Annotated in this window: 90 protein-coding genes, 1 tRNA gene and 1 pseudogene (1 of these 92 running past the window's edge); 37 read left to right on the forward strand and 55 right to left on the reverse strand. The window is 63.0% G+C overall.

Translation table 11 applies throughout. From position 1 onward, the window contains the following. Nucleotides 1-1,738, reverse strand: a 1,738-nt coding sequence (locus tag HMPREF2760_RS07290; protein ID WP_070596957.1) for a DUF5979 domain-containing protein, incomplete at its 3' end; no start/stop codon positions are given. Between the two features lie 403 nt (nucleotides 1,739-2,141). Continuing rightward, the gene (locus HMPREF2760_RS07295) at nucleotides 2,142-3,434 is read right to left on the reverse strand and encodes an adenylosuccinate synthase (RefSeq protein ID WP_070596958.1); all 1,293 of its coding nucleotides are present in this window, start codon (nucleotides 3,432-3,434) and stop codon (nucleotides 2,142-2,144) included. A gap of 318 nt (nucleotides 3,435-3,752) precedes the next feature. Here HMPREF2760_RS07295 and HMPREF2760_RS13220 point away from each other — a divergent pair, with 318 nt between their 5' ends. Then, nucleotides 3,753-3,800, forward strand: coding sequence for a hypothetical protein (locus HMPREF2760_RS13220; protein ID WP_118781210.1), 48 nt, complete (start codon nucleotides 3,753-3,755; stop codon nucleotides 3,798-3,800). 1,058 nt (nucleotides 3,801-4,858) lie between these two features. Then, entirely contained in the window at nucleotides 4,859-5,788 is a 930-nt protein-coding gene (locus HMPREF2760_RS07305) for a hypothetical protein (protein ID WP_070596960.1), read from the forward strand. A gap of 12 nt (nucleotides 5,789-5,800) precedes the next feature. On the opposite strand, the gene HMPREF2760_RS07310 is transcribed toward HMPREF2760_RS07305, so the two are convergent. The 10 genes from HMPREF2760_RS07310 to HMPREF2760_RS07355 form a co-directional block, all read right to left on the reverse strand. Continuing rightward, entirely contained in the window at nucleotides 5,801-7,021 is a 1,221-nt protein-coding gene (locus tag HMPREF2760_RS07310; protein WP_070596961.1) for an FUSC family protein, read from the reverse strand. A gap of 158 nt (nucleotides 7,022-7,179) precedes the next feature. Next, nucleotides 7,180-8,214, reverse strand: a complete 1,035-nt coding sequence (gene fbaA, locus HMPREF2760_RS07315; protein ID WP_070596962.1) for a class II fructose-bisphosphate aldolase — start codon at nucleotides 8,212-8,214, stop codon at nucleotides 7,180-7,182. Nucleotides 8,215-8,399: 185 nt separating this feature from the next. After that, on the reverse strand, nucleotides 8,400-9,596 hold the full coding sequence (locus HMPREF2760_RS07320; protein ID WP_070596963.1) for a glycoside hydrolase family 76 protein: 1,197 nt from the start codon (nucleotides 9,594-9,596) through the stop codon (nucleotides 8,400-8,402). A 63-nt stretch (nucleotides 9,597-9,659) separates the two neighbouring features. Further along, on the reverse strand, nucleotides 9,660-10,334 hold the full coding sequence (locus HMPREF2760_RS07325; protein ID WP_070596964.1) for a TrmH family RNA methyltransferase: 675 nt from the start codon (nucleotides 10,332-10,334) through the stop codon (nucleotides 9,660-9,662). Beyond that, a complete protein-coding gene (pyrE, locus tag HMPREF2760_RS07330; RefSeq protein ID WP_070596965.1) occupies nucleotides 10,327-10,872 on the reverse strand; it encodes an orotate phosphoribosyltransferase in 546 nt (181 codons plus the stop codon). Before pyrE ends, HMPREF2760_RS07325 begins: the two co-directional genes overlap by 8 nt. A gap of 109 nt (nucleotides 10,873-10,981) precedes the next feature. Beyond that, a complete protein-coding gene (locus tag HMPREF2760_RS07335) occupies nucleotides 10,982-12,250 on the reverse strand; it encodes a type III secretion system chaperone family protein (RefSeq protein ID WP_246818518.1) in 1,269 nt (422 codons plus the stop codon). A gap of 61 nt (nucleotides 12,251-12,311) precedes the next feature. Beyond that, on the reverse strand, nucleotides 12,312-13,163 hold the full coding sequence (locus HMPREF2760_RS07340) for a sulfurtransferase (RefSeq protein ID WP_070596966.1): 852 nt from the start codon (nucleotides 13,161-13,163) through the stop codon (nucleotides 12,312-12,314). Nucleotides 13,164-13,249: 86 nt separating this feature from the next. Continuing rightward, on the reverse strand, nucleotides 13,250-15,811 hold the full coding sequence (clpB, locus tag HMPREF2760_RS07345; RefSeq protein ID WP_070596967.1) for an ATP-dependent chaperone ClpB: 2,562 nt from the start codon (nucleotides 15,809-15,811) through the stop codon (nucleotides 13,250-13,252). Nucleotides 15,812-16,124: 313 nt separating this feature from the next. Beyond that, on the reverse strand, nucleotides 16,125-17,519 hold the full coding sequence (locus HMPREF2760_RS07350; RefSeq protein WP_070596968.1) for a TetR/AcrR family transcriptional regulator: 1,395 nt from the start codon (nucleotides 17,517-17,519) through the stop codon (nucleotides 16,125-16,127). A 204-nt stretch (nucleotides 17,520-17,723) separates the two neighbouring features. Further along, entirely contained in the window at nucleotides 17,724-19,094 is a 1,371-nt protein-coding gene (locus HMPREF2760_RS07355) for a sodium/glutamate symporter (protein ID WP_070562383.1), read from the reverse strand. A gap of 168 nt (nucleotides 19,095-19,262) precedes the next feature. Between HMPREF2760_RS07355 and HMPREF2760_RS07360 the strand changes: the two genes are divergently transcribed. Next, nucleotides 19,263-20,462, forward strand: a complete 1,200-nt coding sequence (locus tag HMPREF2760_RS07360; RefSeq protein ID WP_070596969.1) for an FAD-binding oxidoreductase — start codon at nucleotides 19,263-19,265, stop codon at nucleotides 20,460-20,462. Between the two features lie 32 nt (nucleotides 20,463-20,494). On the opposite strand, the gene HMPREF2760_RS07365 is transcribed toward HMPREF2760_RS07360, so the two are convergent. Beyond that, nucleotides 20,495-21,304: a carbon-nitrogen hydrolase family protein gene (locus tag HMPREF2760_RS07365; RefSeq protein ID WP_070596970.1), complete on the reverse strand. Its 810-nt coding sequence runs from the start codon at nucleotides 21,302-21,304 to the stop codon at nucleotides 20,495-20,497. Nucleotides 21,305-21,406: 102 nt separating this feature from the next. Here HMPREF2760_RS07365 and HMPREF2760_RS07370 point away from each other — a divergent pair, with 102 nt between their 5' ends. After that, on the forward strand, nucleotides 21,407-21,667 hold the full coding sequence (locus HMPREF2760_RS07370) for a hypothetical protein (RefSeq protein WP_070596971.1): 261 nt from the start codon (nucleotides 21,407-21,409) through the stop codon (nucleotides 21,665-21,667). A gap of 35 nt (nucleotides 21,668-21,702) precedes the next feature. Then, nucleotides 21,703-22,815: an alpha/beta hydrolase gene (locus HMPREF2760_RS07375; protein WP_246823644.1), complete on the forward strand. Its 1,113-nt coding sequence runs from the start codon at nucleotides 21,703-21,705 to the stop codon at nucleotides 22,813-22,815. A 26-nt stretch (nucleotides 22,816-22,841) separates the two neighbouring features. On the opposite strand, the gene HMPREF2760_RS07380 is transcribed toward HMPREF2760_RS07375, so the two are convergent. From HMPREF2760_RS07380 to HMPREF2760_RS07415, 8 genes are all read right to left on the reverse strand, one after another. Beyond that, nucleotides 22,842-24,362, reverse strand: a complete 1,521-nt coding sequence (locus tag HMPREF2760_RS07380) for an acetaldehyde dehydrogenase ExaC (RefSeq protein ID WP_070596973.1) — start codon at nucleotides 24,360-24,362, stop codon at nucleotides 22,842-22,844. A 320-nt stretch (nucleotides 24,363-24,682) separates the two neighbouring features. Further along, a complete protein-coding gene (locus HMPREF2760_RS07385; RefSeq protein WP_070523924.1) occupies nucleotides 24,683-25,105 on the reverse strand; it encodes a heat shock protein transcriptional repressor HspR in 423 nt (140 codons plus the stop codon). Nucleotides 25,106-25,118: 13 nt separating this feature from the next. Further along, the gene (gene dnaJ, locus HMPREF2760_RS07390) at nucleotides 25,119-26,324 is read right to left on the reverse strand and encodes a molecular chaperone DnaJ (protein WP_070596974.1); all 1,206 of its coding nucleotides are present in this window, start codon (nucleotides 26,322-26,324) and stop codon (nucleotides 25,119-25,121) included. Nucleotides 26,325-26,457: 133 nt separating this feature from the next. Then, on the reverse strand, nucleotides 26,458-27,138 hold the full coding sequence (gene grpE / locus HMPREF2760_RS07395; protein ID WP_070532063.1) for a nucleotide exchange factor GrpE: 681 nt from the start codon (nucleotides 27,136-27,138) through the stop codon (nucleotides 26,458-26,460). Nucleotides 27,139-27,141: 3 nt separating this feature from the next. Further along, nucleotides 27,142-28,986, reverse strand: coding sequence for a molecular chaperone DnaK (gene dnaK, locus HMPREF2760_RS07400; protein ID WP_070523650.1), 1,845 nt, complete (start codon nucleotides 28,984-28,986; stop codon nucleotides 27,142-27,144). A 229-nt stretch (nucleotides 28,987-29,215) separates the two neighbouring features. Further along, nucleotides 29,216-29,956 carry an ABC transporter ATP-binding protein gene (locus tag HMPREF2760_RS07405; protein WP_209167872.1) on the reverse strand — a complete coding sequence of 247 codons (741 nt, stop codon included), beginning with the start codon at nucleotides 29,954-29,956 and terminating at the stop codon, nucleotides 29,216-29,218. Nucleotides 29,957-30,014: 58 nt separating this feature from the next. Then, nucleotides 30,015-31,016: a FecCD family ABC transporter permease gene (locus tag HMPREF2760_RS07410; protein ID WP_246823648.1), complete on the reverse strand. Its 1,002-nt coding sequence runs from the start codon at nucleotides 31,014-31,016 to the stop codon at nucleotides 30,015-30,017. 2 nt (nucleotides 31,017-31,018) lie between these two features. Then, nucleotides 31,019-31,948, reverse strand: coding sequence for a FecCD family ABC transporter permease (locus tag HMPREF2760_RS07415; protein WP_232755653.1), 930 nt, complete (start codon nucleotides 31,946-31,948; stop codon nucleotides 31,019-31,021). Nucleotides 31,949-32,109: 161 nt separating this feature from the next. On the opposite strand from HMPREF2760_RS07415, the gene HMPREF2760_RS07420 reads away from it, so the two are divergent. The 3 genes from HMPREF2760_RS07420 (at nucleotide 32,110) to HMPREF2760_RS07430 (ending at nucleotide 38,380) form a co-directional block, all read left to right on the forward strand. Then, complete coding sequence (locus HMPREF2760_RS07420) at nucleotides 32,110-33,222, forward strand: ABC transporter substrate-binding protein (protein ID WP_070596975.1); 1,113 nt, start codon at nucleotides 32,110-32,112, stop codon at nucleotides 33,220-33,222. A 401-nt stretch (nucleotides 33,223-33,623) separates the two neighbouring features. Next, nucleotides 33,624-37,070 (forward strand): bifunctional proline dehydrogenase/L-glutamate gamma-semialdehyde dehydrogenase, encoded by a 3,447-nt coding sequence (locus HMPREF2760_RS07425; RefSeq protein ID WP_070596976.1) that lies wholly within the window; start codon nucleotides 33,624-33,626, stop codon nucleotides 37,068-37,070. A 35-nt stretch (nucleotides 37,071-37,105) separates the two neighbouring features. Further along, complete coding sequence (locus HMPREF2760_RS07430) at nucleotides 37,106-38,380, forward strand: AI-2E family transporter (RefSeq protein WP_185966064.1); 1,275 nt, start codon at nucleotides 37,106-37,108, stop codon at nucleotides 38,378-38,380. 123 nt (nucleotides 38,381-38,503) lie between these two features. Here HMPREF2760_RS07430 and HMPREF2760_RS07435 read toward each other — a convergent pair whose 3' ends face one another. Next, nucleotides 38,504-39,082, reverse strand: a complete 579-nt coding sequence (locus HMPREF2760_RS07435) for a nucleosidase (protein WP_070596977.1) — start codon at nucleotides 39,080-39,082, stop codon at nucleotides 38,504-38,506. A 111-nt stretch (nucleotides 39,083-39,193) separates the two neighbouring features. Here HMPREF2760_RS07435 and HMPREF2760_RS07440 point away from each other — a divergent pair, with 111 nt between their 5' ends. Then, nucleotides 39,194-39,682, forward strand: coding sequence for an LppP/LprE family lipoprotein (locus HMPREF2760_RS07440; protein ID WP_070596978.1), 489 nt, complete (start codon nucleotides 39,194-39,196; stop codon nucleotides 39,680-39,682). A 51-nt stretch (nucleotides 39,683-39,733) separates the two neighbouring features. Beyond that, a complete protein-coding gene (locus HMPREF2760_RS07445) occupies nucleotides 39,734-40,351 on the forward strand; it encodes an LppP/LprE family lipoprotein (RefSeq protein WP_070596979.1) in 618 nt (205 codons plus the stop codon). Here HMPREF2760_RS07445 and HMPREF2760_RS07450 read toward each other — a convergent pair. Beyond that, entirely contained in the window at nucleotides 40,348-41,328 is a 981-nt protein-coding gene (locus tag HMPREF2760_RS07450; RefSeq protein ID WP_246823650.1) for a hypothetical protein, read from the reverse strand. The two genes, HMPREF2760_RS07445 and HMPREF2760_RS07450, sit on opposite strands and share 4 nt — an antisense overlap. Before the next feature lie 353 nt (nucleotides 41,329-41,681). Between HMPREF2760_RS07450 and HMPREF2760_RS07455 the strand changes: the two genes are divergently transcribed. Together HMPREF2760_RS07455 and HMPREF2760_RS07460 are read left to right on the forward strand one after the other, a co-directional pair. Then, a complete protein-coding gene (locus HMPREF2760_RS07455) occupies nucleotides 41,682-42,566 on the forward strand; it encodes a hypothetical protein (protein WP_070596981.1) in 885 nt (294 codons plus the stop codon). A gap of 35 nt (nucleotides 42,567-42,601) precedes the next feature. Further along, nucleotides 42,602-43,234 (forward strand): hypothetical protein, encoded by a 633-nt coding sequence (locus tag HMPREF2760_RS07460; RefSeq protein WP_070596982.1) that lies wholly within the window; start codon nucleotides 42,602-42,604, stop codon nucleotides 43,232-43,234. 42 nt (nucleotides 43,235-43,276) lie between these two features. Here the strand turns inward: HMPREF2760_RS07460 and HMPREF2760_RS07465 are convergent, their stop codons facing one another. Genes HMPREF2760_RS07465 through HMPREF2760_RS07475 form a run of 3 tightly spaced genes read right to left on the reverse strand, consistent with a single transcriptional unit; the run spans nucleotide 43,277 to nucleotide 46,247 of the window. Beyond that, the gene (locus tag HMPREF2760_RS07465) at nucleotides 43,277-44,569 is read right to left on the reverse strand and encodes a sulfate adenylyltransferase subunit 1 (protein ID WP_070596983.1); all 1,293 of its coding nucleotides are present in this window, start codon (nucleotides 44,567-44,569) and stop codon (nucleotides 43,277-43,279) included. Then, nucleotides 44,569-45,465: a sulfate adenylyltransferase subunit CysD gene (gene cysD, locus HMPREF2760_RS07470; protein ID WP_070523684.1), complete on the reverse strand. Its 897-nt coding sequence runs from the start codon at nucleotides 45,463-45,465 to the stop codon at nucleotides 44,569-44,571. The genes HMPREF2760_RS07465 and cysD overlap by 1 nt, the downstream gene beginning before the upstream one ends. Continuing rightward, nucleotides 45,465-46,247 carry a phosphoadenylyl-sulfate reductase gene (locus tag HMPREF2760_RS07475; RefSeq protein ID WP_070523686.1) on the reverse strand — a complete coding sequence of 261 codons (783 nt, stop codon included), beginning with the start codon at nucleotides 46,245-46,247 and terminating at the stop codon, nucleotides 45,465-45,467. The genes cysD and HMPREF2760_RS07475 overlap by 1 nt, the downstream gene beginning before the upstream one ends. 162 nt (nucleotides 46,248-46,409) lie before the next feature. Between HMPREF2760_RS07475 and HMPREF2760_RS07480 the strand changes: the two genes are divergently transcribed. From HMPREF2760_RS07480 to HMPREF2760_RS07490, 3 genes are all read left to right on the forward strand, one after another. Next, a complete protein-coding gene (locus tag HMPREF2760_RS07480; RefSeq protein WP_070523689.1) occupies nucleotides 46,410-46,826 on the forward strand; it encodes a methylenetetrahydrofolate--tRNA-(uracil-5-)-methyltransferase in 417 nt (138 codons plus the stop codon). A 166-nt stretch (nucleotides 46,827-46,992) separates the two neighbouring features. After that, nucleotides 46,993-48,702, forward strand: coding sequence for an ABC transporter ATP-binding protein (locus HMPREF2760_RS07485; protein ID WP_070596984.1), 1,710 nt, complete (start codon nucleotides 46,993-46,995; stop codon nucleotides 48,700-48,702). Further along, complete coding sequence (locus tag HMPREF2760_RS07490; RefSeq protein WP_070596985.1) at nucleotides 48,703-50,634, forward strand: ABC transporter ATP-binding protein; 1,932 nt, start codon at nucleotides 48,703-48,705, stop codon at nucleotides 50,632-50,634. On the opposite strand, the gene HMPREF2760_RS07495 is transcribed toward HMPREF2760_RS07490, so the two are convergent. The 3 genes from HMPREF2760_RS07495 to HMPREF2760_RS07505 are packed head-to-tail and all read right to left on the reverse strand — an operon-like array spanning nucleotide 50,631 to nucleotide 52,111. Then, complete coding sequence (locus HMPREF2760_RS07495) at nucleotides 50,631-51,197, reverse strand: hypothetical protein (RefSeq protein ID WP_070596986.1); 567 nt, start codon at nucleotides 51,195-51,197, stop codon at nucleotides 50,631-50,633. The two genes, HMPREF2760_RS07490 and HMPREF2760_RS07495, sit on opposite strands and share 4 nt — an antisense overlap. Then, nucleotides 51,190-51,549: a DUF6114 domain-containing protein gene (locus HMPREF2760_RS07500; protein WP_070596987.1), complete on the reverse strand. Its 360-nt coding sequence runs from the start codon at nucleotides 51,547-51,549 to the stop codon at nucleotides 51,190-51,192. Before HMPREF2760_RS07500 ends, HMPREF2760_RS07495 begins: the two co-directional genes overlap by 8 nt. Continuing rightward, the gene (locus tag HMPREF2760_RS07505; protein ID WP_070523701.1) at nucleotides 51,539-52,111 is read right to left on the reverse strand and encodes a DUF6230 family protein; all 573 of its coding nucleotides are present in this window, start codon (nucleotides 52,109-52,111) and stop codon (nucleotides 51,539-51,541) included. Before HMPREF2760_RS07505 ends, HMPREF2760_RS07500 begins: the two co-directional genes overlap by 11 nt. 112 nt (nucleotides 52,112-52,223) lie before the next feature. Between HMPREF2760_RS07505 and HMPREF2760_RS07510 the strand changes: the two genes are divergently transcribed. The 4 genes from HMPREF2760_RS07510 (at nucleotide 52,224) to HMPREF2760_RS07525 (ending at nucleotide 58,218) form a co-directional block, all read left to right on the forward strand. Continuing rightward, nucleotides 52,224-55,064: a (Fe-S)-binding protein gene (locus tag HMPREF2760_RS07510; protein WP_070596988.1), complete on the forward strand. Its 2,841-nt coding sequence runs from the start codon at nucleotides 52,224-52,226 to the stop codon at nucleotides 55,062-55,064. A gap of 69 nt (nucleotides 55,065-55,133) precedes the next feature. Next, nucleotides 55,134-56,354, forward strand: coding sequence for a cation:proton antiporter (locus tag HMPREF2760_RS07515; protein WP_070523707.1), 1,221 nt, complete (start codon nucleotides 55,134-55,136; stop codon nucleotides 56,352-56,354). Between the two features lie 9 nt (nucleotides 56,355-56,363). Then, on the forward strand, nucleotides 56,364-56,984 hold the full coding sequence (locus HMPREF2760_RS07520) for a DUF1707 SHOCT-like domain-containing protein (RefSeq protein ID WP_227485910.1): 621 nt from the start codon (nucleotides 56,364-56,366) through the stop codon (nucleotides 56,982-56,984). Nucleotides 56,985-56,994: 10 nt separating this feature from the next. Beyond that, nucleotides 56,995-58,218, forward strand: coding sequence for a pyridoxal phosphate-dependent aminotransferase (locus tag HMPREF2760_RS07525; protein WP_070596989.1), 1,224 nt, complete (start codon nucleotides 56,995-56,997; stop codon nucleotides 58,216-58,218). Nucleotides 58,219-58,283: 65 nt separating this feature from the next. Here the strand turns inward: HMPREF2760_RS07525 and HMPREF2760_RS07530 are convergent, their stop codons facing one another. Then, complete coding sequence (locus HMPREF2760_RS07530; protein WP_070597037.1) at nucleotides 58,284-59,573, reverse strand: HNH endonuclease signature motif containing protein; 1,290 nt, start codon at nucleotides 59,571-59,573, stop codon at nucleotides 58,284-58,286. A 121-nt stretch (nucleotides 59,574-59,694) separates the two neighbouring features. On the opposite strand from HMPREF2760_RS07530, the gene HMPREF2760_RS07535 reads away from it, so the two are divergent. Beyond that, the gene (locus HMPREF2760_RS07535; RefSeq protein WP_070596990.1) at nucleotides 59,695-60,921 is read left to right on the forward strand and encodes a YibE/F family protein; all 1,227 of its coding nucleotides are present in this window, start codon (nucleotides 59,695-59,697) and stop codon (nucleotides 60,919-60,921) included. On the opposite strand, the gene HMPREF2760_RS07540 is transcribed toward HMPREF2760_RS07535, so the two are convergent. Together HMPREF2760_RS07540 and dcd are read right to left on the reverse strand one after the other, a co-directional pair. Beyond that, a complete protein-coding gene (locus HMPREF2760_RS07540; protein ID WP_210386350.1) occupies nucleotides 60,851-62,185 on the reverse strand; it encodes a UDP-glucose dehydrogenase family protein in 1,335 nt (444 codons plus the stop codon). The two genes, HMPREF2760_RS07535 and HMPREF2760_RS07540, sit on opposite strands and share 71 nt — an antisense overlap. A 53-nt stretch (nucleotides 62,186-62,238) precedes the next feature. Continuing rightward, nucleotides 62,239-62,811 carry a dCTP deaminase gene (gene dcd / locus HMPREF2760_RS07545; protein WP_070596991.1) on the reverse strand — a complete coding sequence of 191 codons (573 nt, stop codon included), beginning with the start codon at nucleotides 62,809-62,811 and terminating at the stop codon, nucleotides 62,239-62,241. A gap of 87 nt (nucleotides 62,812-62,898) precedes the next feature. Between dcd and HMPREF2760_RS07550 the strand changes: the two genes are divergently transcribed. From HMPREF2760_RS07550 to HMPREF2760_RS07560, 3 genes are all read left to right on the forward strand, one after another. Further along, nucleotides 62,899-62,972 (forward strand) — tRNA-Gly (locus HMPREF2760_RS07550). Nucleotides 62,973-63,019: 47 nt separating this feature from the next. Then, nucleotides 63,020-63,208, forward strand: a complete 189-nt coding sequence (locus HMPREF2760_RS07555) for a hypothetical protein (RefSeq protein ID WP_070596992.1) — start codon at nucleotides 63,020-63,022, stop codon at nucleotides 63,206-63,208. Nucleotides 63,209-63,315: 107 nt separating this feature from the next. Beyond that, the gene (locus tag HMPREF2760_RS07560) at nucleotides 63,316-64,245 is read left to right on the forward strand and encodes a class C sortase (protein WP_070596993.1); all 930 of its coding nucleotides are present in this window, start codon (nucleotides 63,316-63,318) and stop codon (nucleotides 64,243-64,245) included. 78 nt (nucleotides 64,246-64,323) lie between these two features. On the opposite strand, the gene HMPREF2760_RS07565 is transcribed toward HMPREF2760_RS07560, so the two are convergent. From HMPREF2760_RS07565 to HMPREF2760_RS07590, 7 genes are all read right to left on the reverse strand, one after another. Continuing rightward, nucleotides 64,324-67,845: a prealbumin-like fold domain-containing protein gene (locus tag HMPREF2760_RS07565; protein ID WP_070596994.1), complete on the reverse strand. Its 3,522-nt coding sequence runs from the start codon at nucleotides 67,843-67,845 to the stop codon at nucleotides 64,324-64,326. Further along, entirely contained in the window at nucleotides 67,845-68,687 is an 843-nt protein-coding gene (locus HMPREF2760_RS12565) for a prealbumin-like fold domain-containing protein (RefSeq protein WP_083304497.1), read from the reverse strand. The genes HMPREF2760_RS07565 and HMPREF2760_RS12565 overlap by 1 nt, the downstream gene beginning before the upstream one ends. A gap of 4 nt (nucleotides 68,688-68,691) precedes the next feature. Then, complete coding sequence (locus tag HMPREF2760_RS07570) at nucleotides 68,692-69,600, reverse strand: class C sortase (protein WP_371440626.1); 909 nt, start codon at nucleotides 69,598-69,600, stop codon at nucleotides 68,692-68,694. Between the two features lie 193 nt (nucleotides 69,601-69,793). Continuing rightward, nucleotides 69,794-71,263: a SpaH/EbpB family LPXTG-anchored major pilin gene (locus tag HMPREF2760_RS07575; protein ID WP_070596996.1), complete on the reverse strand. Its 1,470-nt coding sequence runs from the start codon at nucleotides 71,261-71,263 to the stop codon at nucleotides 69,794-69,796. 632 nt (nucleotides 71,264-71,895) lie between these two features. Continuing rightward, entirely contained in the window at nucleotides 71,896-73,680 is a 1,785-nt protein-coding gene (locus tag HMPREF2760_RS07580; RefSeq protein WP_070596997.1) for an ABC transporter ATP-binding protein, read from the reverse strand. A gap of 3 nt (nucleotides 73,681-73,683) precedes the next feature. Further along, the gene (locus HMPREF2760_RS07585; RefSeq protein ID WP_210386351.1) at nucleotides 73,684-75,375 is read right to left on the reverse strand and encodes a VanW family protein; all 1,692 of its coding nucleotides are present in this window, start codon (nucleotides 75,373-75,375) and stop codon (nucleotides 73,684-73,686) included. Nucleotides 75,376-75,409: 34 nt separating this feature from the next. After that, complete coding sequence (locus tag HMPREF2760_RS07590; protein WP_148138847.1) at nucleotides 75,410-76,471, reverse strand: glycoside hydrolase family 3 N-terminal domain-containing protein; 1,062 nt, start codon at nucleotides 76,469-76,471, stop codon at nucleotides 75,410-75,412. A 58-nt stretch (nucleotides 76,472-76,529) separates the two neighbouring features. Here HMPREF2760_RS07590 and HMPREF2760_RS07595 point away from each other — a divergent pair, with 58 nt between their 5' ends. Genes HMPREF2760_RS07595 through HMPREF2760_RS07605 form a run of 3 tightly spaced genes read left to right on the forward strand, consistent with a single transcriptional unit; the run spans nucleotide 76,530 to nucleotide 80,501 of the window. Then, the gene (locus HMPREF2760_RS07595; protein WP_070525873.1) at nucleotides 76,530-77,036 is read left to right on the forward strand and encodes a universal stress protein; all 507 of its coding nucleotides are present in this window, start codon (nucleotides 76,530-76,532) and stop codon (nucleotides 77,034-77,036) included. 32 nt (nucleotides 77,037-77,068) lie between these two features. Beyond that, nucleotides 77,069-77,266, forward strand: coding sequence for a DUF2613 domain-containing protein (locus HMPREF2760_RS07600; RefSeq protein WP_010188604.1), 198 nt, complete (start codon nucleotides 77,069-77,071; stop codon nucleotides 77,264-77,266). A gap of 1 nt (nucleotide 77,267) precedes the next feature. Next, nucleotides 77,268-80,501: an alpha-(1->3)-arabinofuranosyltransferase domain-containing protein gene (locus HMPREF2760_RS07605; RefSeq protein ID WP_070596999.1), complete on the forward strand. Its 3,234-nt coding sequence runs from the start codon at nucleotides 77,268-77,270 to the stop codon at nucleotides 80,499-80,501. Nucleotides 80,502-80,660: 159 nt separating this feature from the next. On the opposite strand, the gene HMPREF2760_RS07610 is transcribed toward HMPREF2760_RS07605, so the two are convergent. Beyond that, nucleotides 80,661-81,827 (reverse strand): acyltransferase family protein, encoded by a 1,167-nt coding sequence (locus tag HMPREF2760_RS07610; protein WP_070597000.1) that lies wholly within the window; start codon nucleotides 81,825-81,827, stop codon nucleotides 80,661-80,663. Nucleotides 81,828-81,880: 53 nt separating this feature from the next. On the opposite strand from HMPREF2760_RS07610, the gene HMPREF2760_RS07615 reads away from it, so the two are divergent. Both HMPREF2760_RS07615 and HMPREF2760_RS07620 read left to right on the forward strand, forming a co-directional pair. After that, complete coding sequence (locus HMPREF2760_RS07615; protein ID WP_070562281.1) at nucleotides 81,881-82,855, forward strand: PorA family protein; 975 nt, start codon at nucleotides 81,881-81,883, stop codon at nucleotides 82,853-82,855. Between the two features lie 12 nt (nucleotides 82,856-82,867). After that, nucleotides 82,868-84,346, forward strand: coding sequence for an MmpA family trehalose lipid delivery protein (locus HMPREF2760_RS07620; RefSeq protein WP_083304498.1), 1,479 nt, complete (start codon nucleotides 82,868-82,870; stop codon nucleotides 84,344-84,346). On the opposite strand, the gene HMPREF2760_RS07625 is transcribed toward HMPREF2760_RS07620, so the two are convergent. After that, complete coding sequence (locus HMPREF2760_RS07625; RefSeq protein ID WP_070597002.1) at nucleotides 84,270-85,352, reverse strand: glycosyltransferase family 4 protein; 1,083 nt, start codon at nucleotides 85,350-85,352, stop codon at nucleotides 84,270-84,272. The genes HMPREF2760_RS07620 and HMPREF2760_RS07625 overlap by 77 nt on opposite strands. 24 nt (nucleotides 85,353-85,376) lie before the next feature. Between HMPREF2760_RS07625 and HMPREF2760_RS07630 the strand changes: the two genes are divergently transcribed. Next, nucleotides 85,377-86,141 carry a class I SAM-dependent methyltransferase gene (locus HMPREF2760_RS07630; protein WP_070597003.1) on the forward strand — a complete coding sequence of 255 codons (765 nt, stop codon included), beginning with the start codon at nucleotides 85,377-85,379 and terminating at the stop codon, nucleotides 86,139-86,141. A gap of 55 nt (nucleotides 86,142-86,196) precedes the next feature. On the opposite strand, the gene HMPREF2760_RS07635 is transcribed toward HMPREF2760_RS07630, so the two are convergent. After that, nucleotides 86,197-88,017 carry a phosphoenolpyruvate carboxykinase (GTP) gene (locus HMPREF2760_RS07635; RefSeq protein WP_070531911.1) on the reverse strand — a complete coding sequence of 607 codons (1,821 nt, stop codon included), beginning with the start codon at nucleotides 88,015-88,017 and terminating at the stop codon, nucleotides 86,197-86,199. A gap of 353 nt (nucleotides 88,018-88,370) precedes the next feature. Between HMPREF2760_RS07635 and trmB the strand changes: the two genes are divergently transcribed. The 6 genes from trmB to HMPREF2760_RS07665 all read left to right on the forward strand — a co-directional run bounded on the left by trmB (nucleotide 88,371) and on the right by HMPREF2760_RS07665 (nucleotide 94,676). Further along, nucleotides 88,371-89,144, forward strand: coding sequence for a tRNA (guanosine(46)-N7)-methyltransferase TrmB (gene trmB / locus HMPREF2760_RS07640; RefSeq protein WP_070597004.1), 774 nt, complete (start codon nucleotides 88,371-88,373; stop codon nucleotides 89,142-89,144). Next, nucleotides 89,144-89,755, forward strand: coding sequence for an NYN domain-containing protein (locus tag HMPREF2760_RS07645; protein ID WP_070597005.1), 612 nt, complete (start codon nucleotides 89,144-89,146; stop codon nucleotides 89,753-89,755). Before trmB ends, HMPREF2760_RS07645 begins: the two co-directional genes overlap by 1 nt. Nucleotides 89,756-89,762: 7 nt before the next feature. Next, nucleotides 89,763-92,111, forward strand: a complete 2,349-nt coding sequence (locus HMPREF2760_RS07650; RefSeq protein WP_070597006.1) for an MMPL family transporter — start codon at nucleotides 89,763-89,765, stop codon at nucleotides 92,109-92,111. Continuing rightward, a complete protein-coding gene (locus tag HMPREF2760_RS07655) occupies nucleotides 92,108-93,118 on the forward strand; it encodes a lysylphosphatidylglycerol synthase transmembrane domain-containing protein (RefSeq protein ID WP_070597007.1) in 1,011 nt (336 codons plus the stop codon). The genes HMPREF2760_RS07650 and HMPREF2760_RS07655 overlap by 4 nt, the downstream gene beginning before the upstream one ends. Next, nucleotides 93,119-93,466, forward strand: a complete 348-nt coding sequence (locus HMPREF2760_RS07660) for a DUF3054 domain-containing protein (RefSeq protein WP_070597008.1) — start codon at nucleotides 93,119-93,121, stop codon at nucleotides 93,464-93,466. A 196-nt stretch (nucleotides 93,467-93,662) separates the two neighbouring features. After that, complete coding sequence (locus HMPREF2760_RS07665) at nucleotides 93,663-94,676, forward strand: HNH endonuclease signature motif containing protein (RefSeq protein WP_070597009.1); 1,014 nt, start codon at nucleotides 93,663-93,665, stop codon at nucleotides 94,674-94,676. A 270-nt stretch (nucleotides 94,677-94,946) separates the two neighbouring features. On the opposite strand, the gene HMPREF2760_RS07670 is transcribed toward HMPREF2760_RS07665, so the two are convergent. From HMPREF2760_RS07670 to HMPREF2760_RS07725, 12 genes and pseudogenes are all read right to left on the reverse strand, one after another. Beyond that, nucleotides 94,947-96,494 carry an acyl-CoA carboxylase subunit beta gene (locus tag HMPREF2760_RS07670; RefSeq protein ID WP_371440628.1) on the reverse strand — a complete coding sequence of 516 codons (1,548 nt, stop codon included), beginning with the start codon at nucleotides 96,492-96,494 and terminating at the stop codon, nucleotides 94,947-94,949. Continuing rightward, nucleotides 96,491-101,263 carry a type I polyketide synthase gene (locus HMPREF2760_RS07675; protein WP_070597011.1) on the reverse strand — a complete coding sequence of 1,591 codons (4,773 nt, stop codon included), beginning with the start codon at nucleotides 101,261-101,263 and terminating at the stop codon, nucleotides 96,491-96,493. Before HMPREF2760_RS07675 ends, HMPREF2760_RS07670 begins: the two co-directional genes overlap by 4 nt. Before the next feature lie 210 nt (nucleotides 101,264-101,473). Next, nucleotides 101,474-103,333 carry a FadD32-like long-chain-fatty-acid--AMP ligase gene (locus HMPREF2760_RS07680; RefSeq protein ID WP_070563411.1) on the reverse strand — a complete coding sequence of 620 codons (1,860 nt, stop codon included), beginning with the start codon at nucleotides 103,331-103,333 and terminating at the stop codon, nucleotides 101,474-101,476. Nucleotides 103,334-103,458: 125 nt separating this feature from the next. Further along, nucleotides 103,459-104,397 (reverse strand): cutinase family protein, encoded by a 939-nt coding sequence (locus HMPREF2760_RS07685; protein WP_070531885.1) that lies wholly within the window; start codon nucleotides 104,395-104,397, stop codon nucleotides 103,459-103,461. 54 nt (nucleotides 104,398-104,451) lie between these two features. Next, nucleotides 104,452-104,976: a DUF732 domain-containing protein gene (locus HMPREF2760_RS07690; protein WP_070563414.1), complete on the reverse strand. Its 525-nt coding sequence runs from the start codon at nucleotides 104,974-104,976 to the stop codon at nucleotides 104,452-104,454. Between the two features lie 10 nt (nucleotides 104,977-104,986). Further along, the gene (locus HMPREF2760_RS07695; RefSeq protein WP_371440629.1) at nucleotides 104,987-106,900 is read right to left on the reverse strand and encodes an alpha/beta hydrolase-fold protein; all 1,914 of its coding nucleotides are present in this window, start codon (nucleotides 106,898-106,900) and stop codon (nucleotides 104,987-104,989) included. A gap of 302 nt (nucleotides 106,901-107,202) precedes the next feature. After that, nucleotides 107,203-108,234, reverse strand: coding sequence for an alpha/beta hydrolase (locus HMPREF2760_RS07700; protein WP_070531877.1), 1,032 nt, complete (start codon nucleotides 108,232-108,234; stop codon nucleotides 107,203-107,205). Nucleotides 108,235-108,378: 144 nt separating this feature from the next. Further along, entirely contained in the window at nucleotides 108,379-110,124 is a 1,746-nt protein-coding gene (locus HMPREF2760_RS07705; RefSeq protein WP_070597013.1) for an arabinofuranosyltransferase AftB family protein, read from the reverse strand. Between the two features lie 48 nt (nucleotides 110,125-110,172). After that, a complete protein-coding gene (locus HMPREF2760_RS07710) occupies nucleotides 110,173-111,180 on the reverse strand; it encodes a decaprenyl-phosphate phosphoribosyltransferase (RefSeq protein WP_070597014.1) in 1,008 nt (335 codons plus the stop codon). Next, nucleotides 111,177-111,704 (reverse strand): phosphatase PAP2 family protein, encoded by a 528-nt coding sequence (locus HMPREF2760_RS07715; protein ID WP_070597015.1) that lies wholly within the window; start codon nucleotides 111,702-111,704, stop codon nucleotides 111,177-111,179. Before HMPREF2760_RS07715 ends, HMPREF2760_RS07710 begins: the two co-directional genes overlap by 4 nt. Next, complete coding sequence (locus HMPREF2760_RS07720; protein ID WP_070597016.1) at nucleotides 111,694-113,646, reverse strand: glycosyltransferase; 1,953 nt, start codon at nucleotides 113,644-113,646, stop codon at nucleotides 111,694-111,696. Before HMPREF2760_RS07720 ends, HMPREF2760_RS07715 begins: the two co-directional genes overlap by 11 nt. Before the next feature lie 94 nt (nucleotides 113,647-113,740). Next, nucleotides 113,741-113,899, reverse strand: a pseudogene (locus tag HMPREF2760_RS07725) (protein tyrosine phosphatase); the annotation flags it as partial. Between the two features lie 748 nt (nucleotides 113,900-114,647). Between HMPREF2760_RS07725 and HMPREF2760_RS12865 the strand changes: the two are divergent. Then, nucleotides 114,648-114,818 carry a hypothetical protein gene (locus HMPREF2760_RS12865; RefSeq protein WP_154762578.1) on the forward strand — a complete coding sequence of 57 codons (171 nt, stop codon included), beginning with the start codon at nucleotides 114,648-114,650 and terminating at the stop codon, nucleotides 114,816-114,818. A 9-nt stretch (nucleotides 114,819-114,827) separates the two neighbouring features. Continuing rightward, nucleotides 114,828-114,995, forward strand: a complete 168-nt coding sequence (locus HMPREF2760_RS12870; RefSeq protein WP_154762579.1) for a hypothetical protein — start codon at nucleotides 114,828-114,830, stop codon at nucleotides 114,993-114,995. A 17-nt stretch (nucleotides 114,996-115,012) separates the two neighbouring features. Here HMPREF2760_RS12870 and HMPREF2760_RS07730 read toward each other — a convergent pair whose 3' ends face one another. Further along, a protein-coding gene (locus HMPREF2760_RS07730) for an ABC transporter ATP-binding protein (RefSeq protein WP_070597017.1) crosses the window boundary here: on the reverse strand, nucleotides 115,013-115,343 show its final stretch. 1,403 nt of this gene lie beyond the right edge of the window; only the last 331 of its 1,734 coding nucleotides appear in the window; its start codon lies off the right edge, out of view; the stop codon is at nucleotides 115,013-115,015.

The following is a 115,343-nucleotide window of genomic DNA, read 5'->3' on the forward strand; positions in this document are numbered from 1 at the left end:
CCGGCGTCGGGTCCTCAGACGGTTCCGGCGTCGGCTCGTCAACCATGGTTGGGTTTTCGAGCGTAACCTTAACAGGCTTGTCGCCTTCGATCGTCACGGTGATTTCCTCGCCGGACTCTTCGCCAGCAGTGAACTTGGGTTCGCCGTAGGTGACCTTCTTGCCGCCTTCGGTTTCGACGTCAGCTGGCTTTTCTTCGGTCAGGCGGACCTTGGTGCCTGCAGGAACGTCCTCAGGCAGGGACACGGTCTCGTCGTTCTTGACGGTGAGGGTGCCGGTTTTCTTTTCGCCATCGAGTTCGTAGGAGTACTTGACGTTGTACTCGGTGTCTGCAGGAACGAGGGCAGCACCGTCGCCGGTTACTGTCTTGATAACGGACAGGTTGCCGTTCTGGACCTTCTTCTCAGCCTTGTTGACGAGGTTGAGCTTGACCGGCTCATTCGTCTCGGGCGTCACGCTGAACGAACCGTCTTCGTTCTTGGTTACGCCGTCACCGGTGATCTCATAGTCGCTCCACTCGATACCGTCAATCTCTGGAAGGTTGACTTCCGTGATCTTGAACTCGGTGCCGATCTTGTAGCGCTTGGAGTTAACGCGGTTCTCTTCACCAGCTTCGAGCTCGAGGGTGTCCTCTTCATCTGCGGCGGTGTACTTCACGGTGTACTTGGTGCCTGCTGGCACCTCTTCTGCACCGTTACCTTCAACTGTCTTGGCGATGGAGAAGCGGGTGTATTCCTTACCGGAACCAGTACCGCCACCGATTGCGGTGTAGGTGAAAGTCGCCTCAGCGTCCCTGCCGTTGACCTTTGCGGTGTTCTTGAAGACATCGCCTTCGAAGGCCTTGCCGTCCATCTTGGTCCAGTAAAGGACGCGGTACTGGACGCGCTTATCGGTTGGAACGTTCTTCACCGTGACGGTGAAGTGGGTGCTGCCTTCAGCAAGGTCGGTCTCGAAGTCAGCTGAGTCAACAGGTTTCCAGTCTTCACCTTCAACGAAAGTGCCGTCCTCGGCAACGTTGCGGTATTCGACCTCAACACCGAAGTCGTTGGTCTTGTGACGCTCGAACTCGGTGTTATCCACGATCGAGTCAGTAACGGTCACGGTGCCGTCTTCGGCGACGGTGTTAGGGAACTGGATACCCCAAGCTATCAAGTCGTCAGCGATCTTGGTGCGTGCGCTGTACTTGTATGGGTCATTGGATGCGTATCCAGGACCAACGCGGCCGATGCCGCCGTCACCTGGGATTGGAACAGGGACAGTCTTGCCGTCGATGATGAAATCGGCGGTGCTGTTGTCGCTCTGCTCGTCAAGGGTTGCGAGGAACCACAGTTCGCCGCCGACGTCTTCCTTGCCGTTGACAAAGTCAGTCAGGGTGCAGGTGACAACTGGCGCTGGGTCGTTCGTAACCTTACAGTTAGCAACGGTTTCGCCTGTTTCCTTATCCGGAACCGCGAACTCACCGTTACCGTAGTTAGAGAATTCCTTCGGCAGGGTCATGCCGAAAGTCTCGCCAGCCTGTGCTCCGTTTGGAACGTTCCACTTTGCCGTGACTTTTACTTCGTCATCGACACGTGCCTGGCCGCCATCTTTACCGTTGAACGTCACGTTGACGTCGGAGATGGCGCCTGGGTAGTCGAATTCCTCGGTCGCGTTAGCTGGACCGACGCCGACGATCAGGTACATCGCCGTCAGGCACAATGTTAAGAGCAGGCCGCCAAGGCTGCGTTTCTTTAGTTTCATAAGTTTATCTTTCTGCGGTGATAAGTCCGCGAAGACTGCGACTCATCTGATGTCCTTATCAGTTGCGGGCACACTTTCCATAGCAACAAACACCAGACGATGCCTGTCAGTGCGATCTGTTGCTACTTACAAACTTGATTATAGCATGTGAGCATACTGCAAACATCACGAAGATACACTTAATGTGCCGTGCGATGCGGTATGTCGGCATCGCTACAGCTTTTGAAGGGTTGCGACCATCGCTTCGAGTGCGTTTTACACAATGGGCCGAGGCTTGCCCATGTTGAAGCTCACCCTGCCCTTGCCGGTCCGCCCGGTGGCCGCACCGTCGTTCATAACCCCACAGGAGAGAAAACCTCCGCTCTTATTCCTAAGGTTGGTTTATCTTGGACCGGCCTGCGCCTTACTGGTCTTGTATGACGTCGTGACGCACGATGGTCTGGTCACGGCCAGGGCCGACACCAATGTAGGAGATGCGACAGCCGGAGAGCTCCTCTAGGCGCAGGACGTAATCCTGTGCCTTCTGCGGGAGATCCTCAAACGTCTGACAATTAGTAATGTCCTCATCCCAGCCCGGCATGGTCTCAAAAATGGGCTCGCCGTGGTGGAACTCAGACTGGGTCAGCGGCATCTCGTCGTAGCGCTTGCCGTCAACGTCATAGGCCACGCAGATGGGAATCTCACCAATACCGGTGAGCACGTCCAGCTTGGTCAGGAAGTAGTCTGTGAAACCATTGACGCGGGTGGCGTAGCGGGCAATCACAGAGTCGTACCAGCCACAGCGACGCTTGCGACCGGTGTTGACGCCGATTTCACCGCCGGTGGTCTGCAGGTACTCGCCCCACTTATCGAAAAGCTCCGTGGGGAACGGACCAGCGCCCACGCGAGTGGTGTAAGCCTTGATGATGCCAAGGGAAGTCTTAATGCGTGTCGGGCCAATGCCGGAGCCCACAGCAGCACCGCCCGCAGTCGGATTCGATGATGTCACGAACGGGTAGGTGCCGTGGTCAACATCCAGCATGGTGGCCTGGCCGCCCTCCATGAGAACGTGCTTGCCCTCATCCAATGCCTGGTTCAGTTCCAGCTCAGCCTCAATCACCATTGGGCGCAGGCGCTCGCGGTAGCTCAGGAAGTACTCCACCACCTGCTCCGGCTCAATGGCCTTGCGGTTGTACATCTTCACCAGCATCTGGTTCTTGATGTCCAGGGCGGACTCAACCTTCTGGCGCAGGATGGATTCATCGAAGATGTCCTGCACACGGATACCGATGCGGGCTACCTTGTCGGCATAAGCCGGGCCGATGCCGCGGCCGGTGGTGCCGATGGCGCGCTTGCCCAGGAAGCGCTCCTGCACGCGGTCCAAGGTCTGATGGTACGGCGCCACAAGGTGGGCGTTGGCGGAAATCTTCAGTCGCGAGGCGTTTGCGCCGCGGGCTTCGAGGCCGTCGATCTCATCGAAGAGGGCCTCCAGGTTAATCACCACACCGTTGCCCAAGACTGGGGTGGCGTTTTCAGAAAGAATGCCGGCGGGAAGGAGCTTTAGCTCGTACTTCTCGCCGCCGACCACGACGGTGTGGCCGGCATTGTTACCGCCGTTGGGCTTCACTACGTAATCGACTTTGCCGCCGAGGATGTCGGTAGCCTTGCCCTTGCCTTCATCGCCCCACTGGGCGCCGACGATGACGATCGCTGCCATGTTTGGTGTCACTTCCTATTTATTGAAGTCAAATACGCACCTACTTTACCCGTCACGGCGGTTAAGCGTTGAGTTTGTGACATGGTCATCAAGATTTGCTGTACTGGCGGGGCTTGACAGAGTCCGCAGTAGGTTCGGAACGTGATTGGCTAGGCGGTTTCGGTGGCCGAATCGTTGCCGCCAGAGCCCTCGTTATCGAAGTAGATGGTGTCATTGGTGAACATCAGGCGCGACTTGTCTGGGGTGCTGACGATGATGCTGTCATCAACAACAGCGATTTGGCCTTCGACGTCACCAACGCCGATTCGGTAGAGCCCGTTGCCTTCAATCTTCGTGCCGTTAGTTGGGATTTCATCGTCATACTGAGTGAACTCAGTACTGCCCTCTAGCGGCAGGAAGGTCACTAAGTTGAATTCCATCCCCTCCGGCATTGGGGTCTTGGCCCCCTTGATGGCCCAAGTCCCGCCGTCGCCATGCGCACAGTCAATGGCGTTGTTTTCCTCAATAATGCCGCAGACCATGTTCCAGCCGTCGGCGGAGATAGTGAAGAGCTCTTCGCCGCGGAGGTCTTCTTCATCTTTGGCCAAATCTGCGGACTCAGTCGGTTCCGAGTCCACGTCAATGAAGAATATGTCCGAGTTCACGCCATCGAAGGAGCTTTCCATGGACGTAGCTTCGACACCTGGGCGCTTGTTTACTTTGCCCTCAACTCCGACGATGTCACCATCGGTCTTGGACTCATAGGTATAGCCCTCACCGTCCTCCTCTACCTCTAAGGAAGAGGACGTGATGTAGAGAGCATCCTCGTCCTTAAGTTCGCCCTTGGAGAAGAAGACGGGGACTTTGACGTTCTCCCCATCAAACTCGCCTTCCAGCACCACGTAGCTGAGGAATTTGCAGGGATCGTATTCATCCTCACCGACACTGACGTTCTCAAACTTCTCGGTGGAGCCCTTCACATAGGCTTCTTCATTCTCCAGGACCTTGCTGAGTTCGGTGTCCTCGAGTTCTTTCTTCTCATCACAATCAGCGTTGGTGCTTGATGAGGATGCACTGCTGGATGTCGACGTGGCCGTCGAAGAAGTAGTCGTCGCAGAACTCGTCACGGACTCGGCGGCGGCCTCGGTGAATCCCGGCTCCTCAGCTTCCCTCAGGGAACCGCCGATGAAGCTGCACGAACTCATCACAAGACCAGCGGCGGATACAAGCGCAAGGGTTGTCATACGGGCGGACATGGTGATTACCTCCAGCTGTTAGACAAAGAAGAATTGAGTGGAAGAGTTGAGTATTAAGAAGTTTGGCGTTGTCTTGGAGCCTACTGGCAGAATGTGATGTGCACTACTTTTCTGGGGAAAGCTCCGCTGCTCGTGCATCACTGAAGGTGCTTTTTAGCCAAGCTCTCCCAACGCTTCTATGCTTCTTGTATGATCTGTGCGCTTGTAGACTGCGGCGGCCACCTCACCAACGCCCACACCACTGCTCTGGTTGGGGCTGCCCAGCATGGAGTTCGTGTCGAACACTTCCGCTTCGCGGAGGTTCCCACCCGGCAAGAGTTGAAGGCTATTGATGCGCTGGCCAGGGAGATCCTTCCGGAAGACCCCACCCCATCGCTGGATGAGATTGCCGCGCAGCCAGACGTGAGCCACCTCGGCGCACCGGGGCCAGCACCCCAGGCCCCGTTCCTGAGCGAAACGCTGCGCGTTGTGGTCATTGGCAACGACGCTGCGCTTAGCGCCGTGCTGACCCGCATGATGCGGGCTGACTACCTATGGGCCGAGGTGGGCTACGTTCCCACCGGGGAGCACTCCACCGCGGCGATGAATTGGGGCTTAAAAGCTAGCGAAACGGGCCAGGGCCGCCAGGGGCTCGGCGACCATGGAGCAGTGATGGAGGAGGCGCTCTCCTTTGCCATGACCGCGCCCGTCAAGCCGGCGCCGCTTATCCGCAATGACGCGGGCCTCGCCGTGGCGGGCTCGGCAACGATTGCGGAGTGGTCGAACGAGGAGATCACTGGTGAGATCATCGTTGACGATGCCGTGCTGCTGCGCGCGGACCGCGAGAAGGATGTCTTCGGCGCAAAGCTCGTGCCGATGACGGATGCGCCGGGCATCGTGGCGGCAAAGGCGGTGACCAGTTTTGAAGCGGACGAAGCGCCGCGTCGTGGGCTCCTCGCCCGCCTGCGCAAGCCTGCCCAACCTGGGCAGCTCGACCCCGCCAGCGTCATGCAAGGCCGGGCGGTACAGGCTGGCGGGCCTTCGCTCAGCGTCAGCGTTGATGGAGTCCGCGCCAAGCGGCCGGTCAAGCGCGTGACGTTCTACCGCCACCTGCGGGACCTACAGATAGTGCGGCCCTAGGCAAGTAGGGCCCTAGTTCTCTTCCCAGACCTCCGGCGGGTAGGCCGGGTGCTTGGAGGTGGGCACGAGTTGTGCCACGGCTGACTCGCGCGACATGCCACACACCATGAGCAGGTCCACGATGATGGAGCGCGTCTGTGCCAGCACAGCATAGGCGGAGAGTACGGCTTCCTCGCCGGCGATGTCCATCGAGCAGCGCGCCCCCAGCTGGCGTAGGCGGTTGACTATCTCAGGAATGGCGTGCGCCTCATCCACGCGGCGCTCACGCGCGGTTTGGTGGGTATAGAGATCGGAAAGCTTCATCGTGATGTCAGCGAGTTCATCGATGATCTCAACTTGCTCGGCCGTGGCCTGGTCGCCGTCCTCGGCGAGCACGAGCGCACGGCGGGAGAGCACGCGGGTGCCGCGGACCATGTTGTCAACAGGAGTGAGAATGCGTTCCAGGGAGCGCACGGTGCGCTGCGTGCTCCACAGGAAGGGTGATAACCGTGCGGTTTCCGCGCCGCCCTTGGTGGCGTTGAGCATGTTGTTGATGTCATCCTGCGTGCCGCGCACGGCATCGCGGGCCTCCGTGATGGTCTCGGGATCGTTTTCTTCCAGTCCCTTAGCCACGTCGGAGAGGACCAGGGAGGTAATGCCCAAGACCTTCGAGACTTCCGAGCGTCCCGCGCGCAAGGGAGAGGATGGAATCAACACGATCATCGTGATGCCAATGACCGCACCGATGATGGCGTCAACAGCGCGGGAGAGACCACCCATATCTTCCGGGGGAAGGATGGTGGCGATAAGGATGGCGGCGATGACGATCTGGTTGCTCACCATCTGCGAGCCCGTAACAAAGGAGCCGATCACCAGGGCGAGGCCGATGATGATGGTCATGTGGATGGGGCCGGTCCCGAGGGCGTCGACAAGCAACGTGCCCACCAGCACGCCCACGATGCCGCCGATGGACATGTCGACTGCGCGCTTCAGGCGGTCGCTGCCCGATAGACCAAGGATGATGATGACGGCCATCGGAGCAAAGAAGGGCTGCTCGTGGCCGAAGAAATCGTGCGCAACATAAAAGGCCAAACCCGCGCCCAGCGTGCACTGAATCATGAACACGAGCCGGTTGCGGATGCGCGTGAGGCGCGCCTTGAGCGACTTATCCACCAACCGCAACTGCTCGCGGGTGGTCTTGCGAACGCGTTTGACGGTACTCGACGAATTCGACGATGACTCTTGCGCTTCCATGACTCCGGTATTTTACGCGTTCTGGCGGCAGGTTTGGACGAACAAAGCCACCCCTTTGAGGTCAAGGGGTGGCTTGGTGACATGTACTGACGCCACTTAGAGCCTGCGGCTGCTAAGCAGCGGCGTCCAGGAGGCGCCGGTGTCAGCTGGGCAGTGGATTACTTAGAAACGGTCTTGCCCACGGAGTGCAGGTCGGTGCAGGCCTCAACCACGCGGTCAGCCATGCCCTGCTCAGCCTTCTTCATGTAGGAGCGCGGGTCGTAGACCTTCTTGTTGCCCACCTCGCCGTCGATCTTGAAGACGCCGTCGTAGTTGGCGAACATGTGGCGTGCAACCGGGTTGGTGAAGGCGTACTGGGTATCGGTGTCAACGTTCATCTTGATGACGCCGTAGCGCAGGGCCTCCTCGATCTTCTCCTTCTCGGAGCCGGAGCCACCGTGGAAGACGAAGTCGAAGGGCTGGGAGCCTTCTTCCAGGCCGAGCTTCTTGACAGCAACCTTCTGGCCCTCGTCGAGGACCTCCGGGCGCAGCTTCACGTTGCCCGGCTTGTAGACGCCGTGGACGTTGCCGAAGGTAGCGGCCAGCAGGTAGCGGCCCTTCTCGCCGGTACCGAGGGCATCGACGGTCTTCTCAAAGTCCTCCGGGGAGGTGTAGAGGTTAGCGCCGGCCTTAGCCTCAACGCCGTCCTCTTCGCCGCCGACGACGCCGATCTCAACCTCGAGGATGATGTTGGCGTTGTGGGCCTTCTCCAGGAGCTCCTGGGCGATCACAAGGTTCTCATCGATCGGGATAGCGGAGCCATCCCACATGTGGGACTGGAAGAGCGGAAGCTCGCCGCGGTCAACGCGCTCCTGGGAGAAGGCGATCAGCGGGCGCACGTACTCATCCAGAACTTCCTTCTGGCAGTGGTCAGTGTGCAGCGCAACGTTAATGCCGTAGTTCTTGGCAGCCTCGTGAGCGAAGGCAGCCAGGGCCTTGGCGCCGGCAACCTTGTTCTTCACGGACAGGCCCGAACCGAACTCGGCGCCGCCGGTGGAGAACTGGATGATGCCGTCGGACTCAGCCTCGGCGAAGCCGCGGAGAGCGGCGTTGATGGTTTCGGAGGAGGTGCAGTTAATTGCCGGGAATGCGAAGCCGCCCTTCTTGGCGGTATCCAGCATCTGGTTATAAACCTCAGGGGTTGCAATAGGCATGAAATTCCATCCTTTGGAGTTGCTGTGCAGTAAGCCGTGCCGTCTCACAAACCAGCGAAACAACACGTTCCAACACCCAAGTATGCCTGTTATTGTGGTTTTCCGCCGCGAGATGAGGTGTGACCTCACTTAAACCGCGTCGGGCACGGGCATTCCCAACCCGCCTAGCTGGGACAATGCCGCTTTTATTTGGATTCTGACTTGTACTTCACAATCCGGGTGCAGGCCTCCAACAACATCCAACCGGACAATTGAACGGACAAATCGCGCTCAGCCACGCGGATGATGCCCATCTTCTGGCTCAATGACGTAGGCCCGAAACCGTAGTTATGAGGCAGCTTCGCGTCCGCAGTCCAATCGGAGCCGAAGATGGGCAGGCCGTCCACTTCTAGACGGTGTTCCCACACGGATTCCGCCGAGGCCGTCACGAGGCGAGCGGCCAGCTTCTTCGTCGCGCGGTTGGCCGGGGAATCGCCCGGCAGGCGCACGGCGACGTCCGCGAGGTAGCGGGCCAGGATGCCTTTGAAGAGGCCGCCGTCGCCGTCGCCAGTCTGCCAGTCGATGACACCCGTGTACGTCGCCATGCCCGTGGCCACTGCTTGGACAAGGCCACGGATGCGCGTGGTGTAATCCATCATGTCCGCGGCGAGCTCGGCCTCATGGACGGAGTCGATATCCTCCACGGAGCGCAGGCCGGTCTTCTCCCGCAGCGCCAGCACGATTTCCAAGCAGGCACCGAGCACCACGCCCTGGCAGTAGGGGTGGATGTTGCGGACGATCTCCTGCCCATCCATACGCATGCGGATGCCGTCCATGACGAAGCCATCGTCATCGATGAGGTGATCGTAGATCCAGTCCACGATGTGGCGGGCCTCCTCCACGCGCCCCATGCGGGCCAGCATAATGGCGCCCGGGCCGTTGGAGGGGACATTGAGGAAGGTCTCGCCTTCACGCCAGGGCAGCACGCCTACTTGGGAGTCGATGCCATCGCGGATGTTGTTCTGCAGGGTGCCCAGCTTCTTATAGGGGCGCTGCTTCTTGAGCTCACCGGCCCGGGCGATGGCCAGGGCGAGCCATGCTTTGTCGTCGTAGTAGCGGTTCTTCGTCAGCGCGCGGAGGTTGCGCACGTGAATTCCCCGGATAGTGTCAGCGATGCGCGCGCGGCGGGCCTTGGTGTTTTTGCGCAGGGCGGCATCAACAAGACAGTCCAGATAATGCGCCTGCCACCAATAGTGCCAGTGCACAAAGAGCGATTCCTTGGTGGTGGGTGGCCAACTCACTACGGCAAGGTTGGTACGGGGCAAGCCCCACACGGCCTGCGCGTGGCGCTCATTGATGGCTGTTTCCGCAAGGTCGGCGCGGTGGGACCATTTCTCTAACACTTTTGTCTCATCATTCTCACAATGTGAATTCGTTACCTAGATGTAAACACAGTGCGCGGGATCTCACCAAGCTTTTGATAAATCGGCGTGCTGTCGAATCCATGCATGCATGGCGATGCCCGCGGCCACGCCCGCGTTGATGGAGCGAGTAGAACCAAATTGCGCGATTGAGCAGGTCATCACCGCTGCGTCCTGGGCTTCCGGACTGACACCCGGGCCTTCCTGCCCGAAGAGGAGCAGACAGCGCTCGGGCAGCTCCGCGGTTTCTAGGGGGACACACCCGGGGGTGTTATCGATGGCCACGACGGTCAGGTCTTGGTCGGCCGCCCAGGCCATCAGTTCGCTCACGTCCGCGTGGTGCATGAGGTGCTGGTACCTGTCGGTGACCATGGCGCCGCGTCGGTTCCAGCGGCGGCGGCCCACGATGTGGACGGTATCGACGGCAAAGGCGTTGGCGGTGCGCACCACCGTTCCGATGTTGGAATCGTTCTCGAAGTTCTCGATGGCGATGTGCAGGGCGTGCCGGCGCTTATCGATATCCTCCCGAATCGCCTCGCGCGTCCAATAACGGTAGGCGTCGACGACGTTGCGGCGATCCCCCTCCGCGAGCAGTTCGGGATCGTATTTCTCCGCTTCGGGGCCTTCCGGCAGCGGGCCTTCCCAGGGGCCAACGCCGTGGCGGCCCTCATTCCACTCGGTGGGGCCTTTGGCCTCCGCTTCTTCCTCGGGATTAGGCAAGGTCCAGGTCCTCGAGGCCCAGCAGGTAGCGGTATTCCAGCCCCTCAGCGGCGATGGCTGCGCCGGCGTCGGTATTGCGGTCCACCACGGTGGCCACGCCAACAACCTCGGCGCCTGCCTTGCGAAGAGCCTTCACCGCGGTCAGCGGCGAGTTGCCAGTCGTGGTGGTGTCCTCGACAACGAGCACCTTCTGGCCCTCAACGTTGAAGCCCTCGATCTGGCGCTGCATGCCGTGCTTCTTGGCTTCCTTGCGGACGACGAAGGCATCGATATCGCGACCGTCAGCGTGCATGATGGCCAACCCGACCGGGTCCGCGCCCATGGTCAGACCGCCGGCGGCGGCGTAATCCCAGTCGGCGGTGAGCTCACGCAGCAGCGCGCCGATAAGCCGCGAGGCCTCGTGCTGCAGGGTGGCGCGGCGCAGGTCCACGTAGTAATCGGCCTCCTTGCCGGAGGACAACGTGACTTTGCCGTGGACGACGGCCAGCTCCTTCACCAGCTCTGCTAGGCGTTGCTTCTTCTGCTGATCCAGGCTCATCGCTCGCTCCTTAAAATCTGTGGCTTTATAGCCTTGAAAAATCCGCCCTGTAGTTTACCCTCTTGCCGCACGGTTGCCCGCGACTAGTGCTGGTGCCGGGATGGCAGGCCTAGTCGAAGATGGAGGAGCCGCCGTCGAAACGGCGTGGGAGGCGAGCCTGGTTATTTTCGGGGGCGGGGTGTTCGTGGCCGTCGGCAATCGCGTCCACCTCGTCCGCACCCAAGCTGGAATGGTCGATGGTGCCGCGGGCTTCGCTGGTGGTGCGGCTCGGCATGACCACCGGCTCGGTGGGGCGCTGGATGGTCGGGGTGTCGAGGGAATCATCACGATCCGGAACTGCCGTGGGCCCGGTCGGCTCCGGTTGCGGGGGCTCCGGGATATCGCGGCTCGGGTCGAGCTCATCAACGCGCAGCACTTGGGCAGCCTCGGAGCGCGGTGGGAGCACGCGGGCGGAATCGGCGAGCGTGGCCAGTGGCTCGAGCAGCTCTTCCCACTCTGCGCTGCGCGCCTGCCGGGTGGTCTGGGCAAGCGCCCACTCCCCCTCCATCCACACGGCGGTCACCTCGGCGGGAAGGCGGCTCAGCGCGTCGGTGACGCGGGCATCGATGAGGCGCTGTCCCACGCCGGCGTCGGTGGCGAAGACCTCGAAGCCTTCCTCCTCACGCACGTACACCAGATCCTCAGAATGGTTCTCCGCTTCCTCGCCTGCTCGGCGGAAATCCACAACAATGTCGGAGGCCGCGCCGGTGCGCATGGCCATAACTGGGATTGAGCCCATGTCGAAGAGCAGCGTCTCATGGCCACGGACGTTTCCGGCCACGATGTCCCGGGGTTCCTGGCCGCGGGCGGCTGCGCCGCGGGTCCACTCATCGGCCAGGTAGGAATCGTGCTTGATGTATTCCCAGCCGCGCTGCTGGCCAAAGGCCTTGCGCTCGCGGCGGGCGCTGCCCGGCACGAGGTGCCTGGCGCGCTCTGCGCGCTCGGCAAAGCTGTGCGCTGGTGCCGGTTCTGTGCTTGCTTCTACGGCCGGCTCTGCCTCAGGCTCTGGGGTGGTTTCCGGCTCGGTTGCGATGGCGGGCTCTACTGTGGGCTCGGGTTCTTCGGCGAGCACAGGTTCGGCCTCGGGCTCTGGGTAGGCCTCTGCGGTTGCTTCGGGCTCAGCGGATTCAGGCTCGGCAGCTTCAGGGGCCGCGGCATCGGCTGCGCCGTCGGCAGAATCGGTGGCAATAACGTCGGCAGAGGCGCCGGTATCGGTGAGGGTGTCGGTTGCTGCATCACCGGCGGAGTGCGCGGCGCGCTGGCGCTGATCCAACCAGAGCACGATGAGACCAGCTGCGAGCGCGAGGGCGGCGAGGGATAAGAGTACGAAAGGCATCATTGACCGACTCTAATCGCCCGGCGCGCCCCATTCGCGCTGACGCGCTGGTCACGCGCGGATTCTAGACGTGCTCGCGGTCCCCGCGCTCCACGGGATTGCGCGGATTGGCCGACCACTGCGACCATCCGCCCACGAAGTGGCGCAGGCCGGTAAAGCCCACGTGCTCCAGAACGGCAATGGTGAGCGCGGAGTGGTTGCCGGAACCGGAGTAGATGATGGCGCCGTCCACGTTCTCCTTAGTCACGCCGTGCTGGTCAAGGATTTCCAGGATTTCTTCCTTGGACTTCCACACGGTGATGTCCTGCGTGTGGAAGAGGCGCTCGGGCAGGTTAACCGCGCCCGGGATGTGGCCGGCCTTCAAGTCGAGGTTCTCGCGGCGGCCGGCGAAGCGGTTGCGCGTTCGAACGTCGAGAAGCAGGCCCTTGTGTTCCTTGACTTCATCGATGGTGACCGTGGGCATCGAGCCCGGCTTCACTTTAAGGTTCGAGGTCATGCCCAGGTTGCCCGGGCCGGTGAGCGTGGGCATTGCCTGGGCGCGCCAGTTGGACAGGCCGCCGTCGAGAATGCGGACATTCTGGATGCCCGCCCAGCGCAGCGTCCACCACGCGCGGCCGGCGAAGAGGCCGCGGCCTTCGTCGTAGACCACGACCTCGCTATCCTCACGCAGGCCCCAGTGATCGATCCACTCTTGAATCTTCTCGGTCTGTGGGAGTGGGTTGCGCCCGACCTTGGAACCCGGCAGGCCCACGAAGGCTGACGCGGCGTCCGCGTACTGGGCGGTTGGAATGTGAAGGGAAGAAAAGAGATTGAAGGCCTCGCCTTCCCCTGGGGCCCAGAGGGAAGCGAGGATGGTCGTCTTGTCACCGCGGTAAATCTTCTCACTCAGCTCGTGAGGGGAGATCAAAATGCTCATGCCCCCAGATCATAGGGGCATGAGCGGGTGCTGGCGACCGGTGAGCGCGGTGAGCACTTATCGTGCTCACCGGTTTAGGCGGCGCCTTAGGCGGTGCGGGCAGCTAGGTCGAGGTGCTCGCCGCCGTCGGCAACGTCAACGTGCACGGTATCGCCGTCCACGATGTCACCCGCCAAGAGCTTCTTGGCGAGCTGGTCACCGATGGCCTGCTGGATCAGGCGGCGCAGCGGGCGGGCACCGTAGGCCGGGTCATAGCCGCGCTCCGCCAGCCACAGCTTGGCGGCGTCGGACACGTTCAGCGTCAGGCGGCGGCCGGACAGGCGCTCGGCCAAGCCCTTGAGCTGAATGTCCACGATGCCGGTGAGCAGATCCGAAGTCAGCGGCTCAAACATCACGACATCATCGAGGCGGTTGATGAACTCCGGCTTGAAGCTGCGCTTGACCGCCTCCATGACCTCTTCCTTGGTGCCGCCGGCACCCAGGTTCGAGGTCAGGATGATGACCGTGTTGCGGAAGTCCACGGTACGCCCCTGGCCATCGGTCAGGCGGCCTTCATCGAGCACCTGGAGCAGCACGTCGAAGACGTCCGGGTGGGCCTTCTCGACTTCGTCGAAAAGCACCAGCGTGTACGGGCGGCGTCGCACCGCCTCGGTGAGCTGGCCGCCGGCGTCGTAGCCAACGTATCCCGGAGGGGCACCGACGAGGCGGGCCACGGAGTGCTTCTCACCAAACTCGGACATGTCGATGCGGACCATGGCGGATTCATCGTCAAAGAGGAAGTCCGCCAAAGCCTTCGCCAGCTCCGTCTTACCCACGCCGGTCGGGCCGAGGAAGAGGAAGGAACCAGTCGGGCGGTTGGGATCAGCCACACCGGCACGTGCGCGGCGAACGGCGTCGGACACCGCGGTGACGGCCTCCTTCTGGCCCACCACACGCTGCCCCAGCACGGATTCCATGTTGAGCAGCTTCTCGGTCTCGCCCTGCAGCATCTTGCCGGCCGGGATGCCGGTCCAAGCGGAGACGACCTCCGCGATGGTATCCGGGGTGACCTCCTCGGTGAGCATGGTGTTGTGCTGCTGCTTCGCCTTCTCCTCGGCCGCAGCCAGGTCCTTCTCCAACGGCGGCATCTTGCCGTAGTTGATCTCAGAGGCCAGTGCTAGGTCACCATCGCGCTCCGCAATCTCCGCCTTGCGGCGCAGATCCTCCAGCTGTTCCTTGATGGTCTGCACGTCATCGATGGCCTTCTTCTCATTGGCCCAGCGGGCCTTGAGCTCACCGAGCTTCTCGCGCTCATCGGCCAGCTCTTGCTGAAGTGCAGCCAGGCGGTCCTTCGAAGCGGCGTCCGATTCCTTCTTCAGGGCCAGCTCCTCAATCTCGAGGCGGCGGACGATACGCTCCAGCTCATCGATCTCCTGCGGGGAGGAGTCAATCTCCATGCGCAGGCGAGAGCCAGCCTCATCGACCAAGTCGATGGCCTTATCCGGCAGGAAGCGGTTGGTGATGTAGCGGTGAGAGAGCTCCGCGGCAGAGACCAGGGCTGAGTCCTGAATGCGCACGCCGTGGTGCACCTCGTAGCGCTCCTTGAGTCCACGGAGGATACCGATGGTGTCCTCCACGGAAGGCTCAGCGGCGTAGACCTGCTGGAAGCGGCGCTCCAGGGCGGCATCCTTCTCGATGTACTTGCGGTACTCGTCGAGGGTGGTGGCACCGACCAGGCGGAGCTCGCCGCGGGCGAGCATGGGCTTAATCATGTTGCCAGCATCCATGGAGCCTTCACCGGTGGCACCGGCGCCGACGATGGTGTGCAGCTCATCGATGAAGGTGATGATCTGCCCGTCGGAAGCCTTAATCTCATCGAGCACGGCCTTGAGGCGCTCCTCGAACTCGCCGCGGTACTTCGCGCCGGCGACCATGGAGCCGAGGTCCAGGCTCAGCAGGGTCTTACCCTTGAGGGATTCCGGGACGTCACCCGCCACGATGCGGCGGGCTAGGCCCTCCACGATGGCGGTCTTACCCACGCCGGGCTCACCGATGAGCACCGGGTTATTCTTCGTGCGGCGGCTGAGCACCTGGACCACGCGGCGGATCTCCTGATCGCGGCCGATCACCGGGTCAATCTTGCCCTCGCGGGCGCGGGCGGTGAGGTCCGTGGCGTACTTCTCCAGAGCCTGGAACTGCTCCTCGGGGTTCTCCGAGGTCACCTTGGCCGCGCCGCGCACGGAAGGGAAAGCGCCCTTGAGCGCGTCATAGGTGGCACCGCGGGAGGTCAGCAGCTCGGCGGCATCCGACTTGGAGCCCGCAATAGCGGCGAGCAAGACCTCGGTGGAGACGAACTCATCACCGAGCTCACCCGCCAGCTCCTGAGCGCGGGTGAGGACGTTGAGGGCGTCGCGATTAAAGTTCGGGTTCGCCATGTTGGCGCCCTCGGCCTTCGGGAGGGCGTCGATAAGCTGGCGCGCCTCCTTCAGCACCGTCTCCGGATCCACGCCGGTGGCTTTGAGCACCGGGGCGGCGATGCCGTCCTGCTGCGCGAGGATGGCTGCTAAGAGGTGTGCCGGGCGGATGTCCGGGTTACCGTTGGCGGAGGCCGTCTGCAGCGCTTGCTGCAGGGCCTCCTGAGTTTTAGTGGTGGGGTTAAAAGAACTCATTGTTGTGTTTCTCCGTTTCTACTGTTTGTCCAAACCTTCCCGCGACAACAGTGGCGAAGGAAGCTTCACTGTCTATAACGCCACAGAACTTGAGTCTGTTCCACTCAACTAGAACTTTTTTAAAAACCCGCTTCTACTCCAGGTTGATCGGCACACGCTCAAGTTTTCTTTTCCCTCTGTAATGGCGTGCCTATATTGGCACACCGCCTATCCTGGCACGCCGTGGGCACAAGAAAACCGGCCCCTCTGCCCTGCTGGATTCAGCAGAACGGAAGAGCCGGTGTTTATCTACGTTTATCTACGATTAAACGGGCTAGACAGTCTGCGGCTGCTTGCCGGGAAGATCGTAGGCAAAGGTCGCTAGGACCACGCCCGTCACAAAGTAATAGATGGACCACTTTTCCTCGAGGTCGATACCACGGAACTCACCCATAGAAGCTAGGTGGCACATGCCGTCAGCACCGGCCCACAGGGTGAAGTTCTTGATATAAACCAGGCGATCCTCCGGTTCGTACCCGGCCTCCCGCAGCGCTTCGCGGGCAAAACGCATCAACAATGCGAAGGACACACCCATCTTGGTCTGTTCCTCGCCATCCGCACTCAGCGGCACCACGGACCCAGAGGCAGCGGCGATGCAGGCGCTATAACGTTCGGGGTAGGTCACCGCGTAATCGAAGTAGGCCACCGCTACGCACAGGAGCTTGTCGACGGCCGATGCATCCTCCGGCAGCTGCTCTAGGAGGTAGAGGCTGCGGGCTTCCAGCTCACAGTCGGTTTCCTGATCCACGGATTCACGCAGCACGAAGTCATTGTCCACCAACGAAGCAATGAACACATCGGAGACCTCGAAGTACTCGGCCACGTTCTCGATGGTCACTGCCTTCAGCCCGTCGCGCGCCGCCAGCTGGATAGCGCGTTCCATGACGGCCATGCGCGCGCGTTCCGCAGGAAGCTTCTGTAAATCCTCAATCGCAGAGATATCGAGAGCTGGATCGCGGTCCGGAACAAAGCCCGCGAGCATCGCACGGTAACCCTGCATCGGATTGCGCAGGCTCGGCATTTCTAGCGACTCTGCCGCCTTGAACAGGGTTCCGATGAGCGCCTTGCATACCTCGCGCAGGTTGAAGCGCCGCACCACCGAGTGTTGGTGCCGCAGTACGCCGAGAACGCTGAGGTGCGCCATGCCATGAACAGTGGCCAAGGTAGCAACGCTGAACTTTGCCACCGATTCGAAACACACATCGCTTCCAACCTGGAGTTTTCCCTCCGTCGCGATGAGCGAAATGCTTTCGTAGATCAGGTTCAAGGTCCGGTTATAGGACAAATTGCCCTGCAAGAGAGCCTGCCATTCGTCCTCGAAGACATAGGCCTTCTTTTCAAAGAGGTAGCGGAACAGCTCCGGCTCACGCTCGGCGTACTCGTAATAGGCCTCGGTAAAAGTTGTCAGCTTGGTAAAAAGATCGGCGTAGCCTGGGGCCGCATCGAGCGTTTCCTCAAGAAACTTCACTTTGCGGTCAGTCACATATTCGGGGATCGCCCGCACGATGGCCTCGCGGTCAGGAAACTCCGCAAGCACCTGAGCAGCACTAAGCTCCGCCAGCTTGGCCACGGATTCGACGGAGATGGCCTCATCCCCCTCCGCAGCTCCGATATGAAGCGCAGACTCGAGTACACGCTCACGAAGTGAGTCTTCATAAAGAAAATGCATACGGCTTCCTAAGTTTGCGCTCACATAGAGGAAGAAAGGCAGACACTGGGCGAGCGCCACGCTAATAACTTCTTAATTTTACCCCTATCTTCAGTTAAAGAGCAATGTGTTCAACAAGCTCCCTTTCAGTCAAGTCACACCCCTACCAATAAAACAATCCCCCAGGCCACGGCCTGGGGGATTGCGCGCGAAGGGCTTTAGCGTCTACTTCGATGAGCCGACGTGCCCGATGCCTTCCTTGAAGATGGTTCCGCGCGGCGGCATCATTCCGGTGAACTTGAACACGAGGTAGATGACCACCGCGATGCCCAGGGAGATCCAGCCAAAGCCAGCGGTGAAGCCGTACATGACGGCCAGCGGAGCGATGATGGTCCAGGAAATCTCGAAGGGGCCGAAGCCGATGTAGGCCATGCCGTACTCCGACAGCGTGCCGGACTTGAGCTTGGGGTCCACGATCTTGAGGATCGCAATGCCTGTCGCCACGGTGGCCGTGGCCCAGCCCCAGCCGAAGATGCCGCGCTCAATCCAGCGCTCACCGAAGAACTCGGCGGGGAACCACATCAGGAAGAAGATGCAGTAGATGGTGCCCAGGACGAAGAGCAACAGGAGGGCCTGCCAGTAGGCTGCGACGGCTGCCGGCACGATGGCCGCCACACCAAAGGCAATGAGGTAGTCAGTCGCCGCACCGGAGACCGAGCTCACCGTGTCCTTATCCAGGTAGTCCTTAGCACCCACCATGTTCATCACGGCGCGGAAGAGCAGGCCCACGACCATGGACATGGCAAACAGCGGGATGGAGACGTTCTCCCAGATGGAGGCGATGCCCTTGTTAATGCCGTAGGCGGTCATCACGGTCAGGGCGATGAAGCCAACGTGGAGGGTGATGGGCTCGATGGCGGAAGGGTTCGTCGTCGCGCGGCCCAGCGAGGGGCGATCCTCCAGGCGCGAGATGTAACCGCGGCGCAGCTCCTCCGGGAGCTGCTTCGGAACGTGCGAAACCTTGCCCTTGCGGATGCCCCAGTTACCCGCAATGATGCCGCCGACGATGGCGGCCAAGGTACCCACGGTAGCGGAAGTAAAGCCCAGCGAGGAGGCTGCCTCAGCGCCCACACCCTCCAAGGCACCGCCGACGGCCGCGGCGGTACCGAAACCGCCGGTAAAGCCAACGGGCAGCATCATGCCGAACCAGTCGGGCGTGTCGAAAGTAGGCTTAAACAGCAAGAGGCCAAGGATGATGAACAGGCCCCACTGGCCGGTGAACATCATGGTGGAATAGCCCCACATGTTGCGAGCGCCCTTGCCCATGTTGCCGCCCATCTCCATGGAGAAGGCCATGGAAGCGAAGACCACGGCGATGAGCAGTGAGGTGTAATCACCGAGGTTCTCGGAAAAACCGATCCAGCCCAAGACATTGGGCCCCAAGATCAAGCCGAGCAGGCCCGCGGTGATGGGGGCAGGCAGCAGCAAGTCCTGGAATACGAACTTGATCTGGTGGCGCAAAACGTTGCCGATAACCATGAGCAAGGAAATCCAGCCCACGTCGGTCATGATTGTGTACGCAGAGAAATCTTCCATGCGAGATCTTCCTTCCATGCCGCGCATCGCGGCATCCTTGAGACGAGACTCACCCACTTTCGGGAAATGAACCGTAGATTACACTACAACTCCCTCCCCGCTTTGCCACCCCTGACGTATAACCCTAGGGGGTTTTGGCGCTACCCCCAGGCGCTAGGATGGGCGGGCATGAGGGAACTGGGTGAGCACCTGCGCAACCATGCCGAGGACTATCGCGATGCAGTACACAGGCACTTTTTTGCCACCGTGGCCGAATCCCGCCAAGTCTTTGCTCTGTCGATGAAAGACACGCACCCCTCCATGGCCCCGGCACTCGCGTGGGTGCTGGAAAATGTGGAGGACGGTGGGGTTCGGGGGGACGTCGCCAAGCGCCTAGCGCAGATGGGGCGTGATCATCGCCGCCACGGTTTCCCCCCTGAGGTGTATCCCAAATTCGAGGATTCCCTGGTGCAGGGGCTTACGGTGCTGGGACTGACGCCGCACCAGCACGACGTGGCAACGCGCACCATTTCCAGCGTGTGTTCAATCATGCGCAGCGCCGCCCAGGAGGCGGATGCCGCCGGCACTCCCCCTGCTCACAGCGCCCAGGTCGTGGCGGTGGACAAGCCTAACCGGAACACCGCTGTGGTCCGGCTGGAATCCGGCATGGCGCTGGACTACCGCGCGGGCCAGCACGTACCGGTGACCTCGCAGCTCACGCCCGGCACCTGGCGCCCCCTGACCCCGGCAGCGCCTTCCGATGATTCAGGGCAGCTGACATTCCACCTCGCGCTGGCGGGTGAGGCCTCCTCCATGCTGGCGAAGGCCCAGCCGGGCGATTGGTGGACGCTGGGCATGCCCGCCGGTGAGCCACCGCAGCTCGATTCCGAGACCACTCTCATCTCCTTCGGCACCGGGTGGGCAGGCGCCCGGGCACTGCTTCTCGACGCCCTGGGGAGCACCCTCCCCTCCGGGCTCCAGGTCTATGCCGTGGCCCCCTCGCCGGGCGAGCACTATGACACGGAGTTTCAGGCCAACCTGCAGGCCCTGGTTCCGGAGCTCACTCTGCGGCACATCGTTCGGGATTCGCAGGATCCCTGGCTGCTCGGAGCACGGCCGCCGGCCGCCGGGTTCAACCCAGTGGTGGCCAACGAACCGATGGAACCGGTGCTCGCGGCGGGAACGGACCGCCGCTTCGTGCTCATCGGTCCTGCCGATCGCATCGAACTAGCGCGCGCGGCGCTGCTCGACGGTGGCGTTTCGGAGGAGGCAATCACCACGGATAGCTGGCAGCGTGGCCACGAGTGGGCGGCCTCCGCCGCGGAGCTTGACGGGTGGGGCGATGACTGGGAGGCCTGGGCGGCATGGAAGAAGTCCCAGTGGGCATAGGCGCTCAGAGCGCCTATGCGTGCAAACGTCGGTTAGGCGTGCAAAACAGGGAGGGACTCACGAACCTTCGTCACGGTGTCTGGGTCCACCTCGCCGTAGAGGATCTCCGGCTCATAACCAGCCTCGGCGAGGCGCGTGCCATCCGGCGCCACGAGGACGGAGTGCCCGATGCCAGTCGGCCCGGAGGCCTCCCCCGCCTTCGCCTCCCCACCGGGGCGAGCCTGACCCGCGGCCAAAACATAGGTCGTGGAATCGAGCGCGCGCGCAGCGCTGAGCAGGCGCCACTGCTCCAACTTGCCCGGGCCATCCGCCCAGCTGGTGGGCACGACGATGAGCTGGGCACCCTGGCGGGCTAGCTCCTTGAACTGCTCGGGGAAGCGGATGTCATAGCAGGTGGCGACACCCACGGTGAGCTCCCTGGCGTCGAAGACAACAAGAGACTCACCGGGCCGAACGGTATCGGATTCCTTGTACTTGAAGGCGTCGTAAGTGTGGATCTTTTCGTAGCCGCCGAGCACTCCGGGGCCGGCGATGAGCGCGACGTTGGCCACGCGGTTAATTGTCTTCTCACCCCGTTGGACGGTATCCGCCGGGGCGAACATTCCCAGCACCACGTACACGCCGAGCTCTTCTGCCAGCGCGCGCACGGCGGTGGCGGTGGGGCCATCAAGCCCCTCCGCGTGCGTATCGAGGCGCCCGGAATCGAAGCTCTGGGTGGTAGCTTCCGGCAGGACGATAAGCTGCGCGCCGTTGTCCGCGGCTTCCCGGATCTTATCGAGGGCTGCGGCGAGGTTGTCCTCAACGTCTCCGGTACTGGTCAATTGAACTGCTGCTACCTTCATGCGGCCCACGGTAGACGAGCCCGGACTAGTTATCCACAGATTTCGCGGATCCGCGGCGGCCGCTCTTTACGGCAAGAGGAGTGCTGGCGCAGTCTCGATGCTATGAACCACCTCGACATTGACCGGGCTGCCCGCGAGCAGATCCGCGACCTCTTCGGCCATGCCTGCCCCGCCGCGTTTCCGTCCTTGCAGGATCCTCCCCGTACCGCCCGCGCCCTTGCGCTCCTCAGCGCCCAATGGGAGGACGCCCGGCGGGCAAGTGAAGCGGCTCGGCGGACGCAATTGGAGGAGCTTGACCATTTCGTGGGGTTGGCCCACGGTCTTGACGCAGATCTTTCCTCGCGTTTGGACGGTGCGCAATGAGCGCGGCCGAGGCGCTTCGTTTGGAAGCTTTAGGGATGGAACGAAACGCATCTGAGCTGGCGCGTTATATAGATGAGTCGCACCATCATTGGCTAGGTCTAGCGCTTTCTGGCGCTGCGGCCGATGCCGCGCGGCGCTCCTTGCACCGCGCCAGCGACAGCCTGGTGGATCCCGTGCAGCAGATGCGCCTTGCCGCGCACATCCTGAGCCTCTACGCGCCGCTGCAGGAGAGAATTGAACAGCTGCGCGCACGCGCTGTGCGGCTGGCTTCGGTCCCCGCTTTTGCAGAACCCGCCAGCGTGGCGCTGGGTCAGTTGGACGCGCTTGCCGACGTCCTCGATTGGGCCTGTGCCCGCCAACTCACCGCCCTGTGCACTCCGGAGCTGGCCCAACCGCCAAGCCGTTTGGAGGATTTCGGCGACCTCTCGCTGACCGAGTTGCACGAGTTCCAGCTGACCATGGCCAGCGAGGAGGTCCGTTCCCTGGTTGCGGCAAATCCGGACGCCACCGTGCTCGAGGCCAGCCCCGGGCGGCTGGTGGCGCTCGTGGACCCAGAGAACATCGGCACGCAGGCCGCCCAGGTGAGCACGTTTGTAGGCGGGGTAGGTTCTTCCGATACAGCAAGCTGGCCCACTGCGGTGGAGCGCGCACGCGCCATCGCCCGCGCCACCCATGGGCCTACGGTGGCGTGGATTGGCTACTCCGCCCCGCCCACATTGTCCCGCGCGGCGCACGAGGACCCGGCGCGCCGCGGGGCCGCCGAGCTAGGCCGCTTCCAACGCGCCTTGCGGCAGCGCTTTCCTCGGGCTCAGCACATCCTCATCGGCTATTCCTATGGCTCAGTGGTTGTCGGTAAGGCAGCGCAGCAGAACTATGTTGCGGATGACGTCGTGCTCGTCGGCAGCCCGGGCGCCTCCGCGGATAGAGCCGCGCAATTGCATGGCAGGATCTGGAGCGCGCGGAACACCGAAGACCCCATCGCGATTACCACCGGTCCGCATGGTGGCATCCATGGCCCCGATCCCACCTCCCCCGCCTTCGGTGCAACACCTCTGCCAGGTGCTAGCGGGCGTCCGGGCGATCATGGCACCTATTGGAAAGACCCCGCATTCCTGCGGGGCCTGGGCGTCATCGCACGACGCTATTAGAAGGCAGCCACGTGGGGTTACTGCCTTTAGAAGAGGCCGGCGTGCTCCTCGGAGTAGGACACCAACATGTTCTTCGTCTCCTGGTAGTGGGACAGCATCATGAGGTGATTCTCGCGTCCGATGCCAGACTCCTTGTAGCCGCCGAAGGCGCTGTGCGCCGGGTAAACGTGGTAGTGATTCACCCACACGCGGCCAGCCTGGATTTCCCGCCCGGCGCGGTAACAGGTGTTTTGGTGGCGCGACCACACACCAGCGCCAAGGCCAAAGTTGGTGTCGTTGGCTATCTGGATGGCTTCCTCGAAATCCTTGAACGTGGCCACGGAGAGCACCGGTCCGAAGATTTCCTCGCGGAAGATGCGCATGTCATTGGTGCCGCGGAAGACGGTCGGCTCAATGTAGTAGCCATTCTCCAAGCCATCCACCTTGTTCACGTGGCCGCCGACGAGAGTTTCCGCCCCCTCCTTCGGGCCCACCTCAAGGTATTCGGTGATCTTGTCCATCTGTTCCTGGGAGGCCTGCGCACCCATCATCGTTTCGGTATCGAGCGGGTGGCCGATCTTGATCTTCTTTACGCGCTCCACCGCCAGTTCCAAGAACTTGTCCGCGATGTCCTCATGGATCAATGCGCGGGACGGACAGGTGCAGACCTCGCCCTGATTGAGGGCGAACATGACAAAGCCCTCCACGCACTTCTCCAGGTAGGCATCATCCTTGTCCATGATGTCCGCGAAGAAGATGGACGGGGACTTGCCGCCGAGCTCCAGCGTGACGGGGATGACCTTGTCCGCGGCGGCCTTGTTGATGATCTTGCCCACCGGGGTGGAGCCGGTAAAGGCGATTTTGGCGATGCGCTCCGAGGTGGACAGAGCCACGCCAGCCTCTTCGCCGACGCCGTTGACGATGTTGAGCACGCCCTTCGGCAGGAGGTCCTCGATAATCTCAATGAGCAGCAGAATCGATGCCGGGGTTTGCTCGGCCGGCTTCATTACGATGGTGTTACCTGCAGCCAGCGCCGGTGCAATCTTCCACGCCGCCATCAGCAGCGGGAAGTTCCACGGGATAATCTGCCCCACCACACCCAGCGGCTCATGGAAGTGATAAGCCACGGTGTCCTGGTCGATCTGGGACAGGCGACCCTCCTGTGCGCGGATAGCACCGGCGAAGTAGCGGAAGTGATCAACGGCCAACGGGATATCGGCGGCGAGGGTCTCGCGTACGGCCTTGCCGTTTTCCCAGGTTTCCGCGACGGCGATCTTCTCCAGGTTCTCCTCGATGCGGTCCGCGATGCGGTGCAGCAGGAGCGCGCGCTCCGCCGGGGTGGTCTTGCCAAAAGTCTCGAAGGCCTTCTCCGCGGCATCGATGGCCAGGTTGATGTCTGCTTCCTTACCGCGGGCCACCTGGCAGAAAACCTCACCAGTCACCGGGGTGATGTTGTCCATGTACTCGCCTTCGACCGGCGGTACCCACTCGCCGCCAATGTAGTTGTCATAGCGCTCGCGGAAGTTGACGATGGCGTCAGGGGTGCCTGGGTTTGCGTACAAAGTCATGTGCCTAGTGCCTTTCTCGTGGATTCAGTACCGTCACGGTGGCCGCACGCACAATCGCATCCACACGTGACGGGCGGCACAACGCTGGACGCGAGTGTAGCGATAAGTATTGCCAAACTCACGTTTTCAATGAGGAAAGCTTTTGGGGTCGTTGTCCAAAGGCGCCTTGCTGACAAAGTTTTAGCCTCTGCCGCAATTCTGAACACGATCTTTGGCAACAACGGCACTTTTTAGGCGAAGAGCACGCGGCCCCACGCCGAGCAGAGTTGGCCGGGCCCCAAAACAGCTGAACCCCCTCCCGCAAAGGGAGGGGGAAGTGCCTAGCTGTCGCGGCGTCGGTTGCGACGCGGCTTCCACATCACCACGGATGTCGAACGCGGTACGTGGACCAGCTCGCCGCGCGATGGCCGCACCTGGCTGCGCAAGCGCTCAACTTCGGCCTGCAACTCATCACGCTCGGCGGCGAGGCGGTCACGCTCCGCGGTCAGCTCGATGATGGACTTGATACCAGCCAAGTTCACACCATCATCCTGCGAGAGCGTCTGGATCTTGCGCAAAAGCTCGATATCGCTCTCGGAATAGCGGCGCCCACCGCCGGAGGTGCGGGCCGGGGAGACCAACCCCATCCGGTCATACGTGCGCAGGGTTTGAGCATGCATGCCAGACAGTTCCGCAGCCACGGAGATGACGTACATCGCCTTGGGCTGCGCCGCATCGCTTCGGTTCATCCTGTCTTTGCTCATCATGCACCTCCTCCTAGCGGGCTACCGTGTTGCCGGCCCAGCCGGCGCGCGGATCGAAGCCGGAGTCCTTCTCCGCCTGCGCGTAACTGCGCAGTGCCGAGGAGGCAGCAGCATCCAGGGTGGAGGGCACCGTAACTTGTACGGTCACCATGAGGTCACCGGCCTTGCCGCCGCGCTTGGCCACACCGCGGCCCTTCACGCGCAACGTGCGGCCATCGGGCGTGCCCGCCGGTACCTTCACGCGCACGGGTGAATCGAGGGTCGGCACCGTAATGGTGTCCCCTAAGGCCAGCTCCGCGAAGGAGACGGGGACGGTGACGTGCAGGTCGTCGCCCTCCCGGGTGAAGACCTTGTCGGGCTTTACCGTGACCGCCACGAAGAGGTCACCGGACGGCGTGCCATTCGGGCCAGCTTCGCCCTGGCCGGCAAGGCGTACCTTCTGGCCATCGATCACGCCTGCGGGGATGCGCACCGTGATCGAGCGGGTGCGGTGCACCGTTCCGGAACCGGAGCAATCAGCGCACGGGTCCTCGGCGCGCTGGCCGGTGCCATCGCAATCCGTGCACGGCGCCGAGAAACCGAAGGTACCGCGCTGCTCAGAGGTGAAACCGGTGCCATCGCACGTCGAGCACGTCGTCAGCTTGCCGCTCTTTGAACCGGAGCCGTGGCACGTGGTGCAGGGAGCTTCGCCGCTGAGCTGCAGCGGGATGGTGGTTCCCTTTGCTGCCTCGCGGAAGTCGAGGGTTATTTGCGTTTCGACGTCGGCCCCCCGCGACGGCCGAGCTGTGTGGCCAGCACCACCGCCGCGGTTGAAAACGCCACCGAAGATATCCCCAAGACCGCCGCCTTGAGACGCTCCTCGAGCGGATCCTCCGAAGATGTCCGAGATGTCAAATTCTTGCGCACCCGGTCCACCCATGTGCGTGGATCGAAACCCGCCGGGAAACCCGGCGCCTCCTCTCCGTCCAAAGCCACCGCCGCGCATCATGGCCTTGAACTGGTCATAGTCCTTGCGGGTCGCTTTATCTGAGAGCACGTCATAGGCCTCAGCCACCTGCTTGAATTTCTCCGCCGCCGCGGGGTTATCCGGGTTGGCATCGGGGTGGTTCTGGCGGGCCAGCTTGCGGTAAGCGTGCTTAATCTCTTCGGCGGTAGCGGATGAGGAGACCCCCAGATCCGCGTAATAATCCTTGTCTGCCCATTCTGGCTTAGCGTTCACTGGGCATCTCCTCCTTTCAGGAGAGTCGATTCATGGTTGGGTTTTAAGATTTTTTGCTAAGTAAAAAGCTAACTAAGTAGAGAAAAGAAGAGTGGCGCCAAGGAACATTGAGCCCTGACGCCACCTGCAATACCTATTCTGCGTTGTCCGAGCTATCCGGACTCTCAGCGGTATCGGCTGACTCTGCAGGGTCGGCGATAATCACCATGGCGGTGCGCACAACGCGCTCCCCCACCGTGTAGCCGCGGCGCAGAACCGTGCCGATGACCTGCTCGTCACCGGTGGACAAGTCCTGGACCGCTTCGTGCACCTCGGGGTCGAAGGCATCGCCCTCGGCGCCGAACGGGGTCAGCTGGTTCTTGGTCAGCACGCCCGTGAGCTTGTCCGCGATGGCCTTGAGCGGGCCCTCGTTGAGGTCACCGTGCTGGCGAGCGAGCTCCATGTCATCAAGGATTGGCAGGAAGTCTGCCAAGACCTTGGCCTTGGTGGTCTCGATCACGGCCTGGCGGTCGCGCTCGGTGCGGCGGCGGTAGTTGGTGTACTCCGCGTTGAGGCGCTGCAGGTCCTCGGTGCGCTCAGCGAGCTGAGCTTCCAAGGAGTTTTCCGCAACGGTCTCCTCACCCGCGGCCGCTTCATCGGTGATGTCGCGGGCGGCGTCCTCTACCGCGGCCTCTGCCTCAGCGGTGTTCGCCGTGGCGTCATCCACGGCACCGTCGGCAGAAGCGGCCTCGGCGGCGGCAGCCTCCGCAGCCTCAGCGGAGGTTGCCTCAGGGTCGGTATTGGCCGGGTTGCCCGGGTCCTGAGGGGAGGTCATGGTTTACTTCTCCTTGTTCTCGTCGTCCTCGTCGACAACCTCGGCGTCGACGACGTTCGGGTCACCAGCGGCGTCGCCAGCAGCGGCACCCTCGGCGCCCGCCTCAGCAGCCTGTGCCTCGTACAGGGCCTTGCCCAGCTCCTGGGACTCGGTGCCGAGCTTCTCGACGGCCGACTTAATCGCCTCGATGTCATCGCCCTTCAGCGCCTCATCGACGGCATCGGCAGCCTCGGTCACGCGGTTCTTCAGATCCTCCGGCAGCTTGTCGGAGTTCTCATCCATGAACTTGCGGGTCTGGTAGGAGGTAGACTCGGCCTGGTTGCGGGTCTCCTGCTCCTCGCGGCGCTTCTTGTCCTCTTCGGCGTGTGCCTCGGCGTCCTTGACCATGCGGTCGATCTCCTCCTGGGACAGGCCGGAACCATCCTGAATCTTGATGGTGTTTTCCTTGCCGGTGGCCTTGTCCTTAGCGGAAACGGAGACGATGCCGTTGGCGTCGATGTCGAAGGTGACCTCGATCTGCGGCACGCCACGCGGCGCCGGGGCAATGCCGCCGAGTTCGAAGGAGCCGAGCAGCTTGTTAGCGGAAGCCATCTCGCGCTCGCCCTGGTAGACCTGAATCTGCACGGAAGGCTGGTTGTCATCAGCCGTGGTGAAGGTTTCGGACTTCTTGGTCGGGATGGTGGTGTTGCGCTCGATGAGCTTGGTCATCACGCCACCCTTGGTCTCGATGCCGAGGGAGAGCGGGGTGACGTCGAGAAGCAGCACGTCCTTAACCTCACCGCGCAGCACGCCCGCCTGGAGAGCAGCGCCGACTGCCACGACCTCATCCGGGTTAACGCCCTTGTTCGGGTCCTTGCCGGTCATCTCCTTGACCAGGTCGGACACGGCCGGCATACGGGTGGAACCACCGACGAGGACCACGTGGTCAACCTGGGACAGGGACAGGCCAGCATCCTTGATGACCTGGTTGAACGGCTCCTTGGTGCGGTCCAGGAGGTCCTGGGTGATCTTCTGGAACTCGGTGCGGGACAGGGTCTCATCCAGGAAGAGCGGGTTCTTCTCAGAGTCCACCGTGATGTACGGCAGGTTGATGTTGGCGGACTGGGAGGAGGACAGCTCAATCTTGGCCTTCTCAGCAGCCTCACGCAGGCGCTGGACAGCGCGCTTATCCTTGGTCAGGTCAACGCCCTGGGAAGCCTTGAACTTATCGACGAGCCAGTCGACGATGCGCTGGTCCCAGTCGTCACCACCGAGCTGGTTGTCACCAGCGGTAGCCATGACCTCAACAACGCCGTCACCGATCTCCAGCAGGGAGACGTCGAAGGTACCGCCACCGAGGTCGAAGACCAGGATGGTCTGCTCCTGCTCGCCCTTCTCCAGACCATAAGCCAGCGCGGCGGCAGTCGGCTCGTTCACGATACGCAGGACGTTGAGGCCTGCAATCTGGCCGGCCTCCTTGGTGGCCTGGCGCTGGGAATCCTCGAAGTAAGCCGGGACGGTAATGACGGCGTCGGTAACATCCTCACCCAGGTAAGCCTCGGCGTCGCGCTTCAGCTTCATGAGCGTGCGGGCCGAAATCTCCTGCGGGGTGTACTTCTTGTCATCGATATCGATGGTCCAGTCGGTGCCAATGTGGCGCTTGACGGAGCGAATGGTGCGGTCAACGTTGGTGACCGCCTGGTTCTTGGCGGACTGGCCAACGAGAATTTCGCCGTTCTTGGCAAAAGCCACGACGGACGGGGTGGTGCGGGAACCCTCGGAGTTAGCGATAACGGTTGCCTCGCCACCTTCCAGCACGGATACAACCGAGTTGGTGGTACCAAGGTCAATTCCTACTGCGCGTCCCATAATCTTTTCTCCTTGCGTGTTGGGGTTTGTTTTAAGTTGATAGTGCGCGACTCAACTTCTGCCGCGTCCAGTCAGCGACTCTAACAGAAGCGACACTCAAAGTCATCCAAACCTGAGCGCCGGTCACTCAACCTACACAACGCAGGCAAACTCAAAGTTGTTCCCGATCGACTCAACTTTTTTATTTATCGCCAACACGCTGGGAAAACAAACCCGGTTTGGCGGAGACTCACCCTACAGGGACGATTGCCGGCTCACCGTCCACATCTACAACGCGGACTGACAGCCCATAGAGTTCCTCAATAAGGGCAGGGGTGATGACCTCGCGCGGCACGCCCGCGTCCCGCACCGTTCCATCTTTCATCGCCACGACGTGATCCGCATAGCGCAATACATGCGCCAAATCATGAATGACCGCAATAAGGGTTTTGCTTCCTGCCAGCTGCCGCATCAGCCGCATGAAGGAATGCTGGTATCCAATGTCAAGCGCGCTCGTTGGCTCATCCAAGAAGAGCACAGGCGTTTCCTGGGCGAGGGCCATGGCCAACCAAGCACGCTGACGCTGACCGCCAGACAACGCCGCTACCTCGGCCGTCTCCAGTTGTTCAAGGCCCACCTTTGCTAGCGCACGACTAACGGCACGCTCGTCCTCCTGGCTCCTCCACCCCATAAATCCTTGGTGGGCGAATCGCCCGCGCGCAACCAGTTCCCTGACATTGATCCCTTCGGGAGCTATGGATTGCTGCGACATCACGGCGACGCGCCGAGCGTAGCTACGCCGAGAGAATGCGGCTGCATCTTCTTCGCCAATGCACACCGCGCCCGCGTTCGGCATTTCCAACCGCGCCAACACCTTCACCAAAGTGGATTTTCCACAACCATTGGGGCCGATAATGGCAGAAAATTTCCCGGCCGGAAAAGACACATCCACCGAGTCGAGAATTAACGGGGCAGTCCTCCCATAGGACATGCTCACCCCCTCAGCCCGCACGCTCGGCGCACCGTCACATACTTTTAGTTGGTTCACTTTACTGACCTTTCATTCCGGCAGATCGGGATTGCCACAGCAGCAAACCCGCCAGGTAGATGCCACCGGCGCAGACCGTAATAAGACCGGCAGGCAGAGTAATTGGGAAAAACAGCCGCTGCCCTGCTAAATCGGCAGCGAGCAAGAAAAGTGCACCGAGGACTCCAGAGAGCAACACCGGCGTCCTGTCTGGACGCGAGAGCAACCGAGCCATATGTGGGGCCGCGAGGGCAATAAATGAGATTGGGCCCGCTATCGCCGTCGATACAGCGACAAGAACTGTGCCAACCAGAACCATCACCACACGTGCACGACTCACGTTCAACCCCAACGCACTCGCCGTGCTATCCCCCAGGGCAAGCGCGTCACACCAGCCACGCAGCAGCAACCCAGCGACGCACGCCGCGCCTCCCAGCACCCCCAATGGAATAACTCGCGCCCAGGACACAGCATTCAATGTTCCAGCAGCCCAAGTCGCCGCACCTAGGGACTGCTCCAACTCACCACTAAGAATCAACCACTTGTTTATTGCTGAAAGGAAGAACGTCACTCCAATCCCCACCACAACCAGCCTTGCTCCCGTGAGCCTTCCGCCAAATGAAAGCCCCATGATGAGTAACGCAGTGATAGCCCCACCCATCAACGCGCCTAGCGCAATGTTGAATGCGGAGCTAAAGCCCGCCAAGGAGACCGCGATGACACCGGTATAGGCACCGGTATTAAACCCGATGATGTCGGGCGACCCCAGAGGATTGTGAGTAAGGATCTGAAAGATGGCGCCCGCGATGCCCAAACACATTCCTACGACAATCGCGGCAACCACCCGCGGAGCACGCCATTGCCACACGACGGTGGCCGCAAAGTCAGTGCTATTGGGATTCGTAGCCACGGACCACAACGCTGCGCTATCCTGCCCGGCACCAGGCGAGAAGAGCGAATAGGCAGCAATAGCCAGCGCGACGATCACAATGCCTGCAAAGGACAAAACACTTCTCACGCTCACAATCACAGCCTCCTTCCAGCGCGATGGGACAGCGCAATCAATACTGGGGCACCAATGAGCGACACCGTGACGCCAGCCGGCAACTCAGCAGCAGTGAGGTAGCGGCCCACAATATCGGCACCCAATAAAAACAAAGGCCCCACCACGGCAGCGGCGACAAGCTGTGCCCGCTCTTCGTATATCCCGCACAGCCTGACAACATGCGGGATAACTAGTCCAACGAACACAATCACCCCCGCCGCTGCGGTGGCGGTAGCAGCCAACACCGTTACCGCCGCGACAAGCCCCAAACGAGTCAGTTTGAGGTTAATGCCGAGACTCGCCGCAACGTCATCCCCCAGAGCAAGGGGCGGCAAGTGGCGAGCAAAGACAATCAGTAGCACCACGCCTACCACCAGTCCGCCGAAGGCAATCACCACTGGCGTCCACGAAGCAACGTCAACGGAGCCCGTCACCCAAGCACGGATTCTTGCAAAGGCGTGAGGATCTATCAGGATCAGCGCGGAGGACAGGCCCTCACATACCGCCCCGATGGCTACGCCTGCAAGAATCAGTCTCAGCGGATCAACATCGCCCGCTCTGCCACGCCCGACCGCGGTGACCAGCAGCATGGTCACTGCCGCACCGATGATGGCTGCGAGCGAAAACGCAAAAGGTGATTGCCACCCCCACCAGCCCAGAGCAATGGCGGCGGCCAAGCTGGCGCCTACGTTAATCCCGAAAACTCCGGTATCTGCCAAAGGGTTGCGCGTCATGATCTGCAGAACTGCACCAGCGAGGGCCAAAGCACAGCCTGCGCAAACAGCAACGAGTGTACGGGGAAGACGCCTCTCCCACACGATCGAGGAAGCTATACCAGGCTGTCCCCGAAGGGCGGCCAACACGTCGCTGAAGGGAATGCTACGCGCGCCCAACGCCAGTGACAGCGCCACGCCGATACAGAGAATGGCAAGGCCAGCAACTACTACCCAACCAAGACGCCGGGTATTTCTCTTTCCGGCGCGCAACCCCTGCTCAATCACCGACACCACCCAAATACCTTCATATGCTCACGTTTCCTTAGCTCGACCTAATTTAGGTTAGGCTACCTTTTATGAACATTCGAAAGAAAATCGCACCCCGCACCCCTCTCCTCCGCCTCACTGCTGTTGGTCTTACCGCAGCGCTAGCGCTCACCGGCTGCGCCAGCCTCGAAAACACCAACTCAAACGCTGACGCTTCTAACCCTGCGTCCTCACCGTCCGGGAAAGAATCAGGAAACTCCAATTCAGCCTCGGGAAATGACTCCGTGGCCACCGGAGGCGAAGGCTTTGCCGGGGCGAGAGAGAAAAGCCAAAGCTTTGGCAGCGATGCAGCCCCTGGTCAATTCCCACGCACGGTCACGCATGCACGCGGAACGACCGAACTCAAAGACAAGCCGCAGCGGGTGGTTGTTCTAGAAAGCGGCGAACTCGATTCCGTCCTAGCACTCGGCATGAAGCCAGTCGGCATGACCACGTCCAAGGGCCAGAATCCCGTCCCGGATTACATGGCCGACAAAGCAAGTGACATCGAAACGGTAGGCACGATCAACGAAGTCAATATGGAAAAGATTGCTTCGCTCAACCCCGACCTCATCATCGGCTCGCAGCTGCGCATGGATAAGCACTATGACCAGCTCAATTCCATCGCACCTACCGTTTTCTCGATCCGTCCTGGATACACCTGGAAAGAAAACTTCCGACTCATCGGCGAAGCCCTCGGAGAAGAGGAGCGCACCGAACAAGTCATGGCCGACTATGACAAGAAGATCGAAGAAGTAAAGAAGGTCATTGAGGACGGGCCAGCTAGCGAAGACACCACCGTCACCATTCTGCGCTTCATGCCGGGCAAGGTACGCCTCTACGGGCGCCTTTCACTCATTGGAACGGTGCTTGATGACGCCGGCCTCGCCCGCCCCGCCAACCAGGACATCGAAGAGCTCGCTGCGGAAATCTCGCCGGAGAACATTGACCAAGCGGACGCCGACTACATCTTCTACTGCAGCTACGGAGATCCCTCCGCCACCGGCCAAGACACCGCCGTTTCTACCGCGGCGTTCCAACGGCTACCTGCGGTCAAAGACGGCCATGCCATCGAGGTCAGCGACGATACGTGGGCACTCGGCTTGGGGCCTCTGGGCGCACAGAAAATCGCGTCAGATCTCGCGGACTATCTCAGCCACTAACACGGGGGTAGCACCCTCCCCTCAAAACAACACCTGTGGGATTGACTCACCCCAACTTAAGGGGCTAGCTTTCATGTAAGCGAGATGGGTTACACGTCTACGATTTCTGTGCGGCGGGCCATATCAAGGTCACCGATTTCTCGCTAATCAGGCCAGGCCGTTGCCTGGCTGCTCCCCACACGCAAGAAGGGTGGTCGCACATGAATGCTCACTTCATTAGGCAGCGTCGTTCTTCCGACCGGCCACCGGTTGTGTACGCCAGCGTTAAATAAGCACCTCTTTTCACACAGACTGAACGGCACGGCGCAGAGTATGCGCCCGTGTTGGACTAGAAAGTCTGCAATTTCCGCTTTCCGCAAGGCCGCACCAGTGTGCCTTGAGACCCATAAAGGTTGTAATCCATGACTAACGATGCTCACACCCCCGTTCCCGAATCCACCGACATTGACGCCGCGCTGATCGCCGACGCCGCGGCCCAGGCCCACTCCTGGCTCGCCTCCACCGCCGACGAGCAGGATCCGGCCACAGAACAGCTCGCAGACTTATTGCGCAACCCGGACGGGGTGGCCTTCACCATGGACTTCGTGGACCGCGTCATGCGCCCCGAGGATGACAAGGTAGCCGCCCACGCGCTGAAGTCCGTCACCACCACTTATGACGCGTCCTTCCTCGGCCTCATCAACGGCGCGCTGGTGGGCCTGGGTGGTTTCTTCGGGCCCATCCTGCCCAACCTGGTTATGCCGCTGGCCCGCATGCGCATGCGCCAGATGGTCGGCCACCTGGTCCTCGACGCCGAGAGCGACGCCCTCAACAAGACCTTGGACAAGGCCGCCGAGTCCGGCGAGCAGCTCAACCTCAACCTCCTCGGTGAGGCCGTGCTGGGCGACGACGAAGCGCGCTCCCGCGCCGAGCGCACCCTCAAGCTCATCAATAACCCGCGCGTGACCTACGTGTCCGTCAAGGCCTCCTCCATGGTGGCCCAGCTCAACCCGTGGGATATCGAGGGCTCCCTGGTCCGCCTCAAGGAACGCCTGCGCCCGCTCTACGAGGCCGCCGCGCGCCGCCCCGACAAGGTCTTCATCAACCTGGACATGGAGGAATACCACGACCTCCACCTCACGGTGCGCCTGTTCACCGAGTTGCTCAGCGAGCCGGAGTTCACCAACCTCGAGGCCGGCATCGTGCTGCAGGCCTACCTGCCGGATACCTTCGACGCCTTGGCGCACCTGGCAGAATTCGCCAAGCAGCGCGTGGCCGAGGGCGGATCCCACATCAAGATTCGCATCGTCAAGGGCGCAAACCTCTCCATGGAGCACGTCCAGGGTGAAATCCACGGCTGGCCGGCAGCCCCCTATGCCACCAAGGATGAGGTGGACGCCAACTACTACCGCCTGCTCGACTACATCCTGCGCCCCGAATTCGCCGACTGCGTGCGCATCGGCGTGGCCACCCACAACCTCTACACCGCGGCCTTTGCCTACAAGCTGGGCACCAAGCGCGGTGTCATGCGCATGATGGATTCCGAGATGCTCCAGGGCATGTCCCCGGCCCAGCAGGCCGCGGTGCGCGAGGCCTTCGAAGGCCGCCAGATCCTCTACACCCCGGTGGTGCACGCGGAGGACTTCGATGTCGCCGTCTCCTACCTGGTGCGCCGCTTGGAGGAGAACTCTGCACCGCAGAACTTCCTCTATGCTCTCTTCGCCCCGGAGGAGCAGGCACTCAAGGACCAGGAGCAGGTCTTCCGCGAGGCCGTCGAGCAGCGCTGGGATACCTTCGCCGGACCGCGCCGCACCCAAAACCGTCTGGAGGAGGCCGAGCAGGCAGCCGGCCGCCAGGCACCGCGCACCGGGCGCTTCGCCAACGAGCCGGACACCGACCCGGCCCTGGAGGCCAACCGCGAGTGGGCGCTCAAGGCCCTGGCCACCGACCCGGGCGAGCACGGCGTGGAGGAGGTGACGGATGCGGGGGTCGTCGACAAGCACGTAGCCCGCGCCGCCGAGCTCGGCGCCGAGTGGGGCGCACGCCCTGCCGAGGACCGCGCCCGCGCGCTCGAGGCCGTGGCCGATGAGCTGGCCAACCGCCGCGGCGAGTTCATCTCCGTGGCCGCCTATGAGGCCAACAAGACCGTCACGCAGACCGACCCGGAAATCTCCGAGGCCATCGACTTCTGCACCTACTACGCGCAGTCCGCGCGCCTGCTGGAGAGCTACGCCGCCGAGTTCACGCCCCACCGCGTGACCGTGGTGACCCCGCCGTGGAACTTCCCGGTGGCCATTCCCACCGGCGGCATCGCGGCAGCGCTCGCCGCGGGTTCGGCCGTCATCATCAAGCCGGCGCCGCAGGTCGTGCACTGCGCGAAGCTCGTCGTGGAAGCCTTCCGCGCCGGTCTGGAGGCACAGGGCCTCGACCCGGATCTGGTCCAGCTCGTCTTCACCGATGAGGGTGACGCCGGCCGCGCGCTCATCTCCCACGACGATGTCGACGCCGTCATCCTCACCGGTGCTTCCGATACCGGCAAGCTCTTCCGTTCTTGGAAGCCGGAGATGAACATCATGGCGGAGACCTCCGGCAAGAACGCGCTCATCATCACCCCGTCCGCGGACCCGGACTTGGCCATTCAGGACCTCTACCTGTCCGCCTTCGGCCACTCTGGCCAGAAGTGCTCCGCCTCCTCCCTGGTCATCTTCGTCGGCGCGGCTGGCGAGTCGCAGCGCCTGCGCTCGCAGCTTGTCGACGCCGTCAAGACCCTCATCCCCGGCCCCGGCTATGAGATCACCACGACGATGAACGGCCTGGCCGAGGCCCCGGGCGAGAAGCTCCTGCGCGGCCTGACCCAGCTAGAGTCGGGCGAAAAGTGGCTGGTGAAGCCGGAGAAACTCAACGAGGAAGGCACCCTGTGGTCGCCGGGTATCCGCGATAACGTGCGCCCAGGTTCCTGGTTCCACGTCAACGAGTGCTTCGGCCCGGTGCTGGGCATCATGCACGCGGAGACCCTGGAGGAGGCCATCGAGTGGCAGAACTCCACCGGCTACGGCCTGACCGGCGGCATCCACACGCTGGATAACGACGAGATTGACTACTGGCTCGAGCGCGTCGAGGTGGGCAACGCCTACGTCAACCGCGGCATCACCGGCGCGATTGTGCAGCGCCAGTCCTTCGGCGGCTGGAAGCAGTCCGTCATGGGCCCGGGTGCTAAGGCCGGTGGCCCGAACTACGTGGCCCAGTTCGGCACGTGGGCCGATGGTCCGCTGCGTCCCTTCGACGTCGACATTTCCCAGCCGGTGGCTGCCCAGCTGCGCGCCTTCGGCAAGCTGGATCTCTCGGAGGAGGACACCGCTTGGCTGTGGCGCGCAGCGGAGCTCGACGAGCTGGCGTGGCAGCAGGAGTTCGGCCGCAAGCACGACCGTGCCGGCCTGGTCTGCGAGGCCAACGTCTTCCGCTACCGCCCGGTACTCACCCCGCTGCAGGTGCGCATTGGCGCCGACGCCGCGCTTCGCGACGTCTCCCGCCTCGCCCTCGCCGCCACCCGCACCGACTCCCCCGTGCGCTTCAGCGCCGCCCCGGAAAAGGCCGCGGAGCTGCGCGAGCTGGGCTTTGACGTCGATGCCGTGGAGGCAAGCGCCTTCGCCCGCGAGGTTTCCGGCTTGGAGTCCGCGCGCATTCGAACCGTAGGTTCCGTCGAGCCGGGCGTCTTTGAGGCCGCGGTGGAATCCAACTCCGTGGTCCTGGACCAGCCGGTGCTGGCCGATGGCCGCCGTGAGCTCCTTCCCTTCCTCCTCGAGCAGGCGGTCTCGGTGACGATGCACCGCTTCGGCATCATCCGCCAGGTAAGCAGCATCCGCGCATAGTTCGTTTTCTGCGCTCATATGAGAAGATGGAGCGCATGACAAACAACAATGATGACGGTGCCCGCTCGGGCACGTCCTCCACGGCCTCTGGCGCGGCGGCTTCTGCCGCCGCGGAGCCCATTAATGAAGAAGCTACCCTCCCGGTGTCGAAGACCGATGACAAGTCTCGCGTCCTCGGGCGCGATGCCATCTCCTTGGCCAAGGTGTGCTTGATCTTCATCATCGTGGTGGCGGGCGTCGGCCTGGCCGGCTACCTGCTGAAGTTCATCTGGGTGGGCCTGCTGCCGGTCATCCTGGCCATTTTGGTGTGCACGGTGCTCTTCCCCGTGACCAACTGGTTGCGCGCGCACAAATTCCCCCGCGCGCTGGCCTCCATCACCACGCTGCTGGGCTTTTTGGCCATCATCGGCGGCGTCTTCGCGGCGATGGCCCCGGTCGTCTCCTCTCAGGGCGCGTCCTTGGTCAATCAGGCTGAAGGCGGCTTGAACAAGCTCGTCGATATGGCCAAGGACCTACCTTTCGATATTGATGCCGCGAAAGTCCAGGAAGTACTTGATGACGCCATGACCTTCATCAAGGGCCAAGCTTCCAACATCGCCACCGGGGTGATTTCCGGTGTATCGATGGCCAGCTCCATCGCCATGGCGCTCGCCATCATGCTCTTCGTAGCCTTCTTCATCCTCAAGGACGGCGATAAATTCCTGCCGTGGCTGCGCACCTACACCGGCTACTCCGCCGGCTGGCACGCCACCGAGCTGCTGACTCGCGTGTGGAACACGTTATCTGGCTTCATTCAGGCGCAAGCAGCCGTCGCGGCCGTCGACGGCATCCTCATCGGCCTCGGCCTCTGGGTTCTCCAGGTACCGCTGGCCCTTGTCATCGGCGTAGTTACGTTCTTCGCCAGCTTCATCCCGGTCATTGGCGCTGTCACTGCGGGCGCTTTGGCCGTCATCATCGCGCTGGTCTCCGATGGGCTGACGAAGGCCTTGCTCGCCTTGGCTCTCATCATCATCGTCCAGCAGGTGGAGGGCAACGTCCTCCAGCCGATGCTGCAATCCAAGGCCATGGGCCTGCACGCGGCAATGGTGCTGCTCTCCGTCACGGTCGGCTCCGCCTTGGCCGGCATCATCGGCGCCTTCCTGGCTGTGCCGGTGGCTGCCACCATTGCCGTGGTCTTCCGCTACCACCAGGAGATGGCCAGCCTACGCGCCGGCGAGATCAGCACCGACGACATCAAAATTGCCACATCAGAGGGCCACGAGGACGTCATGGAGCTCTACGAGAACCTAGAGGCCAGCGGCGCCCGCTAGCCACACAACCGGTGCATGGCTCTAGCCCTGGCCGTGCAACTGCCCTAGTTGCCAAACTTCTCCCCCACCACCCGCGGCGGGAGCGATGGTTTTGGCAACTAGGGCACTTTCCGTATGGAGGGCCTAGTCCGCGGACACCGTGCCGAAGGCGGCGGCCAGTTCCTCCGCCGCGCGGTCGAGCACCGAGGCCCACGAGCCATAGGATTCCTCATTAGCGGTGTCCGAAACCTGCTTGAGCAGCGTGCACGGCACGCCGAACTTTCGGCACACCGCGGCGATGGCGTAGCCCTCCATATCGCACAACGCAGAGTCCTGGGCAAGGCGCGTGCGGGTCGGGGTATCCGAAATAAAGGCGTCACCCGTGGCAAGCGTTGCGGTCGGCAGCTTACCGGAGGTTTCAAGCTCGATCACCTCGGGAAGGAGATAGCGGGAAACATCGCTGAGCACCTCTAGGTGGAAGTCGTGCTTGCGCACGTGGGAGACCTCGAAGACGCCTGAAAGATCGTCGCGAAGCGCGCCCGCAGTACCGATGTTGATAACCCGCTCCGGCAGTTGCTGTGCCGAGGCCAGCACCGTGGTCAGCTCGATGGCGGCGGGAACCGTACCAATACCGGTGATGAGCAGCGGCGCTCCTTCGGGAACGTGTGTGGCTTCAGCATCCACGGCGGCGACGAACAGTGTACGACCAGACAGATTCTCCATGCCTGCGAGACTACCCGCTGTCTCGAGGAATGCTCTCCACAACTCTGTTCTGAGCGGAGCGGCCGCTTGTAGGGTTCGGAACCACACCGAGACCTCAGAAAGGAGAACACCATGTTCACACCACGAGTTTTCGCCGGAGCGGCACTCCTGTGCATGCCGCTCATCGCCTGCGCCATCCCTGAAGAAGCCCAGGCCAGCCCCGTAGTCTGCGAGGCCGGCAACCCCCAGGCGGCTTTCGATGACAACGTTGCCCACGTTCCTCAATGGCATGGCCACGAGTGGGCGCTGGTTGATTCTTCCCACTTCGATCCTTGCGCGGCCTTAAGCTGGCAGACCATCTCCATCAAGGGAGCCACGGCCTCCTCGCCGCACCACATCATGCTCTTCCACTATGGCGAGTACCTCGGCACCGCCACTGCTGAGCCTTATGGTTTCTTCCCCGACGTCGAGCAGGTCAATCACAACGAGATTTCCGTGACCTACCACTGGCCACAAGATGGCGACGCCAATGCCGCACCGACGGGTACGTCAAAGGCCAGCTTCCGCTGGGATGAAGTCCAGAACAAAGTCATCATGAGCGGCGACGTTCCGCCTAGCTAAGATAAACCGTGCGCCTCAAGGTGAGGCGCACATTCTATGGAAGGAACACCCATGCTCCGGTCTGCTTCTGCCTTCGTGGGCGCTGCACTCATGTGCCTCCCCCTCGCCGCCTGTTCTCAGGGCGAGCAGGGCGAGGTGGACACCCCAATGTTTAGCGCGGTCCGCAACAACCCAACGAGCGTTGCTGCCGCAAGCCCCACGGAAGAGGCCGCAAGCCCGGAGCCAACGAGCAACCAGGCACCTGCCCCGAAGACCGAAGAACCAGAGTCCTGCGAGGATATTGACGCTGAAGAGGCCTATCAATCAGGCATTGGCACCATCGCACCGTGGAATGGCTTCGGTTGGGGGCGGCCTTCCTCCTCAGAGTTCGACCCTTGCGCGGATTTGAGCTGGCTAATCATTGCCATCGAGGGGGCTACGGCCTCCTCACCGCACCACATCATGCTGTTCCACAAGGGCGAATATCTCGGCACCGCGACCGCCGAGCCTTATGGTTTCTTCCCCACCATCGAACGCGTAAATGACGCCGAGATCGCCGTAACCTACCACTGGGCGCGCGAGGGCGAAACCACCGCCGGGCGCACCGGCGAGACGCACGCAGGCTTCCGCTGGGATGAAGGCCAGCAGAAGGTGATCATGAGCGGTGATGTCCCTCCCAGCACTTACTAGTCAAAACTCAGCGTCCGGTTCTTCTGCCGCAACCGGATCGTAATGTTCTTTTGCGCCGCCCCGAGGGCGATCAGCTTCCCGGACAACGCCCGGGCTACTTGCAGGTCGGTCTCACTGGGCGGCTCTGCGGCAACGCTCACCGTGGGTAGCCAACTATCGTTCGGATCCGGCGCTCCCAAGTGGATGAGGCGCTCGCGCTCCACATCGATCCAATAGCCCTCGGTGGCCATGTACCTGTCCTGCCCGCCGTCGAAAGAATCGCAGCGCCACCCGCCCTCAGCCACGCGGAAGACGAAGGGGCAATAGCCCAGGCGGGAGGGCACGATGTAGGTGGTGTTGGGGCTGACCCGCCAATGCCCGCGGGCGGAGCTCCACACTTGACGGTAGGTATCAGCCAGGCTCATGCCTAGGCGGAGGCGCTGCTGCCTGTCTTCGTCAAGCCCTGCCCCCTCCACTCGCGCGTCCAGCTCTCCTAAGTGCGTGGCATCGGCCACGTACATGCCCAACCAGGCCTCCTCCGGAGTGGTGTAGGGGCCTGTGATGTCGCGGTGGAAGGACTCTGGAATGGCTTTCTCGGCGTTTCTCGGCAGGCGCTGGCGCACTGCAAAAGCCCATAGCCGGGGATGCCCCATGCGAAAAAGCGTCACAGTCTCGCGCGGGAGAAGGTCATGCACCTGTTGCCGGGTGAGGTAGTCACCCGCGCTGATGCGGCGCACCAACTTCCGGGCTACGTCCGCCTCCACTTGTTGTTCCATAGCCGGGGCTACCTCTAGATCGGGAAGCTGACCCAATAGCAGCAGATCAATGATGTCCCCGAGGTCGAAGACAGTGGCGAGCCGTTTGGTGGTGTTCTCACCAAACGCCTCGATGGCCTCATAACCCAACGCAGTGCCTAACCTCCTCACCACATCTGGTGAGACGCTCACTCGGTTGTGCGTGGCATACAGTTCCGCTGCATTGAGGGGGCGATCAAGCACCAAGTCTTCTATCCCTTCTCCCCCGTTCAGGGGAATCGCACTGAGTCACGCGTGGGACTAAGCCAGGCACAGCCGGTTCTGCATTGGTTGCCTGCGGGGCGCCGAAAGACTAATCGATACCTCCACGACCCCTCACGTGAGGTCCATCCACAGTGAATTACTTCAAATAGTAGCAACTTATATACCGCGTTTGGATTAAGCATGACAAGTGATCCCTACCCCTACCCTGTCTTACCTGCTTTCTGCAGCTATTTCTGACAGCCGTACGGATATAGTATGACACAGTTTCTCATTGTAACCTTGCAGTTTCCTCTCAAGGCTTTCTCTCTTCCAGATGCAAAGGAGTCCATCACATGACTGACAACAACAGCTGGGGCGCTCCCCCTTCCTCGCCCTCACCGGCGACCGCCCCGAAGCGCATCGCTGTCATCATCGCCGCAATTGTCGGCATCATTGCGCTGACTGCGGGCATCACGTGGGCTATAGCCGTAAACACCAACTCGACCCCTTCCTCCGACTCGGCCGCGGCGTCTTCACCCGAAGCTGCCCCAAGCGAACAGATACCGAGTTCGGAGGAAACTACTGAAACCACCAAAAAGAATTACACGTTCGTCGACGACCCCGAATACACCCGAGAACAAAAATGTGGCGAAATGGCTGACGCTTTCCGGGACAAGATTGATAACCCAATGACCGTCTTCTGCGACGATGACTGGCTGCTCCTCGCCCAAGAAAACAGCTCGCTGTATTACCTCCATTCCTGGGCAGGCAACTCATGGATCCCGCACGAGGCCGACGGCGAATTTTCAGACTCACACATGGACTGCTATGACCGAAAGGAATTGATTGAGGATGGCCTTCCAGAGCAATATGTCGATGACGTTCCCCTCTGCTCCTCTGAAGAGTTGGCCGCAGCTGACCAAGAGAAAGAGCTAAAACCAGGCTACTTGGGCGACCTCTGTGACGGAAGCTACATCCTCATTGTTGACAGTGTGCTTGTGCCCTACGGCGAACTCAGAACACCGTACGTCGACCAGGCACTCGCCCAGCATCCTGGTGCTAAGTCGATGCCGGGACTGGCCTGCAATTCCTTGCGCTCTGAAGTCGATGGTAAGGAGGTCTTTGCCATTTACTACGACGCCGGCCACAGCGTGGATGAGGTCTGTAAACTCAAGGCGCGGTACGGTGGCAACGCCCGTTCGCTCAATAACGATGCAGACTTCAGCGACCCCTGCTAGGGCAACAACTTAGTTTGGAAAGGATTTTTCGCCTCGTGGCACACTACAACCTCTATAGCTCCCTCAACCTTGACCCTTCCGCTGATTCTGCGACTTTGGCCTCGGAGATCGAACGCCGCCTTTCCGCGACGGACCCGTCCAACGCCGCGCTTTACGACGAACTCTCCACCGCCCACAGCATCTTCTCCCGTCAGGACCGCCGCGAGCAGTATGACCGAGCTATCGCGGATCCCTTCGGCCCCGAGGTAGACGTCGCCCGCATCCGCGAGATCGCCACGTCTGGATCCGGAGTGCAGCTCATGCCCCAGCCGTCGACCGCTCAGGCTTCAGGTTCCTCCAACTTCAACGTTGACCTGAGCAACTTCTCCTTCGCCGTGGAGCCCTCCCGCCAGCGCGCGCAGTCGATTCAGTGGTGCATCGTGTGGGGTCTGCTGGCCTTCATGTGGATCATCTCCACGATTCGCGGCCTCGGCGCCCTCGCGGAGGTCGGCAACGCCAGCAGTATCGAGCTTCTGTACGGCGCTGATGACTACGTCGACGAGGCTAGCTCCGCCGGCGCCTTCTTCTTTATGGTCGCCGGCGGTACCCCGGTCTACCTGATGATTGTGGAATTCATCTGGTCCCTGCGCAAGACCTTGGGCCGCAAGCAGGCCGAAAAGACCGCCTAAAACGCCGAAACCCGCGGCCATAAAGCCGCGGGTTAAGGGGGACTAGCGCAGGCGCTGGCCCACAAATCCTGCTGCCAACGTGTTGCCGCTGGACTGATCGATGAGCAGGAAATTGCCCACCGCGCCGCGGGCGGCATAGTCCTCGACGGGAAGCTCCACCTGCGTCTGGACGGTGATGTAGGCGATGTCATTGAGTGCTGCGGACTCCGGAGCCTCAACGTCCGCCACGCCGTCTAGGTCGAGGATGCGGTCCACCGATGCCACGCGCGCCTTGACCAATGCTGTGCCATAGCGCAGCTTCACCATCTGTCCCGCGCGCAGCTCCTTGTCCGTGAGGACCACCGCGGTGGCGGCGAATTCGCGCACCTCCTCCGGGCGCTGTGAACCAGCGACGAGGTCGCCGCGGGCCAAGTCGATGTCATCGGCCAGCCGCAGAACCACGGAGTCGCCGGCGCGCGCCGCCTCGTCTTCAGCAAGCGAGCCATCGGTGGTGTCAATCGCGGTGACGGTCGAGGTGCGCCCGCCCGGGAGCGTTACCTCATCCCCCACCGCCACGTGCCCGGCCTTCACGCGGCCGGCATATCCGCGGTAGTCAGAGGCGTGTTCGCGAATGACGTACTGGATAGGGAAACGGAAGTCCAAGTCATCGGCGCGGCCGGTGGCCACGGGGACGGTCTCTAGCGTTTCAAGGACCGTCGGCCCCTCGTACCAGTCCATGGTGGTGGAGCGCTCCACCACGTTATCGCCCTTGAGCGCAGAAATCGGGATGGCAACCGAGTCCGTAATGCCCAAGCGCGCCGCAATGTCGTTGAACTCCGTCTCAATCGCGCGGAAGGTTGCTTCGTCATAGTCCACCAGATCGATCTTGTTCACGCCCAGGATGACGTGGCGCACGCCCAAGAGTGCTGCGACGTTGAGGTGGCGGCGGGTTTGTTCGACGACGCCATTGCGGGCGTCGACAAGCAGCACCACCACCTGGGACGTGGACATGCCGGTCACCGTATTGCGCGTGTACTGCACGTGGCCCGGGGTATCGGCGAGGATGAAGGTGCACTTATCGGTGGCGAAGTAGCGGTAGGCCACGTCGATGGTGATGCCCTGTTCGCGTTCGGCACGGAGGCCGTCGACAAGCAGCGAGAGGTCCATGCCGTCGAAGCCGCGGTCGGCAGAGGAACGCTCCATGGACTCCACCTGGTCCGCCAGCACGGACTTGGTGTCGTAGAGCAGGCGGCCCACGAAGGTGGACTTGCCGTCATCGACGGAACCGGCGGTGCACAGGCGCAGGGTATCGCGCTGCTTGAGCGCGCCGACATTCGGTGCGAGGGTAGTCGTCATCAGAAGTAGCCTTCCTTCTTGCGGTCCTCCATGGCGGACTCGGACAGTTTGTCATCGGCGCGGGTGGCACCGCGCTCGGACAGGGTGGAAATGGAGATTTCCGCGAGCACCTCATCGGGCGAGGCGGCGGTGGATTCCACGGCACCGGTGCAGGACATATCGCCCACGGTGCGGTAGCGCACGGTGCGGATCTCCAGCGGTTCATCCTCGCGCGGGCCGCCCCACTCGCCCGGGGTCAGCCACATGCCGTTGCGGTTGAACACCTCGCGCTGGTGCGAGTAGTAGATGGAGGGAAGCTGCAGGTTGCGCGCGCCGATGTACTCCCAAATATCGGACTCGGTCCAGTTGGAGATGGGGAAGACGCGGACGTTTTCGCCGGCCATCTTGCCGCCGTTGTACAGGTCCCAGAGCTCCGGGCGCTGGCGGCGCGGATCCCAACCGCCGAAGGAATCGCGGATGGAAAAGATGCGCTCTTTGGCGCGGGCGCGTTCCTCGTCGCGGCGCGCGCCACCCAGCACGGCGTCGTATCCGCGCTCCGCGATGGTCTCCACCAGCGGCACGGACTGCAGCGGGTTGCGGGTTCCGTCGGGGCGCTCCTGGATGTCGCCGCGGTCGATCCAGTCTTGGACCAGCGCCACGTGCAGGCGCGCGCCGGTTTCCTCGACGAGCTGATCGCGGAAGTCGATGACCTCCGGGAAGTTGTGGCCGGTATCCACGTGGATGAGCTCGAAGGGCACTGTGGCCGGCGCAAAGGCGCGGCGGGCGAGCTCGAAGACCACGACGGAGTCCTTGCCGCCGGAAAAGAGCAGGCCTACCTTGTCGAATTGCCCGGCGACTTCGCGCAGGATGTGGAGGGATTCGTTCTCTAAGTCTTTAAGGTGTGGTGAAAGAGTCATTATTCGTGTAACCCGCATTCTGTCTTGCCGTCTGCGAAAACGCGCCCGGAGCGCGCATCCTCGCCCTCGCCTACCGGGAAGGTCAACGGCGCGCAGCCGATGGAGCGGTAACCCTGGAGGGTGAGGGGATGGATGATGAGATCGTGTTCCTTGATGTAGGCGTCGGTGTCATCAAGGTCCCAGGTAATAATTGGGGAAATCTTCAGCCGGCCCGTGCGGTCCAGGCTCAGCGCCGGGGCGGTGGCGCGGTGCTCGGAATCGGCGCGGCGCAGGCCGGTCACCCACCCGACATACGGGTCCATAGCCATGTTGAGCGGCTCCACCTTGCGCATGCGGTTATAGGCCGCGACATCGCGCGCGTACAGGCGCGGGCCATAAATCTTGTCCTGCTCCTCGGGGCTCAAGATAGGCAGGACGCGCACCAGCGGCAGGTCCGCATAGCGCTTGGCGACGTCCCCCGCCACCTCCAACGTCTCCGGAAAGTGCCAGCCGGTGTCGATGAAGAGGAGGTCGGCGTCGAGGTGCGCTTGGTGCGCGAGCTCGGCGAGCACGGTGTTTTCCATGGACATCGTGACGGCGAGGCGGCCGGGTGCGTGCTCGGCGGCCCATTGGGTGATGGTCTCGGCGGAGGCGTCATAAAGCTTGTCGGCCCACTCCTCGACGAGTTCCTGGTTGCGCTGGGCCACGGCAGGCTCGAGCGGCGCGGTGTCGCGGGTGCCTTCGGGGCTAATGCTGGGGTCGCGGTAGTCGCCGCGGTCCAGCAGGTTTATCGGTTCGGTCATGACACCTCACATTAAAGGGAGGCGGGCGTGTGCGCAGCCCCACAGTGGGGCGCGGGGGCTGTGAGCTTGGGTACTAGGGAGAATAAAAATTAGCCAGAATGAACCGAGCGGACTAGATTTACAGACTAGACAGTCTATTTCTACCGAACTGAAGGGGTTCTCATGCAGCGTGTTGCCATCGTCGGGGACAGCCCCGCCGCGCTCTCCACCGCCGAACGGCTCATCAGGGCCGGGCTGTGCGTGGACCTCTACTGCGAGCGCCCCGCGCCTTTCGGTTTGCTGCGCCGCTTCGCCGGGCTCTCCGGCGCGGAATCCGTTGCTGAGCCGTGCCCAAAGGGGACAACGCCGCGGCTGCGGCTCATCGGCAACGTCCGCGTGGGCTATGGCCCCGACGCGGACATCAACCACTCGGACCTCAACCAGCTCTCCGCTTCCGGGGACCACCACCTCGTTCTTTTGGAACTCATGGCCCGCGGCGTGGCCATCACCACGTGGGAGGGCCTGTGCCAGCCCACCGACGACGTCGAGGACTGGGCCGCCGTCACGGCTCGCGCCCAGCGCGCCCCGGTCTGCTTCTAGCGCGCGAGCTAAACGCGCGAGCTCAACGCTCGCGCAGGGAAATGGGGAAGCCTGCTGCCAGTCCTTGCACCACCGCACTCGCTAGACGCACTCGCGTCTAGCGGGATAGACTTGCGCGGTCATTGACCTTTGGCCTTTCCAGGCCGCTCACATGAAACGTTGGTCTATGGAACTCCTACGTATCCTCATATCCCGCTCGAAGCCGTATACCGGCTACGTCATCGCGGTGCTGCTTCTCCAAGCACTGTCCACCGCGGCAACGCTTTACCTCCCTTCGCTCAACGCGAAGATCATCGACAAGGGTGTTGCCCAAGTAGACATCGACTACATCTGGCACACCGGCGGCATCATGCTCATCGTGGCCTTCATCCAGGTCGCCGCCGCCATCGCCGCCATCTGGTTCGGCTCCCGCACCGCCATGGGCCTCGGCCGCGACCTGCGCTCCGAAGTCTTCCGCCGCGTCACCCGCTACTCCGCCGAAGACATGAGCAACTTCGGCACCGCCACCCTCATCACCCGCGGCACCAACGATGTCCAGCAGGTCCAGATGGTCTACATGATGATGCTCAACTTCATGGTTGCCGCCCCCATCATGTCCATCGGCGGCATAATCATGGCCATCCGCGAAGACGCCGGAATGTCCTGGCTCGTCGCGGTCTCCGTCATCGTGCTGCTGGCCGCCATCTCCGTCATCATCGTCCGCCTCATGCCGCTCTTCCGCTCGTGGCAGGAAAAGCTCGACGTCATGAACGGCACGCTGCGCGAGCAAATCGCCGGCATTCGCGTCGTCCGCGCCTTTACCCGCGAAGAGCACGAAGCCGAGCGTTTCCGCACCGCCAACCGCGACATCACCAACCTCTCGCTCAAGGTGGGCCAGCTGTTCGTCCTCATGTTCCCCATCATCACCGTCATCCTGAACGTAGCCACGGGCGCAGTTCTGTGGTTCGGCGGCCACCGCGTCGACGATGGCCTCGTGGAAGTCGGCTCCCTGACCGCCTTCCTGCAATACCTGCTACAGATCCTCGCGGCCGTCATGATGGGCACCTTCATGGCCATGATGCTGCCCCGCGCCGTCATTTGCGCGCGCCGCATCACCGACGTCCTCGAGCACGATCCCTCCATCGTCGAGCCCGCTACCCCGCTCACCCCGGAGCGCTCCGAGGGCGTGGTCGAGTTCGACAACGTCACGTTCCAGTACGCCGGCGCCGAAGCGCCCGTGCTTCACGACGTCTCCTTCACCGCCACCCCCGGCACCACCACCGCTCTCATCGGCGCGACCGGTTCCGGCAAAACCACCGCACTCTCCCTGATCCCGCGCCTCTATCTCCCGACGAAGGGCCGCGTGCTTCTCGACGGCACCGATATCGCCGATATGGCACGAGGGGACGTCGTCAAGCGCGTGGGCCTCGTGCCGCAGAAACCGTACCTGTTTAGCGGTTCCGTGGCCTCCAACCTGCGCCTCGGCGCCCCGGACGCCACCGACGAGGAGCTGTGGGAAGCGCTGCGCGTGGCCCAGGCAAACTTCGTCGAGGACCTCGACATGCACATTTCCCAGGGCGGCACCAACGTTTCCGGCGGCCAGCGCCAGCGCCTGTCCATCGCGCGCATGCTGGTGGCGCGGCCGCTGGTGTACCTCTTTGATGATTCCTTCTCCGCGCTCGATGTCCTCACGGATGCCGCGGTGCGCTCCGGAATGCGCGAGTACACCGCGGAGGCGACGACGATCATCGTGGCGCAACGCGTGAGCTCGATCGTGGACGCGGATCAGATTCTGGTCATGGACGCCGGGCGCGTCGTGGCCCGCGGCACGCACGAGGAGCTGCTGGAAAGCTCGACGACGTACCGCGAAATTGTGGAATCCCAGGAGGTGGCATAAATGACTGAGCAAGATAACGCGACGTTAGAAGCCGAGATCGAGCAGAAGACCGGCGAAAACGCGCCGCGCAAGGCCAAGAATTTTTGGCCCTCCGCCAAGCGTCTCTTTGGCCTGCTCGCGCCATTCAAGGCGCAGCTTGTCGCGATTGCCGCGATGAACCTCGTGTGCGTGTTCCTCGCCGTGGCCGCGCCCAAGGTTATGGGCAAGGCCACCGACGTCATCTTCTCCGGTGTCACTTCCCGCCACCTGCCCGCCGGCATGACCAAGGAGCAGGCCATCGCGGCTCTGCGCGCGGGCGGGCAGGATAAGTTCGCGGACATGGCCTCCGCCATGGACTTGAACCCCGGCTTCGGCATTGATTTTTCCAAGCTGGGCACGATCATCGGCATCGTGATTGCGATGTACGTGGTGTCCTCGCTCTTCCAGTGGTGGCAGGGCTACCTTCTGAACTCGCTGGTGATGAAGGTTGTCTTCGATCTGCGCGAGCGCATCGAGGCGAAGATCAACCGGCTGCCGCTGAACTACTTCGATACGCAGTCGCGCGGCGACCTTCTGTCGCGCACCACCAACGATGCCGACAACGTCCAAACGGCCCTGCAGCAGGCCATTTCGCAGCTGTTCTATAACCTGCTCATGGTCATCGGCATCACGGTCATGATGTTCACCGTGTCCTGGCAGCTGGCCCTCGTGGCGCTGCTGGCGCTGCCGCTGACTGGTGTGGTCATCGGGGTCGTCGGCTCGCGCGCGCAAAAGCAGTTCAAGGCGCAGTGGAAAGCCACCGGTGACCTCAACGGGCAGGTCGAGGAAGCCTTCTCCGGCCACGACCTGGCGACCGTCTTCGGACGCATCGATTCCATGACGGAGGACTTTGATAAGCGCAACGAGGAGCTCTTCCGCTCCGCCTCGCTGGCGCAGTTCCTGGCGGGCATGATGATGCCGATCATGCAGTTCATCTCCTACCTGTCCTACGTGGTCATCGCGGTGCTCGGCGCGTTGAAGGTGGCCTCCGGCAACCTCACGCTGGGTGGCGCCCAGGCCTTCATCCAGTACTCCCGCGAGTTCAACCAGCCGCTGGGCCAGCTCGGCGGAATGATGCAGCAGGTGCAATCGGGCGTGGCCTCGGCCGAGCGCGTCTTCGAGTTCCTCGACGCCGAGGAAGAACCCGCCGAACATCCCTCTTCCCGGCTGGGCGGGCGCGCCAAGGGCTTGGTCGAGTTCGAGGACGTGGACTTCTCCTATGACCCCGACAAGCCGCTCATCCAGGAGCTCAGCCTGCGCGTGGAACCGGGCCAGACCGCGGCCATCGTGGGCCCCACGGGTGCCGGCAAGACCACGCTGGTCAACCTCATCATGCGTTTCTACGACATCGATTCCGGCACCATCCGCCTCGACGGCGTCGACACCGCGCAGATGTCGCGCCACGAGCTGCGCTCCCAGGTGGGCATGGTGCTGCAGGACGCCGTCGTCTTCGAGGGCACCATCATGGACAACATCCGCTACGGCCGCCTCGACGCGACCGATGAGGAAGTCATTGCCGCCGCCAAGGCCACCTACGTGGACCGCTTCGTCCACGCGCTGCCTGAGGGCTATGACACGGTCATCGATCAAGACAATGGCGCGATTTCCTCCGGCGAGCGCCAGCTCATCACCATCGCGCGCGCCTTCCTGGCGCAGCCGGCGCTCCTCATCCTCGACGAAGCGACCTCCTCCGTGGATACCCGCACCGAGGTGCTTGTTCAGGACGCCATGAACGCGCTGCGCGCGGACCGCACCTCCTTCATCATCGCGCACCGCCTGTCCACGATTCGTGACGCCGACATCATCATCGTCATGGAAGAAGGACGCATCGTGGAACAGGGCACCCACGCCGAGCTTCTCGACGCCCACGGCGCCTACTGGCGCCTCCACCAGTCCCAGTTCCGCGAGGACTAGTCGACGCTCACGGACATCGTCGGGGCCGAGAACGTGTCACCCGTGAGGTTCGCCAACTCGAGGGTGACGTCGCTTAAGGAAAGGTGCTCCATGAGGGCGTCGGGAAGCTCGGCGTCCGGAGCAGGGGGAATTCCGAGCTGATCGAGAACGGCATTGATATCGCCGCCGGTGAGATCTGCCGTGACGGGCACGGTGCGCGCACCCTCGACGGTGGGGGTGGCGGTCAGCGAGGTCGCCACGATGCGCGCGGGCTCCACGGTGGTTATCGAACCACCTGTCGTGAGCAGGCCATCGCCGGCATTTCCGGGCAAGGTGATGGCCAGGTTGCGCACGGCAAGGCGATCGCCGGTGAGCTCGATAACGCGCACCTCGCCGTCGCGGGTGGGCATCGTGCCCAGCGTGGCTTTCACGTTTCCCGTTAGCGTGACCTCGTCCGCCTTCACGGTGGAAAAGTAGGGCTGCGCCGGGGCGACCTGCGCGCTCACGCCCGTCGCGCTCGCCGCAGCGACCATGGCGGCCACGAACAACACGCTCCGTGAGCGCGAAGGACGGTGCTTAAACATCGGTAGGCTCCCACGCCAGGGTGAGCGCGCCGCCAATGATGCCGAGCAGTGAACCGATGAGGAAGCCTCCCAAGTTAGAGGTAGGCAGCGCAATCACGGCCACGATGATGCCGAGCACTCCCAGATACGTCGAGGTGGCCGGGCGAAACCACGCTCCTAAGCCGAACATGACCAACAGCGCCCCGATGAGCAGCGTGGACACGCCCGACACCGTGGAAATCATGACCAGCAGGTCCGAGATGTGCACGGTGAAATACGCGGGCGTGGCGATGACGATTCCCGAAAGTATGAGCAGCAAGCCCGGGATGAAGGGCCGCCCACCGCGCCACGCCTTAAACCGATCAGCAGCCATTTCCGCGGCCCCGTTCCACGGATACGCCCACGTTCTGTGCTGACAGCGTCTTGGCGCCGATGGAGGTGGCGCGGACGTCGTCGGCAGTCAGCGAAACCTTCTTTGCATACAGGCCCCACGTTCCGGGATCCGCGGTGGTGGACAGCTGGCGCGCATCGATGCCCACGTTCGCATCCTCCATGACCAACGAGCCCTCGATGTCCGACGCACCAACCAACAAGTCGGTGGCCTCCACGCTGTTATCGCCCTTCGCCTTCAGCGCCAGCGTGGCCTCCCCCACCGCCGGCAGGTCCGTCGTGACGTAAAGGCAAAGATCCGAGGCCACCGCGTGCTCCATCTTCAACCGGGCCGTCGGCACGTCCTCCTCACCCTTCTTGTCACTATCCACGAAGAGCGAGAAAGCCTCGCCCTCCAAGTGCCGCATGTTGACGTTGAAGAACGTTCCCGATAGCGCCAGGTTCGCCGTCAGACCGCCTTGCGCCACTGCAAACCCCGTCACGCCGAAAGCCGCAAATCCTGCGATAAGCCCCACCGCCGCCTTCGGCGCACTGATTCTTCCCATACACGTCAGCTTATTTCTCTGCCTCCGAAAACACTAGCTGAATGCTGACTCACTGATTTAGGGGCCGAGGATTTAAGGTAAGAGGCACACAGCAGCAATTAAAGGAGCGCGCATGTTCGGCTGGGTTGCCATCGCCGCATCGGTCCCGGTGTGGCTGTACTTTTTCTACCGCCTCACGGCGCTGTTTCGGTTCATCCGCTCCGGCGGCCCCACGCAGCTAAACCGTACCGACCGCCCCCTGGCGCGCCTCGGCCGCGTGCTTATCGAAGTCTTCGGCCATACCCACTTCAAAGGCCGGCCGCTGGTCAATGCCGCGCACTGGCTCGTGATGGTGGGTTTCCTCTTCGGCGCCATCGTGTGGTTCGAGGCCTATATCCAAACCTTCGCGCCCGATAAAGGCTGGCCGTGGCTGGGCGACTGGCCGGTCTACCACTTCATCGAAGAGGTCCTCGCCATCGGCACCGTGCTCGGCATCTGCTTCCTCATCGGCGTGCGCCTCAAGCTCGGCCACACCGAGCGCGGCAGCCGTTTCTATAATTCGCAGGTCTTCCCCGCGCACCTGGTGGAGGCCATCGTTCTCCTCGAGGGCCTCGGCATGCTCGCCGTCAAGGCCTCCGCCATCTCCACCTATGGCGGCGGCTCCCCGTGGGCTGATTTCTTGACCATGCGTGTGGCGGGGGTTATGGGGGCGCCGCCAAGCATGGTGCAATTCTTTGCTCTGGTGAAGCTGCTGACGGGCCTGGTGTTCATCGCGTGCATCGCGCGCTATTTCCAGTGGGGCGTGATGTGGCACCGTTTCATGGCCTTCTTCAACATCTTCTTCCAGCGCAACGCCACGGGTGAAAAGGCGCTGGGCTCCGTGCCCACACCCGACCTGGAGGACCTTGAGCCGGGGAGCTGGAAGATGCTTCTCGACGCCTCCTCCTGCACCGAATGCGGCCGCTGCCAGGACCTCTGCCCCGCGTGGAACACCGAGAAGCCGCTGAGCCCGAAGAAGCTCATGATGGACCTGCGCCAAGGCGCGCTGGATAATTACAACCCGCACGAGGGGCTCAACGTACTGGCGATGGCGGGCACGATTGATGATGACGTCCTGTGGGCCTGCACCAACTGCGGTGCGTGCGTGGACCAGTGCCCGGTGGACATCGAGCACATCGACCACGTGGCGGACCTGCGCCGGTTTAAGGTGCTGGCGGAGTCCGACTTCCCGTCGGAGCTGACCGGACTGTTTAAGAACATGGAGACAAAGGGCAACCCGTGGGGTCGCAACGCCTCGGAGCGCCGCGCGTGGATCGATGAGGCGCGTGCCGATGGCATCGAGGTGCCGATTATTGGTGAGGACGCGGAAGACTTTTCGGACCTGGAGTACCTGTTCTGGGTCGGTTGCGCGGGTACTTATGATGACAAGGGCCGCGCCACGACGCGCGCGGTGGTGGACATGCTGCACACTGCAGGCGTGAAGTTCGGTGTGCTGGCCACGGGCGAGACCTGCACCGGTGACCCGGCGCGCCGTGCCGGAAATGAGTTCCTGTTCCAGGTGATGGCGGAGCAAAACGTCGCCACGCTTAACGACGCCTTTGCCGGCGTCCCCAAAGGCCAGCGCAAAATCATCACGACGTGCCCGCACTGCTTCAACACGATTCGCAACGAGTACCCCGACTTCGACGGCCACTTCGACGTGCTGCACCACACGCAGCTGCTTAACCGTTTGGTGCGGGAGAAGCTGCTCGTGCCGGTGCCGCGCTCCCCGGAGAACCGCAAGCCGGTGACCTACCACGACCCGTGCTTCCTGGGCCGCCACAACAAGGTCTTCGACCCGCCGCGTGAGCTCGTGGAGGCGACCGGTGCGTCGCTGGCGGAGATGGACCACAACCGCGACGAGGCCTTCTGCTGCGGCGCCGGTGGCGCGCGCATGTTCATGGAGGAAAAGCTGGGCAAGCGCATCAACGAGTTCCGCTCGGAGCAGGCCGTGGCAACGGGCGCGGAACAGATCGCGACGGGCTGCCCGTTCTGCAACGTCATGCTCACGGGCGGCGTGAAATCCATCGCACCGGAAACCCAGGTCAGCGATGTGGCGCTCATGCTGCGCAGCGCCATCGCCCCCTCCGGCGACCTCCCTGCCCCGCGCGAGAAGGCCTTCCTCGACACGCCTCGCCGCCTGCCCGTGGAAGATTCCGACGTGCCTTCCCCGGAAGCGACCGCTGCGCAATCTGCCCCGACAAGCTCCCCACAGGCCCCCACCGCTGCGCCGTCCGCACCAAGCGCTCCCTCTGCGCCGCAAGCACCTGCAGCGCTGTCTGCGCCCAGCACGCCGCAAGCACCTGCAGCGCCAACGCCTCCGGCTGCCCCCAGCGCTCCTGCAGCACCCACTGCGCCCCAAGCTCCGTCCACGCCAACCGTGCCTACTGCTCCAACGGTTCCTTCCTCCCCTGGCGCTCCGATTGCACCGGCGGCTCCGGCTGCCCCCAGCGCACCCGCCGCGCCGTCCGCACCAAGCGCTCCCGCCGCGCCGTCCGCCCCGGCACCACCGGCTGCCCCAACGGCTCCATCCGCTCCGACACCACCGGCTACCCCAACCGCTCCTTCCGCCCCAGGTGCACCGGCGGCCCCCAGCGCACCTAAGGCACCCGCAGCTCCCACCGCTCCCGCAGCTCCGTCTGCGCCAAGCGCGCCGCAAGCACCCGCAGCGCCTAGTGCCCCGGCTACTCCTTCGGCACCGACGCCCCCAACTGCGCCAAGCGCTCCCGCCGCGCCGTCCGCACCGACACCACCGGCGGCACCCAGCGCACCCGCGGCACCAAAGGCTCCAGCCGCGCCCAGCGCACCTCAGGCACCATCTGTGCCAGACGCGCCAGCGGCACCGAAGGCTCCATCTGTGCCAGACGCGCCAGCGGCACCCAGTGCCCCGGCGGCGCCGAAGGCTCCGGGGGCGTCGGCAAGCAAGGGCGACTAGTGCGACGTCGGCCACACCACCAACGCACGGGGTAGGCGTGCCTGATACCCCACAGGTACGCTCTACCCCATGCAAACTGACGTAACCTACGTCCTCGCCTCGGGCGAGACCAACTACACCAACTCGCTGGTGTCCTTCGCATGGATTATGGCGGTGGCGCTGTTGGCACCGTTGGTATCCCATGCCCTAGGCAAGAAGATGCCGGCCGTGGCGCTGCTCATTTTCTTCGGCATGCTCATCGGCCCATCGATGTTGGGCCTGGCCCATGAAGACCCCGGCATCGGAATGCTCAAGGAGCTTGGCGTTGGCGCGCTGTTCCTGCTTGCGGGTTTTGAAATTGACCTCGCCAGCCTGAAATCGAAAGAAGCCGCGACGGGGCTCTCCACGTGGCTCATCTGCATGGTGGTGTGTGGCGTCGGCGCGTACTTCCTCATGGATGACATCCCGGGTGCCATCGTCATGGCAATTGCGTTGACGTCGACGGCCCTGGGCACCATCACGCCGATGCTCAAGCAGGACAAGCTGCTTGGCACGCGGGTAGGCGATTCCGTGGTCATCCACGGCGCCATCGGTGAGGTCGCGCCGATTACCGCGATGGCGCTCCTTTTGGGAACGCGCTCCACGTGGACCACGATGTTGATTCTTCTGGCCTTCATCGCAATCGCGGTCGCCGTGGCCATCATGCCCTTTGCCATTACGACGCTCATGCCGTGGTTCAAGGACGCCTTCATCTCTGGTGCGGGCTCAACGAACCAGACCATCATGCGCCTCATCATTTTGATTCTGGCCATCCTCATGGCGGTCACCGCGGTCTTTGAGCTCGATATCGTGCTGGGTGCCTTCGCGGCGGGCATCATCCTGAACCGCATCGTGCCCGATGAGTTCCATAAGGGCTTGGAGAACCGCCTCGACGTGGTGTTTTATTCCATGCTCATCCCGGTCTTCTTCGTGGTCTCCGGCATGGCGATTGACTGGAAGGTCATCGTGGACGAGCCCCTCAAGGTCCTCGGCATCCCGCTTCTTATCCTGGTGACCCGCGGCCTGCCAGTGTTCCTGCGCGAAAATATCCACCACACGGGCTCCGACGTCGAAACCACCCGCGAGCGCCTCCAAGTGGCGCTCTATGCGGCGACCGGCCTGCCCATCATCGTGGCGGTGATGACGCTTGCGGTGGGTTCGGGCATCGTCGATACAGAAATGGCCTCGATCTTCATCGCCGGCGGTGCCCTCACCGTCGCAATCTTCCCGTTCCTATCCGGCCTCGTTCGCGAAAAGGAGCAAGCTAAATAGGCTGTTAGGATGGCTATTGTGACTAATCCTTTCAGCATGCGGCTTTCCGACGCCGAACGGACCAACGCCGTCAACGACCTCGCCCAGGCCTTGGGTGAAGGCCGTCTATCGATGGACGAGTTTGAACAGCGCACCGACGCGATAATGGAGGCGACGACTCGCCGCGAGCTGGCGGCCGTCTTCATGGATATCCCCACCAAAGCCAGCACGGAGCTCAAGATCTACTCCCAAGGTGAAATGGAGCGCGCCTACCAGGCTACGAAGAAGCCTCGACTGGCCACGGCCATGGTAGGCACGCTGGGGTTGTTGTTCGGCTCGATTGCATCTTTCGGTGCCATGTCCGGCGTCACCGCCGCGCTGACCGGAACGGGCCTGCTTTTCCTCATCCCCGCGTTGTGGATCATGCTGTACGTGGCCAAGGTGGGCCCGGAATCCTGGCATCGCCCGTCGCCGCGCCAGATCGAGCGCCAGCGCATGCGCGAGCTCAAGGCCGCGGGCGCGGAGGAACGCGCGCAGATGCGGGCGTTGGAGCAGGCGCAATGGGCGGAGAGGCGTCGTCAAGCAAGCGAAATCACCGGCGATGCGATGAATCTGGCCAAACGCAAGCTGGAGCAGTGGAACCAGAAGTAACATATCCGGCATGACACACAACCGGATTTTTGATCAATCCACCAAACTACAAGGCGTTGCCTACGATATTCGCGGCGAGGTTTCCACGGAGGCCGAGCGCATGGAGCTCGACGGGCACAGCATTTTGAAGCTCAACACCGGCAACCCGGCAGTGTTTGGTTTCGATGCGCCGGACGTCATCATGCGCGACATGATTGCGGCGCTGCCGACCTCCCAGGGCTACTCCACATCGAAGGGAATTATCCCGGCGCGTCGCGCGATTGTGACGCGCTATGAGCTGGAGGATTTCCCCAGCTTCGACGTCAATGACGTGTACCTGGGCAACGGCGTCTCCGAACTGATTTCGATGGTCACGCAGGCGCTGCTTGACGACGGCGATGAGGTTCTCATCCCCGCCCCTGACTACCCCCTGTGGACGGCGGCGACGTCGCTGGCGGGTGGCACGCCCGTACACTATTTGTGCGATGAGGAGGATGATTGGAATCCGTCCATTGAGGATATTCGCGCAAAAGTAACGGAGAAGACCAAGGCAATTGTGGTCATTAATCCGAATAACCCGACGGGTGCTGTGTACTCGCGTGAAACGCTGCAGAAAATCGTTGAGGTAGCACGCGAATACAATCTGCTGATTCTGGCGGATGAGATTTATGACCGCATTCTTTATGACGGTGCGAAGCACATTTCGATTGCCTCCCTGGCGCCGGACTTGCTGACGATCACGTTTAATGGCCTGTCGAAGGCCTACCGCGTGGCCGGCTACCGCGCGGGCTGGATGGTGCTGACGGGCCCGAAGTCCCATGCCCGCGGTTTCATTGAGGGCCTGGATTTGCTGGCGGGCACGCGCCTGTGCCCGAATGTACCGGCGCAGCACGCGATTCAGGTCGCACTTGGTGGGCGGCAGTCGATTTATGAGCTCACCGGTGAGGGCGGGCGCTTACTCAAGCAGCGCAACATTGCCTACGAGAAGCTCAACGAGATTCCAGGCGTATCCGTGACGAAGCCGATGGGCGCGTTGTATTGCTTCCCGCGCTTGGATCCAGAGGTCTACGAGATCCACGATGACGCGAAGCTCATGCTCGACATCCTGCGCGCCGAGAAAATCCTCATGGTGCAGGGCACCGGCTTTAACTGGCCCACGCCGGATCACTTCCGCGTGGTCACGCTGCCGTGGGCTTCGCAGCTGGAGAACGCGATTGAGCGGCTCGGCAACTTCCTGGTGAGCTACCGCCAATAGCCCTGCTTTCCGCGATCGGGCGGGCGCAAAGAGACGCACTCGGCACAAAAGCGTGCGCGTCTCTCCTATCGGTCGGGCGGAGCGGGACTTCCCGGCTCAGAACGTGTGGATGTCGGAGATTCGGCCGGCTTTGCGGTCTGGGCACGACGGCTTGTGCTAGGCCCCGCAACGGTGCTTACTGTGTCTTGACGGTTTTCGTGAATACGCTGGGCGCGTGGTGCGCGGTGCGGATGTACCGGTTCCCGCGGATCGCGGGGGCCGGCTGGCACCCACTTAACTTTGCCGTTTTCCCGCACGATACGGCCACGGCCCGGGAGACCATTGATGGCGTTGTGATACTTGCACAGCGGGGTGAGGTTTTCGGGGTTTGTCTCGCCGCCGTTTCTCCATTCCTTGATGTGGTGTATCTGGCAATAATCAGCCCCACACAAGCAACGGCCCCAGGCACAGGTTGGTTGTTCCCCACTTGCCATGATGCGCTGCTTCTCCGAGGCAACCCGCTGGGTGCGGTGAAGTTCCACGGGGCCTTTGACACGGTCGACGAGCATGACGAGTCCTTCTTCGGCGAACTCGCGCTCGATAAGTTCTTTGCCCGTAATCTTGGCGCCGTTGGATAGCTGAATCACGATATCCCCAAGGTCAGGCGCCGCGGTATCAGCGCCAAGTGTCTCATGGTTGGTGGATTGGGTTGCAGATGACGCTGGCTGGCCGGAAAGAGGAGCGTTCGGGTCCGCAGAATCGGGGCGCGGCGTGGACGGGTCACCCAAGCGGCCCAAAATTCTGGCGTACTCGGGAAGCTCCATGACGGCGAGGGTCTGGGGAACGGGGCGGGCAAGGCGGCCCTCGTGAAACGCAGCCGTAAACGAGCCGACGGGATCGTCTTCATCAATGTTGGGACGCAGGTCCTCGATAAGCGCGGCCGGGGCGGTGAGCGTGAGCTTGGACAGCTCCTTACCCCGGCGAATTGTCACGCCAGGCTTCGGCGCGGGCGGCGGGTTGAGCTCGCGAAGGCGCTCGCGCGCATAGCGAGCCACGGCCTTCTCATCGCCAGAAATCCCGCACAGCTCAATGCGCAGATCCCATGCCTCGCGCTGTTTCTTCAGCCGCCCAGCGAAGCGCTCAATGAGCAGCAGGGTGGGCAGGTCGTGGCCATTATCGCGAGCCGCTGCAATAGCGCGCGCTTGTTTGCGGGTGAAGGAGGTGGAGGCAAAGTAGACGTCGAAAAGCGCCAGCAGAGAACGCGCCACGGACTCTGGACCCCACGCCCGCAGCTGCTCAAAGCTGAGCCCCGCAACGCCGGCGACGAGCTCGATGCCTGCCGCCTGGCTGCGTAGATGCGCTTCAACAAGGTTCATGCCAGCAACGCTAAACGCCCCACCCGCCTCCCACAACGGCAACGTCTCCACCCTGTGGATAACTTGTTGATCGCGTCAGCAATACTTTTCTTTTTAATGAAACTCATTCACAATGATAGGCATGACTAACCTCTGTCCGTGGCGCACGGGGCTCCTAGGATTTCTTGCCATCACTGCCCTTGCAACCCTCGCAGGACTGTTCATCCTCCGCCCCACCAGCGCACTCACTGAGCACACCAGCCCGGACTTTTCCACCACCTACGCCCTCAATCATCCACAGGTCGAAGGCACTGTGGAGACAGTGGATAATCACCTGTGCTCCGACCCGCACACGGGCCGTGCTTTCGATGAGGCCCCGCTCATCCCCGCCGAGGGCGACGACACCTCCTGCTCCCGCGCCCTCATTGACCTGACCTCCGGCGCAGACGCAGGCCGCAAGACGCAGCTCGTATTCTATGGCGTGGCCAGTGACCCGACCCTCCACCCCGGTGACGAGGTAATTCTGACAGTTTCCAGCGACGGCACCTATGCCTTCGCTGATTTTCAGCGCAGTGGAAACCTTGCGTTGTGGGCTATTATCGCGGCCCTTGTCATCGTCGGCTTCGCCGCTTGGCACGGACTGCGCGCATTGGTGGGCCTTGTAATCAGCTTGGCAATCGTCTTCTTCTACCTCATCCCCTCTCTCATTGAGGGCCATTCGGCGCTGCCACTAGCCCTCGTGACCTGCGCGGCCATCCTTTTCCTCGCCGTTCCTCTCGTGCACGGCGTGAACTGGAAATCAGCCTCCGCCCTGGGAGGCGCATTGGTGGCGCTAGCGTTGTCGGGGGCGTTGGGGTGGGCGTCGATAAGCAGCACGGCGCTAACAGGCTCGAGCTCGGAGGATAACCTCAAGTTGCTGCTCTACATGCCAGGGGTTTCCGTGGTGGGCGTGCTGCTGTGCGGGTTCATCATCGGCGCGCTCGGCAGCCTCAACGACATCGCGGTGGCGCAGGCCTCCACCGTGCGCGAGCTCCACGCCGCCGACCCCACAGCCGGACCCGGCGCGCTTTTCCTGTCAGCCATGAAGGTGGGCCGCGACCATATCGCTTCCATGGTGTATACCATCGTGCTGACCTATACCGGCGCGGCCCTGCCCCTGCTCATGCTCATCACGGCGGCGCAGCGCCCAGCCCTGCAGATCCTCTCCAGCGACCTCGTCGCCACGGAGGTTCTGCGCTCCCTGCTGGGCGCGGTGGCCTTGACACTCGCGGTGCCGCTGACCACCGTGATTGCGGCGTTTACTGTGCCGGAAGGACGCGACCAAGCGCCTCGACGGTCCAGCCCGCGGCGCGCCAAGCATCGACGCTGAGCACGTTGCGGCCGTCGATGATGTGGCGGCGGGCCACGAGCTCACCGGCCTCCGCCGGGTCAAGGTCGCGGAATTCCTGCCACTCGGTGGCGAGGATGACCAGCTCGGTATCCTTCAACGCCTCGCTTGCCGACGCCGCGTAGTTCAACGTCGGGAACACCTTCTTGGCGTTCTCCATGCCCTCCGGGTCGTAGACCGTGACGGCAGCACCGGCGAGGGAGAGCGAACCGGCCACGGAGAGTGCTGGCGAATCGCGCACATCGTCGGAATTGGGCTTGAAAGCGCAGCCCAGAACGGTGACGCGGTGGCCGAGGAGGGATCCGTCGAAAGCCTGCTTGGCTAGGTCCACGACGCGGTCGCGGCGGCGCATGTTGATCGCGTCGACCTCGCGCAGGAAGGTCAGCGCCTGGTCCGCGCCCAACTCGCCGGCGCGCGCCATGAAGGCGCGGATGTCCTTGGGCAGGCAGCCGCCGCCGAAGCCCAAGCCCGCGCCAAGGAATTTGCGGCCGATGCGCTCGTCGTAGCCGATGGCGTCGGCAAGCTTGACCACATCCGCCCCTGCGATCTCGCAGATTTCAGAGACCGCATTGATGAAGGAAATCTTGGTGGCCAAAAAGGCGTTGGCGGAGACCTTGACCAGCTCGGCGGTCTGCAGGTCGGTCACGATGAACGGGGTGTTCAGCGCCAGCGGCTTGGCATAGACCTCGCGGGCAACCTCTTCGGCACGACTCTCGGCGAATTCGCCGACGCCGAGGACGATACGGTCCGGGGTGATGGTGTCCTTGACGGCATAGCCCTCACGGAGGAACTCCGGGTTCCACGCAATCTCCACGCTGGTGCCTTCCGGGGCAAGCTCATTGGCCATCTTCTGCAGCTCCGCTGCAGTGCCCACCGGGACGGTGGACTTACCAAAGATGATGTGCTCGCCCTTGAGACGCGGCACGAGCTCCGTGATGACGGACTTCACGTAGGTCAGGTCCGCCGCATAGGAGCCGTGTGCCTGCGGGGTTCCTACGCCGAGGAAGTGCAGGTTGGCGAATTCCGCTGCGTCGTCATAGCTGGTGGAAAAACCCAGGCGGCCAGACTCGATGTTACGCTCGAGCACCTCCGGAAGGCCGGGCTCGTAGAACGGCACGCGGCCGTTCTTGAGAGCTGCAATCTTGCTTTCATCAACATCTACACCGAGTACCTCGTGGCCGAGTTCCGCCATGCAGGCGGCGTGCGTCGCACCCAGGTAGCCGGTACCAATCACAGTCATACGCATAACCGGGAATTTTAGGCGCGGTTGACCTGAAGCGCGCGGCGAGAACGAAAAGTTTAACGGAAGTTCAGATAGGACTTCGACGGTGTAGGCCCGCGCTGGCCCTGGTACTTCGACCCCAGTGCGCCGGAGCCATACGGGGCCTGCGCCGGCGAGGACATCTGGAAGATGGCCAGCTGGCCCACCTTCATCCCCGGCCACAAGGTAATGGGCAGGTTCGCGGTGTTAGACAGCTCAAGCGTGATGTGTCCGGAGAAGCCCGGATCGATAAAACCGGCCGTCGAGTGCGTCAGCAGGCCCAAGCGCCCCAGGGAGGACTTGCCTTCCAAACGACCCGCGAGGTTGGCTGGCAAAGTGAACTTCTCCAGCGTTGCGCCCAACACGAACTCGCCGGGATGCAGGACGAAGGCATCGCCCTCGGCCACCTCCACCTCGCTGGTGAGGTCCGGCATTTCCTGCTTAGGGTCGATGTGTGTGTAGCGCGAGTTATTAAACACGCGGAAGAACTTGTCCAAGCGCACATCGATGGAGGAAGGCTGGACCATCTCGGCGTCGAAAGGCTCGATGCTCAAACGCTCGGGAGCATCAGCGGCGATGGCGGCACGGATATCACGATCAGAAAGAAGCACGGCACACAGTCTACCTCCCCACTGGGCCTTTTATGGCCTCGGGCGGCGGCGGTGCTAAGCTTTACTGCGATGCACAATCTGCATTGCGCCGACGTAGTTTAATGGTAGAACTGCAGCTTCCCAAGCTGCTGGCGCGGGTTCGATTCCCGTCGTCGGCTCCACTTGTTTTCCCAGTTCATGGACTAATTTCATACCTACAGGATGGACCATGACAGCCCCTATCTTCACGCCCAACACCACAGCGGAGCTTCGCGCTGAGCGTGAGCATGTACTTCAAGATCTTGCGCCCCGCACAATCGATGAGCTCCGCGAACAGCGCGCGGTTGATCAAATCTCGGCCATCGACGAGGCGACTCTGAATCGGTATGAAGCCCTGTGCTTCGTTATCGGCGACTAGACAGACACGTTTTCTCTCAGAGCTACTTTCCCTAGCCTGAGATTCGAAAACTACCCCCACGTCAATACCAGGGCGTGCGGCAACAGACCCCACACAGGCAGGACACAATGGGCAAGCACGAACCAGCGGAAAACACCGACGCACCCAAGAAAAAGGGCGTCAACCCCAACGCCATCATTGCGTTAATTCTGATCCTCGTCGGCCTCGGTGTCTTGCTCTACCCCGTGGTGGCCACGCAGTGGAACAACCACACCCAATCCCGGGCCGCGGAGGAATACGCCAAGCTGGAGAAGCAAGCCCCGCCTGAGGTACTGCACACCGCGTGGGACGAGGCGCAGTCCTACAACGCGCAGCTGGGCCACATCAGTGTGGAAGACGCTTGGACCACCACCGATGACGAGAATTCTCCCGAGTACCAGCGCTACCGCCAATACCTGTCGGTATTGTCTGAGACCGATGCCATGGGCCGCATCGTCATCCCCTCCATCAATTCTGATCTGCCTATTTATCACGGCACGTCGGAGAAGGCACTCTCCCGTGGTGCGGGCCACCTCTACGGCACGGACCTACCCGTCGGCGGAATAGGCGACGGCGAGGGCCGGCACGCAGCACTTTCCGCTCACACTGGCCTACAAAACGCCACGCTGTGGGACAATCTAACCAAGGTCAAGAAGGGTGATGCTTTCTACATTGCCGCCGGCGGCGAGAAGCTCAAGTACGAGGTGCACGATATTCGGGTCGTCGAGCCTGCGGACACCAGCTCGCTTCACCGTGAGCCTGGCCAGGACCTCGTTACGCTCATTACGTGCACTCCCTACGGCGTAAATACCCACCGCTTGCTCGTCACAGGCCACCGAGTGCCGATGGATCCGGAAGACGAGGCCGCATTCAACAGCTCGGGTGTTCACTGGCAGTGGTGGATGTGGGCCATCCTGGCTGCCGCTGCCATCATCGTGCTTCTGCTCATCTACTGGTGGCGCAAATATGTCAGCAACGCCAAGGACACCGCGCTTAACGACGACCCGCAAGACTCCTAACCGCCAATAAAACTGCAATAAAGCCCGCCCTTCCCTGGAAGAGCGGGCCTTTTCTAAAAGTCGCCGCAAGCGCTGGTTCTATACCCGGCGACGTCGCAAAGCGAGGCACCCTGCCGCGACAATCGCGGCGCCAGCGAGAGCCCACAGGCCTACGCCCTCACCACCGGTCTTGGGCAGTGCACCCTTGGTGATGTCAGCGACCTGAAGGACGCCGATCTTCTTCACGCAATTGGCAGCGGTGTCGGACTCAGCGCACCTATTACTGGTGATCGCTGTGCCTCCGGAGAGAACCTTGATGACTGCATTGCCGTTCTGATCCCACTCCGTCGAGAACTTGATCGGCGCGGGCAGCAGGTTATAGCCGTTCGGCGCCTTGGTCTCGATGAGGTAGTACACGCCAGGGGCGTCCAAGCCTTCGAGCTTGACGCGGCCTGTGGTGGTGGTCGTGGACTGCTTCACCACGGGGTTAGCATCAGTGTTGACGCTGCCATCTGGGTTTAGTTTCAGGTTTCCGTCAGCGTCACCGCGGTGGACGGTGAACTGCGCGCCATCGAGCAACCCGTCGGTTTGAATCTCCTTCGGCTTGTCTGGGTTGTAGCTCGCCTTTTCGAGCAGAACGTCCATCGTTTCCTTGGTCTCCAGCGGGATACAGTCAGTATCCTTCCAGCCACCCATTTCTGCCTCGTTCATGAGGCCAAAGTTGGGCTCGTGCAGGCCATCCTTGGTGTAGCAGCGGGTGTTTCCTGCAGGTTGGCTCGGGTAGCCGGCTGGGACGGAGGTGCTGTCCAGTTTTGAGCGATCCAGCTTGAAGCGCACCGTCACCTCGTAGACGTGCTGCCCGGAGCTTCCATTGACGCCCTTGGGCTTAATGATCTTTGGAGTGTCGTTCTTGTTGAGTTCATACGGACCGGCCCCCTGGTACGACTGCGGCTGGCTGGGCTTGTTGAACTCGTCCTTGAAGACCACAGTGGCCCCAGTAACCGTGGCGGCACCAACGAACTTCGGGGTATCCGTCAGCTTTCCGTAGATCACCTCATTGGTGTCGAAGCCGGGAGCATCCGGGGCGGCTACTACGACGTTGTACTTCGCGGTATATTCATTCGCCGCACCAGGAACAGGTTGCGGTGCACTGTCGACAGCAACCTTGCTGAAGCAGGCTTCAGTAGCAACGTTGTCGCTACCGGCCTCACCATCAGTGGCTTGGAAAGCCACTTTGTTCGGGCTACACACCGTCTTGAGGTTGCCGTATTTATCCGTTCGCACCGGCGCAGAGACGACATACTCTACCTTCGCGTGTCCTGGAAGTGTACCAACATAGCCCTTCATGTATCGGGACTCACCGTCCGCTCCGGACGGGACAGTCATGCCTGCATAAATACCGGCCCCCGGGCCAATCTCGTTAGGCCCTGGATTACGCCCGTTGACGAGTGTGGATCCAGGCCCAAAGCCTTCGAACTTAGCAGTGGGACCGGAAGCATTCACCCCATAGTGAGTATCCGTTGGTAGGTACTCCCAGAACGTGCCTCCCGAGCTGGCGTTAGCTGTGGTGTTTTCCACCGAAATGGTCCAGAAAGTACGGACCTCGCCGTTTACCGCCTTGGTCTCGGAGCGTTGCTTCTTCACTGCAATGTTGGATTGCAGCGCTGGCGGCGGCGGCACTAGGTTCGACGCGCCGTCCGTATTGTAAGAAGCTGGCAGATTATCCATAATGTTGACCAGCTCAAATGTCGGGTCATTGGAATCCGGATTGCTAATTTTCAGCTCGAACCCCCGTTGGCCTGGACTTGAACTGCCTGAGCCAAAGCCAAGATTTCCGTTGGAGTAGGTCCATGCTTTGCCCCAGGCGGCAGACGGATTGTCGACCCTGCGACCATCCAGGGTTTTTATCTTGGTAAGATCCCAAGTCTTGATTGCACCAGACTGTGTATCGATGCGCTCAAGGATGAGGCTATTGCCCGCCTTTGCCTTACTTTGGAAGCCCCACATGTATTTCTGAGCCTCCGGGAGCACCGCCCAATCTTCCGAAAAGGATTGCTGGTTTCCAAACACCCGTTGGGTGGTTACGCTATCGACGTCGATCTTGTAGAGGTGCCGAGTTCCACTCGTCGCATTGTTGCCTACAAAGAACCCCTGGCTAGTGTACACACCGGAATTAATAAGCTTTCGGTCGCCTTCGGTTTCAAAAGCCGATCTACTATTTCCTGAGGAACCAAGCGGACCAAGATTGTGCACCTCACCAGTCGCCGGATCAATCTGTAAAAGATTTCCGGCCGGATAGCAGGGATCTCCATCCGAACCGCGGATCTGACTGACTGCATAGAGCCAATTGTCTTCACTATTAAAAGCTAACGCGTTGTATACCCACGGGGTCTTAGCCCCCACCGTGCGGAAACTTTGGCCTTGATTGACTTGACGGTTCAGAACAGAGGTATCGCGGGAGGTGCTACCGGCTGATACCTCACTCGTTACGACATAAACCGGGCTTCCGTCCTTGTATTCATCTCTTGTCAGCTCACGCTTTGGAAGTCTACCCTCCGCGGCTCTTGTACCATCTTGACATTCTCCGAGATCATGCGGAGTAAAAGTATCAGTAATTGAGGCAGTGAACACCGTATTGGTGGATCCGCGGTGCACGCCCTTGAATTGAATCTGTGCGTTACCACCGATAGCGATTTTGGGGAGAGTCACCTGGTATTCTTTTGCGCTTATCTTCTTGTAGGTCGCAGTGACCTCATACCAATTCCCATTAGGGCCCGTGTAATAGATAGTCTGATCCTCAACCGCATTCGATTGATAGCTGTTAATACTGGACTTGAGTGTAACCACCGTTCCTTGCGGAATGTACAGCGTGTCTCCATAAAGCTCACCGGAAGGAATCTTGAAATTCGGAATATAGCGGCTTCCTTTGAGCACATATCCATCGTTCTGCATGGTGATTGTGCGGGTACCTGCCGCGAAGGTAGTAATGCTAGGTGCTGTCATCAGGCGTGCTGGGGCCGCGTCAACGTCAGAAACTTCCAATGGCTCGCCGTCGTCCGTGGGCGCTTCCGAAGCTTCGCTGTCTTCATCTGCAGAAGCACTAGCGTTTTCCTCGGCTACACCACGCGCATCAACGGACACTCCACTCAGTTCGGATTCCTCTGCGACCGCCGGGGTCTCCAATGAAAAAGCTGCGCCTGCAGGTACATCGGCGTTGAGTCCGGTGACACGGAAAGTTGCTGCATTACTCGTCGTGTCTACAACGAGGTTGTCGCCTTCGCGAACGGGAATCTCCTCACCGTCGATTGTCAGCGTGTATGCCGCGCCTTCAAATTCAAGCTGCGAAGCTTTGGCATTGAACTCCAGCTCCTCCACCGTTCCGCCATCGACGAAGTGACCTTCAAATGTAGCGGTGTCGCCAGCGGGAATGCTCAGCTGGTCTGCGGAATCAAGCTCGGCACGCAACGCCGTGGTTTGTGCCTCAGCGACAGCGCCAACGATACCTGGAAGAGCAGCCGGCGCAGCGACGCTGAAAACTAGGGCCAGCGCCGCAACAAACGCCCCGACAACGCGCCAGCGGTACACTACCGGCTCAATCGGATGAGAATCTGTCCAGGACATTAGCGTCCCTCGCTTTCTGAATTCTTCCTACGGCTAAAGGCAATCATCACGAAACCAGTGGCGATCAACACCATCGCTGCGGCAACCACACCGAGTACCTGTGCACCGGTCATCGCCAATGAGCCACTGTTCCCCGACGGAGCTGCCGGAGTGGAGGTCTTACCTGCACCTGGAGTACTCGACGGTGTTGTCTCGGGTTGGTGTGGCGGATTCCCAGGCTTAGTCGGTGGATAGTTTGGAGTTGTTTGCGGCGTGTTCGGATGCGACGGCGGAGTAGTCGGCGTCGTGGGCGGCGTTGGTGTTTCACCCGGTTTGTGAGTCTTGGCCACAATTACTCCTGGCACTGGTTTCGGATTGTCCGCCACAGTGTGGAATGGAACCGCTACCACAAATGGGTTGATCTCCCGGTAGGAGTTATCTGGCGCCGACGACGTCACTACGTAGAAGCCATCCGCTAGACCGTCAAAGGTCACTTCTCCATTGGCATCGGTGACCTGGTCCACGTGCACGTCGGTACGCCATTCACGAACCTCGGCCAGACCCGCGTCTTGCACGCGTGCTACATCGTCAGCGTTGTTTGGATCTAGGCCGGCGAGCCGGGCCAGATGTATCGTGACTCCCTGAATCTTTCCCGAAGGTGCCTGCCCATCGTCGTCGGGATTGCCCTGCGTAAGCCGAACAGTCACCGTATCCGTATCTACGGTGCGTTCCGCACCAGTAGTCTGTTGCCCGACAACCTGTACCGCACCCGCAGCAACGACGCCCGGCCCTGCGAACGCAACCGCACACGCTACTCCGACGGCAACCACTCGGGCCGACCATGCATTTGTCAACCTCTTCATCGCCTTACTCCCGCACGCTACTTTCCTTATTAATAACTTCTTGCACCCCGGTAGCCGCCTTCTGGCGACGCAGCCACCACACCAGCCAACACCCAATGACAATCACCGCAGCCAACAGCGCGTACATCCACCATTGCCAGCCCGGACCATGGGAGTTTTCAAACACCGACTCCTCCCCAGGCTCCATAGGAACCTGATGGCCACGCACCAGCAAGCGATGCGTGTTGATCCCGTACGGGGTGCACGTAATCAGTGTGACGTAATCCTGATCGGCGACTGGCCGTAGACCATCAACTTCACTCGGCAGAACCACTTGAATGCTGTCGACGACGTACTTCAATTTGTGGCCAGCAACCTGGATGTAGAACACGTCTCCCTCGGTGGCAGAGTCGAGGTGATCAAACATCGTCGAATTTGCCAGACCCGTATGCCCCGTAATGACGGAGTGGGTTCCTGATCCGCCTACCGGCAAATCAGAACCATATAAATGTCCCAGTCCACGCTGCAGTGTCTTATCCGCGGTGCCGTGAAACACCGGTAAATCAACGTCCACCGCTGGGAACACGAGTCGAGCCATCGCTTCGTTCTCGCCCAACTGCTTCAGATAAGCCTCATAGTCGGGATTGTCTACCCCGATACGGTTCAGCCACGGATCCAGAATCGGACCCGACGTATGCTCCTCGTTGTATGCATGCGCAGCATCCCAAACCGAATCCTGAACCTGCGCCGGTGTCGCTTTATCCAGTCGCGCATATTCCTGCGCCACTCTTGAGGCGTTCCAATTGTTCCATGCGGTCGAGACCACTGGGTACAGCATCACCAACAACCCAACGACAACGATTACCGCCGGAAGGACTAGGCCTCCACGGCGCCTGTGCCGTCGGCCTGCATTTTGGCCTACCACCGTAGTCAACGACCCGCACCACCCAAAACAATGCCCCACGCGCTAGCGCAGCGCGACCGGGATTACAACGAAAGAGAATGAAGGGGACTGAAGTCTATACCTAGCCCAGTCCCCTCACTGGGTCGAGCACCATATTTTGATTACCCGACCCGCAGCGCAGACCATCATGGACAGTCTGCGCCACCGGAACTACGCCCGGCTATTAGTTGCGCGCGGTACGACGAGCGAACCAAGCACCAGCAGCAACAATTGCTGCGCCAATAGCAGCCAGGATGCCCACACCGGCACCACCGGTCATCGGCAGGTTCGGGGTGTCGCGCTTGATGTTTTCAATTTCAGAAACAAGGGTGACGGCGTCGTCACCCTCGAGCTCACCAGTCTTCGCGATGTTCTCGCGGGTGAACTCAATTTCGGTAACAGGGTTTTCCGGCAGTGCGTAGCCCGCTGGAGCCTTGGTTTCCTTCAGACAGAACTTCTTGATGTCGGTGACCTGTGCGTTATCTGCGAAGTCGGTGACGTGCAGTCCGTCGATGGTGATGGTGCCGTCAGCACCGGTGGTCCACTTGTCCTGCTCCTTGACGGTCAACTTACCGCCCAGCTTATTTGCCGCGGTGCACTGGTATAGCTCGAACTCAGCACCTTCCAGGACCTTACCGTCCTCCTTGCCGTCCTTCTTCACAACCTTCAGCTTGCCGTGGTAGGTCACGACCTCATTGGTCTTGTTCTTGACCTCGTTGCCGGTGTTCGGGTTGTTGAAGATGACGTCAGCCTGGTTCGTCAGCTCAGTGGTGTTGCCCACTTCCTTGCGCTTGACCTCGAAGGTCAGAGACATCTTGTCACCGGACTTGACCTTGGCAAGACCAGCATCGGTCAGCTTCACGACAAGCTTGTTGCCGTTCTCAGCGGGGTTGTTCACGGAATAGTCGCCGGCCTCAAGAACGGTGTCGCCGGCCTTGACCTCGGTAACCTGCTGGAAGTCCAGGCGCTTGTCCAGCTGATCCTCGAAACGGAAAGCAGTCAGCTTCTTGCCTTCGCCCCAGGTTGGGGCATCCGCATTGATGGTGTAGGAGTAGGCGTCCTGGATGTTCTTATCCGCATCCTTAACGGTCTTCTCGGTCTTGGTTTCCGTGTTCTTCGGGTAGGCCACAACATCGTAGTTCCACGCGTCGGAGGCCTCGTTAACCATCGGCACCGACACGATGAACGGAGCACCAGAAACGATGCCAGCCGGAGCGCCGGTCTCCTCAACGAGGTAGATGCCCAACGGAAGATCAGTGAAGGCTACCTTGCCCTCAGCATCGGTGGTCAGCTCGAACGTCGTGTTAGTCTTGTTTTCGTCCTTGACATCTGCAGCCGACTTCGGGAAGGTCGACCAGTCACCATTCTGCAGGTCGTAGTCAAGCTTGGTGATCTTGTAAGTCACACCAGAAAGAGGGTCACCCGGTACGTTCCCCATCTCCCCACCGGTCGCGGGGGTGTCAGACTCAGCACCCTTCTTCTTGTAGAGGGTAATCGAACCCTTCTTGCTGAAATCGATGTTTGCCTTGTTCACGGCACCCTGCTCAACGGCAGGTGCTTCCTCGGCCAGGGCGCCCGGAGCGGAGATTCCCAGGGAGAGGCCTACGACTGCTGCGAAAGTGACCGAACGAGCGGTACGAGAGATCTTGTTCACGGAAACAGGTCCTTTACATGAGTTGTGTAATGAGACACCGCGCCTCATCAGCTGTACGCAATCCACTCCACACGGTTTACACACCATGGCCCGGCCCATCGCTAAGAGTCTTTCACCCACATAGAGCGACGTTCCCAAGAAGGTAAGGCACCTACCCGGGCCCCTAGCCTAAGTAACGGTAGCCTGTGGATTACATAGCTAGACCCTATACCTAGAAGAAGAAATGCGATATCGAACAAATGCCCGCTTCCCATAAAACCAGCTAGCCCTCTCAAGTAATCGCCCCCCCGCGCAGATAATAATTATATTCGCAGTTAAACTGCGGTATTGGTAGCTGCCATTCCACTTTGAGTGATATCGACCTCACCGCCCCCTTACGGGGGCTCTAGCAGCCTTGCCCAGGCACATTGGTGGCAACTATCTCACTGCGAAACGCTTACCAAGAGCGCCATGCAACCACCAGCACAACCATTAACACTGTCAATATCGCCAGGTAGACGTGAATCTTCATGGGCAACCACTGGGGCGCGGCAAGAAGGTACCTCAGGACAATCCCGAAGCCATATATTTTCTCGGTCTTTAACAAACTCCAGATAGAAAGCTAACATCCCTAGGTTTCTTGGCGGGGCTCTCTAAGAACGATCACCAGTAGTTTTCGCGGCACGAAGGAGCGCCGCATAAGCGCCGTCGCGGGCCAGCAGCTCAGCGTGGGTGCCGCGCTCGGCCACGCGGCCGGCGTCGAGGACGACGATCTGGTCGGCATCGCGGATGGTGGACAGGCGGTGCGCGATGACCAGGCGGGTGGCGTCCGCACCAAGCACTGCTTCCTGGATAGCGCGCTCCGTTTCGTTGTCCAGGGCCGAGGTGGCCTCATCCAGGATGAGCACCTGCGGTCGGCGCAGCAGCGTGCGGGCAAGCGAGAGGCGCTGCTGCTCACCGCCGGAGAAACGGTAGCCGCGCGAGCCTACGAGAGTATCGAGTCCCTCGGGAAGCGCGGCGATGACCTCGTCCACGCGGGCGGAGTGCAGGGCCGCCCACATCTGTTCTTCACTCGCCTCCGGCTGCGCGAAGAGGAGGTTCTCCCGCACCGTGCAGTGGATCAAGTAGGTCTCTTGGGAGACCACGCCAATAACCTCCGCGCGCTGCTCCGGCGGAATGTCACGCAGGTCGACTCCGCCCAGGCGCACGGAGCCGGTGGTCGGGTCAGCCAAGCGCGCCATAAGTGCAGCGACGGTGGACTTGCCGGAACCGGTATGCCCCACCAGGGCGGTGGTGGTATGGGCGGGGATGGAAAGGGAGACGTCGGAAAGCGCGTCGGTGTCGGTGCCGGGGTAGCGGTAGGAGACGTTGTGGAGGGTGAGGGAGGCGTCGGCAAGCTGGGCGGGCTGGGTGGTCTCCGTGAGTTCGGGCTCCAAGTCCAGGTACTCGAAGATGCGGCTGAACAGCGCCATCGACGCTACCCACTGCGCGCCCACGTTGAGCAGGCCGGTAATCGGGCGGAAGATTTGGGTCTGCAGGGTGCTAAACGCGATGAGGGTGCCGATGGTTATGCCCGGGCGCAGGCCGGCCACGAGATAAATCAGGGCTGGCATCACGCCGAAGATGATTTGGGTCAGCGCCATGCGCCAGCGCCCGGCCAGCTGGGATTCGAGCTCCAAGCGGATGAGGGAACGCGAGGTGGCCGAGAAGCTCGAATAGACCCGCTCCTGCGCGCCCAACGTGGTGGCCAGGCGCATGCCGGAGACGGACAGGTTCTCCGAAATGGTCTGTTGGAGTTCCGCCTGGGCTTGGCTGTTTTTCTCCATAAGGCTGCGGCGCAGAACGGCGGCGCGGCGCGTGAGCCACACGGCGGGAGGCAGCACCAGCAAGGACAACAGCGAGAGGGTGGGCGAAAGCGCCACCATCGCTACCAACGTGGCCACCGTCATGGTGAGGTTGCTAGCCACGGAGGTCGCGGTGGTGGTCACCATGCCGCGCATCGCCGCGATGTCATTGGTCAGGCGGGATTGGATCTCGCCGCCCCGGTTATTGGTAAAGAACTGCAGCGATTGGCGCTGCAGGTTGGCAAAGACCTGCGTGCGCAGCTCGTGCATGATGGTGTGCCCCACCCGCGCGGATAAAAAGGACTGGATAACGCCGATGGCCTGAGAGACCACGGTGATGGCCAGCATGCCGCCCACCAGCCACAACAGCAGTGCGGTGTCGTGGTTGGGAATGGCCTCGTCCACGGTGCGGCGCACCAAGAAAGGCTGCACCACCGTCAGCCCGGAGGTGGCGATGATGAGCGCTACCACCACAAGCAGCGTGCCGCGGTGGGCTGCGAAAAGGCCGGCGACGCGACCAAACTTCACTGGGTGCTGGGCCAGCTGATCGACGTCCGCCGGGTCCTTCACCGCGGTGTGCATCGGCCGGGTCATGGCTTAACCGCAGGTAACGATGGGCTGCGGGTCATAGACCGTGGTGGTGGTCTCCCGGGAGATTTCCTTGCCGGAGAGGTCCTTGATCACGCGGGTATCCGAGGTGGTGAAGCCCGGCGTGCCAGACGACGGCGAGCAGTCCTCGCTCACCGACTTGCGCTGCGGCTCGGTCTTGGCCCAGCGGCCGTTGTTGATGGACTCGACCTCAACCGTCTTCACGCCCTTGAAGCGCACGGTGATCTCGTCACCAAAGCTGGTTTCGATGCGCACCGGGTGGTTGGAGGTGTTCTTAAACTGCAGGTCAATTGCGCCTTCGTACACGGTGGCCTCGCGGCCAGCCGGGTAGCGCGAAATGTAATAGGAGTGCGGGGTGTGTGCCACGTCCTCCATGCCGGCGAAGTAGGCCGCGTTGTACAAGGTGGTGGCGAACTGAGAGATGCCGCCGCCCACGGCCTTGCCCGCGTGGCCGTCGATGATGATGCCGGATTCCACATAGCCCTGCGCGGTACCGCGCGGGCCGGTGTAGCCGTTGAGGGAGAAGGTCTCACCCGGGTTGACCACGGCACCGTTGACCTCCTGGGCCACCAGGCGGATATTGGTGCCGGAGGCCCCGGAGAAACCGCCGGTAGAAAACTCGGACACGGTCTCATCGAAGGTGGCCTTCTCTGCCATTTCCGTGGTGAAGTCTGCGGGGTCCGGCTTGTAATCGGCATCCCATTCGCGGTCGTCCTCGCTGCTCACACGGTCCTCGAAGCCCTCGAGGGTCTTCTCCCAGTCGATGATGGAGCCATCCACCGAGGGCGTGATCTGCTTGTCGTTGCCGCTGAAGGAAATTTTGGCGTTGGTGCCGGGCACCTCGGAGCCTTGCATGCGCTCTTGGAAAAGCTCGCGCGCGCGGTTCTTATCCACCTTGAGGCGTAGCTCGCCATCCTCCGCGGCGATGGAGACGAACTGGGAAATCTCCGGCTTGCGCAAGGTGCCGGTGGTGTTGTTCTCGCCCTTCAGCGTGAGCGGGTTATCCAGCGCGCGGGCGGCATCCCCGGTGCGCATGGCCTCAATCGCCTCATCATTAATCTGAGGCTCCACCACCATCGGCTCGACGTCGACGCCCTCGGGGTCGAGCCAGTGCTTCACGACGCCCTCGTGCAGCACTCCCTCTTCCACCGCCTGGCCGAGCTTGGGTTTGGTCTCTTTGAGGGAGCCGTCGATAAGCTCCAAGTTTCCGTCTTCCGGCTCGATCTTCAGCTCGTTGCCCACGCGCTCGAGCTGGCCGGAGAGCTGGCCCTCATCGATGTCCACGGCGACGGGGATTTCCTGGGTGGGCTTGATGAAGCTGTACAGGCGCGAGAAAGGGTTCAGGGAGGCATCGGGGATGCCGTCGACGGCCTTCTGGTAGTTCAGGCTCAGGCCGGAGTCCTGGGGGATAAGCTGCGAGCTTTTCTCCCCGGAGCGGATATCCACGGGCTGGGCCGCGACGTCCCCAAGCTCCTGCTCCAGCTTCTCCACCGCAGCGGTGCGCTCCATGCGGGAGATGTCCACGCCGCCGACCGACGTCGCGCGCGGGACCTTGTGCTGGTTAGCCATGACGTCCCACGCATAGGCGATGCCGGCGATGAGTATCAGGCCGACGAGCACGCCAAGGGTCACCTGGAGCCCCTTGCGTCGCTGTTGGCTGTGTCCGATTGCCTTTTTCACGTGTACGAGATTAACGGCTGCCAGCTGGTTTTTACTAGTCGCCCTCTTGCTGGGCCACCACGTCGGCGGCCGCGTCGATGACCGCGTTGATGTCATCGTCGGTGGACCACAGCGGCATATCGGCCCCGGCGGTGAGGGCTGCGGCCACGGCCTCCGGCACGCTGAAATTCTCCGAGATGGAAGCCATACCTCCCAGGTCATCGGTGTAAATGGTGCCCTCGAAGCCCAGCTCCTCGCGGGCTAACTGGTAGGCCCGCGGGTTGAGGGAGGCGGGCTCGTCGCCGAGGCCTGGTACCACGAGGTGCCCCATCATGAGGGCCGCGTCCGGGGCTTGCGGGATTGCCGTGTGGAAAGGCACGAACTCGTGACCAGAGAGCTCCTCCAGCGGCGGGGTCACCGCCTCACCCAGGTGCGTGTCCCCGGAGGCGCGCCCGTGGCCGGGGAAGTGCTTGAACACGGCCTTCACACCGGCGGCCTGCAACCCGCGGGCAAAGGCCGCGCCATACTCGCCGGCGGCCTGTGGGTCGGTGGAGAAGGCGCGATCGCCGACGACCTCCAGGTCTCCCCCATCCACGTCGAGCACGGGGGCGAAGTCCACCGTCACGCCGTGGGCGCGCAGGCTGTGGCCGATCTCCGTGGCCAGGGCCTCAACCTCCTCCGGGCTATGGCCCTCCGCCATGGCCTGCGGGGAGGGGTAGTCCCCTAAGATTTCGGAGAAGCGCTGCACGCGCCCGCCCTCGAAATCGATGGAGACTTCGAAGTCGCGGCCCAACTCCTCTCGCAAGGCGTTGAGGCCGCGGGGGCCGTCGCCCAGCAGTTCCGGGTCGGCCCAGCTCGGGATGAAGAGCCCGCCCACGCCGGCTTCCAGCTTGGCGCGCGCATCGTCATAGTTCAGCGCCGGCGGCATGAGCTTGGCGGCGGCGCGGGCGCGGACGTCCTCAGGCGCGGCTTCCTGTGGTGCCGCATCGTCCGACGTGTCACCCGACGCCGCGGCGCTGGTTTCACTGGGCGGGGCATCGGAAAGCTCAGGCTCCGTACTGCACGCGCTCAGCGCACAGATAGCACTCAACAGGAGGGCGGGCATTGCTTTTTTCATGCACACCAGTGTGCCTGAAGCACCCGCGCGGGCAACAACCGGTTGTTAGGATGGTCACATGAATAACGGAGAGACCATGCTCATTGCCTATGACGGCTCCGACCGCGCCGACCGCGCCCTCGAATACGCCGCGCGGCTGCTGCGCCCCACCGATGTCGAAATCCTCACCGCCTGGGAACCGTCCGCGCGCCAGGCCGCCCGCGCGGTCAGCCGCACCGGGCTGCACCAATCCACGGTCTCACCAGACAGCGTGGAGGATGACCCGGCCTACGAGGAGGCCCTCGCCATCTGCCACCGCGGTATTGCCAAGGCCGAGTCCCTCGGCCTGCGCGGCCATGCCCACCTGGTGGAATCGGTGACGACGATTCAGAGCGCGATTGTTGACGCCGCCCACGAACTCGACATCGATGTCATCGTCACCGGCACCCGCGCGCTCACGGGCTTCCGCTCGCTGTGGAACAACTCCACCGCAGAGTACATCGTGCGCAACGCAGGCCTGCCGGTGTTCATCGTTCCGCCGGAGAACGATGAAGAGGACGACGACGCCGCGGAGAGCCACTCCTAAAAGGCGGCATCGAGCTGCTAGAATCTGGCGCCATGGCATTCGACAGCGATTCACTCAACAAGCGCACCCTGGGCCCAGCCCTGGGCAGCGCGGTCGTTGGCGTAGCGCTGGGGGTCGTGACCATCCTGGGCATCGCGCAGTTCTCGCAGGCAGATGCCGTTCCAAACGATAATTCCGTCAAGGCCTCCGACGCCGTGATGGGCGGGCCGGAGTACGGCTCCCGCGAGTAGCGTGCGCGCACGCATCGGGAGGCTTTTCTTTTTAGCCCTCGTGGTTCTGGTGCAGCCGTGGGGGCTGACCGCCGCCGATACCAAGCATGATCTGGTGGCCAACCCGGCTGGGTTTTTGGCCGGCGCCCTGCATGCCTATACCGATACTTTCACGCTGGGCCAGCTGCAGAACCAGGCCTATGGATATCTCTTCCCGCAGGGCTTGTTCTTCTTGCTGGCGGATCCGCTTCCGGATTGGATAGCGCAGCGCGCCTGGTGGTTCCTGGTCCTGGCGGTGGGCTTTCTGGGTTTCTTTCGCGTGGTCCGCACGGTGCTTCCCGCCGCGCCGCGCTATGCCGCGCTGATGGGCAGCCTCCTCTATGCGCTCTCCCCGCGCACGCTGACCACGCTGGGTGCGATTTCCTCGGAGACCTGGCCGGTCATGCTGGCCCCCTGGGTGCTGCTTCCTTTCCTGCGGTCGGGCCGTCTGTACTGGCGGGATGCCGCGCCCTCGGTGGTGGCGGTGGCGTGCATGGGCGCGGTCAACGCCACGGCCACGCTGGCGGCTTGCCTGCCGGCGGGTGTGATTCTGCTGTGGCGGCGCGCGGGCAAGACTGGCCTGGTGTGGTTGGCTGGGTGCGCTGCGGTATCCGCGTGGTGGATTACCCCGCTGCTCATCCTGGGCCGCTATGCCCCGCCTTTTACGGAATTCATCGAGTCTGCTGGTGTGACCACGCGGTGGCTCAACCTGGCGGAAATCCTGCGCGGCACCACCAGTTGGGCGCCGTTTGTGGATACCGAGCGCGTCGCCGGCAACGAGCTGGCCACCGAGCCGGTCTTCGTGCTTGTCACCGTGGCCGTGGCCGCCCTGGGTCTTATGGGCCTGGCCCGGCTGCCGCGCGAGTGGGCCTTCATGCTGTTGGTGGGGGTGGCCGTGCTCGGCACGCATGCCACCTGGTACCTCGACGCGCTCGATGGCCCTCTGGCCGCGCTGCGCAACGTGCACAAGTTCGACCCGCTGGTGCGCATCCCGCTGGTTCTCGGCGTGGCCGCGATTGCCGCCCGGGTGAGGTTGCCGCGGACGTTGGCACTGGGGCGTCGTGAAGCAGCGGGCCTTCTGGTGTGCCTCGTGGTGATGGGCGCGACCGCCCCGGCGTGGGCGGGCAGGCTACTGCCGAAGGGGGCCTACGAGGAGGTGCCCAGCTATTGGCAGGAGGCCGCTTCTTTCATGAACAGCCTGGATACGCGCGTGCTCATCTACCCACCGGCGTCCTTTGCCCGCCAGGACTGGGGGTGGACGCGCGATGAGCCGGCGCAGCCGCTTCTCGACGTCCCCTGGGCCGTCCGCGACGCCGTTCCCCTCATCCCGCCCGAGGCAATCCGTGGTCTGGACGGTGCGATGGCGCAGATCGAACGCGACCCTGCCACCGCGCCCTTAGTGTTGCAACGCCTAGGCATCGGGGCCGTCGCGGTGCGCCACGACCTCATGTCTGGTTCTTCGGACCACATCCCGGGCGAGGTCCACACCTTCGGGGAGGTCGACGTCGTGGTCTTCGACCCCGACCTCTCCATGAACTTGGCGCCTGCGGATCCGCCGCGCGTGGCGGGCGGCGGCGAGTCGCTCGCGCTCCTCTCCGGCCCTCACGAGCTCGTCTCTTCCAACGCCGATATCGTCACCGATACGCCTGCGCTGCGCGACCGCAACTACGGCACGCTTTCCGGCCCGGTCTCCGCGCTGCTGGCCCCTGATGACCCTTCCACCGTGCGCAATCGACTGCGCGATTACCCCTCCGCCGGCCCGCTGACCCAGGTGGTGGAGCACGATGGTCGCGTCACCGCGTCCTCCTCTGCCGCGGATGCTTCTGCCTTCGGCGGGGCGAACCCGGCGCGTTCTCTTACAGCGGCCGTCGACGACGAGAACTCCACCGCGTGGTGGCCCGCGCCCGGCGATTCCGGTTGGCTGGAGCTGCACTCCGATTCCACGTGGACCTCGCCCACGCTGCGTCTGATGACCACGGGCACGACTGAGGTGACCATCCACAATGGCGACTCCAAGGTCACGGTCACCATGGAGGCCTACCGCGCCCGCAATATTCGCGTGCCCGGCGCGAAAGCCTCCACCATCCGTATCGAGCCGCAGCGCCGCACCGGAATTGCGGAAGCCTCCATCGTGGATCAGCCCACCCCGCGGCGCATCGTCACCGTGCCCGATACCTCGCCCGATGCCGAGCAGTTCCTCTTCCAGCAGGACAACGAGCACATCCTCATCCGCTCCTTTACTACCCCGCGCGACATGACGGTGCGGGTCTCCGGTGGGAAAACAGTGCTTATCGACGGCTCCCCCCACGCCCCCAACTCCACCCTCAACCTGCCCGCCGGTCAGCACCTCGTGCGCACCACGGGCGATTGGGCGGCCCTGACCGATACCGCGTCTTCCTTGCCCGCGCCCCTTCCCGCTTCCTCTGACCGCCCTTCAGCCGCAGCCGGCGCTACCCCATCGGCCGCATCGGGCGCTGACCACGGCTATACCCCGCTCGCTGCCGGTGAGACCATCGAGCCCGCCGACCACGACCGCCTCCTCATCACCGGCCGTGCCTTCAACGAGGGCCTGCACGGCGAGCTACGCTCCCCCAGCACAGCCGCGGTCTCGACGCCAGGTTCAGCACAAGACTCAGCGCCGGACTCGACGCCGGCCTCCAGCTCGGAACCACTGTCCCTCGAGCCGCGCTCCATCGATGCCGACACGCAAGCCTTCCTCATTCCCGCCGGTGCCGGTGGCACCTTCCACATGTCTTTTGCTGCCGACCGTGCCTATCGCGTCGGCCTGGGCCTCGGCGGCGCGCTCGCCGCGCTGACCACCGCGCTGTGCCTGCTCGTCATGGCCCGCGGCCCCCGCCCTCACTCCGCTTCCCCCGCCGCCTCCGCTGCTTACACGGCACACAACACCGCCTCGTCCAGCCCTGCTACCCACTCGTCTTCCTCGGCGCGTGTCCTTCTAGCCCTGCTCATCGCGGCAACGATGGCTCTCGTCGCAGGTCTGCCCGGTGTGGCCGCCGCTGCCGCGGCGTGGGCCATCACTCGCTGGACCACGTTGCGCCCCGACTACCTGGCGGGCGCGCTCACTTTGGCCGCGGGCGCGATGCTCGCCCGCGCACCCTGGCCCACGGACGGCTACGCCGGCGACTCGCTGCTCGTGCAACTGCTCTGCGCCGCGGCCATCACGTGTGCCTGCCTCCCATCCCGCCGCACGTCCTAAGTACCCGGCCCCGCCCCAGATGGTTTCCCTCAAAAGGTACTAGTCAAAAGGTGTCTTTGGGGGCAGGGAAACCATCTGCGGCGATGTAAAAGGTTTGTTTGGGGTCAAGTAAACCGTTTGACTAATGCCTTCTGGAAAATGCCATGTGTGAAGTGCCGTCTACGGCCCCGCCGAACCGGCGGAATCAGTAAAACCGGCGGCGTTGGCAGGGGATCCGGAACCGCCAGAGCTCGCGGAATCGGCGGCGAGGCGCGGCAGCGAACGCGGAATGGTGATGCGGCCGCGGGCGAAGGAGCGGATGAGGTCGCGGCCGGGGACCTCGACAAGCGCGTAGGTCGCAGCAGAAAGCACACAGCTAACGACCACCGTGAAGACCAACACCACCGCGAAATCCCCGGCAGAGCCGGAGAAAGCAGACACGCCCAACAGCGGGAAGGCAATGGCCAGCACCGCTACGTGCCACATGAAAACACCATAAGACCAGCGGCCCAGCGCTCGCATCACCTCGGAAGAAAGCCAGCTTTCCCGCGGGGCCAGCGCCACCGGCACCACGATGCACGCCCCGCACACCGCCCCCGCCGCAATGCGCCGCGCAAACTCACCCGGTTCTGGATGCACCAAGCCCTGCGGGCCGAACCACTCGCGGCTGGCCAGCCACACACAGCCCGCGGCCACCGCCCAACAAGCGGGCCGCACAATGCGCCCGGCGCGCACACGCACGCCAGCTGCCTCCGCCTCCGCGGCCAGCATTCCCACCGCAAACCACGAGAAATACGCGGGCGGCCAAATCTGCGTATTGACATCGCCGGATTCATACCCGGCCACAAACGGCAGGAAGCCCCAGAACAAACTCAGCACGCCAGCTCCAGCAATAAGCGCAACCCGCGGGCGCGCCGAGAGCTTATCCAACAACCACGCCAACAGCGGCAACACCGCATAGAAGGCGAACTCCACACACAGCGACCACAATTGCGTGAGCCCGGGAACCAGGCCATCGGCAATATAGAGCTGCGTACCGGTCAGGTTGGTGATGACTTGCGGGAGGGTTAAGGGGGAAGCGTCGGGAAGCAAGGCGAGCACGACCACCACACACACCAGATACAGCGGCGCCAAGCGCGCCACGCGGGAGAGCGCGTACTGCCCCGCCGTGTGCACGTGCCGCCGGCGCCACAACAAGAAACCGCTGAGCACGAAGAAGACCGCCACCCCGTAATCCAGGCGCTCAGCCCAGGCCCAGCCAGTGGCCGTCTGAAAGGACACGTGCGTGACCACGACTGCCAATGCTGCCAGCGCACGCACGCCTTCGAGCTCAGGGAGAAAGCGCATGGCCCACTACGATACTATTTCTGCAGTGAATCCCTCGACCGATCGGAGCTGACGTGTTCCTTCGCTCCCGCCTAGCGCAGGTGACGATTGCCGCCGCGGTGTTCCTCATACTCGGGTCCATCCTTCCGCCGCTGTACAACAACCAATCCCGCCCGCTGCCCAGGGACCTCAACCTAGAGATCCACGCGGAGCACGACGGAGCCACGTTCACCCGCCACACCACCACCGCCCCCGCGAAGAAGGATTCCGTGGCCCGCGCGCAGTCCACCGTGGACCTCACCTTCAACGGCGAGACCATCGCGCACATCACCGAGGAATCCCAGCTCAACCGCGAATCTACCTACCCGGTGGCGGGGCCGAACACGACGCAACACATCGAGCTTCCCGCCTTCGACGTGCAGGTGGAAGACCGGGTGGAGCGCGACGGCATCAGCTACTTCTTCCCCTCCGGCGCGGAGCAGCGCTCCTATCCCTTCTTCGATCCGCTCACCCAGGACACGGAGCCCATCGATTTCCTGCGCGATGAGAAGCTCGACAGCATCCCCACCTACGTCTTCCACCAGGATGTCGCGCCGGTCTCGCTCGGGGAGGTCTTCGCCTTCGAAGCCCACCGCTCCGGCCCCGCGGGCGATTTTTACTCCGCGGAGTCCTTGGAGCGCTACAACCTCAAGCCGAAATCACACGTCATCCTCGAGCCTTTCTACGCCGTGAGCCGCACGGTGTGGGTGGAGCCCACGACCGGCACCATCGTCAACGAGGAGGAGCACCCGCGCATCTTCTGGGCCACGGACGCGCGCCAGGCCCAGGCCATGGTCGATGCCGATGACACACACGAGCGTGCGCTTCTCGACGTCCCCCTCTCCTGGTCCGATTCCACCCGCACCGAACGCCTCGACTCGGTTCGCCGGGTGATCGACACGGTCAAAATCTTGAGCCTCGTCGGCTGGCTGGGCAAGGCCATCGGCGTGGCGTTGTTGGCCGTGGCGGCCGCGATGTTCATGCGCCGCCATGCGGCGCAGAGCGCGTAGGCGCCCGTGGCTGTGTCCCGAGCATCCCTTGCGGTGCGCGCCGCCCTCTGCGCGTGGGGCGTGGTACTCGTGCTCGCGGTGTGTTGGCCCTTCGTGCTGCCCGGCGAGTTCCTGTGGCGCGACATGGTGCTCCTTGACCGCCCAGCCCTGAGCGCCGCCGCCTTCGGCGCCGGTGATCTTCCCGCCCGCAACGCCCCGCAGGACGGGGTGCTTGCCTTATTCGGCGGAGCGTGGCTGGCCAGGGTCTTCATCCTTGCTGCCGCGAGCGCCTCGGCGTGGGTGGCGGGGCGGTGGGTGCGCGAGTCCAGCCCGTGGGCGGCAGCCGCGGCGATGGCGTGCGCGGTGGCCAATCCTTTTATCATCGAGCGCCTCCTGCAGGGCCAGTGGTCGTTGGCGGTCGCCGCCTGGCTGGCGCCCGTGATCGCGTGGGGTTGCCTCCATGCGCGCCCGCGCGTGGCGTGGTTGGCGCTGTGGGCCGCGTCCTTGACGCCCACCGGCGGCCTCTTCGGGGGGCTCATCGCGGTTGTCTGTGAGCGCGAAGGGCGAAGAAGATGGCTCTTCGCGGGCGGCTCAGTCTTGCTGTGGTTGCCGTGGCTAGTTCCAAGCCTCGTGGCCGGTTCGCCTACCACCCACGGCGACCCCGCCGCCCAGGCCGCGGCCTTCGCCCCGCGCGCGGAGGCCTACGTGGGTGCGGTCGGCTCGCTGCTCGGCTTCGGCGGCATCTGGAATGCCGCAGCAGTACCGGCTTCCCGCGCGCAGGGCTTCGCCCTGGCGGGACTTGCCGTCGCCGCCCTCGCTGTCCTGGGCGCTGCCCGCCTTCCCCGGCGCGAGCTGCGCCCGCTCGCGGCCCTGGCGGTTCTCGGCATGGGCCTGGCCATCCTCGGCGCACTCGCCCCCGGTCTCATCGCCTTCGCCGTGGAGCACATCCCCGGCGCGGGCCTTGTGCGTGATTCCTCCAAGCTCACCTTGCTCGCCCTACCGCTGGCCGTGGCGGGTATCGCGTCCCTGCGCCAGCTTCCCGCAGCACTCGCGCTGTGCGCCTGCCTGCTGCAGGCCCCCGATGCACCGCGGGAGCTCGCCGTGTTACGCCCACGCGAAACGGGCATCGACCGCCAGCTCGTCGAAGAGCTCGACGGCCGCCTGACCTTCTTCGCCGACCGCCCTGCCATGGTACCGCTCGACGGCGGCATTGCCCTCAACCCCTATTCCAAGGCCGCCAACAAACTCGACTCCGGCGAGCTCACCGTCGACGGTGTGACAGTGGATGAGCCATCGCCTCGCTACCTAGCGGCCACCGAAGCCTGGAACACGCGCGACCTCGCCCGGCTGGAGGAGCTCGGTGTGGGCGCGGTCGTCGAGGACGGCCGCATCGTCGCCACCACCAACGCGCAACCGGCACCCGCCCCGTGGGGGCTTAGCGCCGCCTGGTGCGCACTTCCGCTTCTAGCAACTCTTCGAAGCGCGCACCGGTTTTCTCCCACGAAAAAGTAGCCGCCAACTCGCGTGCCGCGTTGCCTAAACGGTGGCGGAGGGAGGGGTCGTCGACAAGCATGCGCACCGCCGGCGCGAACTCCTCCTCGCACCGCACCAGCACACCGGTCTTGCCGTCGATAACACTGTCTTGCAGGCCGAACGCATAACCTACCGTGGGCACCCCATGTTGGGCCGCCTCCATGACTGCCAAACCCCAGCCTTCTTTTCGAGACGGCATGAGGTGGACATCAGCGCGCGCGAGCAGCGCATGCTTATAATCCTCCGTCACCTGACCGCGGAAGCGCACGCGCTCCTCCACCCCGTGGGCGCGCGCATACTCGCGCAGGTGGGATTCCCACCAGCCGGAACCGATGACGTCGAGAAGCGCGCCCGGAATCCGCGCCACGGTGTCCATCGCGTGCTCAATCTGCTTGTGCGGCACCAAGCGCGACAGCGTCACCAGGTGGATATCGGCCTCGCGCTCCAAGGTGGGCACGTGCTCCGGCAGGGGGTCCACGCCGTTTTCAATGATGTGCGCGCCGTGAATCCCCAGCTTCTCCAGGTCGCGCTTCGAAGCCTCCGAGACCGTCACCCACGTGTTCTCACGGTAGATCCTTGGCACCACGCAGGATTCCAGGAACCACCCCAGCCGCGACAGGACGGGCCCGGCCACCGGCCACTGCTCGCGGTGACAGTGGTGCGTCAGGATCACCACGGGCGCGCGGGTGGCCAGGCGCGCGAAGAAGGGGATGCCGTTGTGGGTATCCACCACAACGTCAACGTCGCGCGCGCCACACAGCATCCACAACAGCGCGCGCGGATACACGCTGAACTTGGCCCCGGCGCGCGAATAGAGCACGCCGTTTCGACGCTCGCGCTTGGCGGCGTTCATGTGGCGCGCGGTGCGGAAGACCACCTCGTGGCCCTGGGCAGCGAGGTATTCCCCGACGCGCTCAAGGTAGCGCTCGGAGCCACCACCTTGCGGGTGGGTGGAATCGCGCCAGCACAAAAGAAGGATTTTCATGTCGAGGAACTAGCCTAGTGGGTTATGAAACGCACCCGTGCCTTGGCCACACTGCGCCGCTCCTGGCGGCTGCTGCGCTCCTTCCGCTTCGAGCAGACAGCGCCCGCGGTCTTTTATGGCGGCTTGGCTGAGGACACCGCCGCTCTTGTCGACGCCCTCTCCCGCGACCATTCCCTCTCCCTCACCGGCGCGCGCGTGCTCGACGTCGGGGGCGGGCCCGGCTATTTCGCTTCGGCCTTTGCCCAGCGCGGGGCCAGCTATGTCGGGCTGGAGCCGGACGTGGGCGAGATGGCCGCCGCCGGCATCGAGGTGGCCCAGGCCGTGCGCGGCGACGGCACTAGTTTGCCCTTCGCGGATGACATCTTCGACATCACGTATTCCTCCAACGTGGCCGAGCACATCCCCAACCCGTGGGACATGGGTGAGGAGATGCTGCGCGTAACCAAGCCCGGCGGGCTGGTGATCTTGAGCTACACGGTGTGGCTAGGGCCTTTTGGCGGGCATGAAACCGGCCTGTGGGAGCACTACGTGGGCGGCGAGTTCGCCCGCGACCGCTATACCCGCCGCCACGATCACCCGCCGAAGAATGTCTTCGGCACCTCGCTCTTTGCGCTCTCCGCCCGCGAGGGCTTGGACTGGGCGCGCAGCGTGGCTCCGCCGAGTCCACAGGGCGCAGAGTTCCTCGCGGCCTTCCCGCGCTACCACCCTGCCTGGGCCTGGTGGGTAACAAAGGTGCCGGTGCTGCGCGAGTTCCTCACCTCCAACCTGGTCCTCGTCCTGCGCGCTTAACCCCTCAAAACGACGAATACTCCCCCGCAGGGGAGCATCCGTTTAACCGCGAAGATTAGGAGGCAGACTCAACGCGCTCCTTGAGCGCGGTGAACTGGTCCCACACCTCAGACGGAACGCGGGAGCCCAGGAAGGTCAGGTACTCCTTGTTGTCTTCCATGTCACCAGCCCAATCGGCCGGGTTCACGGAAAGGGCCTCGCGGACGTCCTCGATGTCGAAGTCGATGCCGGTGAGGTCGATATCCTCCGGGCGGGCGGTGTGGCCCACGACGGTCTCGACGGCGTCGACCTTGCCCTCGATGCGGTCCACAATCCACTTGAGAACGCGGGAGTTCTCGCCGAAGCCCGGCCACAGGAAGCGGCGGTCCTCACCGCGGCGGAACCAGTTCACCAGGAAGATGGCCGGCATACGGTCGCCACCCTTTTCGCCCATATCTACCCAGTGCTGCAGGTAGTCACCGGCGTTGTAGCCCATGAACGGCAGCATGGCCATCGGGTCGTGGCGCAGGGCGCCGACCTTGCCCTCAGCGGCAGCGGTCTGACCGGAGGAGAGCAGGGCGCCAATCATGGTGCCGTGGTTCCAGTCGAAGGCCTGGGTCACCAGCGGGACGGTATCGGCGCGGCGGCCGCCGAAGAGGATGGCGTCAATCTTGACGCCCTTCCAGTCATCAAATTCCGGCGCAGCGGACGGGCACTGCGTAATCGGCACACAGTAGCGGGAGTTCGGGTGAGCCGCCTTGGTGGTCGAAGCCGGGGTCCAGTCGTTGCCATGCCAGTCGATGAGGTGCTCCGGGGCCTCGCCCATTTCCTCCCACCAGACATCGCCGTCGTCGGTCAGCGCGACGTTGGTGAACAGGGTGTTGCCCGGCTCCATCGTCTTCATGGCAATCGGGTTGGAATCGTAGTTGGTGCCCGGTGCCACGCCGAAGAAGCCGTTCTCCGGGTTGACGGCGTACAGGCCGTCCTCGCGCAGCTTCATCCACGCGATGTCATCGCCCACGACCTCTGCCGACCAGCCCGGAATCGTCGGGGTAATCATGGCCAGGTTGGTCTTACCGCAGGCGGACGGGAAGGCGGCCGCGATGTGGTACTTCTTGCCCTCCGGGTTGGTGAGCTTCAGGATGAGCATGTGCTCTGCCATCCAGCCCTCTTCCTTCGCCATGACGGAAGCAATACGCAGCGCGTAGCACTTCTTGGCCAAGATGGCGTTTCCGCCGTAGCCGGAGCCGTAGGACCAAATCTCCTTGGTCTCCGGGAACTGCGTGATGTACTTCTTGTCATTGCACGGCCAGGCGACATCCTCCTGGCCCGGCTCCAGCGGGGCGCCCACAGAGTGCAGAGCGTGGACAAAGTCGCCATTGTCCCCGATCTTGTCCAGGGCCTGCTGGCCCATGCGGGTCATAATGCGCATGGAGAGCACAACATAAGCCGAGTCGGTGAGCTGCACGCCGAGCTTCGGGTCCGGATCACTAATCGGGCCCATGCAGAACGGCACGACGTACATGGTGCGGCCCTTCATGGAGCCGCGGAAGGCCTCGGTCATCTCTTCCTTCATGGCTGCCGGCGGGGCCCAGTTATTGGTCGGGCCAGCGTCCTCAGCAGTCTCGGTGCAGATGAAGGTGCGGGACTCCACGCGGGCAACATCCGAAGGATTCGAGCGAGCCAGGTAGGAGTTCGGGCGCTTCTCCTCGTTGAGCTTAATTAGGGTGCCCTTTTCCACTAGCTCGGCGGCGAGGCGGTCAGCCTCCTCCTGGGAGCCGTCTACGAAGACGACCTCTTCCGGCTGGAAGAGCTCGACACTCTCACTGATCCACGAAATAAGCTTCTCGTTCTTCGTGGGCAGTTCACCTACAAGGCCCTTAATAGTTGCGGTCATCTCACATTCTCCTGTGGTCGGTGTGGCCAGGGTGCTTTATTTCGCCGAAGGTTCCAACGACGTTTCACCAACCAGAGTACGGACACTGGTGATAACAGAATGTGTAATGCCCGCCACCCCGGTTATATCCACCCAGTTCATATCGACTATGTCGAGGACAGCGGAGTGTGAAATATGGCACCCACCGGCCTCAATCGCCCCCATACGGGGGTTCTGTTTCTGTGGATCGCTCATCCCGTACGCCCGTCCTATTACCCCACCGCGACCTGTGTGGCCTCCACCGAGGTGCCCCTCCACCCTCCACGGCGCGGCACGTTGCCCCTCACCCCTGCTTAAGGGAACAATGTCAACTGATGAATAGCGCAGACTCTTCCCAAAATCCCGCCGCGCAGATGCCTCACGGCCGCGGCCTCCAGACGGATTTCAACGCCGAGTTCAACAATGATTTGGACTACCCACGCCTCGGCAACGTGACCTTCCGTCGCGGCACCCTCACCGACAACCAGAACGCCCTCTTCGAGGAGAACTGGCCTAGGTTGGGGCGCCTGCTTGCCGACGAACCCCTCGACATACCCGCCTGGTTCGGCCGCGAGGGGGCGAAGACCATCGTCGAGATCGGCTCCGGCACCGGTACCTCAACCGCAGCCATGGCGCCACTCGAGCAGGACACCAATATCATCGCCGTCGAGCTCTACAAGCCGGGCCTGGCCAAGCTGCTGGGCTCCATCATCCGCAACGACATTGAGAACATCCGCATGGTCCGCGGCGATGGCATCGAGGTTCTCATGCGCATGTTCGCGCCCGAGTCCCTCGACGGTATCCGCATCTTCTTCCCGGATCCGTGGCCCAAGGCCCGCCACCACAAGCGCCGCATCATCCAATCCGGCACGCTCAACCTCTTTGCTTCCCGCCTGAAACCCGGCGGCGTGCTCCACGTGGCCACCGACCACGCCGGCTACGCCGAATGGATTAATGAGCTCGTCGAGGTCGAGCCTTCCCTCGACTACAAGGGCTGGCCCTGGCCGGAGTGCCCCATCCTCACCGACCGCCAGGTCATCACCAAGTTTGAGGGCAAAGGCCTGGATAAGGAACACGTCATCACCGAGTACCTGTGGGAGAAGAAGTAATGGCCGGAACCTACCTTCTGGTGTGGGACGCACCCAACATGGACATGGGGCTCGGCGCCATCCTCGGCGGGCGCCCCACCGCCGCCTACCGCCCGCGTTTCGACGCCATCGGCCGCTGGCTGGTGGACCTGGCCTTCGATAACGACGCCACCCCTGAGGCCGCCGTCTTTACCAACGTCAGCCCCGGCGGCGCCGACGTCATCCGCCCCTGGGTCGAGGCCATCCGCAACGTCGGCTTCGCCGTCTTTGCCAAGCCGAAGCTCCACGAGGACGATGATGTTGACCCCGACATGGTCGAGTACATCAAGGCCAACCGCGAGAACCTCTCCGGTGTCATCGTGGCTTCTGCCGACGGCCAGAACTTCCAGCACCTGCTTGAGCAGCTCTCCGCTTCCGGCCTGCCCACCTGCGTGCTTGGATTCCACGAGCACACCTCCTGGGCGCTGACCCATCCCGATATCGAGTTCGTCGACCTCGAAGACATCGAGGGTGTCTTCCGCGAACCGCTGCCGCGCGTGAACCTGGACAACCTGCCTCCAGGCGGCGCCTGGCTGCAGCCTTTCCGCCCGCTGTCCGCGCTGCTGCCGGACCGCGCGCCCGAGCACAAGTAGGAGCCGCATGTTTTATTCTTGGGGCCGCTTCTCCTATGCCCACCGCAAGGTCATCCCGCTCATCATCGTGGGTCTCATCCTCGGCCTCTTCTTCGGCTTCGGCACCCGCCTGGGTGACCGGATGAGCCAGGAGGGCTGGGAGGATCCTTCGGCGGCGTCGACAAGCGCGACACAGATCGAGCTCGAGACTTTCGGCCGGGACAATTCCGGCGACGTCATCCTGCTTTTCGATGACCCCGATGCCCACGCCGCCGAGGCCAAGGCCTTCCTGGATGAGCTCAAGGCGCAGCACCCGGAGCAGATCGACTCCGTCACCAGCTACTTTGATAAGCGCAACCCGAACCTCATCACGCAGGATCACTCCACGGCCTTCGCCGCCATCGGGCTGAAGGGCGACGGCGAGCAGACTCTCAAGGACTTCCGCACCATCGAGGATTCGCTGCACGCTGCCGACGTCCCCGTGCAGGTCGCGGGCGCCACGGCCGTGGCCGACGCGCTGGATGAGGGCATGGCCAAGGACATCTCCCGCGCGGAGAAGGCCGCGCTGCCGCTCGTCGGACTGCTGCTGCTGATTGTCTTCGGCTCCGTCGTCGCGGCCTTCATGCCGCTCGTCGTGGGCGGCCTGTCCATCCTGGGCTCCCTGGGTATCCTGTCCATCCTGGCTGGCTTCCAGCAGGTCAACGTGTTTGCGCAGGCCGTCGTCACGCTGCTGGGCTTGGGCTTGGCCATCGACTATGGCCTGTTCATGGTTTCGCGCTTCCGCGAGGAGCTGGACAAGGGCCGCGATACCAAGGAGGCCGTGGCGATCACCACCGCCACCGCCGGCCAGACCGTGGTCTTTTCCGCCGCGATGGTGGCCGTGTCCCTCTCCGGGCTCTTCCTCTTCCCGCAGGCCTTCCTTAAGTCGGTGGCCTATGGTTCCATCTCCGCCGTCGGCCTCGCCGCACTCCTGTCGGTGATGGTGCTGCCGTCGTTGTTTGGCATGCTGGGCCCCAACATCGACAAGTGGACTGTGCGAAAGACCTCGCGCCGCGGGCGCCGCATCGAGGACACGTGGTGGTACCGGATGCCGCGCTGGGCCATGGGCCGCGCGGGTCTAATGACCACCGCCATCTGCGCCCTGCTCATCGCGCTGGCCATGCCGGTGCTGGGCGTGAAATTCGGCGGCATCAACGAGACCTACCTGCCGCCCAACCAGGACGCGCGCGTGGCGCAGGACCAGTTCAACGAGCAATTTCCCTCTTTCCGCACCGAGCCGGTCAAGCTCGTGGTGAAGAACGCGACCAACGAGCAGCTTGTCGACGTCGTCATGCAAGCCCGCTCCATCCAAGGCCTCACCGAACCGATGGGCCCGAAGACCGCGACCGTCGACGGCACGACCGTCCTCGGCGCCGGCATCCAGGACCGCGAGGACTACGCGCGCATCGTCCACGAGCTCGAGAACATTGAGGCACCCGACGGCGTGGAGCTTTATGTCGGCGGCACCCCGGCGATGGAGGTCGAGTCCCTCGACGCGCTCTTCGACACACTGCCCTGGATGGCCCTCTACGTGGTTCTGGCCACCTTCATCCTCATGGCGCTGGTCTTCGGCTCGTTCATCCTGCCGCTCAAGGCCATCATCATGACGCTGCTCTCGCTGGGTGCGACGCTGGGCATTTTGACGCTCATGTTCGTCGATGGCCTCGGTTCCGGCCTACTCAACTACACCGCCGGTCCGCTGATGAGCCCGATTCTGGTGCTCATCATCGCCATCGTCTTTGGCCTGTCCACGGACTATGAGGTCTTCCTGGTCTCGCGCATGGTGGAGGCCCGCCGCCGGGGTGCGTCCACGGACGAGGCCATCGCTGCGGGCACCGCGCACACAGGCGGCATCATCACGGCGGCCGCGCTCATCATGATCGTGGTGGCGGGGGCCTTCGGCTTCTCCGACATCGTGATGATGAAGTACATCGCCTTCGGCATGATTTTTGCGCTGCTTATCGACGCCACCATCGTCCGCATGCTCCTCGTCCCCGCCGTCATGCACCTCCTGCGCGAGGACAACTGGTGGGCTCCGCGCTTCCTCACCCGCCTTACCCATCGCCTCGGCGGCGACAACGCCCCGGCTGCCGAGCCGGCCCTGGCCACCGCATCCGCTGCCGCACCGGCGCCCACCGCCCCAGCGCTGAACTACGAAGAGGCCGCACCGGCTGCGCAGGACGACGCGCCCCACTCCCCTGTGACTTCAGCAGAACAGGTTGAGGAGGCGTCGCCAAGCGATGCTCCTGTACGCGGGGACCGCAGCGCCGACACCGACACCGAGCTCATCCCCTTCTCCGAGCTGGTCAAGCGCCTTAAGTCCACGGATGATCGATGAAGAAGAACTGGCTGACCTGGATAGTCTCCCTGCTGATTCTGGCCGCGCTGGCGTGGTTCTTCCGCGACCAGCTGGACTTCATCTCCGAGGGGCTACAACGCCTGCGCCACGCTGAACCTTTCCCCGTGGTGCTGGTGGTGTTCTTCGCGCTGCTGTCCATCGCGGGCATGGCGGAAGTGATGAAGCGGCTCATCGGCGCGGGCGGCGTCAAGGTGCCACTGCGCGAAACCTACGCCATTACGCTCGCCTCGAATGCCTGGTCCACGACTCTGCCGGCGGGCCCTGCCTTTTCGGCCTTGCTCACCTTCCAGGTGCAGCGCCGCTGGGGCGCATCGGTGGCGCTGTGCAGCTACTTCCTCTTCTTGTCCTCGATCATTAGCTCGATGTTCCTCGCGCTCATTGGTCTCGGCGGGGTGTTTTTCCTCAACGCGGATATGGCTCTGGGATCGCTGATCACCACGGTTGTCCTCATGCTCGCGGCACTCGGCGGCGTCTTCTGGCTGACCTCGCACCCGGTGACCCTCGAGGGCTGGCTGCGCAAGCTACGGCCCGGCCCGAAACGGGACCGCGCGATTCAGGAGGTCCGCAACCTCGGCGAGGTCCACCTTTCGCGTGGCCCCTTTGCTGTGGTTGCCGGGGCGTCGCTAGTTCACCGCCTGGGGGATATGGCTGCGCTGTGGGCATCCGTGTGGGCGGTGACCGGGGAGATCCCGTGGCTGCGCGCCGGTGCTGATGACACCACCCTGGCCGGCGTTGCACTGGCCTTCCTCGCCGCGAAGCTGGCTGGCTCCGCGCAGGTCACCCCGGGTGGCGTGGGCACGGTGGAGGCCGCGCTCATCACCCCGCTGGTGGCCACGGGCCTGACCGTGGTGCACGCCACCTCCGCGGCCATCATCTACCGGCTTATTTCTTTTGCGCTCATCACTATCATTGGATGGGTCATCTACTTCGCTCACTACGCCCGCGATGGCTTCTCTTACGCGGCGTTGAACCGGAAGGAATCCTAAATGCGCGTTGCCCCGCTTATCGACGTCCTCGCTCTCGCCCTCTTCGCCATCCTCGCCCGCCTAGCGCACGGTGGCTTGAGCTTTAGCTCGTGGGTGGATGCCTTCTGGCCGTGGACCGTGGGCGCGCTCGTGGGCTGGGTCATCATCATGGCAACGAAGCTGAGCGGCCTGTGGAAGGAGGGCGCCGTCGTGTGGCTCAGCGCCGTCATCGGCGGCATGGCTTTGTGGATGCTGGTCAACGGGCGCCTGCCGCACTGGTCCTTCCTCATCGTGGCTACCGTGATGTCCGCGCTCTTCTTCTTTGGCTGGCGCGCCATCGCGGCTTTTGCTTCCCGCTCCCGCGCCTAAGGTTTGTGCTTGAACTGCCAATTCGCCCTACACGGCACCGGGGACCTGCCTTCATTTTTGAGCATCCGCTGAGGCCCAACGCGTCACGACTACTCTCCGGTCGAAGTGGCACATTCACGCCGTGCGATTGAGCGTTTGAACTGGGAGTTTGGCGTTCCGGTTGCGGGGTGCTTTAGGCCGGTTTAGGGTGTGAGGCATGAAGTTGGGGGACTTACTCGGGGCACTTGCTCGCGGCATGCACGTCGTGTCCTTGTGCGCAGGCCACACCCGTGAGGAGATGCTGGCGCTGGGCGCGACGCCTCGCATGGCGCGGCAGCTCGAAGGACTTCACCGCGTTTATTTTGGCCAGACTGCTTTCACTGCCAAGCAGCGCCGTGCGCGGGAGACGGACCATGCGCTGGATACGCTGCTGCAGATTGAGCGACACGTCGCACGCGTCAAGAACTCGCGCCAAGCATGGGACTTGCGAGTGGAGTTGTGCAATACCCCGGAGGGGGAGATTGCGCGCGTGGCGAAGCGACGACTCTCGGAGCTTAAACCCGAGCCTAGCCCCGGCGTCCGCGTGCGGCGTGGTGCAACCGGTATGCATAAGCTCATCATCACGGACCGTCCCCGCGAAATTGCGAATTTGGTGGGCACGCTTAAGGCCACCTCCGAAGACCTGCTGAAGGCCGTCCATGAGGTCTTTTCTGGCAGCGGCGCACCGAAACCAGCCTTGCATGCGCACGTCATTGTGCGACTAGAGCAGCTAGACAAGATTGTGCGCGGTGAGGGCGACGATATTATTCTGCAGGCAACTGACGGTGGCACCATGACCGGCGCGGAATTTCTCCGCACGCAGTTTGCCGAGCGAGGCTTTGTCTCGCTCTTCCACCCGGTCGAGGGGCCGGTGAATCTGTATTACGGGAGCCGTTTTGCCAACGATAAACAGCGGCTCCTGCTCAGCGCAGAGCATCCAACGTGCGCCTGGCTCGGCTGCACAAGACCTGCCGCGGAATGCCAAATGCACCACATCAGAAGGTGGCAGGATGGCGGGCCGACGAACCTCGACAATCTCGTGCCGTTATGTAAGTACCACAACGCCATCAATGACGATGACCCCGCCCGCCCCACGTATCGCGGGCGCATCGACCGCATCGAAGGCCGCATGGCGTGGCTGCCTCCCGACGGTGGACCGCCAGTCCCCATCCCCAGCCCGGTCTGGGAGTAAAAAAGCCCCTCCGCAAGGAGGGGCTAGAAGCGCTGGCTTACTTCGAGCTCAGGGCGGAAACGTCTACGCCGGCCTGGTTGAGCAGCATGATGACGAGGTTGATGATGTCACCGCTGAGGTCAAGAACGCTAGAGAGCATTGGGTTTCTCCTTTGATTGAATTCCTAGTCTTTAGGCCTATCGGATAAAACAGGCTCACATGTTACGCCGAGACACAAAATTCAGCGCGATCCGCAGGCCTTCTTCGCCTCATCGCCAGGCTTAAACGACGCTAGAGCGGGGAGATGGTGTGCTTCTTGGGCAGGTCCTTCTCCTGCTTATCGGCAAGCTGGCGCAGCGCGCGGCGCAGAGCCAAGCGCGACTCGGAGGGCTTAATCATGCCGTCGAGGTAGCCACGCTCCGCGGCGACATAAGGCGCGGTCATGGTCTCGTCGTAGAAGTCCATGAACATCTTCTTCGTCATGGCGCGCTGCTCCGGGGTCTCGGCAGCCTCGAGCTGCTTGCCGGCAATCATGACCACCGCGGCGGCCGAGCCCATCACGGCGATCTGGGCTGTCGGCCACGCCAGGTTGATATCACCGGTCAGGTTCTTCGAACCCATCACGGCGTATGCACCGCCATAAGCCTTGCGCACGATGAGCGAAACCTTTGGCACGGTGGCCTCCACCACGGCAAACGCGAACTTCGCGCCGCGGTGAATCAGACCAGCCTTCTCCTGGTCCACGCCCGGCAGGTAACCCGGTGTATCCACCACGAAGACCAGCGGGATGTTGTAGGCATCGCAAATACGGATAAAGCGCGCGCCCTTATCGGCGGCATCCGCATCGATACAGCCCGCCGAGTGCATCGGATTATTGGCCACAAAACCCACGGCCTTGCCATCAATACGCCCAAAAGCGGTGATGACGTTGGGGGCGTAGTTTTCTTGGATCTCGATGAGATCGTCATCGTCGCCAAGCTGCGTGAGCAGGTCCATCATGTCGTAGCCGGCGTTCGTATCATCCGGCATGAAGGAATCCAGCTCGGTGTCTTCAGCCACCTCTTCATCAGTAGGCGCGTCGAAGACCGGGGACTCGTCGAAGCAGGTCAGCGGCAGGTGGTCCAGCAAATCGCGCACCATGTCAAAGGCCTCATCCTCCGAGGGCACCACGACAGACACGTTGCCGTTGAGCTCCTGCTGGCGCGCGGAACCCAAGTCGTGGGAAGAAATCTCCTCGCCCGTGACCTCCTTGATCACGTTCGGGCCCGTCACGTACATCTCGGCCTCACCATCGACGGCGATGATGAAGTCCGTGGTCACCGGCGCATACACCGCGCCACCGGCGGACTTGCCCATCATGATGGAAATCTGCGGGCTGCGGCCGGACAGCGGCAGCTGGCGGCGGGCAATCTCGGAGTACATGGCCAGAGACGTCACCGCATCCTGGATGCGCGCGCCGCCGGAATCCTGAATACCGATGACCGGGCAGCCGATCTTGATGGCCAGGTCCATGATGTCAGTGACCTTCTTACCAAAGGTCACGCCCACGGAACCGCCGTACACCGTCTTGTCGTGGGCATAGATGCAGACAGGGCGGCCGTTGATGCGGCCGTGGCCGGTGACCACGCCGTCGGAGTAAATCGCGTCCGGGTCGCCGGGGGTCTTGCCCAGGGCGCCGGTTTCGACGAAGGAGCCTTCGTCGAGAAGCGCGGCGATGCGTTGGCGCGGAGTCGAGCGCCCCGCCTCATCGCGGCGTGCCCGGGAGCGTTCACTACCAGGATCCTGGGCGCGCTCGAGGCGCTCGCGTAGGTCCGCTAGCTTGTCAGCGGTGCTAGTCACTTCCGAATCTTCTCCTCGATCCATTCCTCCATGTGCTTGCCCACGATACCGATTGCGGGCTCGTCGGGAACCGCCAGGTGGTCGCCCGGCAGCTGCACAATCTCCAGATCCTTCACGATAACGCCCCAGCCGCCGTCCGGGTTAATCTCCGCATACGCCGGCTCGAGTTCGATGGCGCCGTCGTGCATGCGCTCGGAGCGGAACAGGATGACGGGCACGCTTACCGACGCCCACCTTCCCATATCCAGCGAGCCCAAAATCTGGTTGTCCACGAAGGATGCGCGCTGGTGCTCCAGCACACCGGCAGACAGGCCGTGTTCGGAGGCGTCGGTGGAGCTGAGGAATTCCGCGAGCATGGCCATGAGAGCATCCTCGCCCACGGTCTCCAGCATCTCGTAGGGTGGCTCGAAGTCGAGGCCATAGGTCTTCTTGGCAAAGGCGGCGTAGCGACCCCAGCGGGCCTTGGTTTCCTCCAGCGTCTTCGGTGCCGGGTGGGCCGGTTGGGTGGTATCCAGCAGAGCGATGAAGGCAACCTCCGCAGTGTCCTCACCGCGGGCTGCGCGCTCCTGCAGCTGGTAGGCCACCTCATAGGCCAGCGCGCCACCGAAGGACCAGCCGCCGAGCACGACCTTGCGGCCGCGCGCGTAGTGCAGGATGTCCTCGATGTAGGCGGCGGCACGATCCTCCAGGCTGCCCTCGAGGCGCTCCACGCCGTAGACGGCGACGTCGGCAGGCAAGCGGCGGGTCAGCGGCTGGTAGACCACGGTGGTGCCGCCGGCCGGGTGGAACATGAAGACGGCGGGGCCATCGGCCTCGCGCAGGACGCGGATGTTGCCCTCGACCTCAGTCTCCAGGCCCTCGCGGACGAGGTCCGCCAGGTTCTCCAGCGCTTCGGCCTCGTGGACCTGGTGCGCAGTGACCTCGATGCCAGCGCGCTCGGTGAGGCGTTCGGCAATCTTTTCTGCCACCTCATCGCTGACCTGCGGTAGCGCGGAGGTCACGCCGGCTGCGGCCGTACCTGTGAAGGTGGCCCAGGTGCCGAAGACCATGCGCTCGGAGGCATCGCGCGGTGCAACGCCCACGCCTTCGCCGCCCTTCGCGCTCACCGCGGAGGCGTCTGGGGTGGTGTCGTCGCTCTCGGTGAGCGCGGAGGGTGCGTCGGCGGTCGCGTCGGCGCTTGCGGTTGCGGCATCGGGCTGCTCGGACACGGCCTCTTCGACCATGGTGATGACGTCGGCGAGGGAGGCGTCGCGAAGCGCCTGCACCTGCAGCGGCGGAATCTGGAAGTCATTCTCCACCCGGTTCTTGATGCGCATGCCCATGAGCGAATCCAGGCCCAGATCAATGAGCGGCAGCTCGCGCGGGAGATCGGAGACGTCGTAGCCCATGGACTCCGACACGATGAGCGCCAAGCGCTCCTCCACGCTCTCCTTCTCCGGGTCCCAGCGCACGGCGTCGACCCCTACGTCGGGGTCAGCAAACTGCGGCGCGGTCACGGCCTGCGGCAGGCTCGGCTCGGCCGTCGGGGTGGGTTCTGCAAGGTTAAGGGTCGAGGCAAAACCTTCCGCAACAAGCTTGGTGGTCGCTCCATCCACGTAGTGCACCGCCACCGACAGCCCGCCCAGCGTGCGGCGAACAATGGTGGTGACCTCGCCCTTCGCGGGCAGATCCAGGTGCTCCTCGCTCGCCGCGATGTGCGCGCCCGGGGTGACGGCCTCGGCGGCGGCCTCCAGGATGGCCAGCGCGCTCGGCGCCTGGTCAGCGTTCGTGGAGAACGCCACCGCGCCCTCCGGCAGCGTCACGCGCGCGCCCGGCAGGCCGGACACACCCGACGAGGGACGAGCGTTGGTCCAGAAACGCTGGCGGCGGAAGCGGGTATGCGGGGCGGCGACAAGCGCGCCCGAGCCAAAGACCTTAGTGTAGTTCACCGGAGTTCCCGCGACGTAGAGCTTGCCCAGCAGATCCAACAGCGACTCGGTGGGATCCACCTTGCGCTTCAGGCTATAGAGCAGCTGCGCATCCGCCTTGCCCGCAGCAAAGGCCGTGGACATCAGGCCCATGAGCGCAATCGGGTTCGGGGAAATCTCAACGATCTGCATGTGGCCCGCCGCAAAGGCTGCCTCCGCTGCGTCCTGCAGGTAGACGGGCTTGCGGGTCATGCGGATCCAGTAATCCTCATCGTGCAGCACCGTACCGGGGCGGTAGACCTTGCCGCGGTCCACGGAGGAGAAGAGCGTCGTGTGCAGAGGGCGGGTCTCGATGCCGGCGATTTCCGCATAGAGCTCACCGAGGAGCGGGTCGACGGCGGAGGTGTGGCCCGCGCCCTTGACGTTGAGCGCGCGGGCGAACTTGCCCTCGCCTTCGAGGCGCTCCACCAGCGCGAGGACCTCTTCGCGCGGACCACCGACGGTGGTCATGCCGGGGCCGGTGTACACGGCAGGTTCGATGGAACCCGGAAGGGCGTCAATCTCCTCGGCGGAGAGCTCGACGACGGCCATGGCGCCCTGCTGATCGTCGGGAAGCGAGGCCTCTCCCTCACCCATCAGGCGCGCGCGGTGGCAGGCGATGAGCATGGCGTCGGCCGCCATGATGCCGCCCGCAGCATAGGCCGCGCCGATCTCACCCATGGACATGCCGATGACGCCCGCCGGGCGCACGCCGAAGGTGGCGAGCAGGTCCGTCAGCGCGATCTGGATGGCGGTGATGGCTACCTGCGCGGTTTCGGTGTTATAGGTCTGGGCGTCGTCGTGCACCAGCTCCAGAATGGACCAGCCGGATTCGCGCTGGACGATGGCGTCAAGCTCCTCCAAGCGCTCCTTGAACAGCGGCGAGATCTCGATCATGTCCTTGGCCATCTTGCGGTGCTGGGAGCCGAAACCGGAGTACATGAAGACTGGTCCGTGCACCGTCGGGGAATCCGCCGCGGCGATCCCGACGGAGACGGTCCCCTCGGAGACCTGACGCAGGCGCTTGACAGCTTCCTCGCTTGACGACGCCGTTACTACCGCACGCGAACGCCCATGGTTGCGGCGCGCGAGGGTGCGGGCCAGGGAGAGCAGGTTCGGGTTCTCCGCTTCGATGTAGTCCGCCAGGTGAGCCGCTGCCGCGGCGCGGCGGGATGGCAGCAAACCGGAGACCGGCAGGGCTACTGGCTGGCCCTCGCCGATGGCGACCTGCGGGGTGTCCTGGTGGGTCAGCCCGCGGTAGTCCGTAAGGACGACGTGCGCATTGGTGCCGCCGAAACCAAAGCCGGAAACACCGGCGATTTTCTGGCCGGAGTATTCAGGCCACTCGCGCGGATCCTCGACCACTTCGAGGTGCTCTGCGTCAAAATCGATATAGCGGTTGGGGCCCACGTAGTTGATGTTTGGTGGGATGACGCCGTGGCGCATGCCTTCGATGACCTTGATGAGGCCCACGACGCCAGCGGCGGACTCGGAGTGGCCGATGTTGGTCTTGGCGGAGCCCAGCAGGGTCGGGTTCGCGGCCTGGCGGCCCGGGCCCAACACGCGGCCGAGCGCGGTGGCCTCGATGGGGTCACCGAGGATGGTGCCGGTGCCGTGGGCCTCGACGTAGTCCACGTCCTGCGGGCGGATGCCGGCGTCGGCATAGGCGCGCTCGAGGACGTCGACCTGCGCCTCCGGGTTGGGGGCGGTCAGGCCGTTGGAGTGGCCGTCGGAGTTGACCGCGGTGCCCTTGATGACGGCATGGATGGTGTCGCCATCGCGCTCGGCGTCCTCGAGGCGCTTGAGCACGAGCACGCCCGCGGCATCCGCGCGGACGATGCCATCGGCATCATCGGAAAAGGCGTGGATGGCGCTGGTGGGAGAGGTGACACCCAGCTCACTAAAGGCGATGGAGGCGTGGGGTGAAGCCAGGATGTTCACGCCGCCGGCGAGTGCCGTATCAGCCGCACCCACGCGCAGGTCCTTGACCGCCTGGTTGACCGCCACGAGGGAGGCGGAGCACGCGGTGTCCACGTTGATGGAAGGGCCGCGCAGATCGAAGGCGTAGGAAAGGCGGTTAGCCACGATCGCTGAGGACGTACCCGTCATGGCATAAGGGTGCATCTCCGCCGGGTCGGCGGTAATGAGCATGCCGTAGTCATTGTTGGTGGAGCCCATGTAGACACCGGTGGCCGTGCCGCGCAGCTGGTTGGCGGGTACGCCGGCGTCCTCGAGGGCCTCCCACGAGACCTCCATGAGGATGCGCTGCTGCGGGTCCATGTTGGCCGCCTCCAGCGGGGAGAGACCAAAGAACTCGGGGTCGAAGGAAGCGATGTCCTCGATATAGCCACCGTCGGTGTTCTGCTGCTCAATCTTCTCGCTGGTAATGGGATCGGAAGAGTATTCCGACCAGCGTCCGACAGGCAGCGGGCCGGTGCCGGCGCGGCCTTCGACGAGCATGGTCCAGAACTCATCAACGTTTTTAGCGCCCGGGAAGCGGCCAGCGTAACCGATGACGGCGATGTCACCGCCCGCGATGGTGGCCGGGCGTGGCGACGCCTCCTTCGGTGCGCTCTCCCCTGCAGCGGCTGCACCGTTGACCAGGCGCTCAGCCAGCTGCGCGATGGTGGGGTACTCGTAGGCCACGGTGGGCTCGAGCTTAATGCCGAGGAGGTTTTCTAACTCGCCGGAAAGGACCACTGCGTCACGCGAGGACAGCCCAAAATTCTCCAGCGGTTTGGTGTCCGTGATTTCCTCTGCCGACAGGCCGGTGGTCTGCGCAACCCAGGTGCGCAACCAGCCACGTAGCTCTTCAACGGTCATAAATCTCTAGCTTTCTTACGCGGACTAAAAAATATCTAACTCTGCATTCGATTTTGCGCAGCACAAAAACGCGCACGTCGAAGCGTACATAGGGGTTATCGAATGATTATCTCACTTTGTTAACTTGGGTTTCATAACCGACATACCCACAGGCAGCAGCAACCCCCGCCCCGCAGTAGCGCGGGAACGGGGGTTTAAGCGGCGTGGGCTTTAGGAAGCGAGGTAGCTCTTCTTGGCCACGCGGCGGGCAATCTTGCCCGAGGAGGTGCGCTTGATCTCGTTTGCGTTAAACCACTGGATGACCGCCGGGGTCACGCCGTGGTTCGCGGAAACCGCGGAGCGGATGGCTTCGGACGCGGCGGCGTCATCGGCCGGGTTGGCGCCATCGGCGCGCTCGATGAGCAGCACGAGCTCCTCGGTGCTGCCGCCCTCCACGGAGAAGGCCGCGATGGAGTCCGCACGGACGTGGCCCGAGGCCTCCTGCACGGTGCCCTCGATGTCCTGCGGGTAGTGGTTGCGGCCTGCGACCACGATGAGGTCCTTGAGGCGACCGGTGATGTAGAGCTGGTTATCCACGATTGCCGCGAGGTCACCGGTGGCCAACCAGTTATTGTCCTCCGGGGCATTCGGCACGCGGGTGCCCTCCGCCAAGCGCTCCCCCAGCGTGTTGTGGAAGGTCGAGGCGGTTTCCTCCGCGCGGTCCAGGTAGCCAGCGGCTCGGTTCTCGCCGTGCAGCCAGATTTCACCCACGCGGCCATCCGGCAGCTCGGTCTTGGTCTCCGGGTCCACGATGGTCAGGTGCTGGGCCACGACGCTCTGGCCACAGGAGGCATAGGCCACGGAATCCGCGGACTTCTCCACGATGACCGCCTCACCCTGAGCCAGACGCTCGCGGTCGAAGTGGGAAATGACCGGGCGCTCCGGAGTCTGCGGCGTGGTGACAATCAACGAGGCCTCCGCCATGCCATAGGACGGGCGCAGGGCATCGCGGCGCAGGCCAAACTCTTCCTTGCCGAAAGTCTCCCAGAAGGAATTCACCGCAGACTCGGTCACCGGCTCCGAACCGATCACGATGCCATCGACGTTGCTGAAGTCCAGCTTCTCCCCCTCCGCCGGGGCGCCGTAGCGCGCGGCGAGCTCGAGGGCGAAGTTCGGAACCACGGCATAGGTACCTTGCAGCTGCTCATCGATGGGCTGGCGCTTGAGCTGATCAATCCAGCGCTTGGGCTGCTGCACGAAGTCACGCGGCGTCATGATTTCCAGGTTGAGGCCCAGAATCGTCACGAAGACCGCCAGGATGATGCCCATATCGTGGTGCATCGGCAGCCAGGACACCACGCGCGCTGGCAGCTTGATCTGTACCGCGGTGAAGATCTGCAGCACGTTGGTCATGATGTTGCGGTTTGTCAGCAGCACGCCCGCAGGTGTCCGGGTGGAGCCGGAGGTGTACTGCAGGAAGGCCGGGTGGTCCACCGGCGCGGTCTGCAGCGCGGCCAGGGCCGCCTTGCCCTCCTCCGTCTCCAGCGGGTTCACCCAGCTCTGCGCCAGGGAATCCGGCAGGGAGTCGATGGAGATGATGCGCGGGCGCTCGGCCGCCGGGCGGTCCGAGAAGTATGCGCGGTTCGCCGCGGCCGAGATGTTATTGGTCAGAACGATCGACGGGTTAGCGTCACCAAAGACCGCCCGCAGGTGGTCGGTGTGGCCGGGCTCGTTCGGATCATAGAGCGGGATCGGGGTCATGCCCGCGTACATCGCGCCAAGGAAGCCGAAGATGTACTCGGGCGAGTTGCCCGCCAGGATCGCCACGCGGTCCCCCATCTTGCCCACCTGCTGCAGGCGCGCAGCCACTGCCTTGATGCGGGTATTGACCTGGGAGCGGGTGATATCGCGCGGTGTTCCCTCCGGGTTATCGCTATAGACCCATTGGCGCATGACCGGGCGATCCGGGATACCCGCCTGCTGCTCCGCGGCATAGACGTGTTCGGCAAGGCCCGCCAACGTGAGGTGGGGCGGCAGGGCGATGTTGCCCTTCTCGTCGAAGAACTGGCCGATCAAGGCTTTCAGGTCCATGTGGGAAAGCTCCTTCGTAGGGTAGAGCGGGGCACATACCCCTGCTTCACGTACTTTTGACATTAAAAATATCAGAAGGACTACGCCGACCGTTACATGGCGCGCAGGCGGGACGTCGCCAAGCGCTATTGTGCGTCGATGGTGTCCTTGGCCCACTGCGTCACCCATTGGTTGGCCGTGGTGCCTTCGATGGTGTCCGGATTAGAGGCATACAGTGCGTGGACGCCGTTGGCGTCGATAAGATCGCGGGCGCGCTCCAGACCGTTGCTGACGTCCAGTGGTGCATCACAGATGGAGTCATTCGGCGCGCAGATCTGGAAGGTGCGGTCCGCCAGCGCCCCGAAACCGTTGGCGCGCTCACCGCGCATCGTGGCACCCGGGACGATGCCCTGAATCAACGTCGAGACCGGCTGCAGGGCAATCTCCGCGCCCACGCCGCCGACGTGCGCGCCCGGGTTAATGCCCACGCCGTCCTGGCGCCGCCCGTCCGCGATGAGTGCGACACCCACCACGCTCTCTGCGGGCACGGGCCCGTTGCCGCCGCCGATTCGGTCCGCCACATCACCCGCGATGACCGCGCCCTGCGAAAAGCCGCTCAGGATGAACTTCGTGTTCGGGCAGGTCTCGTACATGTAGGTCAGCTCGCCCTCCAGGCGCGAGGTGCCCTCGTTGCGGGAATCGTCGTAGCTCATCTCGTGCTGCGCGTTAATGTTCTTGAACTGCGCGGTGTACGGCAGCGTCCACACCTTAACGTCCTCGGGAACGTAGGCCTCCTTCAGCGGATTCGTAATCGACAGCATGAAGGAGTTCGGGTTCGCCCCCGGGTTGATCGGATCATCGTCCGCGGCGGATTCCCACGTTCCCGGCGCGGAGATGAACTCCACGCGCGGGCACCAATCCGGTTGCTCGGGGGTTGCGTTTTCTTCGCCCTCCCCCTGGGAGGGGGCGGGCTCCGCAAGGTTTCCTTGCTCTCCTTCCTCACGGGTGTTGAGGAAGTGGACCGCTCCCCCGCCAATCACGGCGAGGAGAACAACGACGGCAAGGACGGTAAGTGTTTTACGCATGAAGAAATTTCTACCTCGAGAAGGCACGGGATTGTCTGGAAAATCCCTGCCACGTTACTGAGCGCAGAGCTTGCGGCCCTGCTCGGTGATGAGCCGGACTAGTTCCTCGTGGCTAAGCTCGGTGCGGCCCTGCTCGATGAGCTGTCCGGCCACTGCCGGTGCGGTGACGGCATCGCCCTGGCAGGAGGCCTGCGCGGCACCCACCACTTGGTCTTCCACGCCGTCGACGTTGACGCCGGCCTTCGCCACCGCAGCCAGGAAGTCCTGGTCTGGGCCTTGCGCGGGAGCGGGGGCGGGGATCTCGGAGATCTCGCGTGCGCCGCGGTCTTCCGGCTCCCCGTCCTGTTCCTCTTCGGTGCGCGACGCCGACGAAGAGCTTTCCGACGCCCCACTAGCTGACGCCGAGCTTGCCGACGCCCCGCCGCTCGCCGCGGAGGAACGCTCCAACGGCGCCACGGAGGTGTCGGTGGCCTCGCCCTCCTCGACGGTGGCGGAACCGCAACCGCTCAACAGGGCACCGGCGGCGAGCAGCACGGCCGCGCCGGCTGCCGCAGCGGGACGCGCGCAGAAAAGACGCATGGCGGTTCTCCTACTTCTTATCCGCCTGGACCTGGCCCATGACCTCACGGATGACGCCATGCTGGAAGGACTGGGTCAGCCCACCGGCCGGAATGGAGGTGTAGTCCTCCGTCGGCCAGCCGAACTCGCCCTGCTCCCAGCCGTGCTTGCCCCACTCATCGAAGATCTTGCCCTTGAGGATGTAGTGCGCGCCGGAGTCCATGGACCAGTAGATGTTGCCGTGCTCGAATTCCTGGAAGAAGCCGCCGTTGACGGCCTTTTCCTCACCAACCGGGAAGCCCAGCTCGGACTCAGCAGCCTTCAGCTCCTTGTACTTCGCGCCGATAGCGCCGTGCACGATGTGGAAGGAACCGTCCGGGTTGCGGGTCAGCACGCCGTCCTCGAAGTCCTGGACCTGGCCGTCGCCGACCTTGCGTGCCTCGGCAACCGGGTACTTGAGGTCGCCGCCCTCGAAGCCGTTCTTGCCCCATGCATCGAAGAAGTCCTTCGGGATCGGCCAAGCGCCGGTCTCCGGGGTCCAGTAGATGGAGCCGTGCTCGAAGTGGACGTAGCGGCCGCGGCCGTCGGGGGTCTTTTCCTCGCCGGTCGTCGGGAAGCCCAGCCAGGAGGTCGGTCCACCGAGCTCGGAGTAGCGAGCGCCGATGCGGCCGATCACGGCGTGTGCGCCGGTCTCCGGGGACCAGTAGGCGGTACCGGCCTGGAAGTCCTGGGCCTTGCCGCGCTCGGCGACGTCATACTCGTTGTTCACGCAGCTACCGATGATGCCGGACTTGGTGGCCTCAGCGATGGCCCCAACCGGGGTGCAGTCCGCGCCGCGGTCGCTCTTGTCCAGGCCGAGGGAATCAGCGATGTAAGGCCATGCCTCGGTCATCTCAAACTGCCAGTATTCCCAGCTGTGAACGCCGGTCGGACGGAACTTGACCACCGGCTCGACGCCAGCGCGCTTAGCGTAATCAACGAAGGTCTGGGTGGACATGCGGGAGATGGCCTCCAGGCCCACGCCGGCCATGTTGGCCTGGCCCTTGGCCACCGAGCCGATCTGGCCGTAGTCATCCTTGCCGTTACCGGCGGAGACATAGACCTTCATGTCCTTGAGGTTCTCGATGCCCAGCTTCGGATCGTGGTCGATCCAATCCTGGGAGTACAGGTCACCCCACATGTTGGTGGAGGTGAATCCGCCGGCATCGGCCTGCGCGGCGGTAATGGCCTCCGGCATGCCGGTGGTGGTGGTATCGAGGTAGCCCGAGAAGGAGCCAACGTACTTGAAGGCCCAGGGGTTGCGCTCAGCAAGGTTGACAGCGGCGGTACCGCCCATGGAGATGCCAGTGACGGCGCGCTTGCCATTGGAGCGGTAGCCCTTCTCCAGGATCGGGATGAGTTCCTTCATCAGGAAGGTCTCCCACATGTAGTGCCTGCCGTTGTCTTCCTTCTGCCAGTCGGAGTAGAAGGAGGACTCGCCACCCACCGGCATGATGAGGTTGACGTTGCGGTCAGCGTACTGGGACAAGATGTTGGTCTCGATGGTCCAGCCGGACTCGTCGTCGCGGGCGCGCAGGCCATCAAGAGCCCAGACCTCCGGGAAGGTCTTGTCCGGGTTGGAGTACCAGTCACGCGCGAGCTGGATCTGCACAACCTGCTCCTTGTCCGGCATGGCGGCGGACTTGATGTAGACCTTGAGGTGGCGGTTGGTCAGGTACTCAACGCGGGACACGGACACGCCCTCCGGCAAGCCCTCGATCTTCGGGTATTCCGTCTCCACCGGGGTACGCTGCGGCGGATTGGACGGGGCGAAGGAATCGGAGAGGTTGGAGCTGCCCACAAGATCAGTAATTCCGTCGCTGGAAGAGCCGGAAGACTGCGCGTTTGCAATAGGCAGCAGCGCAAAGCCCACGGCCACGGCGGTGGGCAGTGCAGCAATGGTCAGGCCCTTGCGGGCTGCGGACGGGGAACGCAGGCCGGAAGCCTTGGCGGACCGGCGGGGCTGAGTTGACGCAGTGTTCGGCATTGAAGAGTCCTTGTTAGGGGTAAATCGAGATGAGGGCACGCGCTACCGCGAGCGGGCTCCGCAGGTTCCCCTCCTGCGGAACTCGCCACCGTACGCGTAGTGAGCGGTCTAATGTGTTCTCAAGTTTAAGTTTAACTTGAGACTTTGGGAAGGGGGACACGCCCACCATGGCTATGAAAAAGCCGCCGTGCTCAAGAGCACGGCGGCCACGCAGGAGATGATTACCAGGCGTTCATTACGTTAAGCACCTGTGGCTTGGATCGTTCGAGTTGGTATCCGAACTGCTCCCAGTTGTGCAGGCCCTGCGCCGGGTAATTCGTCTGCAGGCGAACGCCCATTGCGCGGGCCTTCAGCTCCCACAGGCGGGTGGTGCCGTTGGCAAAGCCTTCCAAGGCCACGCCGGCCGCGATGTGCTCCGGACGGTAGCGCTGCTGATCCAGCGGCCCTGGGATGCCGGACGCGGCGGAGACATAAACATCCGTTCCGTTCGCAGCCAGTTCCGGAATCAGATTGAAGGGGTCATTGCTGAAGCGCTTCGGGTTGATGATGGACCCGTACATGGCGTTGATGTTGAAGCCGCCAGCGTCGAGAAGCGCCAGGCGCATAAAGGTCTGAGCGCCCGGCAAGGTCGTGGTGAGGTAGCCGGAGTAGGACAGCGCCTGGCGGAACTGCTCCGGGTGCTTGCCAGCGAGGGTGATGGCAGCGGTAGCGCCCATGGACAGGCCGGCAACTGAGTTGTTGTTGCGGGCCACTCCGAAGTTGCCCTCCAGGTAGGCCGGCAGTTCCTGGGTCAGGAAGGTTTCCCACTGGTAGTTGACCGGCTTGACCAAGTCATAGGTGGCCGGGCCGTTCCAGTCCGCGTAGAAGGACGCTGCGCCACCCACCGGCATCACCAGGGTGATGTTGTGGTCTACATAGGTGCGCGCGGCGTTGACGTCATTGATCCAGGCATTGGTGGAATCGGTAGCGCGCAGGCCATCGAGCAGGTACAGACCTGCGTTGCCGCCGTTCTTAGCCGGCTGGATCTGCACTGGGATGTTGCGGCCCATTGCCTGGGACCACACGTCGCAGCGCTGTACCCAGTAGCCGACGCGGTCCCACTCGCAGGCACCGGTGGCGTCGCCACGCAGCCAGTCCCGGTTGGCGGCGGATGCTTCTTGCGTACCCGCGGTCACTACCAGACCCAAAGCCACAGCGATGACTGCCACCACTGAGAGGACCCGAGTCCGCAGGCCAGAGCTTAGTGAACTCATGTTTCTCCTTAACGTTTTTACTGCCACTACTACATCGCCAACACGCCAGCGATAGTTACAGATCAATAACAAGAATCTTGTTTAGCGTAACGCACCCTGGCAATTTTCGCCTACCCATGGGGGTGCTCCCCAGCTCACACCAAGCTAATGGACAGGATAATCGCTCGGGTCAGACGGCAACATGAGCGTGCGCCCCGAGGTCAGCGAGAAAGCTAGATTCGCGCGGAAGCGCTCCCACGTCAGGGGCGCGCTATAGGAAGCGATGAGTTCCTGCACTTCTGGGCTGTCCAGCGCGGCGCGCGCCTGGCGGGTCTTGTCCTTGTCATACCACGGCGGGAGATACTCGATGTCCGCGCCCGTGAGTGCTGCTTGCCATTCCAGCTCGAGGGATTTGTCGTGGCCCACGCGCCCGCCTTCCTCGCGGGGCATGCGCGCGGCCATCGGCGTGGCCAGACCGATCGTGTCAAGAACCCGGACATTGAGCGGCGCGTTCATCGACGTCATGCCCAAGTTCACCAAGTACACCGTCGGTGGCTCGTTCATTCCCGGCTCGCGCGGAACGGTGAGCCAGTTGAGCAGGTCCTTTTCTTTATCCTCCACATAGATGGTGGCCAGGGCATCTCCGCCAACGAGTTTCTCGCCGGCTTCTTCGTAGCCGCGCATGAACTTCATCCCCAGGTAATCCCGCGCCGAGCGCGGCGGGTGGCCCGCCTCGCGGTGGGTGGCATAGGTCCAGAAATCACGCTCATCCACGATGGACAGCGGCTTTTCATAGGCATCCCAATCCGTCGGATGCCCGCGCAGCACGATGATGAATGCCCACACCGCGCAGAAGGCCACCGCGAGCGAAGACACAAGGCCCTTGAGCGGCAGCACGAAAACGGGGAGAAGCGCGGCGAAGAGCGGCAGCAGCAGCATGCGGCCGTGCATGAAGTCACCGCCTACGCGCAGCACATACAGCACGTGCACCGCCGCAGCCCCGACCATCAGGTAGGTCACGGTCGTGGCGCTGCGCAGCGCTGCCGGGCGCAGCTGGGCGCGGAAGGTCCACAACGCCGCACCCGCCAGCACGAGAACGGGCAGGTACAGGGCATAAGGCCCCACGAAATCCTTCAGGTAGTTCAGGCCGCTGCCCCACGCGCTTGACGACGCCGACTTGGCCACCGCCGTGTGCGGAGTCACCAGGCCGTAGTAGCCCATGCGGAAGAATTGGTAGCCCGCGGGGATGGGAAGGGCCGCGCCGAGGATGCCCAGCCACGCCTTCCAATTACGGTGTGCCGCCAAGAGCAGCAGGCCGGCCAGTCCGCCGTAGAGCGCGAACTCCGGGCGCACGAGCCAGGACAGCCCGGCCCACAGCGCTAGCCAGTAGGCGCTGGCGCTATCGCGGGACTGCGCCCAGTGCTGCGCCAGCGCCCACAGGGCCGCGAGGTAGAAAATGGACAGGCCCCATTCGAGCCCGGAGGTGAAGAAGTCACGGGCCGGGGGCAGCGCGAGGTAGACCAGCGCGCCCGCGGGAGCCACCAGCGGTGCGGCAAACTGGCCCGAGCGGAAGAAGGCGCGTGCCGTGGCCCACGCCCCCAGCACCATCGCCGCAACTGCCAGCACAAGACCCAGGTTGACGGCGATGGATTCCAGCGGGGCGTTCGTTACCCAGCGCACGAGCAGGATGAGGTATTGCCACAGCGTGGAGGTATTGGCCTCCACGCGCTCGCCCGCGTTGAAGACGGGTCCGTTTCCTTCCTCGAGGTTGCGTACAGTGCGCAGGACGATCAGGCCGTCGTCGGAGATCCAGCGGCGGGCGAATCCACCCCAAAACGAGAAAACTCCGATCACGATGACCGAGGCCAGCGCGCTGAGCGCGGCCGCGGTACGTGTATCGGATTTTCGCATGAGGAGAGAGTTTAGCACTTGCCTTGCCCTGTTCCCGATCGCCGCTGGCTAGCCCACCATTACCGGCATGATGTAGACCGCCATGGCGATGCATGCCAGCCACACCAGGGCCAGAATCTGGAGGACGCGGTCCTCCAAGGCGATCTCGTCCGGCGCACCGCCATTGCCACGGTCCACATCGGCGGCATAGCGCAGGATGGCGATGGTGAACGGCACCATGGAGATTTGGTACCACACGCTGGCCGGCCCATCAGACTCGTTGGAGAGCTGGAAGCCCCACAGGGAGTAGGACATAACCACGGCAGTAGCCGCCAGCGTCCAGACGAAGCGCAGGTAGGTGGGCGTGTAGCCCTCCAGAGATTTGCGGATCTTGGCGCCCGTGCGCTGGGCTAAAAGGATCTCCGAGTAGCGCTTGCCAGAGGCCATGAACAGGGAGCCGAACGCGGCCACCAGCAGGAACCACTGGGATAGCTCAATGCCCGCGGCCACGCCGCCGGCCATGGTCCGCAGCATGAAACCGGAAGACACCAGGGCGATGTCGATCACCGGCATGTGCTTCCACCCGAAGCAGTAGCCCAGCTGCAGGCCGATATAGATAGCCATGACGATGGCGAGCTGCAGGCCCGCCGTGGCCAAGAAGGACAGACCAATCGAGCCGATGATGAGCACGGCCGCCATGGCATAGGCCAGGCCCACCGGAAGCACGCCCGCCGCGATCGGGCGGAAGCGCTTCGTCGGGTGCTCACGGTCGGCCTCCACATCGCGGGCATCGTTGATGAGGTAAATGGAGGACGCGCCCATGCAGAAGACGATGAAGGCAAGGAGGACGTCGAGAAGCACGCGCGAATGGAACAGCGAGTCCGCACCCGCGGCCGCAGGGGCGGCCAAGACCAGGACGTTCTTGACCCACTGCTTGGGGCGCAGGGCCTTGACCATGCCGTCGGCGAGGTTCTTCGGGGGCTTGCGCTTGCGGCCGGTATCGATGCCGGAGGTGTGCGGCTCAGAGTGGAAGACTCTCTGCTCACCGTCGTCGACGCGGTTTGGTCGTTCGCTCATGCGGTCTTCCTTTCATAGCGGTGACATGCTTCCGCGGTGGCGGCCCCCAGCAGGGCGCCGAACGCCGTATCGGATGGGTAATGTACCCCGAGCACCATACGCGAGGCCATCATGACCGGCACACCGACGAGCGGTGCCGGGGTTCCCAGAACGCGCGCGGCGCCCACGAGGAACGCGGTTGTCGACGTCGCGTGGGAGGACGGAAAAGACAGCTTAGACGGGGTTTTCACGCCCACCTTGACGTAGTCATAGTCCGGGCGCTTGCGGCGCACAATGCGCTTGATCACAACGCTGGCCGCGTGCGCGGTGAAAGCGCCCACGCCAACAGCCACCCACTGGCGGCGGCGCGCCGGCTTCTGGTAATTCACAGCGGCACCCAGACCAGAGAGAGCCAGCCACCCCAGGGCGTGCTCGCCGAAGTGGCTTAAGCCCCGCGCGGTGGGCAGAACACCGGGGGCCTCGAAGGCCACGTCCTGGATCTTCTCGAGGACGTGGGATTCGGCGACAGAAAGCTTATTGGGCATCGAAGACCTTTCGCCAGGACTCGCGGGAGGTCAGCTCCGGCAGTGCCGCGCGGTACTCGGCGCGCAGGTCATCGAAGTCCTCCTCGATTTCCTTGAGCAGCTCGCGGGTGGACTTCACCAGCTCGAGGGCCAGCTCGCGGTCGCGCTTGCGGAAGGCCACGCCGGTGCCGCCCGCGGTGGAGACGGTGGCGGAATCCACGCGGGAGAGCGTGAACCAGCGGGCCTCCTCCGGGGTGAGGTTGAGCTGCGGCGCCTCGTGATGGGCCGGGTCTTCCTTGGTAACCAGGTGCTTGGCAGACTTGATGAGCCACGGGATTTTCTTGATCTTGCCCAGGCGGCCGCCGATGTTGCGGGTCGGCACGCCCGGCGCGCCGGTGGGCGCGGGCAGCTGATCCGCCGACTCGATGATGACGGCGTCCGGGAATTCCTTGCGGATCGCCGCGATGCGTGGCAGCGAGGACTCCAGGATGTCGAAGAGCTGATCCGGGCCGGCCAGGAAGTCCTTCATGGCCTCCAGCTGGATGGCCATGGTGGAGTACTCCATGCACATGGTGTGCTTGAGGGTGGACTTGAAGATGGACTTTGTAATCCCGCGCGCATCGCCCTCGTGGTAGAGGGCCGCCACGATGAGGCGGTTGCGCAGGTGGAAGTAGGCCTGCCAGTCGATGGCATCGTCCTTATCCGCCCACGCCATGTGCCAGATGGCAGCGCCCGGCCAGGTCACCGTCGGGAAACCGTGGGCGGCGGCGCGCAGGGAATATTCAGTGTCATCCCACTTGATGAACAGCGGCAGCGGCTGCCCGATGCTCTCCGCGACGACGCGCGGGAAGAGGCACATCCACCAGCCGTTGTATTCCACGTCGACGCGGCGGTGCAGCGCGCGGGAGTCGTACTTCTTCGGGTCGAGGTGGGACTGGGCGTCACCGATGGCGCGCAGCGGGTACTTGGCAAAGTCGTGGTCGTAAACGGCGTGCTCGGCCGCGCCCCACATGAAGTCGGCGCGGTTGACGCGCTCGCCGGTGGTGCGCAGCTGGGAGCGCTCCTGCAGGTTGAGCATCTGGCCGCCCACGATGAAGGGCTTGGCGGCGTAGCGCGCCGCTTGGACCGCACGGAGGATGGAATCCGGCTCGATGGCGATGTCATCGTCCATGTAGAGGATGTAGGGCGAGTCGGTATTCTCCAGCGCCTCGAACATGATGCGGGAGTACCCACCCGAGCCGCCCAGGTTTCCCTGGCGGAACTCACGGAAGCGCTCACCGAAGTGCGCCACCGCGTCGTCGTAGCCCGGCTCGTCCGCCGGGTGCTGGTTGCCCTGGTCCGGCATGAGGACGTAGTCGATGATGCCGTCCACCACCGGGTCCTCCGCCAGCGCCTGCAGTGCCGCGACGGCGTCGGTGGGGCGGTTAAAGGTCGGGATGCCCACGGCGACGCGCTTGTCCTGCGCCGGGTACTCACTGCCGTCCGGTAGGAGCTGCGGGTTCGGGGCGTGGGGGGCGCACCAGGAGGCGTCGGCAAGCACGGTGTCCTCAACGGCAGAGGCATCGAACCACAGCAGGCCGCCGTCCTCGAAGTTCTTCAGGGGCAGCTCAAACTCGTGGTGGCCGGTGGTCACCACGTGGTTGGCCACGGCGATGCGCTGGCCATCCTGCTTGGAACGGTAGAGGGAAATGTTGGCCTCGCCCTCGACGTCCATCACCAGCACGATGGACTTCAGCTGAGACCAGCGGCGCCAGTAGGCGGCCGGGAAGGCGTTGAAGTAGGTCTCGAAGGAGGCTTCCTCGCCGGCCGGGATGGTCACGGAGGTGCGGCCGCTCCAGCTGAGGCGCTCGCGGTTTTGCTCGGACTCGATGAGGTAGAGCATGCGGACGTCGACCGGCTCGCCACGCTTGGGCAGCAGGATGCGCTGTACGGGTTCGTACGCAGCAGATTTGTTGGCAGTCACGATATTTTCGGTTCTCCACACAGGTTTCGACAGTATTCAGGAACCAAGATTAGTGGTTTCGCACTCTTCAGCTGAGTTCCCACGCGGCTGAAAGCTAAGCCGAGAGGGGTGCATCCTCCGAGATGGGTTCGATGCCCAGACGGTTGAGCATGTAAAGCACGCGGGCGCCGAGGTCGTCAGCCAGCTCGCGGGTCTCCTCTACGGTTTCTGCCGTAGCGATATCCCAAATCTTGATGTCCTTGCCGACTTCGTCGCCTATGATTGCGGCGCCAAAAGGAAATCGACCTCGATGGTCACGAACTCGTGGCCGCAATTGTCAGAGGCTCAAGAGAGTGTCGAATCGGAGGGAGATTGAGAAAGTAGAGAACAATACTGACTAATTTTTCGCTAACTGACAACTATTAACTCTGTGCAATAAGAAGGATACTCCTCATAGCAACACATGATCAGAGTGTCTTTCTTCCTATTTAAGTCAGCTCAAAGAGTCGACTTTAGCGAACCTCTTCCCAACTGCTCCCCAAGTGAGATAAACGCCGGTACAAACAAGAAATGCTGCAAAAAGAACGCCAGCAAGGGAAAACGAAACCTTCAGAGAAATCCCCGCCATCACATGCCCCAATGAGGAACCAAGGATGGGCCTGACCCCCGACGTGTCTACTCTCCGGGGGTCAGGCCCCAAGCCCACCCGTGGAGTTCACAACCTATATAGGAACACGCCCCGACGAGGTGACGAGAATCCCCTCGTCGCTGTCGGACGGCGGTTTCCCGACCGGTGGCCCGGCCGCCGGCAAACCTCACCCGCGGCCGCCCGGGCCCTGTCCATGGCCAAGCCCAGTCTGGTGCCCCCGGCGCCAACGACTTCCGGTGCCACCCCGGGACGGTGAATTGCCCGTCATCCTCATTCCCGGGACCGGGTCGTCGAACAGCTCATCGGTACCGGTGCCTCGAACCACGGGCCCCGGGCGCACAGCGCAGCCGATCGCTTTGACGTCCACCCCGAGATGCGCCACGGATACTCCCGAAACGCCGGCAAAACAAACGCGCTTGCCTGGGAACAGCAGATCTCCGGTTCCATGCTGCTGAATGAGCTGACCATCGGCGACATCACTCGACCGGGCGTGCGGTACACCTTCCTGGGCACGCGGCACGACAATGCCGTGCTCCCCCACTAAAACTCCTTCGTGCGGGAACCCGGCGTCACCAACATCACCGTCCAAGACGTGTGCCCCGCCCACCGCACCGAGCACTACGGCTTCAATTACGACCCTGTCGCCCAGGGCATCGTCGAGGACCCGCTGACCGGGACGGCGTGGCGGGACCACTGCACCGGTACCGGACCGGAGCGATAGTCCTCGACGGACGAGGATCAGGCACCCGGGGAGCCTCCCGTCCGGCACGTCCACGACTCGGCGTAGCGGCCGCCCTTCGCCAGCAATTCATCGTGCGTGCCCCGTTCTGCGACCGTCCCGTCCTCCGAAAGCACGACGATGAGGTCGGCATCGCGGACGGTGTGCAGGCGATGGGCGACGACGATCACGGTGTGATCGCCGCGCAACGCTTCCATCGTGCCGACAATCGCCCGCTCAGTGGCCGCATCCAGCGAGGACGTTGGCTCGTCGAAAAGCACCACCGGGGAATCCTTCAGAAGCGCCCGGGCGATGGCGACGCGCTGCCGCTCGCCTCCCGACAGCAGCGTC

Source organism: Corynebacterium sp. HMSC065D07 (genome assembly GCF_001810695.1).
Classification (GTDB): Bacteria; Actinomycetota; Actinomycetes; order Mycobacteriales; family Mycobacteriaceae; genus Corynebacterium; species Corynebacterium hesseae.

Bases quoted from the DNA above. Each gene is read 5' to 3' on its own strand.
- HMPREF2760_RS12865 (WP_154762578.1), top strand. From the start codon at position 114,648: ATGCGCCACGGATACTCCCGAAACGCCGGCAAAACAAACGCGCTTGCC.
- HMPREF2760_RS07365 (WP_070596970.1), bottom strand. From the start codon at position 21,304: ATGAAGGTAGCAGCAGTTCAATTGACCAGTACCGGAGACGTTGAGGAC.
- HMPREF2760_RS07540 (WP_210386350.1), bottom strand. From the start codon at position 62,185: ATGCGTATGACTGTGATTGGTACCGGCTACCTGGGTGCGACGCACGCC.
- HMPREF2760_RS07680 (WP_070563411.1), bottom strand. From the start codon at position 103,333: ATGGACCTGAAAGCCTTGATCGGCCAGTTCTTCGACGAGAAGGGCAAC.
- HMPREF2760_RS07305 (WP_070596960.1), top strand. From the start codon at position 4,859: ATGATCTGTGCGCTTGTAGACTGCGGCGGCCACCTCACCAACGCCCAC.
- HMPREF2760_RS07520 (WP_227485910.1), top strand. From the start codon at position 56,364: ATGGCTATTGTGACTAATCCTTTCAGCATGCGGCTTTCCGACGCCGAA.
- HMPREF2760_RS07440 (WP_070596978.1), top strand. From the start codon at position 39,194: ATGTTCACACCACGAGTTTTCGCCGGAGCGGCACTCCTGTGCATGCCG.
- HMPREF2760_RS07435 (WP_070596977.1), bottom strand. From the start codon at position 39,082: ATGGAGAATCTGTCTGGTCGTACACTGTTCGTCGCCGCCGTGGATGCT.
- HMPREF2760_RS07635 (WP_070531911.1), bottom strand. From the start codon at position 88,017: ATGACCGCAACTATTAAGGGCCTTGTAGGTGAACTGCCCACGAAGAAC.
- HMPREF2760_RS07405 (WP_209167872.1), bottom strand. From the start codon at position 29,956: ATGTCCTATGGGAGGACTGCCCCGTTAATTCTCGACTCGGTGGATGTG.
- HMPREF2760_RS07580 (WP_070596997.1), bottom strand. From the start codon at position 73,680: ATGACCCGGCCGATGCACACCGCGGTGAAGGACCCGGCGGACGTCGAT.
- HMPREF2760_RS07705 (WP_070597013.1), bottom strand. From the start codon at position 110,124: ATGCGAAAATCCGATACACGTACCGCGGCCGCGCTCAGCGCGCTGGCC.
- HMPREF2760_RS07420 (WP_070596975.1), top strand. From the start codon at position 32,110: ATGAACATTCGAAAGAAAATCGCACCCCGCACCCCTCTCCTCCGCCTC.
- HMPREF2760_RS07595 (WP_070525873.1), top strand. From the start codon at position 76,530: ATGAATAACGGAGAGACCATGCTCATTGCCTATGACGGCTCCGACCGC.
- HMPREF2760_RS07455 (WP_070596981.1), top strand. From the start codon at position 41,682: ATGACTGACAACAACAGCTGGGGCGCTCCCCCTTCCTCGCCCTCACCG.
- HMPREF2760_RS07600 (WP_010188604.1), top strand. From the start codon at position 77,069: ATGGCATTCGACAGCGATTCACTCAACAAGCGCACCCTGGGCCCAGCC.
- clpB (WP_070596967.1), bottom strand. From the start codon at position 15,811: ATGAGTTCTTTTAACCCCACCACTAAAACTCAGGAGGCCCTGCAGCAA.
- HMPREF2760_RS07360 (WP_070596969.1), top strand. From the start codon at position 19,263: ATGAGGGAACTGGGTGAGCACCTGCGCAACCATGCCGAGGACTATCGC.
- HMPREF2760_RS07465 (WP_070596983.1), bottom strand. From the start codon at position 44,569: ATGACGACTACCCTCGCACCGAATGTCGGCGCGCTCAAGCAGCGCGAT.
- HMPREF2760_RS07385 (WP_070523924.1), bottom strand. From the start codon at position 25,105: ATGAGCAAAGACAGGATGAACCGAAGCGATGCGGCGCAGCCCAAGGCG.
- grpE (WP_070532063.1), bottom strand. From the start codon at position 27,138: ATGACCTCCCCTCAGGACCCGGGCAACCCGGCCAATACCGACCCTGAG.
- HMPREF2760_RS07665 (WP_070597009.1), top strand. From the start codon at position 93,663: ATGAAGTTGGGGGACTTACTCGGGGCACTTGCTCGCGGCATGCACGTC.
- HMPREF2760_RS07495 (WP_070596986.1), bottom strand. From the start codon at position 51,197: ATGTTTAAGCACCGTCCTTCGCGCTCACGGAGCGTGTTGTTCGTGGCC.
- HMPREF2760_RS07630 (WP_070597003.1), top strand. From the start codon at position 85,377: ATGAAACGCACCCGTGCCTTGGCCACACTGCGCCGCTCCTGGCGGCTG.
- HMPREF2760_RS07500 (WP_070596987.1), bottom strand. From the start codon at position 51,549: ATGGCTGCTGATCGGTTTAAGGCGTGGCGCGGTGGGCGGCCCTTCATC.
- trmB (WP_070597004.1), top strand. From the start codon at position 88,371: ATGAATAGCGCAGACTCTTCCCAAAATCCCGCCGCGCAGATGCCTCAC.
- HMPREF2760_RS07715 (WP_070597015.1), bottom strand. From the start codon at position 111,704: ATGCCCAATAAGCTTTCTGTCGCCGAATCCCACGTCCTCGAGAAGATC.
- HMPREF2760_RS07480 (WP_070523689.1), top strand. From the start codon at position 46,410: ATGCAGCGTGTTGCCATCGTCGGGGACAGCCCCGCCGCGCTCTCCACC.
- HMPREF2760_RS07710 (WP_070597014.1), bottom strand. From the start codon at position 111,180: ATGAGCGAACGACCAAACCGCGTCGACGACGGTGAGCAGAGAGTCTTC.
- HMPREF2760_RS07655 (WP_070597007.1), top strand. From the start codon at position 92,108: ATGAAGAAGAACTGGCTGACCTGGATAGTCTCCCTGCTGATTCTGGCC.
- HMPREF2760_RS07350 (WP_070596968.1), bottom strand. From the start codon at position 17,519: ATGCATTTTCTTTATGAAGACTCACTTCGTGAGCGTGTACTCGAGTCT.
- HMPREF2760_RS07535 (WP_070596990.1), top strand. From the start codon at position 59,695: ATGACTAACCTCTGTCCGTGGCGCACGGGGCTCCTAGGATTTCTTGCC.
- HMPREF2760_RS07590 (WP_148138847.1), bottom strand. From the start codon at position 76,471: ATGAAAAAAGCAATGCCCGCCCTCCTGTTGAGTGCTATCTGTGCGCTG.
- HMPREF2760_RS07475 (WP_070523686.1), bottom strand. From the start codon at position 46,247: ATGACCGAACCGATAAACCTGCTGGACCGCGGCGACTACCGCGACCCC.
- dnaK (WP_070523650.1), bottom strand. From the start codon at position 28,986: ATGGGACGCGCAGTAGGAATTGACCTTGGTACCACCAACTCGGTTGTA.
- HMPREF2760_RS07515 (WP_070523707.1), top strand. From the start codon at position 55,134: ATGCAAACTGACGTAACCTACGTCCTCGCCTCGGGCGAGACCAACTAC.
- HMPREF2760_RS07560 (WP_070596993.1), top strand. From the start codon at position 63,316: ATGGGCAAGCACGAACCAGCGGAAAACACCGACGCACCCAAGAAAAAG.
- HMPREF2760_RS07565 (WP_070596994.1), bottom strand. From the start codon at position 67,845: ATGTCCTGGACAGATTCTCATCCGATTGAGCCGGTAGTGTACCGCTGG.
- HMPREF2760_RS07700 (WP_070531877.1), bottom strand. From the start codon at position 108,234: ATGAGTTCACTAAGCTCTGGCCTGCGGACTCGGGTCCTCTCAGTGGTG.
- HMPREF2760_RS07530 (WP_070597037.1), bottom strand. From the start codon at position 59,573: ATGAACCTTGTTGAAGCGCATCTACGCAGCCAGGCGGCAGGCATCGAG.
- HMPREF2760_RS12565 (WP_083304497.1), bottom strand. From the start codon at position 68,687: ATGAAGAGGTTGACAAATGCATGGTCGGCCCGAGTGGTTGCCGTCGGA.
- HMPREF2760_RS07425 (WP_070596976.1), top strand. From the start codon at position 33,624: ATGACTAACGATGCTCACACCCCCGTTCCCGAATCCACCGACATTGAC.
- HMPREF2760_RS07335 (WP_246818518.1), bottom strand. From the start codon at position 12,250: ATGATGCCTTTCGTACTCTTATCCCTCGCCGCCCTCGCGCTCGCAGCT.
- HMPREF2760_RS07430 (WP_185966064.1), top strand. From the start codon at position 37,106: ATGACAAACAACAATGATGACGGTGCCCGCTCGGGCACGTCCTCCACG.
- HMPREF2760_RS07645 (WP_070597005.1), top strand. From the start codon at position 89,144: ATGGCCGGAACCTACCTTCTGGTGTGGGACGCACCCAACATGGACATG.
- HMPREF2760_RS07555 (WP_070596992.1), top strand. From the start codon at position 63,020: ATGACAGCCCCTATCTTCACGCCCAACACCACAGCGGAGCTTCGCGCT.
- HMPREF2760_RS07375 (WP_246823644.1), top strand. From the start codon at position 21,703: ATGGAACGAAACGCATCTGAGCTGGCGCGTTATATAGATGAGTCGCAC.
- HMPREF2760_RS07525 (WP_070596989.1), top strand. From the start codon at position 56,995: ATGACACACAACCGGATTTTTGATCAATCCACCAAACTACAAGGCGTT.
- fbaA (WP_070596962.1), bottom strand. From the start codon at position 8,214: ATGCCTATTGCAACCCCTGAGGTTTATAACCAGATGCTGGATACCGCC.
- HMPREF2760_RS07660 (WP_070597008.1), top strand. From the start codon at position 93,119: ATGCGCGTTGCCCCGCTTATCGACGTCCTCGCTCTCGCCCTCTTCGCC.
- pyrE (WP_070596965.1), bottom strand. From the start codon at position 10,872: ATGAGCCTGGATCAGCAGAAGAAGCAACGCCTAGCAGAGCTGGTGAAG.
- HMPREF2760_RS07310 (WP_070596961.1), bottom strand. From the start codon at position 7,021: ATGGAAGCGCAAGAGTCATCGTCGAATTCGTCGAGTACCGTCAAACGC.
- HMPREF2760_RS07610 (WP_070597000.1), bottom strand. From the start codon at position 81,827: ATGCGCTTTCTCCCTGAGCTCGAAGGCGTGCGTGCGCTGGCAGCATTG.
- HMPREF2760_RS07650 (WP_070597006.1), top strand. From the start codon at position 89,763: ATGTTTTATTCTTGGGGCCGCTTCTCCTATGCCCACCGCAAGGTCATC.
- HMPREF2760_RS07295 (WP_070596958.1), bottom strand. From the start codon at position 3,434: ATGGCAGCGATCGTCATCGTCGGCGCCCAGTGGGGCGATGAAGGCAAG.
- HMPREF2760_RS07690 (WP_070563414.1), bottom strand. From the start codon at position 104,976: ATGCGTCTTTTCTGCGCGCGTCCCGCTGCGGCAGCCGGCGCGGCCGTG.
- HMPREF2760_RS07510 (WP_070596988.1), top strand. From the start codon at position 52,224: ATGTTCGGCTGGGTTGCCATCGCCGCATCGGTCCCGGTGTGGCTGTAC.
- HMPREF2760_RS07445 (WP_070596979.1), top strand. From the start codon at position 39,734: ATGCTCCGGTCTGCTTCTGCCTTCGTGGGCGCTGCACTCATGTGCCTC.
- HMPREF2760_RS07370 (WP_070596971.1), top strand. From the start codon at position 21,407: ATGAACCACCTCGACATTGACCGGGCTGCCCGCGAGCAGATCCGCGAC.
- HMPREF2760_RS07340 (WP_070596966.1), bottom strand. From the start codon at position 13,163: ATGAGCATTTTGATCTCCCCTCACGAGCTGAGTGAGAAGATTTACCGC.
- HMPREF2760_RS07380 (WP_070596973.1), bottom strand. From the start codon at position 24,362: ATGACTTTGTACGCAAACCCAGGCACCCCTGACGCCATCGTCAACTTC.
- HMPREF2760_RS07685 (WP_070531885.1), bottom strand. From the start codon at position 104,397: ATGCGTAAAACACTTACCGTCCTTGCCGTCGTTGTTCTCCTCGCCGTG.
- cysD (WP_070523684.1), bottom strand. From the start codon at position 45,465: ATGACTCTTTCACCACACCTTAAAGACTTAGAGAACGAATCCCTCCAC.
- HMPREF2760_RS07485 (WP_070596984.1), top strand. From the start codon at position 46,993: ATGGAACTCCTACGTATCCTCATATCCCGCTCGAAGCCGTATACCGGC.
- HMPREF2760_RS07505 (WP_070523701.1), bottom strand. From the start codon at position 52,111: ATGGGAAGAATCAGTGCGCCGAAGGCGGCGGTGGGGCTTATCGCAGGA.
- HMPREF2760_RS07355 (WP_070562383.1), bottom strand. From the start codon at position 19,094: ATGGAAGATTTCTCTGCGTACACAATCATGACCGACGTGGGCTGGATT.
- HMPREF2760_RS07490 (WP_070596985.1), top strand. From the start codon at position 48,703: ATGACTGAGCAAGATAACGCGACGTTAGAAGCCGAGATCGAGCAGAAG.
- HMPREF2760_RS07625 (WP_070597002.1), bottom strand. From the start codon at position 85,352: ATGAAAATCCTTCTTTTGTGCTGGCGCGATTCCACCCACCCGCAAGGT.
- HMPREF2760_RS07675 (WP_070597011.1), bottom strand. From the start codon at position 101,263: ATGACCGTTGAAGAGCTACGTGGCTGGTTGCGCACCTGGGTTGCGCAG.